At 62.0% G+C, this 113,523-nt stretch carries 105 protein-coding genes and 2 pseudogenes (2 of these 107 only partly in view); 64 read left to right on the top strand and 43 right to left on the bottom strand.

Annotation, left to right across the window (positions count from 1 at the left end; translation table 11 throughout):
• From K5Q02_RS14415 to K5Q02_RS14375, 9 genes and pseudogenes are all read left to right on the top strand, one after another.
• On the top strand, positions 1–467 hold the 3' portion of the coding sequence (locus K5Q02_RS14415; protein WP_225831619.1) for a 5-oxoprolinase subunit B family protein. It extends 253 nt beyond the left edge of the window; the window shows 467 of its 720 coding nt (coding positions 254–720); its start codon lies beyond the left edge, outside the window; it ends in the stop codon at positions 465–467.
• A complete protein-coding gene (locus K5Q02_RS14410) occupies positions 464–1,399 on the top strand; it encodes a biotin-dependent carboxyltransferase family protein (RefSeq protein WP_225831617.1) in 936 nt (311 codons plus the stop codon). Before K5Q02_RS14415 ends, K5Q02_RS14410 begins: the two co-directional genes overlap by 4 nt.
• Positions 1,400–1,537: 138 nt before the next feature.
• Entirely contained in the window at positions 1,538–2,497 is a 960-nt protein-coding gene (locus K5Q02_RS14405; protein WP_225831614.1) for an AAA family ATPase, read from the top strand.
• Positions 2,497–3,450, top strand: coding sequence for a DUF58 domain-containing protein (locus K5Q02_RS14400; protein ID WP_225831612.1), 954 nt, complete (start codon positions 2,497–2,499; stop codon positions 3,448–3,450). Before K5Q02_RS14405 ends, K5Q02_RS14400 begins: the two co-directional genes overlap by 1 nt.
• Positions 3,447–3,942: pseudogene (locus K5Q02_RS14395) on the top strand (DUF4381 domain-containing protein). Before K5Q02_RS14400 ends, K5Q02_RS14395 begins: the two are co-directional and overlap by 4 nt.
• On the top strand, positions 3,935–4,966 hold the full coding sequence (locus tag K5Q02_RS14390; protein WP_225831609.1) for a vWA domain-containing protein: 1,032 nt from the start codon (positions 3,935–3,937) through the stop codon (positions 4,964–4,966). The pseudogene K5Q02_RS14395 and the gene K5Q02_RS14390 overlap by 8 nt, the downstream one beginning before the upstream one ends.
• Entirely contained in the window at positions 4,963–6,717 is a 1,755-nt protein-coding gene (locus K5Q02_RS14385) for a VWA domain-containing protein (RefSeq protein ID WP_225831606.1), read from the top strand. Before K5Q02_RS14390 ends, K5Q02_RS14385 begins: the two co-directional genes overlap by 4 nt.
• A complete protein-coding gene (locus K5Q02_RS14380; RefSeq protein WP_225831604.1) occupies positions 6,714–8,354 on the top strand; it encodes a BatD family protein in 1,641 nt (546 codons plus the stop codon). The genes K5Q02_RS14385 and K5Q02_RS14380 overlap by 4 nt, the downstream gene beginning before the upstream one ends.
• 13 nt (positions 8,355–8,367) lie before the next feature.
• Complete coding sequence (locus tag K5Q02_RS14375) at positions 8,368–9,192, top strand: helix-turn-helix domain-containing protein (RefSeq protein WP_225831602.1); 825 nt, start codon at positions 8,368–8,370, stop codon at positions 9,190–9,192.
• Positions 9,193–9,322: 130 nt separating this feature from the next.
• Here K5Q02_RS14375 and K5Q02_RS14370 read toward each other — a convergent pair whose 3' ends face one another.
• From K5Q02_RS14370 to K5Q02_RS14335, 8 genes are all read right to left on the bottom strand, one after another.
• Entirely contained in the window at positions 9,323–9,910 is a 588-nt protein-coding gene (locus K5Q02_RS14370) for a LysE family translocator (RefSeq protein ID WP_225831600.1), read from the bottom strand.
• A 156-nt stretch (positions 9,911–10,066) separates the two neighbouring features.
• Positions 10,067–12,445 carry an efflux RND transporter permease subunit gene (locus K5Q02_RS14365; protein WP_225831598.1) on the bottom strand — a complete coding sequence of 793 codons (2,379 nt, stop codon included), beginning with the start codon at positions 12,443–12,445 and terminating at the stop codon, positions 10,067–10,069.
• A gap of 19 nt (positions 12,446–12,464) precedes the next feature.
• Positions 12,465–13,511 carry a WD40/YVTN/BNR-like repeat-containing protein gene (locus K5Q02_RS14360; RefSeq protein WP_225831596.1) on the bottom strand — a complete coding sequence of 349 codons (1,047 nt, stop codon included), beginning with the start codon at positions 13,509–13,511 and terminating at the stop codon, positions 12,465–12,467.
• A 153-nt stretch (positions 13,512–13,664) separates the two neighbouring features.
• Positions 13,665–15,026: a DUF1329 domain-containing protein gene (locus K5Q02_RS14355; RefSeq protein WP_225831594.1), complete on the bottom strand. Its 1,362-nt coding sequence runs from the start codon at positions 15,024–15,026 to the stop codon at positions 13,665–13,667.
• A 15-nt stretch (positions 15,027–15,041) separates the two neighbouring features.
• Positions 15,042–17,015 (bottom strand): DUF1302 domain-containing protein, encoded by a 1,974-nt coding sequence (locus K5Q02_RS14350; protein WP_225831592.1) that lies wholly within the window; start codon positions 17,013–17,015, stop codon positions 15,042–15,044.
• Between the two features lie 754 nt (positions 17,016–17,769).
• Positions 17,770–20,433 carry an aminopeptidase N gene (gene pepN, locus K5Q02_RS14345; RefSeq protein ID WP_225831590.1) on the bottom strand — a complete coding sequence of 888 codons (2,664 nt, stop codon included), beginning with the start codon at positions 20,431–20,433 and terminating at the stop codon, positions 17,770–17,772.
• Positions 20,434–20,501: 68 nt separating this feature from the next.
• Positions 20,502–21,335 (bottom strand): DUF2797 domain-containing protein, encoded by an 834-nt coding sequence (locus tag K5Q02_RS14340; protein WP_225831588.1) that lies wholly within the window; start codon positions 21,333–21,335, stop codon positions 20,502–20,504.
• Positions 21,335–21,598 (bottom strand): YeaC family protein, encoded by a 264-nt coding sequence (locus K5Q02_RS14335; RefSeq protein ID WP_225831586.1) that lies wholly within the window; start codon positions 21,596–21,598, stop codon positions 21,335–21,337. The genes K5Q02_RS14340 and K5Q02_RS14335 overlap by 1 nt, the downstream gene beginning before the upstream one ends.
• A gap of 193 nt (positions 21,599–21,791) precedes the next feature.
• On the opposite strand from K5Q02_RS14335, the gene K5Q02_RS14330 reads away from it, so the two are divergent.
• From K5Q02_RS14330 to K5Q02_RS14320, 3 genes are all read left to right on the top strand, one after another.
• A complete protein-coding gene (locus K5Q02_RS14330; RefSeq protein WP_230411025.1) occupies positions 21,792–22,268 on the top strand; it encodes a sigma-70 family RNA polymerase sigma factor in 477 nt (158 codons plus the stop codon).
• Entirely contained in the window at positions 22,265–23,176 is a 912-nt protein-coding gene (locus K5Q02_RS14325) for a DUF4880 domain-containing protein (protein WP_225831581.1), read from the top strand. Before K5Q02_RS14330 ends, K5Q02_RS14325 begins: the two co-directional genes overlap by 4 nt.
• Before the next feature lie 123 nt (positions 23,177–23,299).
• Positions 23,300–25,675, top strand: a complete 2,376-nt coding sequence (locus K5Q02_RS14320) for a TonB-dependent siderophore receptor (protein ID WP_225831579.1) — start codon at positions 23,300–23,302, stop codon at positions 25,673–25,675.
• 7 nt (positions 25,676–25,682) lie between these two features.
• Here the strand turns inward: K5Q02_RS14320 and K5Q02_RS14315 are convergent, their stop codons facing one another.
• From K5Q02_RS14315 to K5Q02_RS14305, 3 genes are read right to left on the bottom strand one after another with little or no spacing between them, the layout of a single operon-like run.
• Positions 25,683–26,546, bottom strand: coding sequence for a rhomboid family intramembrane serine protease (locus K5Q02_RS14315; RefSeq protein WP_225831577.1), 864 nt, complete (start codon positions 26,544–26,546; stop codon positions 25,683–25,685).
• Positions 26,543–27,517 (bottom strand): metallophosphoesterase, encoded by a 975-nt coding sequence (locus K5Q02_RS14310; protein WP_225831574.1) that lies wholly within the window; start codon positions 27,515–27,517, stop codon positions 26,543–26,545. Before K5Q02_RS14310 ends, K5Q02_RS14315 begins: the two co-directional genes overlap by 4 nt.
• Entirely contained in the window at positions 27,517–28,407 is an 891-nt protein-coding gene (locus K5Q02_RS14305) for an NAD(+) kinase (RefSeq protein WP_225831572.1), read from the bottom strand. Before K5Q02_RS14305 ends, K5Q02_RS14310 begins: the two co-directional genes overlap by 1 nt.
• A gap of 248 nt (positions 28,408–28,655) precedes the next feature.
• On the opposite strand from K5Q02_RS14305, the gene K5Q02_RS14300 reads away from it, so the two are divergent.
• Positions 28,656–29,588 (top strand): DUF1853 family protein, encoded by a 933-nt coding sequence (locus K5Q02_RS14300; RefSeq protein ID WP_225831570.1) that lies wholly within the window; start codon positions 28,656–28,658, stop codon positions 29,586–29,588.
• Here K5Q02_RS14300 and K5Q02_RS14295 read toward each other — a convergent pair.
• The 3 genes from K5Q02_RS14295 to K5Q02_RS14285 form a co-directional block, all read right to left on the bottom strand.
• Complete coding sequence (locus K5Q02_RS14295; RefSeq protein ID WP_225831568.1) at positions 29,585–30,529, bottom strand: 1-aminocyclopropane-1-carboxylate deaminase/D-cysteine desulfhydrase; 945 nt, start codon at positions 30,527–30,529, stop codon at positions 29,585–29,587. The two genes, K5Q02_RS14300 and K5Q02_RS14295, sit on opposite strands and share 4 nt — an antisense overlap.
• 43 nt (positions 30,530–30,572) lie before the next feature.
• A complete protein-coding gene (locus K5Q02_RS14290; protein ID WP_225831566.1) occupies positions 30,573–31,862 on the bottom strand; it encodes a chromosome partitioning protein ParA in 1,290 nt (429 codons plus the stop codon).
• Between the two features lie 186 nt (positions 31,863–32,048).
• Positions 32,049–34,085, bottom strand: a complete 2,037-nt coding sequence (locus K5Q02_RS14285; RefSeq protein ID WP_442963926.1) for an oxidoreductase — start codon at positions 34,083–34,085, stop codon at positions 32,049–32,051.
• Between the two features lie 195 nt (positions 34,086–34,280).
• On the opposite strand from K5Q02_RS14285, the gene K5Q02_RS14280 reads away from it, so the two are divergent.
• From K5Q02_RS14280 to K5Q02_RS14240, 9 genes are all read left to right on the top strand, one after another.
• Complete coding sequence (locus K5Q02_RS14280; RefSeq protein WP_225831563.1) at positions 34,281–35,342, top strand: AraC family transcriptional regulator; 1,062 nt, start codon at positions 34,281–34,283, stop codon at positions 35,340–35,342.
• Positions 35,343–35,545: 203 nt separating this feature from the next.
• Entirely contained in the window at positions 35,546–36,733 is a 1,188-nt protein-coding gene (locus tag K5Q02_RS14275) for a PepSY-associated TM helix domain-containing protein (RefSeq protein ID WP_225831561.1), read from the top strand.
• Positions 36,730–37,272 (top strand): thiamine pyrophosphate-binding protein, encoded by a 543-nt coding sequence (locus K5Q02_RS14270; RefSeq protein WP_225831559.1) that lies wholly within the window; start codon positions 36,730–36,732, stop codon positions 37,270–37,272. The genes K5Q02_RS14275 and K5Q02_RS14270 overlap by 4 nt, the downstream gene beginning before the upstream one ends.
• Complete coding sequence (locus tag K5Q02_RS14265; protein WP_225831557.1) at positions 37,272–37,598, top strand: hypothetical protein; 327 nt, start codon at positions 37,272–37,274, stop codon at positions 37,596–37,598. Before K5Q02_RS14270 ends, K5Q02_RS14265 begins: the two co-directional genes overlap by 1 nt.
• Complete coding sequence (locus tag K5Q02_RS14260; protein ID WP_225831554.1) at positions 37,595–38,161, top strand: DUF6162 family protein; 567 nt, start codon at positions 37,595–37,597, stop codon at positions 38,159–38,161. Before K5Q02_RS14265 ends, K5Q02_RS14260 begins: the two co-directional genes overlap by 4 nt.
• 36 nt (positions 38,162–38,197) lie before the next feature.
• Complete coding sequence (locus K5Q02_RS14255) at positions 38,198–39,130, top strand: metal ABC transporter substrate-binding protein (protein WP_225831551.1); 933 nt, start codon at positions 38,198–38,200, stop codon at positions 39,128–39,130.
• A complete protein-coding gene (locus tag K5Q02_RS14250) occupies positions 39,127–39,882 on the top strand; it encodes a metal ABC transporter ATP-binding protein (protein ID WP_225831549.1) in 756 nt (251 codons plus the stop codon). Before K5Q02_RS14255 ends, K5Q02_RS14250 begins: the two co-directional genes overlap by 4 nt.
• On the top strand, positions 39,879–40,781 hold the full coding sequence (locus tag K5Q02_RS14245; protein ID WP_225831547.1) for a metal ABC transporter permease: 903 nt from the start codon (positions 39,879–39,881) through the stop codon (positions 40,779–40,781). Before K5Q02_RS14250 ends, K5Q02_RS14245 begins: the two co-directional genes overlap by 4 nt.
• Positions 40,778–41,665 (top strand): metal ABC transporter solute-binding protein, Zn/Mn family, encoded by an 888-nt coding sequence (locus tag K5Q02_RS14240; RefSeq protein WP_225831545.1) that lies wholly within the window; start codon positions 40,778–40,780, stop codon positions 41,663–41,665. The genes K5Q02_RS14245 and K5Q02_RS14240 overlap by 4 nt, the downstream gene beginning before the upstream one ends.
• 316 nt (positions 41,666–41,981) lie before the next feature.
• Here the strand turns inward: K5Q02_RS14240 and epsC are convergent, their stop codons facing one another.
• The 4 genes from epsC to K5Q02_RS14220 all read right to left on the bottom strand — a co-directional run bounded on the left by epsC (position 41,982) and on the right by K5Q02_RS14220 (position 46,685).
• Positions 41,982–42,944, bottom strand: coding sequence for a serine O-acetyltransferase EpsC (gene epsC, locus K5Q02_RS14235; RefSeq protein WP_225831544.1), 963 nt, complete (start codon positions 42,942–42,944; stop codon positions 41,982–41,984).
• Between the two features lie 126 nt (positions 42,945–43,070).
• Entirely contained in the window at positions 43,071–45,146 is a 2,076-nt protein-coding gene (gene treS / locus K5Q02_RS14230; protein ID WP_442963925.1) for a maltose alpha-D-glucosyltransferase, read from the bottom strand.
• Positions 45,147–45,285: 139 nt separating this feature from the next.
• On the bottom strand, positions 45,286–45,717 hold the full coding sequence (locus tag K5Q02_RS14225; protein ID WP_442964005.1) for a c-type cytochrome: 432 nt from the start codon (positions 45,715–45,717) through the stop codon (positions 45,286–45,288).
• Between the two features lie 80 nt (positions 45,718–45,797).
• The gene (locus tag K5Q02_RS14220; RefSeq protein ID WP_225831541.1) at positions 45,798–46,685 is read right to left on the bottom strand and encodes an NAD(P)/FAD-dependent oxidoreductase; all 888 of its coding nucleotides are present in this window, start codon (positions 46,683–46,685) and stop codon (positions 45,798–45,800) included.
• A 145-nt stretch (positions 46,686–46,830) separates the two neighbouring features.
• Between K5Q02_RS14220 and K5Q02_RS14215 the strand changes: the two genes are divergently transcribed.
• Positions 46,831–47,280: an Rrf2 family transcriptional regulator gene (locus K5Q02_RS14215; RefSeq protein ID WP_225831540.1), complete on the top strand. Its 450-nt coding sequence runs from the start codon at positions 46,831–46,833 to the stop codon at positions 47,278–47,280.
• A gap of 14 nt (positions 47,281–47,294) precedes the next feature.
• Here K5Q02_RS14215 and K5Q02_RS14210 read toward each other — a convergent pair whose 3' ends face one another.
• Complete coding sequence (locus K5Q02_RS14210; RefSeq protein ID WP_225831539.1) at positions 47,295–47,696, bottom strand: hypothetical protein; 402 nt, start codon at positions 47,694–47,696, stop codon at positions 47,295–47,297.
• Positions 47,697–47,766: 70 nt separating this feature from the next.
• Positions 47,767–49,404, bottom strand: a complete 1,638-nt coding sequence (locus K5Q02_RS14205; protein ID WP_225831538.1) for a methyl-accepting chemotaxis protein — start codon at positions 49,402–49,404, stop codon at positions 47,767–47,769.
• 341 nt (positions 49,405–49,745) lie between these two features.
• Here K5Q02_RS14205 and pgm point away from each other — a divergent pair.
• A pseudogene (gene pgm, locus K5Q02_RS14200) lies at positions 49,746–51,409 on the top strand (phosphoglucomutase (alpha-D-glucose-1,6-bisphosphate-dependent)).
• 118 nt (positions 51,410–51,527) lie between these two features.
• Here the strand turns inward: pgm and K5Q02_RS14195 are convergent.
• Positions 51,528–51,878, bottom strand: a complete 351-nt coding sequence (locus K5Q02_RS14195; RefSeq protein WP_225831536.1) for a hypothetical protein — start codon at positions 51,876–51,878, stop codon at positions 51,528–51,530.
• 246 nt (positions 51,879–52,124) lie between these two features.
• Between K5Q02_RS14195 and K5Q02_RS14190 the strand changes: the two genes are divergently transcribed.
• Together K5Q02_RS14190 and K5Q02_RS14185 are read left to right on the top strand one after the other, a co-directional pair.
• Positions 52,125–52,685, top strand: a complete 561-nt coding sequence (locus tag K5Q02_RS14190; protein ID WP_225831534.1) for a cysteine hydrolase family protein — start codon at positions 52,125–52,127, stop codon at positions 52,683–52,685.
• Between the two features lie 65 nt (positions 52,686–52,750).
• The gene (locus K5Q02_RS14185; RefSeq protein ID WP_225831532.1) at positions 52,751–53,101 is read left to right on the top strand and encodes a hypothetical protein; all 351 of its coding nucleotides are present in this window, start codon (positions 52,751–52,753) and stop codon (positions 53,099–53,101) included.
• A gap of 124 nt (positions 53,102–53,225) precedes the next feature.
• Here K5Q02_RS14185 and K5Q02_RS14180 read toward each other — a convergent pair whose 3' ends face one another.
• Positions 53,226–54,500, bottom strand: a complete 1,275-nt coding sequence (locus K5Q02_RS14180) for a glucarate dehydratase family protein (protein WP_225831530.1) — start codon at positions 54,498–54,500, stop codon at positions 53,226–53,228.
• 62 nt (positions 54,501–54,562) lie between these two features.
• Complete coding sequence (locus K5Q02_RS14175) at positions 54,563–55,918, bottom strand: MFS transporter (RefSeq protein ID WP_225831528.1); 1,356 nt, start codon at positions 55,916–55,918, stop codon at positions 54,563–54,565.
• A gap of 107 nt (positions 55,919–56,025) precedes the next feature.
• On the opposite strand from K5Q02_RS14175, the gene K5Q02_RS14170 reads away from it, so the two are divergent.
• On the top strand, positions 56,026–56,925 hold the full coding sequence (locus tag K5Q02_RS14170; RefSeq protein ID WP_225831526.1) for a LysR substrate-binding domain-containing protein: 900 nt from the start codon (positions 56,026–56,028) through the stop codon (positions 56,923–56,925).
• 65 nt (positions 56,926–56,990) lie between these two features.
• On the opposite strand, the gene K5Q02_RS14165 is transcribed toward K5Q02_RS14170, so the two are convergent.
• A complete protein-coding gene (locus K5Q02_RS14165) occupies positions 56,991–57,659 on the bottom strand; it encodes a TIGR04211 family SH3 domain-containing protein (protein ID WP_225831524.1) in 669 nt (222 codons plus the stop codon).
• A 107-nt stretch (positions 57,660–57,766) separates the two neighbouring features.
• Here K5Q02_RS14165 and K5Q02_RS14160 point away from each other — a divergent pair, with 107 nt between their 5' ends.
• The 5 genes from K5Q02_RS14160 to K5Q02_RS14140 are packed head-to-tail and all read left to right on the top strand — an operon-like array spanning position 57,767 to position 61,408.
• On the top strand, positions 57,767–57,907 hold the full coding sequence (locus tag K5Q02_RS14160) for a hypothetical protein (protein WP_225831522.1): 141 nt from the start codon (positions 57,767–57,769) through the stop codon (positions 57,905–57,907).
• Between the two features lie 53 nt (positions 57,908–57,960).
• Positions 57,961–58,989, top strand: coding sequence for a LacI family DNA-binding transcriptional regulator (locus K5Q02_RS14155; protein WP_225831520.1), 1,029 nt, complete (start codon positions 57,961–57,963; stop codon positions 58,987–58,989).
• A gap of 23 nt (positions 58,990–59,012) precedes the next feature.
• Complete coding sequence (locus tag K5Q02_RS14150) at positions 59,013–59,219, top strand: hypothetical protein (RefSeq protein ID WP_225831518.1); 207 nt, start codon at positions 59,013–59,015, stop codon at positions 59,217–59,219.
• The gene (locus K5Q02_RS14145; RefSeq protein WP_225831516.1) at positions 59,216–60,199 is read left to right on the top strand and encodes a 2-hydroxyacid dehydrogenase; all 984 of its coding nucleotides are present in this window, start codon (positions 59,216–59,218) and stop codon (positions 60,197–60,199) included. Before K5Q02_RS14150 ends, K5Q02_RS14145 begins: the two co-directional genes overlap by 4 nt.
• A gap of 9 nt (positions 60,200–60,208) precedes the next feature.
• On the top strand, positions 60,209–61,408 hold the full coding sequence (locus K5Q02_RS14140; RefSeq protein ID WP_225831514.1) for a mandelate racemase/muconate lactonizing enzyme family protein: 1,200 nt from the start codon (positions 60,209–60,211) through the stop codon (positions 61,406–61,408).
• Between the two features lie 9 nt (positions 61,409–61,417).
• Here K5Q02_RS14140 and K5Q02_RS14135 read toward each other — a convergent pair whose 3' ends face one another.
• From K5Q02_RS14135 to K5Q02_RS14120, 4 genes are all read right to left on the bottom strand, one after another.
• On the bottom strand, positions 61,418–62,635 hold the full coding sequence (locus K5Q02_RS14135) for an MFS transporter (RefSeq protein ID WP_225831512.1): 1,218 nt from the start codon (positions 62,633–62,635) through the stop codon (positions 61,418–61,420).
• A 192-nt stretch (positions 62,636–62,827) separates the two neighbouring features.
• Positions 62,828–63,727 (bottom strand): LysR family transcriptional regulator, encoded by a 900-nt coding sequence (locus K5Q02_RS14130; RefSeq protein ID WP_225831509.1) that lies wholly within the window; start codon positions 63,725–63,727, stop codon positions 62,828–62,830.
• Positions 63,728–63,760: 33 nt separating this feature from the next.
• Positions 63,761–64,276 (bottom strand): GNAT family N-acetyltransferase, encoded by a 516-nt coding sequence (locus tag K5Q02_RS14125; protein ID WP_225831507.1) that lies wholly within the window; start codon positions 64,274–64,276, stop codon positions 63,761–63,763.
• Positions 64,273–64,797: an AAA family ATPase gene (locus K5Q02_RS14120; protein WP_225839687.1), complete on the bottom strand. Its 525-nt coding sequence runs from the start codon at positions 64,795–64,797 to the stop codon at positions 64,273–64,275. Before K5Q02_RS14120 ends, K5Q02_RS14125 begins: the two co-directional genes overlap by 4 nt.
• 222 nt (positions 64,798–65,019) lie before the next feature.
• Between K5Q02_RS14120 and minC the strand changes: the two genes are divergently transcribed.
• The 11 genes from minC (at position 65,020) to K5Q02_RS14065 (ending at position 79,483) form a co-directional block, all read left to right on the top strand.
• The gene (minC, locus tag K5Q02_RS14115; RefSeq protein WP_225831504.1) at positions 65,020–65,751 is read left to right on the top strand and encodes a septum site-determining protein MinC; all 732 of its coding nucleotides are present in this window, start codon (positions 65,020–65,022) and stop codon (positions 65,749–65,751) included.
• A 223-nt stretch (positions 65,752–65,974) separates the two neighbouring features.
• The gene (minD, locus tag K5Q02_RS14110; RefSeq protein ID WP_042552783.1) at positions 65,975–66,790 is read left to right on the top strand and encodes a septum site-determining protein MinD; all 816 of its coding nucleotides are present in this window, start codon (positions 65,975–65,977) and stop codon (positions 66,788–66,790) included.
• Complete coding sequence (gene minE, locus K5Q02_RS14105) at positions 66,787–67,041, top strand: cell division topological specificity factor MinE (protein ID WP_070883881.1); 255 nt, start codon at positions 66,787–66,789, stop codon at positions 67,039–67,041. The genes minD and minE overlap by 4 nt, the downstream gene beginning before the upstream one ends.
• Positions 67,042–67,193: 152 nt before the next feature.
• Positions 67,194–67,829 (top strand): RluA family pseudouridine synthase, encoded by a 636-nt coding sequence (locus K5Q02_RS14100; RefSeq protein ID WP_225839685.1) that lies wholly within the window; start codon positions 67,194–67,196, stop codon positions 67,827–67,829.
• A gap of 243 nt (positions 67,830–68,072) precedes the next feature.
• Positions 68,073–70,229, top strand: a complete 2,157-nt coding sequence (locus K5Q02_RS14095; protein ID WP_225831502.1) for a TonB-dependent siderophore receptor — start codon at positions 68,073–68,075, stop codon at positions 70,227–70,229.
• A gap of 278 nt (positions 70,230–70,507) precedes the next feature.
• Positions 70,508–71,338, top strand: coding sequence for a 5'-nucleotidase, lipoprotein e(P4) family (locus tag K5Q02_RS14090; protein ID WP_225831500.1), 831 nt, complete (start codon positions 70,508–70,510; stop codon positions 71,336–71,338).
• A gap of 755 nt (positions 71,339–72,093) precedes the next feature.
• On the top strand, positions 72,094–75,006 hold the full coding sequence (locus K5Q02_RS14085) for a ribonucleoside-diphosphate reductase subunit alpha (RefSeq protein ID WP_225831496.1): 2,913 nt from the start codon (positions 72,094–72,096) through the stop codon (positions 75,004–75,006).
• A gap of 173 nt (positions 75,007–75,179) precedes the next feature.
• Complete coding sequence (locus K5Q02_RS14080) at positions 75,180–76,433, top strand: ribonucleotide-diphosphate reductase subunit beta (RefSeq protein ID WP_225831493.1); 1,254 nt, start codon at positions 75,180–75,182, stop codon at positions 76,431–76,433.
• Between the two features lie 105 nt (positions 76,434–76,538).
• Positions 76,539–77,579 carry a hypothetical protein gene (locus tag K5Q02_RS14075; protein ID WP_225831491.1) on the top strand — a complete coding sequence of 347 codons (1,041 nt, stop codon included), beginning with the start codon at positions 76,539–76,541 and terminating at the stop codon, positions 77,577–77,579.
• Between the two features lie 570 nt (positions 77,580–78,149).
• Positions 78,150–78,902, top strand: coding sequence for a hypothetical protein (locus K5Q02_RS14070; RefSeq protein WP_225831489.1), 753 nt, complete (start codon positions 78,150–78,152; stop codon positions 78,900–78,902).
• Between the two features lie 167 nt (positions 78,903–79,069).
• The gene (locus K5Q02_RS14065; protein ID WP_225831488.1) at positions 79,070–79,483 is read left to right on the top strand and encodes a hypothetical protein; all 414 of its coding nucleotides are present in this window, start codon (positions 79,070–79,072) and stop codon (positions 79,481–79,483) included.
• A 50-nt stretch (positions 79,484–79,533) separates the two neighbouring features.
• On the opposite strand, the gene K5Q02_RS14060 is transcribed toward K5Q02_RS14065, so the two are convergent.
• Together K5Q02_RS14060 and K5Q02_RS14055 are read right to left on the bottom strand one after the other, a co-directional pair.
• Complete coding sequence (locus tag K5Q02_RS14060) at positions 79,534–79,722, bottom strand: DUF1289 domain-containing protein (RefSeq protein ID WP_225831486.1); 189 nt, start codon at positions 79,720–79,722, stop codon at positions 79,534–79,536.
• Positions 79,723–79,731: 9 nt separating this feature from the next.
• On the bottom strand, positions 79,732–80,115 hold the full coding sequence (locus tag K5Q02_RS14055; protein WP_225831484.1) for a hypothetical protein: 384 nt from the start codon (positions 80,113–80,115) through the stop codon (positions 79,732–79,734).
• A 69-nt stretch (positions 80,116–80,184) separates the two neighbouring features.
• Between K5Q02_RS14055 and K5Q02_RS14050 the strand changes: the two genes are divergently transcribed.
• The 3 genes from K5Q02_RS14050 (at position 80,185) to K5Q02_RS14040 (ending at position 82,931) form a co-directional block, all read left to right on the top strand.
• Positions 80,185–80,880, top strand: a complete 696-nt coding sequence (locus K5Q02_RS14050; RefSeq protein WP_225831482.1) for a GNAT family N-acetyltransferase — start codon at positions 80,185–80,187, stop codon at positions 80,878–80,880.
• Between the two features lie 255 nt (positions 80,881–81,135).
• Positions 81,136–82,164 carry a TIGR04086 family membrane protein gene (locus tag K5Q02_RS14045; RefSeq protein ID WP_225831481.1) on the top strand — a complete coding sequence of 343 codons (1,029 nt, stop codon included), beginning with the start codon at positions 81,136–81,138 and terminating at the stop codon, positions 82,162–82,164.
• 278 nt (positions 82,165–82,442) lie between these two features.
• Positions 82,443–82,931: a hypothetical protein gene (locus tag K5Q02_RS14040; RefSeq protein WP_225831478.1), complete on the top strand. Its 489-nt coding sequence runs from the start codon at positions 82,443–82,445 to the stop codon at positions 82,929–82,931.
• Between the two features lie 68 nt (positions 82,932–82,999).
• Here K5Q02_RS14040 and K5Q02_RS14035 read toward each other — a convergent pair whose 3' ends face one another.
• Positions 83,000–83,716 (bottom strand): UTRA domain-containing protein, encoded by a 717-nt coding sequence (locus K5Q02_RS14035; RefSeq protein WP_225831476.1) that lies wholly within the window; start codon positions 83,714–83,716, stop codon positions 83,000–83,002.
• 314 nt (positions 83,717–84,030) lie between these two features.
• Between K5Q02_RS14035 and K5Q02_RS14030 the strand changes: the two genes are divergently transcribed.
• The 6 genes from K5Q02_RS14030 to K5Q02_RS14005 all read left to right on the top strand — a co-directional run bounded on the left by K5Q02_RS14030 (position 84,031) and on the right by K5Q02_RS14005 (position 89,275).
• Positions 84,031–85,089 carry an ABC transporter substrate-binding protein gene (locus K5Q02_RS14030; protein ID WP_225831475.1) on the top strand — a complete coding sequence of 353 codons (1,059 nt, stop codon included), beginning with the start codon at positions 84,031–84,033 and terminating at the stop codon, positions 85,087–85,089.
• 114 nt (positions 85,090–85,203) lie between these two features.
• Positions 85,204–86,010, top strand: a complete 807-nt coding sequence (locus K5Q02_RS14025) for an alkaline phosphatase family protein (RefSeq protein ID WP_225831472.1) — start codon at positions 85,204–85,206, stop codon at positions 86,008–86,010.
• Complete coding sequence (locus K5Q02_RS14020; protein WP_225831470.1) at positions 86,007–86,855, top strand: ABC transporter permease; 849 nt, start codon at positions 86,007–86,009, stop codon at positions 86,853–86,855. The genes K5Q02_RS14025 and K5Q02_RS14020 overlap by 4 nt, the downstream gene beginning before the upstream one ends.
• Entirely contained in the window at positions 86,842–87,639 is a 798-nt protein-coding gene (locus K5Q02_RS14015; RefSeq protein ID WP_225831468.1) for an ABC transporter permease, read from the top strand. Before K5Q02_RS14020 ends, K5Q02_RS14015 begins: the two co-directional genes overlap by 14 nt.
• On the top strand, positions 87,636–88,622 hold the full coding sequence (locus tag K5Q02_RS14010) for an ABC transporter ATP-binding protein (protein ID WP_225831466.1): 987 nt from the start codon (positions 87,636–87,638) through the stop codon (positions 88,620–88,622). The genes K5Q02_RS14015 and K5Q02_RS14010 overlap by 4 nt, the downstream gene beginning before the upstream one ends.
• Positions 88,622–89,275: an HAD family hydrolase gene (locus tag K5Q02_RS14005; RefSeq protein ID WP_225831464.1), complete on the top strand. Its 654-nt coding sequence runs from the start codon at positions 88,622–88,624 to the stop codon at positions 89,273–89,275. Before K5Q02_RS14010 ends, K5Q02_RS14005 begins: the two co-directional genes overlap by 1 nt.
• Positions 89,276–89,654: 379 nt before the next feature.
• Here K5Q02_RS14005 and rbsD read toward each other — a convergent pair whose 3' ends face one another.
• From rbsD to K5Q02_RS13975, 6 genes are read right to left on the bottom strand one after another with little or no spacing between them, the layout of a single operon-like run.
• The gene (rbsD, locus tag K5Q02_RS14000; RefSeq protein WP_225831463.1) at positions 89,655–90,059 is read right to left on the bottom strand and encodes a D-ribose pyranase; all 405 of its coding nucleotides are present in this window, start codon (positions 90,057–90,059) and stop codon (positions 89,655–89,657) included.
• Positions 90,056–90,964: a ribokinase gene (gene rbsK / locus K5Q02_RS13995; RefSeq protein WP_225831460.1), complete on the bottom strand. Its 909-nt coding sequence runs from the start codon at positions 90,962–90,964 to the stop codon at positions 90,056–90,058. The genes rbsD and rbsK overlap by 4 nt, the downstream gene beginning before the upstream one ends.
• Positions 90,965–91,007: 43 nt before the next feature.
• Positions 91,008–92,006, bottom strand: a complete 999-nt coding sequence (locus K5Q02_RS13990; protein WP_225831458.1) for a LacI family DNA-binding transcriptional regulator — start codon at positions 92,004–92,006, stop codon at positions 91,008–91,010.
• Positions 92,007–92,012: 6 nt separating this feature from the next.
• Complete coding sequence (locus K5Q02_RS13985) at positions 92,013–92,993, bottom strand: ABC transporter permease (RefSeq protein ID WP_225831456.1); 981 nt, start codon at positions 92,991–92,993, stop codon at positions 92,013–92,015.
• Entirely contained in the window at positions 92,990–94,543 is a 1,554-nt protein-coding gene (locus tag K5Q02_RS13980) for a sugar ABC transporter ATP-binding protein (RefSeq protein WP_225839683.1), read from the bottom strand. Before K5Q02_RS13980 ends, K5Q02_RS13985 begins: the two co-directional genes overlap by 4 nt.
• An 11-nt stretch (positions 94,544–94,554) precedes the next feature.
• On the bottom strand, positions 94,555–95,511 hold the full coding sequence (locus tag K5Q02_RS13975; protein ID WP_225831454.1) for a sugar ABC transporter substrate-binding protein: 957 nt from the start codon (positions 95,509–95,511) through the stop codon (positions 94,555–94,557).
• A gap of 483 nt (positions 95,512–95,994) precedes the next feature.
• On the opposite strand from K5Q02_RS13975, the gene K5Q02_RS13970 reads away from it, so the two are divergent.
• Complete coding sequence (locus tag K5Q02_RS13970; protein WP_225831452.1) at positions 95,995–96,291, top strand: DUF2845 domain-containing protein; 297 nt, start codon at positions 95,995–95,997, stop codon at positions 96,289–96,291.
• Between the two features lie 186 nt (positions 96,292–96,477).
• Here K5Q02_RS13970 and K5Q02_RS13965 read toward each other — a convergent pair whose 3' ends face one another.
• The 3 genes from K5Q02_RS13965 to K5Q02_RS13955 form a co-directional block, all read right to left on the bottom strand.
• Entirely contained in the window at positions 96,478–96,879 is a 402-nt protein-coding gene (locus K5Q02_RS13965; protein ID WP_225831450.1) for a hypothetical protein, read from the bottom strand.
• Complete coding sequence (gene pdxY, locus K5Q02_RS13960; protein WP_225831448.1) at positions 96,876–97,754, bottom strand: pyridoxal kinase PdxY; 879 nt, start codon at positions 97,752–97,754, stop codon at positions 96,876–96,878. Before pdxY ends, K5Q02_RS13965 begins: the two co-directional genes overlap by 4 nt.
• Positions 97,755–97,943: 189 nt before the next feature.
• Positions 97,944–98,342, bottom strand: a complete 399-nt coding sequence (locus K5Q02_RS13955) for a nuclear transport factor 2 family protein (RefSeq protein ID WP_073266080.1) — start codon at positions 98,340–98,342, stop codon at positions 97,944–97,946.
• Positions 98,343–98,529: 187 nt separating this feature from the next.
• On the opposite strand from K5Q02_RS13955, the gene K5Q02_RS13950 reads away from it, so the two are divergent.
• From K5Q02_RS13950 to K5Q02_RS13920, 7 genes are all read left to right on the top strand, one after another.
• Positions 98,530–99,714, top strand: coding sequence for an ABC transporter substrate-binding protein (locus tag K5Q02_RS13950; protein ID WP_225831446.1), 1,185 nt, complete (start codon positions 98,530–98,532; stop codon positions 99,712–99,714).
• A 47-nt stretch (positions 99,715–99,761) separates the two neighbouring features.
• Positions 99,762–100,631 (top strand): branched-chain amino acid ABC transporter permease, encoded by an 870-nt coding sequence (locus tag K5Q02_RS13945; protein ID WP_225831444.1) that lies wholly within the window; start codon positions 99,762–99,764, stop codon positions 100,629–100,631.
• Positions 100,628–103,123 carry a branched-chain amino acid ABC transporter ATP-binding protein/permease gene (locus K5Q02_RS13940; protein ID WP_225831442.1) on the top strand — a complete coding sequence of 832 codons (2,496 nt, stop codon included), beginning with the start codon at positions 100,628–100,630 and terminating at the stop codon, positions 103,121–103,123. The genes K5Q02_RS13945 and K5Q02_RS13940 overlap by 4 nt, the downstream gene beginning before the upstream one ends.
• On the top strand, positions 103,120–104,337 hold the full coding sequence (locus K5Q02_RS13935) for an amidohydrolase family protein (protein ID WP_225831440.1): 1,218 nt from the start codon (positions 103,120–103,122) through the stop codon (positions 104,335–104,337). Before K5Q02_RS13940 ends, K5Q02_RS13935 begins: the two co-directional genes overlap by 4 nt.
• Positions 104,338–104,518: 181 nt before the next feature.
• The gene (locus K5Q02_RS13930) at positions 104,519–105,541 is read left to right on the top strand and encodes an ABC transporter substrate-binding protein (RefSeq protein WP_225831438.1); all 1,023 of its coding nucleotides are present in this window, start codon (positions 104,519–104,521) and stop codon (positions 105,539–105,541) included.
• 11 nt (positions 105,542–105,552) lie between these two features.
• Positions 105,553–106,317 carry an ABC transporter permease gene (locus K5Q02_RS13925; protein ID WP_225831436.1) on the top strand — a complete coding sequence of 255 codons (765 nt, stop codon included), beginning with the start codon at positions 105,553–105,555 and terminating at the stop codon, positions 106,315–106,317.
• The gene (locus K5Q02_RS13920) at positions 106,314–107,135 is read left to right on the top strand and encodes an ABC transporter ATP-binding protein (RefSeq protein ID WP_225831434.1); all 822 of its coding nucleotides are present in this window, start codon (positions 106,314–106,316) and stop codon (positions 107,133–107,135) included. The genes K5Q02_RS13925 and K5Q02_RS13920 overlap by 4 nt, the downstream gene beginning before the upstream one ends.
• 64 nt (positions 107,136–107,199) lie before the next feature.
• On the opposite strand, the gene K5Q02_RS13915 is transcribed toward K5Q02_RS13920, so the two are convergent.
• Positions 107,200–107,895 (bottom strand): GntR family transcriptional regulator, encoded by a 696-nt coding sequence (locus tag K5Q02_RS13915; RefSeq protein ID WP_225831432.1) that lies wholly within the window; start codon positions 107,893–107,895, stop codon positions 107,200–107,202.
• Between the two features lie 414 nt (positions 107,896–108,309).
• Here K5Q02_RS13915 and K5Q02_RS13910 point away from each other — a divergent pair, with 414 nt between their 5' ends.
• From K5Q02_RS13910 to K5Q02_RS13900, 3 genes are read left to right on the top strand one after another with little or no spacing between them, the layout of a single operon-like run.
• Positions 108,310–108,792 carry a L,D-transpeptidase family protein gene (locus K5Q02_RS13910; protein ID WP_225831430.1) on the top strand — a complete coding sequence of 161 codons (483 nt, stop codon included), beginning with the start codon at positions 108,310–108,312 and terminating at the stop codon, positions 108,790–108,792.
• Positions 108,793–108,816: 24 nt separating this feature from the next.
• On the top strand, positions 108,817–110,133 hold the full coding sequence (locus K5Q02_RS13905; protein ID WP_225831428.1) for a PQQ-like beta-propeller repeat protein: 1,317 nt from the start codon (positions 108,817–108,819) through the stop codon (positions 110,131–110,133).
• Between the two features lie 47 nt (positions 110,134–110,180).
• Positions 110,181–110,699, top strand: a complete 519-nt coding sequence (locus tag K5Q02_RS13900; RefSeq protein ID WP_225831426.1) for an O-acetyl-ADP-ribose deacetylase — start codon at positions 110,181–110,183, stop codon at positions 110,697–110,699.
• Between the two features lie 15 nt (positions 110,700–110,714).
• Here K5Q02_RS13900 and K5Q02_RS13895 read toward each other — a convergent pair whose 3' ends face one another.
• Positions 110,715–111,917 carry an MFS transporter gene (locus tag K5Q02_RS13895; protein WP_225831424.1) on the bottom strand — a complete coding sequence of 401 codons (1,203 nt, stop codon included), beginning with the start codon at positions 111,915–111,917 and terminating at the stop codon, positions 110,715–110,717.
• Between the two features lie 168 nt (positions 111,918–112,085).
• On the opposite strand from K5Q02_RS13895, the gene K5Q02_RS13890 reads away from it, so the two are divergent.
• Positions 112,086–112,976: a LysR family transcriptional regulator gene (locus tag K5Q02_RS13890; protein ID WP_225831422.1), complete on the top strand. Its 891-nt coding sequence runs from the start codon at positions 112,086–112,088 to the stop codon at positions 112,974–112,976.
• Between the two features lie 119 nt (positions 112,977–113,095).
• On the opposite strand, the gene K5Q02_RS13885 is transcribed toward K5Q02_RS13890, so the two are convergent.
• Positions 113,096–113,523, bottom strand: the 3' portion of a protein-coding gene (locus tag K5Q02_RS13885) for a GNAT family N-acetyltransferase (protein ID WP_225831421.1). Its footprint extends 85 nt past the window's final position; 428 of the gene's 513 nt are visible here — the last part of the coding sequence; the start codon falls outside the window, past its right edge — the gene reads right to left on this strand; its stop codon occupies positions 113,096–113,098.

The following is a 113,523-nucleotide window of genomic DNA, read 5'->3' as shown; positions in this document are numbered from 1 at the left end:
AGCCGGCCACTACCGGCGCCGGACGCTGCCACACCCTGGCCACCTGGTACGACGTCAGCGTCGGCCCGGAACTGCCCTTGATGGCCAAGCGCAGCGGGCTCAGCGAGGCCGACGTTATCCGCCGTCACAGCGAACGTGAATATCAGGTCTTCGCCCTTGGTTTCGCGCCTGGCTTCGCGTTCATGGGCCTGGTCGAAGAGGCCCTGGCCACGCCACGCCTGAGCACCCCACGCAAGCGCATCGCACCGGGCAGCGTCGGTATCGCCGACCGCCAGACGGCAGTCTATCCGGTGGTCTCGCCCGGCGGCTGGAACCTGTTGGGGCGCACGCCGGCAAAACTCTTCGACCGCGAGATCGACGGCTACAGCCTGATGCGCCCAGGAGACCGCGTGCGCTTCGTCGCCATCGAACACGCCGAATTCATCCGCCTCGGCGGCGACGACACCCCGTTGGAGCATCTGCCATGAACGGTCAACACCATGGCGGCGGCCTGCGTGTGCTGCGCAACAGCCCTTTCGCCCTGCTGCAGGATGCCGGGCGCTTCGGCGTACGTCATCTCGGCGTGACCCAGGGCGGCGCGCTGGACTGGATTTCCCTGCGCTGGGCCAACTGGCTGCTGGGCAACGATCTCAATGCCGCAGTGGTGGAGATCACCCTGGGCAACCTCAGCCTGCAGTGCGAACGCGATGGCGAACTGGCCCTCGCCGGAGCCGACCTGGGCGCTACCCTGGACGGCCAGCCTCTTGCTCCCTGGCGCAGCTTCAAGGTGAGCAAAGGCCAGCGCCTGGATTTCGCCCAGCCGCGCAATGGCGCGCGCGCCTATCTGGCTGCGCCGGGCGGCTTTGTTGCCGAACCGGTGCTTGGTAGCCGCGCTACGGTGGCCCGCGAAGCGCTCGGCGGCCTGCATGGCGATGGCCAGGCACTGGCTCAGGGTGATTGCCTCGACTGGCCGGGCCAGGCGGGTACGCCACGACAGATCCCCAACGGGCAGATCCCGCGCTTCACGCCCTCGCCGCGCCTGGAACTGATCATGGGCGCGCAGATCGGCGACTTCAGTGGCCAGAGCCTGTTCGATGCCTTCAACACGACCTGGACCGTCGACGCTCGCGCCGATCGCATGGGCGTGCGTCTGAACGGCCCGCAGTTGCAGTGTCAGCGTTCGGCGATGGTCTCCGAAGGTATCCCGCTTGGCGCCGTGCAAGTGCCGGCAGACGGCCAGCCGATCATTCTTCTCAATGACCGCCAGACCATCGGCGGCTACCCGCGTCTCGGCGCCCTCACCCCACAGGCTGTCGCCCGTCTGGCCCAATGCCTACCCGGCGAAACACTGCAATTCGCGCCGAGCCAGCAAAGCAGCGCGCAGCAGCGCCATCGCCAGCTATTGGCGCAATGGCAGTAAGAGCCTGTTCATGCGCTAAAGGCGTGAAGCCCATGGCATAAGCCATGGGCGTCGATGGCTTAACACCCGTCCCTTCGATTATCATGGTTGGCCCTGACGAGCGGGGTCGTCGCTCGCGATTTCCATCCTGGAAAACCTATGGAACACAGAGACGCGCTGCTCGCCCTTCGCCATTTCCTGGCCAGCCAGATCCTCGGTCAGGAAAAGCTCATCGATCGCCTGCTGATCGCCCTGCTCGCTGACGGCCACATGCTGGTCGAGGGTGCTCCGGGCCTGGCCAAGACCAAAGCGATCAAGGAGCTGGCCGAGGGTATCGAAGCCGAGTTCCACCGCATTCAGTTCACCCCGGATTTGCTACCCGCCGACATCACCGGCACCGAGATCTATCGCCCGGAAACCGGCAGTTTCGTGTTCCAGCAGGGGCCGATCTTCCATAACCTGGTGCTCGCCGACGAGATCAACCGCGCGCCCGCCAAGGTGCAATCGGCACTGCTCGAGGCCATGGCCGAGCGGCAGGTATCGGTAGGCCGCAGCACCTACGATCTGTCGCCACTGTTTCTGGTCATGGCCACCCAGAACCCGATCGAGCAGGAAGGCACCTATCCGCTGCCAGAGGCGCAACTTGATCGTTTCCTGATGCACGTGAAGATCGGCTTCCCCGATGCCAGCGTGGAACGCAAGATTCTCGCTCAGGCTCGCGGCGAAGCGCTGCACGGTGAAACCAAACCGGATCACCGCCTGAGCCAGCAGGCGATCTTCGCGGCACGCAAGGAAATTCTCGGTCTGTACATGGCCGATGCGGTGGAGGAATACCTGGTACAGCTGGTGATGGCCTCGCGCACCCCGGGCAAGTTCGACGCCGAGCTGGCCGAGTGGATCGCCCACGGCTCCAGCCCGCGCGGCTCGATCGCCCTGGATCGCTGCGCCCGCGCTCATGCCTGGCTGGCTGGCCGCGACTTCGTCAGCCCGGAAGATATCCAGGCGGTGCTGTTCGATGTGCTGCGCCACCGCATCATCCTGTCGTTCGAAGCAGAAGCCTCGGGTATCGATCAGGATCGCGTGATCCAGCGCATCCTCGACGTGGTTGCAGTAGCCTGATGCAATCGCCGGCGGATAACCCTGAGCTGCAGGCGGGCATCCGTACCGATCTCAAGCAACTGATAGACATGCGTCACAGCGTGCGTGAGGTGCAGCTGTTTTCCTCTCCTGGCAGGCGCAGTCCATTGATTGGTCTGCATCACTCCAAGCTGCGCGGACGCGGTGTGGACTTCGATCAGGTGCGGGTCTATCAACCCGGCGACGACGTGCGCACCATCGACTGGCGCGTGACCGCACGTACCCAGGAGCCGCATACCAAGCTGTTCCACGAAGAGCGCGAGCGACCGATCTACATTCTTGTAGAACAGAGCCGCCAGCTGTTCTTCGGCTCCGGCCTGATGTTCAAATCGGTGCTCGCCGCCCGTGCCGCCGGCCTGATCGGCTGGGCCGCACTGGGCCATAACGACCGCATCGGCGGGTTGGTATTCGGCGGCCAGGAGCATCACGAAATCAAACCGCGACGCAGCAAGCAGAGCCTGCTGCAACTGCTCAGCCGCCTGGCCCGTGCCAACCAGGCGCTGGATGGTGATGCGCCGGTCTATCGGGACAGCTTCGGTCAGGCCCTGCGCCGGGCCCGCGAAGTGCTGCGCCCCGGCAGCCTGGTAGTGATCCTCTGCGATGAACGCACGCTGAGCGACAGCAGCGAGCAACAGCTGATCCTGCTCGCCAGGCACACCGACCTGCTGCTGCTACCAGTCTCCGACCCCCTCGATCATGCCCTGCCAACATCCGGCCTGCTGCGCTTCGCCGATGGGGACGCTCAGTTGGAAGTGAACACCGAGGACGCCAACCTGCAGCACAGCTACGCGGCCCAGGCGCAGGCCCGCCAGGCACGCTGGTTGCGCCTGGCGCAAAAGCTCGGCGTGCCCTTGCTGTCACTGTCCACCGGATATGAGCTGGTCGATCAGTTGCGTGAACACCTGAACAACCTGCGCCCCGGTAAATCGGCATGAACCCGCTGGATCAATTGCAACCGCTGATCGCCCCGGCCCGCCGTTGGCTGGTGGCCGCCCGCACCTGGCTGGTGGCTGCTCGCGTTGCTATTGCCGCTGCTGGCATGGGCCACCTGGCGGCTACTCAAGCGGCTGCCCAAACCGAAGCGCAAACAGGCTGCCGAACAGCCCCTCGACCCACTGCGCGAGGCCGCCCTGCAGGAACTGCAACGCCTCAGCAAACCCTACGACGGCGCCCCTGCCGGGCCCTGGCTGCAACAGATCAACGGCTTGCTCAAGCGCCTGTGCCGCGAACGTTACCCGGACAGCCACAGCCATACCCTGAGCAGCCGCGCCTGGCTGGCGTTTCTCGACAACCGCTGCCCGGCCGCCGGCCTGACCCGCTGGATGATCCTGGTCGAAGGCGCCTACAAGCCACAGTGCACGCTGGACGACAAGGCCATCGAGGGTCTCAGTCAGGCCGTTGGCATCTGGATCCGCAAACATGTTTGAGTTCGCCTGGCCGTGGATCTTTCTGCTCGCGCCGCTGCCCTGGCTGCTGCGCATGTGGCTGCCGCCGGCCGATAGCGGCGAAGCGGCGTTGCAGGTGAGCTTCCTCGGTGAGCTGGAGAACCTCTCCGGGCGACGTGCTCGCCTGCAGTTGCCGCCCTGGAAGAAACAGGTGCATTTTGCTCTGCTCTGGCTGCTACTGCTCTGCGCCGCGGCCCGCCCCGAATGGGTCGGCGAACCCCTGCCACTGCCGGCCAGCGGGCGTGACCTGCTGATCGCAGTGGACGTATCCGGCTCCATGGATTACGCCGACATGCGCTGGGAGGACGAGGAAGTCAGCCGCCTGGTATTGGTCAAACACCTGATGGGCGATTTCATCGAAGGTCGCACCGGCGACCGGCTCGGGCTAATCCTGTTCGGCAGCCAGGCCTACCTGCAGGCGCCGCTGACCTTCGACCGGCAGACCGTGCGCACCTGGCTCGACGAGGCGGTGATCGGCATCGCCGGCAAGAACACCGCCATCGGCGACGCCATCGGTCTGGCGGTCAAACGTCTGCGCCAGCGGCCGGCGCACAGCCGCGTGCTGGTGCTGATCACCGATGGCGCCAACAACGGTGGCGAAATCGAGCCGATGACCGCCGCGCGCCTGGCTGCAGAAGAAGGCGTGACCATCTATCCCATCGGCATCGGCGCCGACCCGCAGCAAGGTGGCAACTTCGCGGCGTTCGGTTTCAATCCGAGCCTGGATCTGGACGAGCCGACCCTGCGCGCGATTGCCGAGCTCACCGGTGGTGAATACTTTCGCGCCCGCGATCAGAGCGAGTTGCAGGCCATCGAAGCGACCCTCGATCGCCTCGAGCCGGTGGCTCAGCAACCAACCCTGGCGCGCCCTGCACTGGCACTCTATTCATGGCCCCTGGCAACGGCCGTACTGCTCAGCCTAGCCCTGGTGGCCCGTAGCCTGTGGCCACAATTGCGTCAGCAGCGCCTCACCCTCATGCAGCGACTGAGGCGCAAGGCACCATGATCGAATTCACCGGGCTGTGGCCCCATATCTTGCGCCCTTGGTGGCTATTGCTGCTGCCTTTGATGGCCTGGCTGCTGTGGCTGCTCACGCACCGGGAAAAACGCAGCGGCCGCTGGCAGACGCTGTTGCCGCCCGCCTTCCATGCCGTGCTGCTACGCGGCGGCCGCGGTCGCAGCAGTCGCCTGCCGTGGATCGCCCTCGGTCTGGCCTGGCTGCTGGCCATCTTGGCGCTGCTCGGCCCCAGTTGGCAGCGGGTGGAACAGAACGACATGAAGCCGGCCGATCCGCTGGTGGTGATGCTCGAGCTGACCCCGCAGATGCTGGCCAGCGACGCCTCGCCTAATCGACTGGCCCAGGCACGCCGCAAACTGCTCGATCTGCTGCAAGCCCGCGGTGACGCACAGACCGCCATCGTCGTGTACGCCGGCAGCGCCCACACCGTGGTGCCGCTGTCGGACGACCTGGGCACCAGCCGCAACCTCCTCGAAGCGCTTAAGCCATCGATCATGCCGGAACCGGGCAAACGCGCCGACCTCGCCGTAGCCAGGGCTCTGCAACTGCTCAAGGACGGCGCTCAAGGCCAGGGCCGCCTGCTGCTGATCACCAGCAGCCTCGATGACAGCGAGCGCAGCGCCATCGGCAAGCTGCTCGGCAACCGGGGTGAGCGTCTGCGCATTCTCGGTGTCGGCAGCAGCGAGGGCGCACCGATCGTCCAGGAAGACGGCACCTTCATGAAGGACGATCAGGGCGCCATCCTCATGCCGCGCCTGGACACGGCCGGTTTGAGCCGGTTCGCTCGCGACCTCGGCGGCCAATACCGCGCTATCAGCCTCGACGAGCGCGACCTGCGTACTCTAGGCCTGCTCGATGGCCCGCAGCAGTTGCGCGACAACGGCCACAAGACGCAACTGCGCAGTTGGGCCGATCAGGGCTACTGGCTGTTGCTGCCGCTGTTGTTGCTGGCGGCCTGCGCCGGGCGCCGCGGCTGGCTGCTGTGCCTGCCGCTGCTCATGCTGGGCACCCCGCAGACGGGCATGGCGTTCAGCTTCGACGATCTCTGGCTGCGTGCCGATCAGCAGGGCCAGCGCCTGCTCGAAGCGCAGCGCCCCAAGGAGGCCGCAGAGCGTTTCGATGATCCGCAGTGGCGCGGCCTGGCGCTTTATGAAGCCGGAGACTACGCCGCCGCTGCAGAGCAGTTCGCCCAGAGCGACAGCGCGGTGTCGCTGTACAACCGCGGCAACGCCCTGGCCCGCAGCAACGAGCTGGAAGCCGCCGTAGACGCCTACGAACGCGCGCTGGAAATCGACCCGCAGTTACTGCAGGCGCAAAAGAACAAAGCACTGGTGGAAGAACTGCTGCGCCAGCGTGAACAGCAGCAAACCGAGCAGAAAGACCAGCCAGACGAACAAGAGCGCGACGAAAGCAACGAACAACAGCAGCCCGGCCAATCTGCGGCGCCCACACCGGACGAGCGCGAGGCCAGTCAGGGCCAGCCCGGCACCCCGCAGGAGCAACAGCCACCGAGCGAGCCGAAAACCTCGCCGGGCCAGCCCTCCGAAACAGGTGAGAACGCGGAAACGCCGTCATCGCCACAACCCGACACGGGCAGCTCGGAAGACGATACCCCTCTCGATGGCGAGCGCCGCCAGGCTCTGGAACAATGGCTGCGGCAGATTCCCGATGACCCGGGCGAATTGCTGCGCCGCAAATTCTGGTACGAACAGCAACAGCGTCAGGAACAGCCACGATGACCCGCCTGCTCTGCACCCTGCTCCTCTGCCTGTTGGCGTTTCAGGCCAGCGCGCAGGACTTTATCGCCAGCGTCGACCGCAGCCGGCTGAACCTCGGCGAAAGCGTCGACCTGACCCTGGAGTCCACGGACTCCACCCAGTTCGGCAAGCCGGATCTGGCGCCGCTCAACGAGCTGTTCGAAGTGCTCGGCACCCGCCAGGTCAATCGTCTCACCACCCTGAACGGCGAAGCCCGCGCCACCACGCGCTGGATCGTCACCCTGCGGCCGCGCCATAGCGGCTACGTGGTGGTGCCTCCGCTGCGTCTGGGCAACTCGCAAAGTCAGCCGATCAGCCTTCACGTGCTGGAATCGGCCACCAAGAGCGCAGATGAGCAGATGGCACCGGTGTTCATCGATGCCAGCCTGGATCACGAGAGCGTCTATGTGCAGGCGCAGAGCGTGCTGACCCTGCGCATCTACCACTCCGTGTCGCTGTATGACGACAGCAGCCTGACGCCGCTGGAAATCGCCGATGCCCGCGTCGAATCCTTGGGCGAACCACGCACCTATGAACAGGATATTGGCGGCGTCCGCCATGGTGTGATCGAGTTGCGCTATGCGATCTTCCCGCAGAAGAGCGGTCAGCTGACGATTCCCGGCCAGGTGTTCAGCGCCACCCTGGTCGACCGCTCCAACAAGAACGACTACCTGCCATTCGGGCCGCGCCCCGGCAAGGTCACGCGGGTCAAATCCCCGGAAATACCGCTGACGGTCAAGGCAAAGCCTGCCGATTACCCAGCTGACGTGCCATGGCTGCCGGCCCGCGCCCTGAGCTTGGCCGAGGCCTGGAGCCCGGAGCCCGGCCAGGTCAAGGTTGGTGACTCGCTGACCCGCAGCCTGATGCTCAAGGCCGATGGGCTATCCAGCGCTCAGTTGCCGCCGCTGCCAGCGACCACCGTGGATGGCCTGCGCCGCTATCCGGACCAGCCGCAGCTGAACAATGAAAGCAGCGAACGCGGCCTGATCGGCAGCCGAGAGGAGCGTGAGGCCCTGGTGGCCAGCAAGGCTGGTACGCTGGAGCTGCCGGCAGTCGAGGTGGTGTGGTGGAACACCCATGAGGATCGCCTGGAGCGCACGACCCTACCCGGGCGTAGCCTGGAAGTGGCAGCCGATCCGGCCATGAGCGTGGAGCAGCCGGTGGAACCACGCCCGCGCAGCACGCCGGTCGAGGACGTACTGCTGTGGCCATGGCAACTCAGTAGCGTGCTGTTCGCCCTGACCACCCTGCTCGGCTTCGGTCTGTGGTGGCACGCACGGCGCCAGCCAGCCATCCAGCGCGCCGCACAGAGCGGCCCGAGCCCACGCACCCTGCTCGACGACCTCAAGCGCGCCTGCCTGGCCAACGACAGCCAGGCGACCCGCCAGGCCCTCGACGCCTGGGCACGTCAGCAACCGGAAACCCTGGCCGATATGGCAGCCCGATTTGCGCCGCTGTCCGAAGCCCTTGATGGCCTCAACGGCGCGCTGTACAGCGAAAGTGGCCAGCACTGGCAAGGCGCCCAGTTGTGGCAGGCCATCGGCGAGCTGCCGGCGGCCGAAAAAGCCCAGGAAAACGGCCAGGAAACCACCCAGTTGCCGCCACTTTATCCGCGCTGAACAGGAGAGACCGATGATCGAGCAGCCGGTGTCCGCGCTTCCAAGCTTCTGGCGTGATGCCGCTCTGCCCTTCGTCGAACTGCGTTCGATCGAGGATGGCCGTCAGGTCTGCTATGGCCGGCACAGCCACGAGATATTCTCCATCGGTGCGATCACCCATGGGCAGAGCACCTACAGCAATCGCGAGGTGGATCGCCACGTCAGCCAAGGCACCGTGGTTTTGATGAATCCGGGCGACGTGCACGCCTGCAACCCCATCGACGGGCAACCCTGGTCGTACCTGATGCTGTATGTCGACCCACAGTGGCTGGGTCGCCTGCAGCAGGCACAGGGGCTGACCGATACGCCGGTCTTCCAGCGCTTCGCCTGCATCGCCAGTGACGATGCCGAGCTGTATCAGGGCCTGCTGCAATTACGTGAAAGCCTGCTCGATCCAGCCCTTGGCCCGAACGGCAAAGCCGCTCAGGCAACGGCCTTCTTCAGCCTCGCGCTGCAACGCCTGGCGCTGGAAGGCGACAGCGACGAGAGCATCAACCCGCGCCTGGAACACGCCGCCCGCCTGATCCACCGCCACTGCGGCGAAACGCTCAGGCTCGACACCCTGTGCGAGGCTGCACAACTATCACCGTCGCAACTGATTCGCGGCTTCAAGCAACGTTACGGCATGACGCCTCACGCCTACCTGCTCAACCGCCGTATTCAGTTCGCCCACTCCCGCCTGAAGAGCGGTGCGCCACTGGCCGAAGTCGCCCTGGAAGCCGGCTTCGCCGACCAGGCGCATTTCCAGCGCACCTTCAAACAATTCCTCGCCGCCACCCCCGGCCAGTACCGCGGCTAGCGATAACGCCCCTGGCCCGACGCCGTAGCCTGGCGTTGAGCGCAGCGATACCCAGGAACCACTCGTAAGGCTGCCCCGGGTATCGCTGCGCTCAACCGCGGGTTATCGTTTCTCCCGCGCTTTAATCGGCTCATGCCAGCAACAGATACCCCGCACTAGCGACCAGCAGCCCAGCCAGAACTCGATTGAACACCCGTACTCTGCGCGGCTCCTGCAGATAGGGCTGCAGGCAGGTTCCGGCATACGCCCAGCAGGCCAGCGACAGGTAACACACCACGCAGTAGATCGCGGCGAACTGCCAGACCAGCAACACCTCACCATCGGCAACGAAGGCACCCATGCCGGCGATCGCCGCCAGCCAGGCCTTGGGGTTGAGCCACTGCATGAGCGCGCCGTGCATGAACGAAGCGAGCGGCGCGCCCTCGCCCGCCTGCAGCGAACCTCCATCGGCTGCCAATCGCCACGCCAGGTACAGCAGAAATGCCACGCCCGCCCACTTAATCGCGGTGGTCAGCCAGGGTAATAGTGACAACAGTTCGTGCAGCCCCATGCCGATCAGTACCAGCAGCAAGGTGAAGCCCAGCGTCGCGCCGGCGACATGTCGCAGCGCAACCCGCAAACCGTGCCGCACACCGGTGCTCAGCGAAACCAGATTGACCGGCCCGGGAGAAATCGAGGCGGCCAGCGCAAAGGCCGCCATGGACAAAAACAGACTCATCACGCACGCCCCACCACTGATTTGAAGTGAGGCAAATTACCCGGCAGCCACCCAGGCGTATTGAAGAAAACGCGCATGCCCCGAAGGATGACCTCCAGGAGTTACGGGCAAAAAAAACCGCGGCCAGGCCGCGGTTTCTTCAAGTCGCCATCGGCTTCAATGTGCCAGCAGCGAACCACCTTTCTTGCCGGCCAGCTTCTCCGGCTTGATCAGGAAGTGCGCCAGGGCCGGCAGCAACCACAGAGCGCCGAACATGTTGACGATGAACATGAAGGTCAGCATCAGGCCCATGTCAGCCTGGAACTTGATCGCCGAGAACATCCAGGTCGCCACGCCGATGGCCAGGCACAGCCCGGTGAACAGCACCGCTTTACCGGTGGAGCGCAGGGTCTGGTAGTAGGCCTCCTGCAACGGCAAGCCCGCGCGCAGGAATGTTTCCAGGCGGCTGTAGATGTAGATGCCGTAGTCCACGCCGATACCCACACCGAGCGCGATCACCGGCAGGGTCGCGACCTTCACGCCAATGCCCAGGAACGCCATCAGGGCGTTGCCGAGGATAGAGGTGAGGATCAGCGGCAGCACGATGCACACGGTAGCTGCGAAGGAACGGAAGGTGATCATGCACATGATGCCCACGCACAGGTACACCAACACCAAAATCAACAGCTCCGAGGTGCTGATCACTTCGTTGGTAGCCGCTTCGATCCCGGCGTTGCCCGCCGCCAGCAGGAACTCCACGTTTTCGGACTGATGTTCCTCGACGAAGCCCTCGACCGCCGCCACCGCACGCTTCAGCGTCTCGGCCTTGTGATCCTGAAGGAACACCAGCACCGGCGCTACCGAGCAGTCGGCGTTGTACAGGCCGTCAGCGCGGGCGATGGAGTTGTTGAGCACGTCTTGGTTACGCGACAGGGTTTCCCATTTCAGGTTGCCCTCGTTCATGCCCTTGATCAGTTGCCGCGACACGCTGACCATGGAGATCGCCGACTGCACGCCAGGCGTGTTGTCCATCGTCCACATCAGTTCGTCCATGGCCGCCAGGGCTTCGTAGGTCGAACAGCCTTCCGGTGCGGTTTTGACCATCACCACCAGCACGTCGGAGCTGGTCGAGTAGTTGCGGATCACGAAATCGTTGTCGAGGTTGTAGCGCGAATCCGGACGCAGCTCGGGCGCGCCCTGATCGAGGTCGCCGACCTGCAGGTTCTGCTGCTGGTACCAGAAGCCGCCGATACCGGCGAACAAGGCCAGCGCCACGGAAACCGGCGCGACCCTGGAACTGGCGAAGTTCGACAGCAGGCGCCAGAACGGGTGTTCACTGACCGCATCGCGCTTGCTGCGCTCAACGGCCTTCTTGCTGATGCCGATATAGGAAATCGCCACTGGCAGCAGAATGAGGTTGGTGAAGACGATCACCGCGACCCCGATGGACGCGCCGATGGCCAGTTCACGGATCACGCCGATATCGATCAGCAGCAGAGTGATGAAGCCTACGGCGTCGGCGAGGATGGCGATCATCCCCGGCAGGAATAACTGGCGGAAGGTCAGTCGCGCAGCGGTCAGCGGACTGTCAGCGCCGCTGGATTGCAGGGCGATGCCATTGATCTTCTGTACACCATGAGAAATACCGATGGCGAAGATCAGGAACGGCACCAGCATCGAGTAGGGGTCGAGCCCGAAGCCGACGGTGTGCATCAGTCCCAGTTGCCAGCCCACCGCCACCAGGGTGGTGATCAGCACGGCGATGGTGCTGCGGATACACCAGGTGAACCAGTACAGCAGCACGAAGGTGATCAACAGGGCCACGCCGAAGAACAGCGCCACCATGACCAGGCCATCGATCAGGTCACCGACCTTCTTGGCGAAGCCGATGATGTGCACCTGCACGTCGGGATTCTGCGCCTGGTACTTGCTGCGTATCTTCTCTTCCAGCTGGTGAGAGAATTTCTGATAGTCGAGCTTAACCAGCCGACCCTGATCCTCGGGATCCGGGTAGGACTCGAGCAGCGGCACATCGATGATGCTGGACTTGAAGTTATTGGCCACCAGGCGACCGATCTGCCCGGACTTGAGCACGTTGCTACGCAGCTCCTCGAGGCTCTGCAGGCTGCCGTCGTAGGTCTGCGGAATCACCTCGCCACCAGCGAAGCCCTCTTCGGTGACTTCGGTCCAGCGCACGCTGGGGCTCCACAGCGACTTCAGCCCGGAGCGGTCGACGCCCGGGATGTAGAACACTTCGTCGTTGATCAGACGCAGCGTCTCCATGTATTCCTTGCTGAAGATGTCGCCGTCCTTGGCTTCCACGGAAATACGCACGGTATTGCCCAGGTTGGCCAGGTCGTTGCGGTGCTCCATCATGTTCTGAATGAACGGATGGCTTAGCGGGATCATCTTCTCGAAGCTGGTCGACGGCCTGACCTGAGTGGCCTGGAAGAACAGAAACACGCTGACCAGCAGGCAGATCAGGATTACCGCCGGCCGGTTGTTGAAGATCAGGCGCTCAAGCAGGCTAGCCTTGTCTTGGTGATGGTTACTCATCGAACACTACCCCAGCTTGTTATTGTTGGCCTGGATTGGCACCGGTCGACGAGGTCAGGCGTACGCCGCCCTGCCCCACCAGAATCAGTTTGCCATCGGCACCCGCGGTCACGCCCGCCAGCGACAAACGATCCGGGCGGTTGAATACGCTGAAGCTGTGGCCATGATCGCTGCTGGTGAGCACGCTGCCGCCGTGCCCGACCACCACGATGCTGCCATCGTCGAGCAAGGCAGCGTTGGCCAGACCGAACTCCAGAGTGCCGCCGCTGGCAGTCGAGAGCGCAATCTGCTGCCAACTGTCGCCGCCGTCGGCAGAGTGGAACAAGTGACCACGCAAGCCATAGACCAGCAGGCCCTGCGGCTCGCCGGTGGCCAGCACGCCGAACAGCGACCCCTGATATGGCCCTTCCAATGTTTCCCAGGTTTCACCGCCATCGACGGAGCGGAACAGGCTGCCCATTTCGCCAACGATGAACAGGCCGGTGTCCTTCACCTCGGTGATAGCGTTGAGGTGATAGGCGTCTTCGTTGTCGAGACGGTCGCTGACATCGTCCCAAGTGGAACCACCGTCGGTGGTTTCCAGTAATGCGCCGTAAGCACCAATAGCGAAGCCGTGCTGCAGATCCTTGAACCAGACGTCGAGCAATGGCGCCTCGCGCTGCAGATCCTCGAACTGCTTGCTCCAGGTGGCCCCGCCATCGGTGGTAGCCAGTACCAGGGCATCGTGACCGACCGCCCAGCCGTGCTTGTCATCGACGAAGAACACCGCGGTGAGCATCTGCCGGGTAGGCACCTTGGCCTGCTCCCAGCTGGTGCCATCGTTATCGGAATAGAGGATGTGGCCGCGCTCACCGACCGCGACCAGGCGTTTGCCGGCGTGGGCGATATCGAGCAACAGACTGGACACGGCCTTCGCCGAGGGCACCGAATAGGTGACGGCATCGTCAGGGGCTTGCGCCTGAACGAGCGGCGCGGCGGCCACCAGCAGCGCGCACAGCGACAGCGCCTGCAGCACGGGCTGCAAGGTTTTCCCGCCCCTGGTGCGCCGCAATATGGGCTCACTCATACAAAACTCCCCCTTCTTCTTGTTATTGCCAGCGCCTGTGAAACGACGCTCATGCTAGCGGCCTTTGTGGATCCAAAATCCACTGTTTTGTAAGAAAAAGCCCGCGTTATCGACCGCGCGAATGACAGCCGCGCAGCCGATCACGCCATCGGCTCAGCGAGTCCCTCGGCGGCGCAACTCAGCCGGCGTGAAGTAGCCATCATTGGCAACCGGCTGGCTGAAGTCGATGGTATTGGCTTCCTCGTTATCCAGATTCTGCACGTGGTAACGACGGGCCTGCAGATCATGGAACACATCCAGTGCAGACCAGGTAGTCGGCAGCTCGTAGTAGTTCTTCAGATACGCCAGAGACACGCGCCACAGCTCACCACGGCCATCGTACTGATCGACCACCGCGGCCTGCCAGCTGTCCTCGTCGAGATACAGGGTGCGCTTGGAGTAGATATGCCGGGCGCCGGGTTTGAGCGTGCCCTCCACGATCCACACCCGGTGCAACTCACTGCGGGTGAAAGCGGGATTGAGGTGACCGACCTGCAGCAGATCCTTGTATTTGACCTGTGGGCTGGTGACCTTGTAGTTGTTGTAGGGGATGTAGATTTCCTTTTTGCCGACCAGCTTCCAGTCGTAACGATCCGGGGCGCCGTTGAACATGTCTGTGTCATCGGCGGTTCGCAGGCCATCGGCTGCGGAGATCGGCGTGTCATAGGCGAGGTTCGGTGCACGCCGCACACGGCGCTGGCCGGCGTTGTAACCCCAGGCCTGACGCGCCTCCTTGACCTGATCCAGGGTCTCGTGAACCAGCACCGCGCCACCGGCCAAGCGCGCGGGGCTACGGGTGAACGACAGGTAGTAGAACAGGATATTGTTGAGGTTGGCGTAACTGCCCTTCGGGTCGTAGAACTTGAACATCGCCTCCTGCTGCGAAGTGACCAGCGAGAAGGAGCCATTACGCTGCACCGCCACTTCCGAGGCACGCCGCACGATGTAAGTGCCGCGATAACGGGCGATGTGGTTCCAGAGCGCCTCGACACCACTCTGCGGGATCGGGAACGGAATGCCGCCGAAGGCATCGGCAAAGCCGTTGCCGCCGTCGAGCAGTTTGGCGCTGACGGCATTCTTCGCCGTGTTGTCGTAGACCCACTGCGGTGCCGAAGCGGAGCGGCGGCTGGTGTACACCGGCATCTGGTAGGTATCCGGGTAGGCTTCGAACAGTGCGATCTGCCCGGGCGTGAGGTTGTCCCGGTACTGCTGCAGGTTGGCCTTGGTGATGGTGAACAGCGGTTTGTCGTCCGCGAACGGATCGACATGGTGCTTGCCCGAGCCCTGATAACCGGCCGGTGCCTGGGTGATTCCGCCCGTCCAGGCCGGAATGGTGCCCGCTGCGTTGCCGGCCTTCTCACCGCCAAGCGGCGTCAGGCTGGTGCCCAGCTTGGCCGCGTCCTGAGGCGATACCGCCGCCAGGCTGTTACCGGCCAGCAGAACCAGCGCGACTGCAACGCCTTTGATGTTCAGCATCCTGTATCTCCGTGATCAGAAGGAGTATTTGACGTTGACGCCGATATTGTCGCGGTCGCGCACGGCGTTGTTGTTACCACCACCGGAAAACTCGGTGTACTGCAGCTCGGCTTCCAGGCTGTTCATGTAGCTGGCTTTCATGCCGACGGTGTAAGCCTTACGGCCTTCGATGAAATTGCCGGTCTGGTAGGAGTTACCTTCGAAATCATCCTTGTAGACGACGAAGGGCGACAGGTTGACCCCGGCCAGGACGTCGTTCCAGGTGCCGGACAGCACCAGGGTGTAACCATAGGCGTTCTTGTTGACCTGGTAACTGCGGCCATAGCCGAAGACATAGGACGAGTCGCCGCGCCCGGCGTAGTAGCGGGTCGAACCATCGTAGGCCGTGTACTTCAGGTCGCTGCCGCGCAGGTGCTCGGAGGCCAGCTCGGCCACGCCGGTCAGGGCATCGAAACCCAGCGACGGGCCAAAATTGTAGATGGTACCCAGCGAAGCGTTGTAGGCCTCGACGCGCTCGTAGTTGTGGATCTGCTCGCCGAGCTGTAGAGCGCTGCCACCGATATTCACCTGCTGGCCCTGCACCACTTGTGGCGCCTGACGCAGCAGATCGCCGAGCAGGTCGTTGGTGGCGGCGATGCCAATCGGCAGGTTCGGCCGATAGGACAACTCACCAAACAGCGAGGCATTGCCCAGGGTGGTATTGAAGCTGAAGCCGTACATGCGAATATCTTCGACGTACTCGCGGCGGGCGTTGATCCGGTTGGCGGTATCGACGGTCGCAGCACCATTGACCAGCCCCAGAAGCGTCTGCGCCGCGACGCTACCGGCACCGGCCGCATTGAGCAGAGAGGCGTAATTGGCAAAACCACCGCCGCTGGCAGCACTGGCGATTGCATCCATATCCAGCCCGGAGAACCCTTCCAGATCGGCGTAAACGGTCGGCTCTTTGGCGTGGTAGTTGACGAAGTAGAAGCCGAATTCAGTGGAATTCAGTTGCTCGGCGATGTAGCGCAACGCTACGCCGAACTGGCCATCGTCCTTGGCGTTGAGGTCGGAGCCAATGGTCGCGACCTTGAAATAGCCGTTGTTATCGAGATAGCTGCTGCCCTGTAGGCCACCGACACCCAATGCACTCAACGCGGCATAGTTGCCCTGAAAAGCGGGGCTGCCCAAAGCTGGATTTCGAGAATAGGCCGTGTTGCCGCCTTCGGCGAACAGATCGGTCTCGGAGAAGTAACTGCCCACCGGGTCGATGGCGGTTTCCTTCCAGTTGAACTGGTAGAAGGTCTCCATCGACAGGTTGTCGGTCAGGCCGATATTGAAGCTGACCGCCTCGACAGGGATCAGTACTTCCTTGATTTCCGAACCTGGCAGCCGGAAGCGCGCGCCGTCCACCGGGTTGCTGGTATTCACCCCGCCACGATAGAACACGCCCTCGCCCCAGTTGAACACCTGCCGGCCCAGACGCGCGCTGACCGGACGCTCAGCGACATCCCAGTTGCCATAGACGTAGGCATCGAGGATCTGCGCATCGCGTCCGGCCTTGTGCCGAGTGTCGCGGGTGAAGCTGTCGTCATCCGGGAAGTTCTGGCTTGGCTGAGCGGGCCTGTTGCCGCTGTTGAAGTCGTTGCGCTTATCCATGATCTGGGTGTCATAGAACGCTGTGCCGCGCACGAAGACGCCGTAGTTCTGGTAATTCATTTCCAGATCGGAGGTGATCTTGAACACCTCGGAAACCAGTCCGGTATCGAAATTGCGATTGCCGTCGTTGACGTTGACGTCGTCGTTGCTTCTGCTCTGCCCCTGCACACGCCACAGCTGCCCATAAGACAGGGTGGTGTCGAGCGAGCCACTGATTTCGTTGTCGGCGAAGCTGAACTCCACCGCTTGTACGGGTACCGCGACCAGCAGCGGTAACACGCTGGCCAGGGCATAACCCGCCTTCGCCGGAACCAGGCGCAAGGCCGGCTCAAAGGACTTGATACGCATTGAATCTCTACTCCGCTGACAGACAGTCGTTGTTCTATCCGGCCCGATTTTCGGTGGGCCTGGCGGACACCTTGTTGGGTGTCCTGTCATTGCGCTGAACTGGCTGGCATCACTGCCTTATGCAGTGCAACCTTGGTGCCAATTCAAACGATCGTATTAGCCGAAACCGCTTTTCCAGAGCAGCCCCGCACCGTCTTTTTATGACTGATCGTCCACTGACCAATAGTTCTCGATTACTGCCTTTTCAACCGCCTCCTCCCCAGAAAGCGGTGCGAAGCGCACACAGCCACGCGTGCTAGTCAATCGCTAGCGCCGAATATTAAGTGTGTCGACTTATAAGGAGGTAACTTTTGATTCCAGTAGGTAACGAAAAACGTTACTGCGGGAACGAACGGTAACATTCGGCCCGATGATGCGCGTTAAATCAAGTCAAACCGCTCTAGAACGAACTTTTCAGACCTTCAGAGAGTTTCTAATGGTTGCAGAGGATCTGCATCCAGATTGGATAGCCGGCAATCGAATGAATGCCAGCACCGCGGCGATTGCTGCAGTCGCAGTCAGGCCATCATTGCATCGCCCGCAAGCGGGCTCCTACACAACTGAGCCAGGCACCCAATTCTGCTGCGGCAACCCGCCTTTGTAGGAGCCTGCTTGCGGGAGAATCGCACGGACAACGCAGATGTCGCGTGAAAGCCACTAACGCTTCGCCTCTAGGGCGACATTCCTACCGGAAGAGGTCGCCCATCCCGACTGCTCAGGCCAGGCTCTTGCTCACCACCTCATAGACATCCGCCGACAGCTCACCGGAGGCGAGAATCCGCTCCAGCTCCGCCTTCATCAGCGCCTGGCGCTCGCTGCCGTACTTGCGCCAGCGGGTCAGCGGTGCCAGCAGGCGCGAGGCGATCTGCGGATTGAGGGCGTTGAGCACGATCACCTGGTCGGCGAGGAAGCGATAACCGCTGCCATCGGCGGCATGGAAGTTCACCAGGTTCTGGCCGGCAAACGCACCGATCAATGCACGTACCTTGTTCGGGTTCTTCAGGGTGAATGCCGGGTGCTCCATCAGAGCCTGCACACGTGCAAGGCCGCCCGGCAAGGTGCTGGCCGCCTGGACGCTGAACCACTGATCCATGACCAGGGCGTTGTCCTTGAAGTGCTCGGCGAAGGCTTCCAAGGTCTTGGCACGGTCGGCTTCGAACGGCGAGTTGACCAACACCGCCAGAGCAGTCAGGCGCTCGGTCATGTTGTCGCACGCCTCGTACTGCTCCAGCGTCGCCGCCAGCACCTCGGGCTTGCCGGTCAGCATCAGGTACGACAGCGCGATGTTCTGCAGGGCACGACGAGCGAAGTGCTCGGCTTCGGCCACGTAAGGCGTAGTACGCGACACCTCGCGGTTGGCCTGATAACGCTGCCACAGCGGCTCGAACAAGGCCTCGGCCAACTGCTGGCGAGCGAATTCGCTGGCGCCGTGGATGGCATCGACATCGCCCACGTTGCTGATCTCGGTGAGATAGGCCTCACCCGGCAGTGAAAGCATCTCGGCGACCATTGCCTGATCCAGCGAGTCATCCTGCAACAGGGTGCGCAATGCGCTGACCAGTCGCTGATCGAGCACCAGTTTCTCGCCACGCTGGTGCTGACCGATCAGCTCCTGCAGCACCTGTACGCTGAGCTGCTGACCCGCCTCCCAGCGATTGAAACCATCGCTGTCGTGCTGCATCAGGAACATCAGTTGATCGCGGTCGTAGGGGAAACTCAGTTTGACCGGTGCACTGAAGCCACGCAGCAGCGAGGGCAACGGCTTCTCGGCGATATCGACGAAGGTGAACGACTGCTGCGCCTCGGTCACCGACAGCACGCGGCTGCTGCCACCGGCAGCGGACTCGCCCTGCAGGCGCAGAGGCAGGTCGTTGCCCTGGGCGTCGAGCAAACCAAGTTGCACCGGCATAACGAAGGGCAGCTTGTCGCTCTCACGCTGCCCTGGCGTGGCCGGGCAGCTCTGGGTGAATGTCAGCGTGTAGGTCTTGGCAGCGGCGTCGTAACCTTCGCTGACAGCCAGGCGCGGCGTGCCCGACTGGGTGTACCAGCGCTTGAACTGGGTCAGGTCGATGCCGCTAGCGTCTTCCATGGCCTTGACGAAGTCGTCGCAGGTCACGGCCTGACCATCGTGGCGCTCGAAGTACAGATCCGATCCCTTGCGGAAGGCTTCTTCGCCCAGCAGGGTGTGGATCATGCGCAGGACTTCGGAACCCTTTTCGTAGATGGTCAGGGTGTAGAAGTTGGAGATTTCCATGTACGCATCCGGGCGCACCGGGTGGGCCATGGGGCCTGCATCCTCGGCGAACTGGTGGGTACGCAGGTAGGCCACGTCCTGGATGCGCTTGACCGTCGCCGAGTTCATGTCGGCGGAGAACGCTGCGTCACGGAATACCGTGAAGCCTTCCTTGAGCGACAGCTGAAACCAGTCACGGCAGGTCACGCGGTTGCCCGACCAGTTATGGAAATACTCGTGGGCGACGATCGCCTCGACGCGCTGGTGCGCGGCATCGGTAGCGGTTTCCGCGCGGGCCAGCACGGCGCTGGAGTTGAAGATGTTGAGGCCCTTGTTCTCCATGGCGCCCATGTTGAAGTCGTTGACCGCGACGATCATGAAGATGTCCAGGTCGTATTCGCGACCGTAGACCTCTTCGTCCCACTTCATGGACTTCTTCAGGCTGTCCATGGCGTGCTGCACCTTGTCGATGTTTTCCGGCTCGACGTAGATGCGCAGCGTCACCTCACGGCTGCTCATGGTAGTGAACTTGTCTTCCACGCACCACAGATCACCGGCGACCAGGGCGAACAGGTAGGCCGGCTTCTTGAACGGATCTTCCCAGGTCGCCCAGTGCCGACCGTCGTCTTCCTGGCCGCTGGCGACCGGGTTGCCGTTGGACAGCAGGATCGGGTACTTCTGCTTGTCGCCGCTCACCGTGGTGGTGAAGCTGCTCATCACATCCGGGCGGTCGAGGTAGTAGGTAATCTTGCGGAAGCCTTCGGCCTCGCACTGGGTGCAGAACATGCCGCTGGACTTGTACAGCCCTTCCAGCGCGGTGTTGCTTTCCGGGTGGATGCGCACGCTGCTGTCGACAACGAAGCTGGCCTGGGTCGGCTGCAGGCTCAGGTGGCTGTCGGTGAGCGTGTAGTCGGCGGCACTCAGCGCGCGATCATCGAGCTTGAGTTCAAGCAACTCCAGCTGCTGACCATCGAGGGTCAGCACGGGCAGATCAGCCGAAAGCGCCGGGTTGCGGCGCATCACCAACTGGGCGTGCACCAAGGTGTGATCCTCGAACAGCTCGAAGGTCAGGTGAGTTTCGTCGATCAGGTAATCCGGCGCCTGATAGTCCTTCAGGTAGATGGTCTTCGATTGCTCGGTGCGCATGGGAACCTCTTCGATGCCACGCCCATTGGCGTGACAGACAGGTGAATGGCGTCAGCAGCGCCTGCCGGTCAGGCGGCGCAGCTGGCTGCGATCTGGTAAGCGGTGTATTTGCGGATATTGATCACGCCGGTATCGAACATCAGGTACTGACCCTTGATGCCGAGCAGCGTACCTTCCGCGACAGGGTTCTTGTCGAGGTTGAAGCTGGTGATCTTGGCCGGGTAGCCCTCGATCGGGTAGCGGATATCGACGACCGACTGCTCGTTCAACGGTTGCACGGCCTGCAGGCCGAAACGCTGCTGCAGCGTGTCGATGCCTTCGGCGCAGGCATGGAAAATCTGTTCGCGCACAGCAAGCAGGTCGACCGGTGTCGCATCGCCCTTCAGCAACGCGCGCCAGTTGGTCTTGTCGGCCACCTGGCTGCGCAGCAGGTCTTCGACGAAGCCGGATTGCTGACGCGTGGCCACACGCATGATCGGCAGTGCCTGGGTCGCGCCCTGGTCGATCCAGCGCGTGGGGATCTGCGTGGCGCGGGTGATGCCCACCTTGATGCCTGACGAGTTGGCCAGATACACCACGTGATCGGTCATGCAGAACTGTTCGCCCCAACCGGGATCACGGCAGGTGCCGGCATCGTAGTGGCAGCGTTCCGGGCTCATGATGCACAGGTCGCACTGGGCGAGTTTCTGCATGCAGGGGTAGCAGTAACCCTGGCTGAAACTGGTCTTGGTTCTACGGCCGCAATGGCTGCAATGAATCGCCCCCAGAAACTCCAGGCGCACGGTCTTGCCGATCATCGGGTTGACGGCGATCTGCTCGTCACCCAGGCGAAACGCATACTGCACTGGCGCGTCGAGCTGGGTTGTCATCTTGCTCATGGCGCCACGGGCTACTTCTAACATCAGTGCAGGGTTTCCGACGATTTGTAGAGCAGATTGGGGATCGGCGCGGACTTCGAGGCGCACTCGGAGGGGCCCATGTAGCCGGTACGCTGATCCTCGGGCAGATTCTCGATCTCCCAGGCGATCATCGCCTGCAGGCTCAGTTCCTTCTGCTCTTGAGTGAGCTTGCGGCCGTCCGGCCACTTGCCGATCTCGACGGCCAGCTTGAGGCTTTCATACACGTCCGGGGTGATGTTGCGGATCAATTCGACGAAGGAGGACATGGCTGGCTCCAGGATGAAAAAGCCACATATTACCGGGCCACATGCTTCGGCGCACGGGCATTGATCGAAACAGCACGTATCGTCCGGCGGATGCGATTGCCAGTGGTGAGGGCAAATGACAGAATGATAATAATTTTCAATAGCAAGTGACCCCTCCAGCATGCTTCCAGCCAACTCCAGCAACCGGACGGCAATGCTTCACAACCTGTTCGGCGAGCACCATGGCTGGTTGTTCGAGCGCCTGCGCGCCCGTCTTGGCTGCCGCCACGACGCTGCAGACATGGCCGCTGAAACCTTCGCTCAGGTTGTCGCGATGCGCGATGAGCGAAAGATCCGCGAACCCCGTGCACTGCTGACCACTATCGCCAAACGTCTGGTATTCGCCAGTTGGCGACGACGCGACCTCGAACGCGCCTACCTGGCGGCACTGGCTGCCGAGCCGGAGCGCCTTGCCCCCTCCGTTGAAGATCACTACCTGTTGCTGGAAACGCTTGTCGAGATCGATCGCCTTCTCGACGGGCTTTCCAGCAAGGCTCGCGCCGCCTTTCTATACAGCCAGCTGGACGGCCTGACCTACGTGCAGATTGCAGGGGAACTGGGCGTGTCCGTCACCCGGGTGCACCAGTACATCGTTCAGGGCCTCAAGGCCTGCTACGGCGCCGAGACGTGAGCCCACTGATAGAGCAAGCCATCGAGTGGCACGCGCGGCAAAGTTCGGGCAACTTCGACGATGACGAGCGCATGCGTTTCCAGCACTGGCTGAGCGCCAACCCTGCTCACGCCGACGCCTGGAATGCTCTGCAACAGCGACTGGGTAAAACGCTAATACCCCTGAAAACTGCGCCAGCCAGACAAGCGCTGAATGCGCCGAACTTGAGCCGCCGCAACCTGCTACGCGGCACGCTGGCAATCAGCACGATGGCTGTCGGCGCTCACCTGCTCAGTAAACCTGGCATGCCGCTGAACAACTGGAACGCCGACCTTCGTACGCAAACTGCCGAGCGCCGGCGGATCGAATTGCCAAGTGCCTGGCTGACGCTCAATGCACAGAGCGCTGTCGATATCGACCTGTCCGGTGAGCGGCACCTTATCCGCTTGCATCAAGGCAGCCTGGTCATCGACACACAGGGTGCAGAGCCACGCCCAATGACTCTGGCGAGTCGTTTCGGCGACATCCAGCTGGCAGACGGACGCTGCATGCTGGAGCTGCACGATGAGTTCGCTCGCGCCTGTCTGCTGCGCGGCAACGCAAGCATTGCCGGGCGCCACCTGCTGCCAGGGCAGCAGGTGCACATGATCGCTAATGGCGTGACAGGGATGCGGCCTTTTGCGGGTGCTCCAGATGCCTGGGTCAACGGCCTCTTGCAAGCGCACGATTTGTCGCTGGATCAATTGATCGACCAACTGCGCCCCTATCACCGAGGCATGCTGCAGCTTTCCCACAATGCAGCCCATCTACGCATCTCCGGCGTATTCAACCTGGATAACAGCGCTCAGGCGCTGGCTGCGCTGGCGGATATCCTGCCGGTACGCGTCCATAGCTACCTGGGCGTGTGGACGCGTATCGAGCATGCCTAAGAGCGGCGAATTAATTTTTACCAAAGCCTGAAAAAAACTCCGACTCATCGCACATACCCGTAAAGAACCCTGGCGAAAGCGATCGCCAGGGGTGTTTCCTGCGACTCGGAGCTCTGGATCACCATGTCTCATCAGTCTTGCTTGCCGTTCTTCATCACCGCTTTCGTGATCGCTGTGCATGGCAATGCCAGCGCAGCGCAGCAGCGCCATGATTTCGCCCTGTCGGCGGCACCGCTGGCCACTACGCTGATCGAAATCGGCCAACGCAGTGGCCAGCAGATACTGTTCATCCCGGCGGACGTCGATGGCCATCAGGCCGCTCCCGTGTACGGCTCATTCAGTGCCAGCGAAGCAGTACAGCAAGCCCTGCGCGGCAGCGGCCTTGAAGTGCGAACCACCAGTAGCGGAACGCTCAGCGTGCAGCCGGCCCCACAAAACGGATTGATGACCCTCGATGCCACACGCGTCGACTCCACGATTACCAGCGAACGCATGGGTGCGCCTTTTTCCGGCTATGTCGCCCAGCGAGGCAGCTCGGCCACCAAGACCGATGCGTCGCTGCTCGAGACGCCGCAGTCGATTTCGGTCGTAACCCGCGACGAAATGAACGACCGCAAGGGCGATAATCTTTCCGACGCGCTGAAATACACCGCTGGTTTCGGCAGCCAGCCAAGTGGCTTCAGCCGTACCGCGGATGACTTCACATTGCGCGGCTTCAACGTCGGCGCGGGCACTGGCGGCATCCTGCGTGACGGCATGAAGCTGCAGGCCAACCCCTACGACGGCAGCATCGAAGCCTACGGCGTGGAACGGGTAGAAGTGCTCAAAGGCGCCTCGTCCGTGCTCTACGGGCAACTGTCGCCAGGTGGAGTGATCAACACCATCAGCAAGCGCCCGACCAGCGAACCGCTGCATGAAGTGGGTATCGAAATCGGCAACTACGACCGTCGCCAGTACACCTTCGACCTAGGCGGCCCGCTGGATGATCAGGGTCAGTTCAGCTACCGCCTGACCGGCCTGTGGCGCGACAGCAATACGCAGGTCGATCATATCGATGACGACCGCCGCTATATCGCGCCCGCCTTGACTTGGCGTCCCAACGAGGACACCTCGCTCACCGTTCTCGCCAGTCATCAGGAAACCTTCACCGGCTTCGCCCCGCCGACGGCCTACACCATGACCACCTACAGCGATACGCCGGGCTACAAGATCGGCCGCGACGACTTCGTTGGCGAACCCGGTTACGATCACTTCAACAACCGTATGGATACGCTCGGATACCTGTTTGAGCATCATTTCAACGACCATCTGCAAGTGAACCACAGCCTGCGCTACTTCCAGGCCAATACCGACTGGAACTACCTGATTCCGCAAGCCATCGTCGGCAGTCAACTACTGCGCCGCTACAGCGAACGTGACGAACGCTCCACCGGCTGGACAACCGACAACAACGTGCAATACACGCTGGACAGTGGCCGCTGGCAACACAGCTTATTGGTGGGCGTGGACTACTACCACAAGACCTACGACTCCCACCGCCATATCAGCGCTTCCCTGGCGCAACTGGCACCGCCGCTGGATCTCGCCAACCCGATCCATACCGGCTACGGCGAAAACACCGCCGCGGAAACCGGCTCCGATCTGCACAGCGCGCAGAAAGGCCTCTACCTGCAGGATCAGATCAGGTTCGACGATAAGTGGCTGCTCTTGCTCGGTGCCCGTCAGGACTGGGCGGAAAGCCGTACCACCACCTTCGCGACCGGGGCACGTGCCACCCGCAACGACAAGAAAGCCACCGGCCGTATTGGCCTGGTCTACATGGCAGATAACGGCGTGGCGCCTTACGCCAGTTACAGCCAGTCGTTTCAGCCGGCCAATGTCAGCAATCCAGCCGTTGGCAACGCCTTCGCGCCGCTGGAAGGCGAGCAGTATGAGGTCGGTGTACGCTATCAGCCCCCTGGCAGCCAGACGCTGATCAGCGCCGCCGTGTACCAGCTGACTCAGGAAAATTCGCTGAGCTTCGACGCCGCCAACGCCACATTCGTGCAATACGGGAAAACCCGCTCCAAAGGCCTGGAGCTGGAGGCAAAGACAGAGGCCAGCGATAACCTCAGCCTCACCGCGTCCTACGCCTATACCGACTCGCATGTGATCCAGGACAGCAGCGCCAGCAATGTCGGCAAACGCATCGAAGGCGTGCCTTACCACAGCGCCAGTCTGTGGGCGAGCTATCGCCTGAGCGCCCTCGGTCTGCGGCAACTGCGATTCGCGGCTGGCGCCCGCTATACCGGCACCACGCGCACCACACCAACGGTCTATGAAGGCAAGATCCCCGCCTACACGCTGTTCGATGCGCTGATCAGCTATGAAATCGACGACCACTGGGAAGTGGCCGCCAAGGCCCAGAACCTGGGCAACGAGAAGTACCTGTTCTGCAACACGACCTGTCGTTATGGCGATGAACGCAGCCTGATCGGCTCGCTAAGCTACCGCTGGTAAAAGCACATCAGCGGCGTCGCCGGGCCAGCAGACCGCCAATCAGCCCGGTGACGCACCCGGCCACCAACCCACCGACATGGGCAGCGTTGGCGATGGCGCCGAACTGCAGCAGCTCGAATACGCCGGTCATGCAGATCAACAGCCAGATCAGCATGCTCACCAGCACGCCGCGCGGCAGCTTGTAAGCAGCATTCGGGGCCAGCCACTGGAACAGCCAGCAATGCCCAAGCAGGCCGTAGAGCACGCCAGACAGGCCGCCAAACAAAGCCGGGCCGCCGTAGACATACTGCGCCACGTTGGCTGCCAGACCGAACCACAGCGTTAGCAGCAGTAGCATCACGGCGCCCTGACGCGCCTCGATGCGCCGACCCAACTCCCAGTACCACAAGCTGTTCATGGTCAGGTGCAACAGGCCGAAATGCAGCAGCATTGGCGTGAGCACGCGCCACCATTGGCCGCTGTCCATCGCTTGAGTAAAGGTGCCGAAGTAGATGTACTGACCATCGATATGGAAGTCGACAAAGCTCAGCCAACGCACCACATCGTAGTCTTCACCGCCCCAGGTCAGCAGTGCGACCAGCAGCGTCAGCGCCAGCACGATCAGCGTCAGCGGGCTGCCTTTCGCCTGGGAGAGCAGCCCGGGGCGTTCGCGCACGGCCTGGGTACGTACCGGCTGCAGATTGGGATCGCCCTGCGGCACCCGGGCATACAGCTCACGTACCTGACCCGCCGTGTGTTCGTCGGGCACCCAGAGCACTTGCTCATTGGCCTGTTCCGCCACTCGGTGGGCAACGCCCAGATTGCGCAGCAGCGCAATGAAAGGCGCCATATCCGCATCGAGCGGCACACGCAAGGCGATCACGGCGCTCATCGTGGGGCCTCTGGTTTCTCTACGTCGACCCAGACGAACTTGTGCGGATCCAGGCGGGTTTCCTGATCCAGGCGGTAAGCCACCAACTTGCCGTACATCACTGCGCTGTAGTCGATGCAGGCCAGGTTGGGGCGAATCGGCGCAGGAATGCCGCTGCGCCAGTAGTGGCCCACGAACAGCAACGGCTCTTCCGGCCCGTACTTCAACAGTTCGGTCTTCTGCATTTCATTGAGCGGCATCTGCGCCACCAACTCAGGTAAGGCATCGGGCTGGAACTCTACGTCGCCGTAGGTCTGCGGGTTGTCTTCCCAGAACTTGGTGCGAAAGAACGAGCGGGTGAAACCATCGCCACTGGTCATGCTCAGGCCATTAGGCAGGCGCATATCGGTACCACGCAGCAATCGATCGAGCACGGTGCAGGCGTAACTGCCGGGCACTGCCGAAGCCTGCAGGAAGTGTTCGTCGATGCAACCGTCCGGGAACTGCTGGCGCAGCGGCGCGATTATCCCTTCGTCCCAGCAGGCGTGCACCACACGGAAATGCCCCGCATCGAGAAACAGCGGCAGTTCGTAGAACCAGGCCAGAAAATCGCGCCACTCATCGGGGTAAGGCTCGAACTGCTTGAGGGTTTCGCCGATCAGCCGCGCATGCCTCGGGCTGTGTTCACGCACATGCTGTCGGCCACTGCCGGGCGGCGCCGGGGTCATCCAGCCGAGCGCGTTGAACTCGTGGTTACCCATGATGCACAGCGCTTCGCCAGCCCGCACCATGTCGTGTACCAGGTGCACCGCTTCGCGAATGCGCGGGCCGCGATCGATCAGGTCGCCGAGAAAGATCGCCATGCGCCGCGGGTGGCGCCAGGTGCCGTTCTGACGGCGATAACCCAGGCGTTCAAGCAGGTGCACCAAGGTATTGGCGCAACCATGGATATCTCCGATCAGGTCATAACCGCGAGACGAGTCGAGCTGCATCAGTCGCCTCCGCCGCCGAGCCGGCTACCCCATCCCAGCTTGTTTCGGCAGATCTCGTAGTAGTTGTGATCCAGCGGGTGGATCAGGCACAGCTTCTGGGATTTCTTGCGCACCGTGATGGTGTCGCCAGGGGCGCAGGTGAAGTGGTTCTGACCGTCACAGGACACCTGCGGATAAAGCTGCAGATCCTTGGAGACGACGATCTTCAACTCGCTGTTGCCATCCACCACGATGGGCCGGCTGGACAACGTGTGCGGGTACATCGGCACGATGACGATGGCGTCCAGCTTGGGATGCATGATCGGCCCGCCAGCCGACAGCGCGTAGGCGGTGGAGCCGGTCGGCGTGGCGACGATCAGGCCATCGGCCTTCTGGCTGCAGACGAACTGGCCGTCGATGTACAGCTCGAACTCGATCATTCGGTTGGACTTGCCCGGGTGCAGCACTACGTCATTGAGCGCATCGCCCTGGCCAATCGCCTCGGAATGACGGCGTACCTCGGTTTCGAGCAGAAAGCGGTTCTCAGTGAGGTAGTTGCCTTCCAGCACCTCGGCGACCTTGGACTCCAGCTCATCCGGGCGGATATCGGTAAGAAACCCCAGATTGCCGCGGTTGATGCCAAGTACCGGCACCTTGTGCCGGGCCAGGGCACGACCTGCACCAAGCATGCTGCCGTCGCCACCGACCACGATCACCAGGTCGCAGAACTCGCCCAGGTGCTTGCGGGCGGATGTCTGCAGACCATGACCGGGCAGAACCTCGGCGATGGTGTCCTCGAGAATCACGTGCAGCTGGCGTTCGAGCAAGAATTTCTTCAAGCGACGAATGGTGTCGAGCACCTGGGTGCTGCCCAGGCGGCCGATGATGCCGATATTACGAAACTGCTCCATGGGGCTCCCGCGACGCTGTGGCTCTAATGTCCCGATTATGGGTGAAAGCCCGCTTTAGGGCACCTCTAAAAACTACCTGCGTTGTCATCGCAGCGTTAAAAACAGGCTCAAAATGCTCATTTACAGCTCGTAAACTGCGCTTTTTCGCCTGTTTTTGCCTCGCGCTGACTGCCTCACCTACGTTTTTAGAGATGCCCTACGGCGGCAAACCCTCGCGCCAATCGAGCAAAAGCCCCTATGCTTTCGGCATGAATCCATTCGCCCCCCTCGTCAACCTGCCCCGTCAACTGATCCAGCCGGCGGTGCGGGATCTGGCCTGGACGCTGTTATCACCGCCCTTGCTCGCTCACACGCATAGGCAACAGCGCCATCCGTTAATCGAAAGCGCCTGGGCTGCTGAGCCAAGCCTGCTGGCGGACTGGCTGCTGCGCCAGGATCAGGATTGCGCGCCCTTGCAAACCTGGCTGTCGCGAAGCTCGGTACGCCGCTTGGGCCTCTACTATGAACGCCTCTGGCAGTTCGCTCTGCATGCTGCACCCGGCGTTGAGATATTGGCTGCCAACCTGCCAATCCGCCAGGGCGGCCACACGCTTGGCGAACTGGATCTGCTGCTGCGCGATGGCAGCGGCGTGCATCATCTGGAGTTGGCCATCAAGCTTTACCTCGGCGCACCGTCGCCTGCGCCGGCACGATGGATAGGCCCGGGCAGCCACGACCGCCTGGATCTCAAGCTCGAGCACCTCACCAGCCATCAATTGCCATTGTCGGCGCATCCCGAAGCCCGCCCTGCTCTGGATGCACTGACGGGCGAACGTACTCAGGCTGCCATGTGGATCGGCGGTTACCTGTTCTATCCCCATACGCGCACTTGCCTGCCACCAGAAGGCGCCCATCCAGCGCATCTGCGCGGTGTGTGGTTGCATCGCAGCGAGTGGCCAGGGTTTCAGGCGAAAGATGGGGACGCCCGCTGGCAACCATTGCCGCGCCACGCGTGGCTTGCGCCTGCACGCATGGCACAGGAAGAAGGCTGGTCGAGCACTCGTCTGCAAGCCTGGCTGGACGAGTTACCCGAGCACGCCGATGCCAAGTTGCTGGTCGACATGCGCCCCGACGCCAGCGGCTATTTGCATGAGCGCCAGCGCCTGTTTCTGGTAGACGACGACTGGCCCGTTCAGGGCTAGACGGTAGCGGAACCAGGCGCGAGGGCCGCTCGCCGCCCTTGCAACCCACCGGTATGCACGAAGATCAGCCGCGTGCCGGCCTTGATCGCACCATTGCCAATGGCCTCACGCAAGCTCATCAGTGCCTTGGCGGTGTAAAGCGGCTCCAGCGGTAAGCGACTCTGGATTTCGCATTGAGCCATAAAGCTCAGTAGTTCGGCATCCTGCCGTGCGAAGCCACCCCGGCATGCATCGAACAACTGGTAGCCTGCATCGGCCAGACCCGCTTGCGCCAGCAACGCCTGCACCTGCTCCGGCACACCATGATCGAACGGCACCGCCAGTGCGGCATGAACAGGCCGTCGCCCGCCTTCGCCCATCACCAACCCCGCCAGGGTGGTGCCGGTACCGGCAGCCAGCCACCAACCGTGATAATCGCTCCAGCCCAACGACGGCAATTGCGCTGCCACCAATTCGACCAGATCGGCACAGCCCTGAGCACCCGGCAACCCACCGCCACCTTCGGGCACCGTGTAGAAGTCGGGATAACGCGCCTGCCATTGCGTCCAGAAGCCCGCAAGGTGACGCTCGCGATAGCCTCCATAGCCCAGCCAATGAATCTGCATGCCGAAACGCTGCAGGTCACTGACGGTTGGCGTGTTCTGAGGGTGGCCGCGCAACAGGCCGACGGTCGCGAACGAAAAACGCTGGCCAGCGGCGGCCAACGCATGCAGGTGGTTGGAATGGGCGCCCCCCAAGCTGATGATGCCGCGAGCGCCCTGCTGCGCAGCGCTGTTCAGGTGCGGGGCGAGCTTGAACCACTTGTTACCACTGATCAGCGGATCAATCAGATCCAGCCGTAATACCGCCAACTCAACGCCCGCTAGCCAATCGAATGAGAGACGCTGCAGCGGCGCATGGGCGCGCCAGTGACTGACGGCGGCAAGGGAAAATGGGCTCATGAAAGCACACGGCGGAGCTGGCCAAAGGGCCCGGGAGTTTAACTCAGCTAACGGTACGCAGGCGGGCGGCTGCCTTGTGCAGCATGCAGCAGTTGGAATCCCCCATCACGAAGCGCCCCGGCGTTTCGACGCGCTCCACCGCTACGTCACAGCGCTGGCCGCTGGCCTGCAGGCCCTCGCAACGCGGGCGCTGATAGTGCTCCAGCCATTGGCGGTACTGGCTTTCTGACACAAAGCATTTACTCGCCGCATACCCTAGGGGGCTGGCCAAATAGCGGTCGACATCCTGCAGCGGCACGGTGAGGTGGCCGGCCCCCGGATGGAACACCACGAATACCACACCCTGCCCAGCCAAACGTTCGAGCACCTGATGGGCACCGCGCTGCGTGGCTTCTGCTTCATGGCGGCGGGCCTGCTCTTCTGCCGCAGCCTGGGTAGCGATAAGGCGCGCACGCAGTTCTTCATCGAACTGCTCACGGAGGATTTCACGTTCGGTGCGTGCATGGCGCTCTGCCGCACGCAAGCGAGCAGCCATCTCGTCGCGCTCACTCTGTTGAACGGCGAGCTGCTCGTCGAGCTGCCCCTTGAGGGTTTTGTTCAACATCTCCTGCTGGCGCACAGCCTGGTGGAGTGCCTGAATCTGCCCCTGCAGGTCGACAATTTGCGTTTTGGCCTGTGTCGATAGAGCCGCGAGCTCGGCCTGATGCTCCTGCCCCAAACTGGCAAGGCGCTCACGCTGCTGCTTGACCAGCTGCGCGGCCTTCTGCCGATAGTCGCGAGACAGCCTCTCGGCAAGCTTCTCGGCCAGTTCCCGGGACGAGTCGGCGGCGTACCATTGATCCTCAGAGGCCACCTGCAAACGTGCCGGAGAAACACTACTGGTCTCCTCCTCGCGAAGCAGGATGCCAAGGCTGTTGATCTTGACGGTGTCGCGCAGCAAGGCCAGGTCGTTGTTGCCTGCAGTCAGGCTGGGATCCCAGAGGTGCATCTGATGCCAGGACACCGGGCACTGGCTGCGGCAAGCAAGACGAATCGGCCCGCCACCCAGATCAGGGCCACGGCCGGCACGCTCGGCCAATTGCTGCAGCGGAATGTTCCAGCCGCTGTCGGGCGCGCCGCTTTCGTCGAAGTCCAGATAGAAAAATACAGCCGAGCGAATCTGCAGACGTGCATTGATCGTCACGTAGACGACACGAATCTGCTGGTCAGCGAAAACCGGCATCTTCACCAAACCATCGAGCAGCGTTTCGAACTCGGTGTAGAACATCTGCTTACTGATGCTGCCGTCATCAGCGAAAAACATCACGGCCTCAATCAGTTGCGGCTTGCTCATCGATGTTCTCCAGACAAATGACCGTTCTCGGTTGCACATGAGCTGCAGCGGTAAAATCTGCAGCTCAGCAAGTCTAGGCGAGAACGCGCCATCCACTGTGTGACACGGTTGGCAGTCACTCAGCCGCAGGACGAACGGCTAAGCCAAACTGTGACCTGCTCGGTAGAGCCTCCCGAAAGCAGCGCCTCAGAGAGCAGCGGCCAGACGCGAACCCTGATCGATGGCGCGCTTGGCATCCAGCTCGGCGGCCACATCTGCACCGCCGATCAGGTGCACCGCCTGCCCGGCAGCCACGAGTTCATCCTGCAGTTCGCGCAGCGGATCCTGCCCGGCGCAGAGAATCACCGTATCCACCGGCAACAGCTGCGGTTCGCCATCGGCGATGCGAATGTGCAGGCCCTCGTCGTCGACTTTCAGGTACTCGACGGCATTGAGCATCTGCACCCGCTTGTTCTTCAGCCCGGCACGATGGATCCAGCCGGTGGTCTTGCCGAGGCCGTCACCGACCTTGCTCTTCTTGCGCTGCAGCAGAAATACCTGGCGCGCGGCGGGCTCGATCTCGGCCTGAACACCGGCGACGCCACCACGGGCCTGCAGGGCCGGGTCGATGCCCCACTCCTTCCAGAATGCATCACGATCCAGGCTGGTGGCCGCGCCCGCGTGGGTGATGAACTCGCTGACATCGAAGCCGATGCCGCCGGCCCCGATCACCGCGACCGTCTGGCCGACCGGCTGACGTTGCAGGATGGCGTCCAGATAGCTGATCACCTTGGCGTGGCCGATGCCGTCAATCGCCGGAGTACGCGGCACGATACCGGTGGCCAGGATGACCTCGTCGAAGCCGGCAGCCAGCAGATCACCCGCAGTTACCCGGGTATTCAGGCGCAGGTCGACGCCGGTGGTTTCCAGCTTGCGCTTGAAGTAGCGCAGGGTTTCGAAGAACTCCTCCTTGCCCGGCACTCGCTTGGCGACGTTGAACTGGCCACCGATTTCCCCCGCCGCATCGAACAGGGTAACGCGATGACCACGCTCAGCCGCCACCGTGGCAGCAGCCAGACCGGCAGGGCCGGCACCAACCACGGCAATCGACTTCACCGCTGCGGTCGGCAGGTAATTCAGCTCGGTTTCGTGACAGGCGCGCGGATTGACCAGGCAGCTGGTCAGCTTGCCGCCGAAGGTATGGTCGAGGCACGCCTGGTTGCAGCCGATGCAGGTATTGATTTCGTCGCCACGCCCCGCCGCCGCCTTGTTGACGAACTCGGGGTCGGCGAGAAACGGCCGAGCCATGGACACCATATCGGCATCGCCCTCGGCCAGCACCCGCTCGGCCACTTCCGGGGTGTTGATGCGGTTGGTGGTGATCAGCGGAATCTTCACCTCGCCGCGCAGCTTGGCGGTGACCTTGGTGAACGCTGCCCGCGGCACCTTGGTGGCGATAGTTGGAATGCGCGCTTCGTGCCAGCCGATGCCGGTGTTTATCAGGGTCGCCCCCGCTGCCTCGATGGCCTTGGCGAGCACGACCACTTCCTGCCAGTCGCTGCCGCCTTCCACCAGGTCGAGCATCGACAACCGGTAGATGATGATGAAGTCGCTGCCGACCGCCTCGCGCACCCGTCGCACGATCTCCACCGCCAGGCGCATGCGGTTTTCGAAGCTGCCGCCCCAGCGGTCGGTGCGCTGGTTGGTGTGGGAAGCGAGGAACTGATTGATGAAGTACCCCTCGGAACCCATGATCTCGACACCGTCGTAACCGGCCTGGCGCGCCAGTACCGCGCAGTTGACGAAATCGGCGATCTGCTTCTCGATGCCTTCTTCGTCCAGCTCCCGTGGCTTGAACGGGTTGATCGGCGCCTGAATGGCGCTCGGCGCAACCTGCTTGGGGCTGTAGGCGTAACGGCCAGCGTGGAGAATCTGCATGCAGATCAGACCGTCGGCGGCATGCACCGCCGCGGTGACGATGCGATGCTTCTCGGCTTCTTCGACGGTGCTCAGCTTGGCCGCGCCAGCGTATACCCCGCCCTCCTCGTTCGGCGCGATGCCGCCGGTGACCATCAGGCCGACACCACCGCGAGCCCGCTCGGCGAAATAGGCCGCCATGCGCTCGAAACCGCCGGGTTTCTCCTCCAGCCCAGTGTGCATGGAGCCCATCAGGGTACGGTTCTTCAGGGTGACGAAACCCAGATCCAGCGGAGCGAGCAAATGTGGGTAAGCGGTCATGGTCATGCATCCATCGGCGGTGATCACGGGATGCCGCGGCCTCTGTGGGCAACGGTCGATATGGGGCAGACGATAGTGAAGCCACGCCGCTGCCTCAATGATCATGAATGACAACTTACTGATCCTGAGTGACAGTGAAGCTGGCGAGCTATCGCGGGTCGAGCTAATCTGCCTGCCCGTCCACGAGCATTGACCAAGCCCATGAACCCTGCACGCATCCGCCTGGGCGATCTCTCCGTCGGCTTTCTCTACAGCCTGGCCGATGCCGTGCGCCACCTCGGGCATGAACCGCGACCCTTGCTGGAACACTACGGATTCGATGCCCCGCGCCTGGCCGAACCCCAGGCCAGGCTGTCGATTCCGCGCTACATGCACCTGGGCCACAGCGCCATCGAACTTACTGGCGAACCGGCGCTGGGTCTGCTGATGGGCCGTTTCGCCCGCCTGCAGCAGTTGGGCCTTGCCGGAATTACCGCCGCCCAGGCGCCAACGGTGCGTGAGGCGGCGCGCACGTTGACCCGCTTCGAGCCGCTGTATGCCTCCAACTACCGTGGCCGCTCGAGCCTTCAGGAGGACAGCCGTGGTGCCTGGCTGCGCTTTCACTCGATTGGCCCCTACAACGCCTACAACCGCTTCGTGGTCGACTCGGTACTGGCGGGCTGGCTGTATCAACTGAGCACGCTCGCCGACACCGAGCTGAGAACCGAGGCGCTGCATCTGGAGTTTTCTCCGCCCGACTACGCACAGCGCTATCAAGCTGAACTCGCCTGCCCGCCCACCTTCGATGCTGCCTTCAACGGCCTGCGCCTCGACCAGCAGACATTGAACCTGCGCAACCCGCAGCACTGCCCCGGCACCTGGCAGGAATTGCTGCAACTCTGTGAGCAGGAACTCCAGCGCCTGACCCGCACCCACAGCCTGCGTGAACGGGTCAGCCAACTGCTCGGGCCACGTCTGCACGGCTGCGAACCAGACATGGAGGAGATCGCCCGACAGCTGCAGCTACCGACTTGGACGCTGCGCCGACGTCTGGCCGATGAAGGCACGCGCTTCAGTACCATCGTCAATGAAACTCGCCGCGATTTGGCCATTGCCTATGTACGCGACACCGAACTGTCGTTCGGCGAGATCGCCTATCTGCTTGGTTTCTCCTCGGCGGAGCCCTTCCAGCGCGCATTCAAGCGGTGGCTGCAGCAGACACCGGGTGAGTTGCGTCGGGCGTGTCGAAAAGGCAGCATCAGTACATCTGAATCTATGAAATAATTATTTTCATTTGCGGCTGCGGGTTTTACGCTTCTCATCCGTCTTAATAAGTAACCTACACACAAGAGCGCGATAGCAACGCTCACCATCGGGTTTCCACCCTCGCAGGCCGTAAGGCAGGCGGGGTTTCGTCCGTTAATAAAAGTGCCTTTTTTCGCTGCTCCGCCCAGCGACTCCCGGCCTTTTCACAAGACTGATATTCCATGTCCAAGAAGTCGCGTTCAAAAATCTGGTTTCTCGTCCACAGCTGGCTCGCGCTGCCCATCTGGTTCTTTGTGCTGATCGTCTGCGTTACCGGCACCCTGGCCGTGGTCAGCCAGGAAATCGTCTGGCTGGCCAACCCCGACGTGCGCGCCACCAAACCTTCGGACGACGCAGAATTGCTGACCTTCGGCCAGGTGCTGGCGGCGATCAACAAGGCCGAGCCGCAGACCATCGTGCAGTCCATCAGCCGGCCGGACGAGTCCCACTTCGCGCTTACCGCCAGGGTCGCCTACCCGGATGGCAGCACGCCGACGCTGTACGTCAACCCGTATACCGGGGACATCCAGGGCGTCAGCCCGCAGTTCGACTTCCGCCAGTTCACCCGCGCCCTGCACGGCTGGTGGCTGGTGCCCTTCACCAATGGTTTCAGCTGGGGCTGGTACCTGGTGTCGATGATGGGCATCCCCATGCTGCTGTCGCTGATCACCGGCCTGGTGGTCTACAAGAAATTCTGGAAAGGCTTCTTCAAACCGCGCCTGCGCTTCAACCAGGGTGCACGGATTTTCTGGGGCGACTTCCACCGCCTGAGCGGCATCTGGTCGATCTGGTTCATCGCTGTGGTGTCGATCACCGGTATCTGGTTTCTGATTCAGGCAATCCTGTTCGACAATCAGATTTCCATCTCGACCGAGGGCGTACCTGCCATCGTGGCACGTGAAGACGTGCCCATCGTCAGGCCCGGCGAGCCGATCCCAATGATCGGTCTGGACGAAGCCGCGCAGATTGCCATCAGTAAGGTACCGAGCCTGGACGTGAGCTTCACCCGCCTGCCCAGCAATGCCTACGACCACATTTCCGTGAGCGGTCGCGGCTGGTACCCGCTGATGTTCCAGAGCGCCTCCATCAACCCTTATACAGGCGAAGTGGCGCAACAGCGCCTGCTGGAAGATCGCTCCAAACTGGAGTTCGTCACCGAATCCATGCGCCCGCTGCACACCGGCGACTTCGGCGGCATCTGGATCAAGATGATCTGGTTCTTCTTCGGCCTGATGCTCAGCATGATGGTACTTAGCGGCCTGCTGATCTGGACCAAGCGCACCGCCCAGGCCACCGCCAAGGTGATCAAGCGTCCGGCCCGTAGCCGCACAGCCGATAGCAGCAGCGACAATACGGAGGTCAAGGCATGAGCAAGGCCGTTGCCGCACAACCCGCCTCTCCCCTGAGCCGTATCTGGTACAAGTGGCGCTTCCACATCAACATCCTGCTGGTGCTCATCCCGCTGGGATTCATGCCCAAGTACTTCGCCGATGTGGCGCTGTTCACCGGCACCAGCGGCCTGGGCGAACGCATGATCGGTGAAGTGGCGGTGGGCCCCTGGTCGATCCGTCTGGCCGAGTTCCGCGCCGGGCCACCGGAGCTCGATGGCCCAGCCGGCTACATGAAAGCCTTCAATGGTGCGCTGTGCGCCGAATGCGCCAGCCAGGTCAAGGCCACCTACCTGCGCATCGGCAAACCACGCAGCCTGCGCGCTGCCGGTGGCATATTCTTCGGTAGCGCTCACCGCATGGGGGCCACTGTGCCATTGCCAGCCCGCACCAAGCCCGACGCCGAACTGTGGATCACCATGGAAGGCTGGGATGGCTCCATGCACCAAGCCGCCGTGCCGCTCGAGCAGGCGTCCCCGTCCACCGTCGCCTGGCTGAAGAAACAACAAGGAGGCAAATAATGATCAACTCTAAATCCCTACGTCTGGCCGCAGGCGTCGCTCTGCTGTCGCTCAGCGGTGTAGCCCTGGCGCACAACCCGATGTGCCAGTGCGAAGACATCGACGCCGAACACATCCGCTGTACCGGTGGTTTTTCCGATGGCAGCGGTGCTGCCGGCGTGACCCTGGACGTGATCAGTTACGACGAGAGCATCCTGGTGCCCGGCAAGCTGGCCGAAGACTCGACCATCACCTTCAAACGCCCCGAAGGCGAGTTCTACGTGTTGTTCGATGCGGGCCCCGGCCATATCGTGGAAATCGACCACACAGAAATCGAGGCCCCATGACGGTTCAGGTCGTACGCCCCGCAGGTGCCGGTCATGAAACCCTCTACGTACTGCTGCTGTGCCTGGCCATCCTGCTGGCCGCCGGTTCGGTAGTGGCCTGGCATGGCGAGACGGAAAGCGAAACCAGCATCGAGAGCCATCAGATCGATGCCCGCCGTGATCTCACCGCCGCCGAACAGGGCATCTACGCCGACCTGCGCGTAGCCGCTGACGAGATCCGCATCCGCCGTGACGAAGAGCAGACGCTGCTGAGCCCCGCAGAGCTGGCCGACGAAGGCTTTCCGCCGTTCGCCGCCGATGCCAGCGCGACCAGCCGTGGCAGCCACCAGTGGCAATTGCTGCCCGGTGACGAGGCAGCCTATTTCGGTGCCAGCCAAGCCTTGGACGTAGCCGGTTCGATGCTCATGTTGGTCGACGCCGAGCATGAGCAGGCCGACGTCTGGCTCAACCGCACAAACGCCAGTGCGCCCTCCAGCCTCGACGCGCAAAGCCTGATCGCTGCCGGCTGGCAGCAGATCGCCTCCCAGTACGACGCAGGTGTGACCCGGCAACATCGCCACTGATCACCTCCGATTCACCCGACAGAAGACCGCCCGCCAATGCCCATTTTTCGCCTCTCCCGCGCACGTCCCCTGCTGTCACGCCTGACCATCGGCCTGTCCGCCCTGCTGTTGCTCGGTGCTGCCAGCGCCGCTGATGCCAAGCTGCGTATCGGCATCACCCTGCACCCCTATTACAGCTACGTGAGCAACATCGTCGGCGACAAGGCCGAAGTGGTGCCGCTGATTCCGGCCGGTTTCAACCCCCATGCCTACGAGCCACGCTCGGAAGACATCAAGCGTATCGGCTCGCTGGACGTAGTGGTGCTCAACGGCGTCGGCCATGACGACTTTGCCGACCGCATGATCGCCGCCAGCGAGAAACCGGATATCGAGGTCATCGAAGCCAACGCCAACGTACCGCTGCTGGCTGCCACCGGCATCGCCGCACGGGGCGCCGGCAAGGTGGTCAACCCGCACACCTTCCTGTCGATCAGCGCCTCCATCGCGCAGATCAACAATATTGCCCGTGAGCTGGGCAAGCTCGATCCGGACAATGCCAAGACCTACACGCAGAACGCCCGCGCCTACGGCAAACGCCTGCGCCAGCTGCGCGCCGATGCCCTCGCCCAGTTGACCGAGGCACCGAACGCCGACCTGCGTGTGGCCACCGTGCACGCGGCCTACGACTACCTGCTGCGCGAGTTCGGCCTGGAAGTCACCGCGGTGGTGGAACCGGCCCACGGCATCGAGCCGAGCCCGAGCCAGTTGAAGAAGACCATCGACCAGCTGCGTGAGCTGGACGTGAAAGTGATCTTCTCCGAGCTGGACTTCCCGTCCACCTATGTCGACACCATCCAGCGCGAGTCGGGCGTCAAGCTTTACCCGCTGTCGCACATTTCCTACGGCGAATACAGCGCCGAGAAGTACGAGAAGGAAATGACCAACAACATGAACACTGTGGTGCGCGCTATTCAGGACGCCGGTAAATGACCGTGGCTGAAAACCTGAGCGTGACCGCTATCGGCCCGACCATCGACTTCGAGCAGGTCAGCCTGGTGCTGGGCCGCACGAAAATCCTCGAGAATGTCAGTTTTCAGGTCAAGCCAGGCAGTGTGCATGCGTTGGTCGGCCCCAACGGCGGCGGCAAGAGCTCACTGATCAAGACCCTGCTCGGCCAGATGCCCCACCAGGGCAAACTCAGCCTGGAGTGGCCAGGCGCCGTCGGCACCATCGGCTACGTGCCTCAAGCCCTGGAATTCGACCGTGGCCTGCCAATGACCGTGGACGACTTCATGGCTGCCATGTGCCAGCGCCGCCCGGCCTTTCTCGGCCTGTCGAAACACTACGCCAAGGACATCAATGAGGCCCTGGAGCGGGTTGGCATGCTGGAAAAGCGCAAGCGACGCATGGGCGCCTTGTCTGGTGGTGAGCGCCAGCGCGTGCTGCTGGCCCAGGGGCTGATCCCAGCGCCGCAACTGCTGGTACTCGACGAGCCGATGTCGGCACTGGACGAAGCCGGCATTCAGGTCTTCGAACGCCTGCTCGGTGATTGGCGCCGCGCCGGCATCAGCGTCCTGTGGATCGAGCACGACCTGGAAGCGGTCAAGCGCCTGGCCGATCGCGTCACGGGGCTTAGCCGCCGTGTGCTGTTCGACGCACCGCCCGCTGAAGCCTTGACCCCAGAGCGCCTGCTCAGCCTGTTCTCCACCCATGTACGCGCTGCGGAGACCTCGCCGTTATGATCGACTACGAACAGTTCCGCATGATGATTCAAGGCTGGGCGTCCGCCGGCTATCTACCTGAAGCACTGGTCTATGGTTTCGTCATCAACGCGCTGCTCGCCGGCTTGCTGATCGGCCCGGTACTGGGCGGCCTCGGCACCCTGGTGGTGGTCAAGCGTTTCGCCTTCTTCTCCGAAGCGGTCGGCCACGCAGCACTCACCGGTGTGGCCATCGGCATCCTGCTCGGCGAGCCCTACACCGGCCCTTACGGCGCCCTGTTCGGCTACGCCCTGCTGTTCGGTATCCTGCTCAACTACCTGCGCAATCGCACCGGCCTGGCCCCGGACACCCTGATCGGCGTGTTCCTTTCCGTGTCCCTGGCCATGGGCGCCAGCCTGCTGCTGATTCTCGCCGGGCGCATCAACGTGCACATTCTCGAGAACGTGCTGTTCGGTTCAGTACTGACGGTCAATGGCACCGACCTGCTGGTTCTGCTGGTGGTCGGCTCGCTGGTCATGGCCCTGGCGTTGCCGCTGTACAACCGCATCATGCTGGCCAGCTTCAACCCGCAACTGGCGGCCGTGCGCGGCGTGGCCGTGAAGACCCTGGATTACCTGTTCGTGATCCTGGTGACGCTGATTACCGTGGCTGCGGTCAAGGTGATCGGCGCCATTCTGGTCGGTGCCCTGCTGGTCATTCCGGCTGCAGCGGCGCGACTCCTCAGCCAGTCACTGAAAGGTTTTTTCTGGCTCTCGGTGCTGATCGCTACTGTCAGTACACTGCTCGGCATCCTCATGCCCATCTTGCTGGATCTGCCGATCCCCTCCGGCGCTGCGATCATCATGATCGCCGGCATCGCCTTCGCCCTCGCCGCCATCGCGCGCGGCGTCGTACCAAGCTTGAAAGGGAACCTGGGATGACCCATCGACTCCATCAATTCGGCCTCGCCCTGATCCTCAGCCTGCCCGGCCTCGCCCTGGCCAAGGACGTCAGCGTTCTGGTCTCGCAACCCATCACCTTCGGTCTTGCCAGCGATCTGCTGGAAGGCACCGCCGTGCGCATCGAACGCGCCGCCCCCGCTAACCTTCCGGCCAGCCGCCAGGTGTCGTATTTCGCTGGCCGTGGCGCTGCTGCGCTGCACAAGGTCGCAGCGGATGCCGACGCAGCCATTGGCCTGCGCTCGCAGTGGTCGGAAGACCCGCTCTACCCTATGGCCCGGCGCAGCAATATCCGCATCGTCGAAATCGACGCGGCGCGTCCGGTGGACGGTGCTCTGCCCGGCATCGCTACCCAGGCCGAAAGCGCGGACGACAACGACCTGGCCGGCCATCCGTGGCTGGCAATCAATAATATGGGGCGCATGGCCGACGTGATGGCTGCCGACCTGGTACGCCTGGCACCCGATGCCAAAGCCAAGGTCGAGCAGAACCTGGCCACCATCAAGCAGCGGCTGCTCAAGCTCAACGCCCACAGCGAGGCCGAACTGGCCAAGGCCGACAACCTGTCGGTCTACAGCCTGACCAATCGCCTGGATTATCTGGTCAGTGGCCTCAATCTGGATCTGGTCAGCAGCGACAGCCGTGACGACCGCGAATGGGATGCCGAGTCCTTGAAAGCGCTGACCACCGCATTGAAGGACGATGACGTGGCATTGGTGCTGCATCACCGCAAACCGGCCCAACCGGTAGCAGACGCCGTCAAAGCCGCCGGCGTTCCATTGCTGGTGCTGGAAACCGAAAGCGACGATCCGCTGGCTGAGCTGGAAGGTAACGTCGAGAGCCTGGTGAAAGCCCTGACGCAGTGACAACTTGTCGAAAGCGGCAGCGCTAAAACAGTGCAGCAACGAAAAGGCCCGATGCATACGCATCGGGCCTTTTCTTTTGATTCTGGCAAATGGGCTGTACGGATTGCCGTTCAAGTACCCATCTTGCCGCAAGCGAATATTTACAGCTCGGTTGCATCTTCAGCGAACTCGGGCACGTCCTGTTCCAGGGCGCGGGACTCGAGCAACTCTTCCTGATAATCATCCATCTCTCTTCTCCTTTCTTTTCTCTTTGGTCTCGCAGCGAGTCTATGAAATTTGCGTGACTATCCTGTGACACAGATCAAGCCATGTCAGTTCAGCATTCACGTTGCTGAGCGCTGGCCTGAGACACATTACTCCCAGGCTCGACACTGCGGGTGAGCCAGACGTTACCGCCGATTACCGAGCCCTTGCCGATGGTGATGCGGCCCAGAATGGTGGCGCCGGCATAGATCACCACATCGTCTTCGACGATCGGGTGGCGCGCTTGGCCTTTGTGCAACTGCCCGCTCTCGTCACTGGTGAAGCGCTTGGCTCCCAAGGTAACGGCCTGATAAATACGCACATGATTGCCGATGATCGCGGTCTCGCCGATCACCACGCCGGTGCCATGATCGATAAAGAAGCTGTGGCCGATCTGCGCCCCCGGATGAATGTCGATGCCAGTGGCGCCGTGGGCACTTTCTGCGGCAATACGCGCCAGCAGCGGCAGGCCGGCGCGGTACAGGTGATGGGCCAGACGGTGATAGATCACCGCCAGCACGCCGGGATAGCAGAGCAGTACTTCATCCACACTACGCGCTGCAGGGTCACCGTTGTAAGCCGCGACCACGTCCTGATCGAGCAGTCGACGCAATGCTGGTAACGCAGCCGCAAAGTCACGCACGACAGTAACCGCCTGCAGATCGACCTGGTCAGCGTCTTCGCCACGCTGCCGGGCCGCATAACGGAGCTCCAGACGCACCTGTGTGACCAGACCATTCAACGCCCGATCCAGGGTGTGACCGACGAAGTAGTCCTCGCTTTCCTCACGCAGTTCGGCTGGCCCCAAACGCATTGGGAACAGCGCACCGCACAACCCGCTGAGAATCGCCGCCACGGCCTGGCGCGACGGCAGCTCACGGCCGCCGAGTTCAGGATCGCGGCCAGAGCGGTTGCGCCACTCGGCGCGGGCCGCACGTAAACCGGCAACGGTCTGCTCCAGTTGCCAATTGATCGAATGGGACGAACCTTCTGCTTCCGTGCCACCGGCATTGCTGGTGGCAAACTCGCTGTTCATTGAAACCTCAACTCAAACTGCGACCGGCACCCATGGCCAGCCCCTATGGGGATGGACGATACGGTGTGCCAGCGCACGCCCTCAAATATCCAATGATTATGTGCTTAGCCTGAAAAGGAATATGCATCAGTGATCCAACGGCGCGATCCCCGGTGCCATGCTGGCGATACGCAGCGCCAACCCCTCATAAGGTTCGAGCTGGATATGCAGTTGACCGTCAGCGGACAGATCGCCGATCAGCCGCTCATGGATGATATCCACCACCGGCCCCGGCTCGACATGCTCCAGAGTGATCACCTCGCTCAGCGCCTCGGCACCAAAATTCAGCGCCGTGACCTGAATGCCACGCCCGGCTGGCAGCTCATGCACCATGATCAACAGCGCCGGATGGTTAGTCACCGGCACAGCGATTTGTCGGCTGGACGCCACGCCATGGGAACGCCGCGCTGCGAACATGCGCCGCGCCTGGGACGCGAACGACTGCGGATCGAGCAGCTGCTCACTGAGGCTGCCATACAACTGACGGGCACGCGGCAGGCCCTCGGCGGAAAGCTCAGAATCAGCGTCCAGATCGACCAGGTCATAGCCACCACGGTTGATCCAGCGCGTGTCGCCATCGGCAACCAGCTCGGCCACCTGCTCTGGATCGAGCGGCAATGCGCCGACCAGATCCCAACCGGACAAGGCGACCACCCCCGGCTGCATGGCGTTGAACATCAGCAGGAGCAGATGCACGCGGCGAATCTGCTCGATGTCGGCATCGGTAATGGCATTCAGATCACGGATGCCCAGCGCCGCGGTGATGATACTCACCGTGGTGCAGGCCACGCCGTTGGTGACGAATTTCAAGTTATAGGGCGCATGCTCGCCGGTCAGGCGCTCGTACATCTCGCCGCGAATATGCTCGCGCAGGATGCTGCCAGGTAGGCTCTGCCCACGGAACACGTAGGTGTCATTGGCGTGCAGCGTCCAGAAATGCACCAGCTCCAGGGTCAGTTCGTCGTGGTTCTGCAGCGCGTGGATCAGCGACGCAGGGTCGATGCCGAAATCATGCATCTGCTGCATCATCAGGCGCAGGAACTCCACCTCGCCGGTCAGCAGCGCATGCTGGTAGGCAGGCCGGGTGATGAAGTCATAAGACAGATCCGCGCCGCCCTGAGACATCGCAGCGATATCATCCAGGGTCAGATTCAGTTCCTGGAAGCTGAACGCCCCGGCTTTGCGGATCATGCCGGCAAGCAGCTGGTTACCGGTCAGCGACAGTGGATGGCTTTCCGACCAGGCGTTGCCGTGGCTGCGCCGCTCGACACCGAGAAAGCCGTTGGCGTCCAGGCGTAGCACCCGTGAACCAATCACATCGATGGCATGCAGCGACTCGCCAGTGACCAACTGCTGGGCGGCAAAAGTTGGATCCAGCCAGTTGAGCGAGGGCTGGCCCTCTTTGAAATAGTGCAGGTACACCCAGCGCCGCACCTTGCCGTCCACGCCGGTAATCTCGCCGGTGGCGCTCCAGTCGGTTTCCTTGACGCCCGGTTCGAAGAAGATCACCCGCTGCAATTGGCCGACGATGTAATGCTTGTCACGCAGCGCATCGACCACCACCGGCGAGAGGTTCACCGAGTCACGGCCTTCGGGAAGCGGCGGCAGCAACGCCCAATCGGCTTCGGCAATCTCCACCATGTGATAGAGGCCGGGGTAATCGCCATAGGCCATTTCTGCCAAGCGAAAATCCGCGCCCTTGCCGGTGTGCGAAGGAATCGAGTCATCGATGGTGACTGCATTGTGCGCAGCCGCCACACGACTCAGGTGAACCAGTTGTTCTTCGCTGCCGTACTGCGGGTCGATCTCCAGGCTGATGCGGTCGAAGTTGCCATCCACGGTTGGCGTGTATTCACGCCCCTGCAACCCGCCCGCACGCCGCAGCGGCCCGGTGTGGATGCCCTGCACGCCTAGCTCGGAGAGTGCTGCCCACAGGCGTTCATCGCCGAGCGCCTGAAGCACAGAGCCGTCTGGTGCGGTAATGATCGACGCCGGATAAACCGCCAGCCACACCGAAGCGACTGCCGTGACGCTACGTGGGCGGGCCAGCGCATAGGGTTGCTGCCAAAGCCGCGCTTGCCCCGAATAGAGACGCGTACGCTGGCGGGCCGCATGCAGCATGGACTGCTCGACCAACCAGTTGATCTGTTCTTCGTCTGCCATAGCGATCCCGAGAGTTGAGAGGGCGGATCGCGAACGGCCAGGCCGTCCGCCGGTTGAAAAGTCTGTGTATTTTCAGAACCGGCATGAGGGGCTTCGTTCAGACTGAATGGCTGACGCGCGGCATAAGAGCGCCTAGGCGCTAATGTTTCTGGTGAGACTCGAGGTAGAGCAACAGGTTGTCGATTTTCTGCTGATCGCCAATGCCCCAGAAGCGCATCTTGTTGCCGGGCACGACCTCGTCGGAATCCTTGATGAAAGCGCTGAGGGTTTCTCGACTCCAGACCACACTGGAGTCCTTCATGGCCGGCGAATAGCGGTAGTCGCTCGTCGACCCGGCCTCACGGCCAACGATGCCGTTGAGCTGCGGGCCAAAGGCTGCGCGGGCGCCTGGCCCAACATTGTGGCAATTGCCACAGTTGCGCTTGAACAACGCCTCACCTGCGGCGATATCCGCTTCGGCATGAGCCAGGCCTGCGGCGCACAGCAAGGCAGCCACTGCGAGCAAGCAGTGGCTGACAAAGCGCTGGGGAGTTCGGTAGCGAGTGACTTTATTGAGACGGAAACCAGGCATCTGCACGGGACAATTCGGTCATGGCAAAGAAGCCGACAGTATGCCTCAGCGCTGGAGCCGATTCATTGATCTGCGCCTCTCTAGCGGAAGATCAGCGACTGATGGACGCCCGCCCCTGCCCTTGCGCCGGTTCCTACCGCCAATGCCACGGAGCCCGCGGCCAGGGCTGCGTCGCCGCATGCGAATACACCCGGCACGCTGGTTTCTTGCGTCTCGGACGTTTGCAGATACGGGCCCATCGGGCCATCGGCAAGCGTGCAACCCAACTGCTCGGCCAGCGGACTGTTCTGGTGGGTACGTGGCATCACGAACAGGCCGTCAACGGCAACGCTGCGGCCATCGGCCAGGTTGATATCGACCCGCTCGCCGCTGATCGACCTCACCCGCTCCGGTTCAACCACCACGCCGCGGTTTGCCAGCTGTTCGAGTTGCTCGGTGTCGGGGACGAAGACGCCATTGGTGAGAAATGTCGTGCTACCCCAGTCAGGCAACATCATCGCGTGGTGTATCGACATCGGCGAGACGGCCAGTACGCCGATGCGGCCCTGATCGAGCTCGTAACCATGGCAATAAGGACAATGAAATACGCTGCGCCCCCAGCGCTCGGCGAGGCCATCGATGGCTGGCAGCTCATCACGCACACCACCGGCAAGCACCAGGCGCCGTGCTGATTGGGTTTGTCCGTTGGCCAGCGTCACCACAAAGGCGTCGCTGCCACCACGCACCTTGGCCGCTTCACCGACCAGCCAGGTCACGTTCGGGTAGTCCATCAGCTCGGCGCGCCCATCCGCGGCAATGTCTGCAGGCGGCCGCCCATCCTGGCCGAGAAAACCATGGGAATGGCTGGCGAAGCGATTGCGCCGCACGCCGCCGTCGATCACCAGCACCCGACGGCGCGCTCGGGCCAGTTGCAGTCCGGCGGACAAGCCGGCATAGCTGCCGCCAATAATGATTGCGTCATAACTCATGGCATCACTCCTCCATGCAGGGCCCGGTTAAGCCCAGGCCATCACGAAACACCATAAGTTACGTAATGAAGCCACGTCAACTCTCGTAACCTTACTCATTACGAACCATACTTCCGTATCAACGCCGCTCTACCTCGAGATACCCATGAGAAATGACACCCGCTTGTCACGCATGCTGCATGTGCTGATCCATATGGATCGCCACGAGCAGCGCACCACATCGGAAACCATTGCCAGGATGCTGGAAACCAATCCCGTGGTCGTGCGCCGAACCATGGGCCTGCTGCGCGACAAGGGTTACGTGACCTCGGACAAAGGCCACAACGGCGGCTGGGCATTAGCTAGGCCACTGGAGCAGATCACCCTGCTGGATATTCATCAGGCGCTGGGCACTCAGTCGATTTTCAGCATCGGCCTGGCCACCGATCATCCTCAGTGCCTGGTCGAACAAGCGGTCAATAGCGCCCTGACCCAGGCCTTCGACGAAGCACAGACGCTACTGTTGCAGCGGTTATCGGCGATTAGCGTGGCAACTCTGGCCGCTGATTTCGATACGCGTTATCAGGCGTTGGGGGCGGACTGCCGAAACCTATAGACGCCTGCCGCCACTCAAAGATCGCGAAACAGGTCGTTGGCGTTAAGCAGTGCGTAGGCGATTTCCGGGCGCCGTTCCAGGCCCCGGCGGATGGCGGCGGGAATCGCCTGGCGGGTCTTGCGGCACAGGCCGGGAAAGGTCGTCACCTCGATGGCAATCCCGCGCATGCTGCGCACTTCATTGAAGCCGGGAGCGACTTTTACACGAATGCCCAGTTGCTCGAACATACGCTGCTGCATACGCTCGAGGTCTTCCAGGCTGGCAAGATTTTCCAGACGCTCGAGCAGACGCTTTTCCTCCGCCTTGGTCAGCATCAGGATGCGCTGATCGCCGCTGGCAGTTTCCAGCAGTTGTTCACGCTCGCAGTCGCAAGCGCCAGGCGGACAGGGATGGCGGATCGGCGTCGATAGGCTCATGGCCTGCATCATAGCCAGCCTGGTGGCTCATTGACCATGGTTGCTGAGACGCCATCCCTCTGCACTGATGTCACGCACTCAACTTGAAGCGCCCTACTAGTGTGTTCAACCCCTGAGCCAGGCGAGCCAGCTCATTGCACGCTGCTGATGTCTGATCGGCACCGGAAGCGCTCTGGATCGATAGATCGCGAATGCTCACCAGGTTGCGGTCGACCTCACGGGCCACATGGGCCTGCTGTTCCGAAGCGGTGGCGATCTGCAGGTTGCGCTCGTTGATCATGCCGATGGAGTCGACGATCTGCCCCAAGGCGTTGCGCGCTTCATCGGCGACCTGCAGGGTATTGGTCGCCTCCTGACTGCTGGTACGCATGGCTTGCACGGCTTTCTCGGTGCCGGCTTGGATCGCTGCGATCATCTGCTCGATTTCCTGGGTAGAAGCAGAAGTACGGTGGGCCAGGCCACGCACTTCGTCCGCCACTACAGCAAAACCACGGCCATGGTCACCGGCCCGCGCGGCCTCGATGGCCGCGTTGAGCGCCAGCAGGTTGGTCTGCTCGGCGACGTTGCGAATCACGTCGAGCACCTTGCTGATATCACGCGCCTGATTGGCAAGCCCCTGAACCTGATCGGATGCCTCAACCACATTGCCCGACAACTGACGAATCGCCGCCACGGTGCGCGCCACATGCTGGTTACCGGCATTCGCCGATAGGGTCGAATCGCGCGCTGCATCAGAGGCGCCACTGGCATTGCGCGATACCTCTTCGACCGCCGCACTCATCTCTGTAACTGCCGTAGCGGCCTGGTCGATCTCGGCATTCTGGTTCTGCAAACCGCGAGTGCTCTCCTCCGTCACCGAGGCCATTTCCTCTGCAGCCGCGGCCAGTTGCGTGGACGACTCACTGATCTGGCGGATGGCGTCGTTGAGGTTCCTCTGCATGGTCGCCTGAGCGGCCAGCAGGCGCCCCGCTTCGTCCTTGCCGCTGACTTGAACGGTGCGGGTCAGGTCACCGGAGGCGATGGTCTCTGCGCTGACCAGTGCTTCGTTGATCGGCGCGGCGATAGAGCGCGTCAGCAAGGTTGCCAGCAACACCGTCAGCAGCACAGCGACGGAGATCGTCACCACCACGCCGGTACGCCCATGTTCATAGGTTTTACTGGCGGTAAGCCCTGCCTGTTTGGCGCCCTGCATGTTGTAGGCAGTCAGTTCGTCAAGCTGCTGCTGAAGAGCAGTGCCGTCATTGCGCACCTGGCCGTTAGCCAGATCAAGAGCTTGCTGGATCTGCGTCTGGTGCAGCAGGTCAACGATCTGCTGCTGACCGCTCAGATAGGTTTGCGTACTGGCGCGTACATGCTCGAAAAGGGTTCGCTCGGCAGGGCTAGAAACCAGGTGATCGCCATACTGCTGTAGCGCCTGCTGGAGGGCTGTACGGTAGTTTTGCGCAGCACTTTCATCGATCGATTTCTGCCCGGTGCTTTCACCAACGGCCAGCAGCCTCAGGGTTTCCAGGCGAATGTTGAGCAGATCCTTCTGCATCTCGCTGGTGGCCTGGATGCTGACCATCCAGTTGGCTTCGATATCCTGCTCGGCCTCGTACAGGTCACCCAACTTGAACAGCGAGAACGTCCCCAATACCACGACCAGTAAGGTAATGAGGGCGAAACAAAAAGCGGCACGGGGGGCGATATTGAAATTACGAAGGTTCATGGCGGCACCGGATGACTAGAGCGTATTAACCAACCACTCCTTGTCGGCCCAGCAAGACACGCCCCTATCTTTTTTGGAGAGGCGCAATAGGAAGATAGCAAAGTGACAGCATTGCGCTCATGAACAAAATCTATCGCCGACAGACGGAATATTCGGGTACCTGCAACTGCCCTGAATCGCGCCGCCAGCGAAGGCGCTGGCGCTTTATTCTGCAGTCTTTATCATCCGCGACCATGAGTATGGGGAACTCCAGGCCACTGCTGTGGTGTCGAACCCCGAGTCCGATGCCTCGCGTGCTGCGATAGCCGCCTGGCCCCTTCATCCCATCAAAGGAACGATTGATGAGCATCCACAGCACTGCGGGACGCCTTCCCGACGAGCATAGCCTGGCCAATCTGCCGCGCCTGGTATCCCGCTATTACAGCGAACGTCCGGACCCGAGCGATCCCGCACAGCAGGTGGCGTTCGGCACCTCGGGCCACCGCGGCTCGTCCCTGAAGAACAGCTTCAATGAATGGCACATCCTTGCCGTGACCCAGGCGATCTGCGATTACCGCAATGGCCAAGGTATCGACGGCCCGCTGTTCATCGGCATGGACACCCACGCGCTTTCCGAGCCCGCGTTCGTCTCGGCGCTGGAAGTACTGGCTGCCAACCGTATCGAAACCCTTATCGATGCAGGCTGCAGTGAAACCGCTGGCGAGCCCGGCTACACGCCGACCCCGGCGATCTCCAAGGCGATCCTTGATTACAACAGGGGACGCAGCAGCGGCCTGGCCGATGGCATCGTTATCACCCCATCGCACAACCCGCCTGCCGACGGCGGCTTCAAGTACAACGCAACGAACGGCGGCCCGGCTGACACCGGCGTCACCAAGTGGATTCAGGAGCGCGCCAACGAACTGCTGGTGGCAGGCCTCAAGGGTGTGCAGCGCATCGACTACGCCAGCGCCCTGAAGGCGCCGACCACCCAGCGTTACGACTTCATCGAGAATTACGTCGGCGACCTCGAGCAGGTGCTCGATCTGCAGGCAATTCGCGGCTCGGGCCTGAAGTTCGCGGTCGACCCGCTGGGCGGCGCCGGCGTGCATTACTGGACGCGCATCGCCGAGCGCTTCGGCCTGCCGCTGGAGGTGCTGTCGACCCGCGTCGACCCGACCTTCCGCTTCATGCGCGTGGACTGGGACGGCAAGATCCGCATGGACTGCAGCTCGCCCTACGCCATGGCCGGGCTGATCGAAAACAAGGATCGCTTCGACGTCTCCTTCGCCTGTGATACCGACCACGACCGCCACGGCATCGTCGCCCGCTCGGTGGGCCTGCTCAATCCCAATCATTATTTGGCAGTGGCCATCGAGTACCTGTTCACTCACCGTCCGCAGTGGTCGGCTCAGGCCGCCATCGGCAAGACGTTGGTGTCTTCCTCGATGATCGACCGCGTTGCCCAGGGCATCGGCCGTAACGTGGTGGAAGTGCCAGTGGGCTTCAAATGGTTCGTCGAGGGGTTGGTCGAGGGCAACTTCGGCTTTGGTGGTGAGGAGTCCGCCGGGGCTTCGTTCCTGCGCAAGGACGGCAGCGCGTAGTCACCGACAAGGACGGCATCATCCTCGGCCTGCTGGCTGCGGAAATCACCGCGGTGACCGGCAAAGATCCAGGCGAGCGCTATCAGGCGCTGACCGAACGCTTCGGTGCTCCCGTCTACCAACGTATCGACGCACCGGCCGACCGTGAGCAGAAAGCCCGCCTAGGCAAGCTGTCGGCCTCCCAAGTGACCGCCAGTGAGCTGGCTGGCCAGCCGATTACCGCGATTCTCACCGAAGCACCGGGCAACGGTGCAGCCATTGGCGGGCTGAAAGTGGTCACCGACAACGGCTGGTTCGCCGCTCGCCCCTCCGGCACCGAGGACGTTTATAAGATCTATGCCGAAAGCTTCGAGGGCGATGCTCACCTGAAACGCATTCAGGAAGAAGCCAAGGCGCTGGTCGACAGCGTGCTAGCCGGCTGAACCCATGCAGCCGGCTGCCTGATCAGGGACGTCGGCTGTATGCTCTCTCATGCGGCATGGTGCATTACAGACGCAAAAAAGCCCCGCATAAGCGGGGCTTTTGGTGTTCCGACCGCCTTTAGGCAGTAGCGCGGTAGCCACCGTCACGAGTACGGCGCGACCACATCATTTTGGCGGCAGTCGGGTTGATCGGTGCACCGGTGAAGGTTGGCAGCGTGCGGTCGATCCACTGAGCGCCCTGACCTTTCCAATTGATCTCGCCGCTGACCAGCTTGTTGTCACGCATGATTTCGTGCAGCAGAGCCTTGACGCGGGTTTCACAAAATACGGTCTGGCGATCGATCGCCTTCACGAACACCACTTCATCGTCCTTACGCAACGTCATCAGCAACATCCCGTCAGGGCGCTTCTTGAAATCGACTACGTGATCCGGGAGATTTTCGATCAGCTGCTGGATGGCGTATTGCATGGCTCGTACCCTCTATGTGGTGTTTCTTTATAAGAGGGATATTGCAGAGTGCATGCCAGCTTCTGATAAAAAATAAGCTATTGATTTATAAGGATTATTTTTATTTAAAAAGTAATTGAACTATGCATCCTGCACGGTGACCATTTTTCAGTCGTGCAAGATGCAATATCTGATCGGATGCCCTACCAGCTATAGATAGAAAAGCTGGCCAGAAGTGCCCCGCCACCCCAAAAGGAGGTTTCACCCATGCCGTTACCGGCTCTGATCATCATCGATATGCAACGCGGCATGCTCGAGGCGGCTGCCGGGCAGCGTAACAATCCTGATGCGCCAGCCCGTGTCGCTGAACTGTTGCAGGCCTGGCGCGAGGCGCAAGCGCCGATCGTGCACGTTCGCCATATTTCAAGGGCGACTGGCTCACTGTTTGCGCCTGGGCAGTTTGGCGTTGAGTTCCAGCCAGCGCTGCACCCACAACAAGACGAACACGTCGTCGAGAAGAACGTACCTGATGCCTTCATCAACTCCGGGCTGGAGCGCTGGTTGCGGGTAAGGGGGATCGAATCACTGGTGATAGTCGGCGTCAGTACCAACAACTCCGTCGAAGGCACGGCGCGCTCGGCGGGCAACCTGGGGTTCGTCACCCATGTGCTGGCGGATGGCTGCTTCGCTTTCGCCAAGAGCGATTACAACGGCGTACCGCGCAGTGCCGAAGAGGTACACGCAATGGCGCTGGCAAACCTGCAGGGTGAATACGCGGCCATCATCAACTGCCAAGAAGCCGTGACGTTGCTACCTGCCGTTAGATAGCCACCTTGACTGTGCCGTGCCACACTCCGGGCCGCCGCAACATCATGGCCAAATCAGGATAAGGAGTGTCGAAATTGTTCAGAAAAACCTACCTAACCACCGCACTGGTTGCGCTGTTCTGCGTAACCACCAGCCATGCAGACGACCTGCCACGCCCCACAAATGAAGAGGCGACCGAGGCGGTGCTGGAGATGATGCAAATGCCCGAACTAGCAGGAAGCGCGACGGCAAAACTCGGCACCTGCATCCCGGCACTGGAGGCCGAGCACCCGCAGCAGATCGCCTGCACCGTATCGGTCATGATGGGTGCGGGAAGCAGCGAGACACAGGCAGATTTCTACCGCCAGGGACAGAAATGGAAAGCGCAGCCCAGTGTCTCGCAGGATGAATTGCCCTTCCCAGACCCGGCGCTGTAAGTTCAACCAGGCCGCTCTGCCAGGCCTCACGTGAACGCCACCTCGCAGGTCATCACGGCCAGGAAGCGGAATCGATAGCGACACCGGCGTGCTCTCCCAGAAGAGCACGCCGGAACGCAGAGGTTTAGAAACGCGGCTTGAGGGCCTTCCAGCTCGGATCGTACTTCTGCATCTGGGTCACGTCATTACGCTGACGAATACCACAGGTCAGGTACTGGTCATTGAGCTTGGCCAACTGGTCGTAATCCAGCTCAACGCCCAGGCCAGGTGTGCGGGTGAGTTGCACGCAACCATCGACGATCGGCAGCTTGCCGCCCTTGATCACCTCTTCATCCGGCTCCTGCCACGGGTAGTGGGTGTCGCAGGCGTAGGCCAGGTTCGGCACGGCGGCCGCCACGTGGGTCATGGCCATCAGGCTGATGCCCAGGTGCGAGTTGGAGTGCATCGACACGCCCAGGCCAAAGGTGTCGCACATGCGCGCGAGGATCTGCGTATCGCGCAGGCCGCCCCAGTAGTGGTGATCGGCGAGCACGATCTGCACGCTATTCAGGGCCACGCTGCGTCGGAATTCGTCGAAATCGGTGACCACCATGTTGGTCGCCAGCGGGATGCCAGTGCGCTTGTGCACCTCGGCCATGCCTTCAAGACCGGGGCATGGGTCTTCGTAGTACTGCAGGTCATCGCCCATCAGCTCGGCCATGCGCAGTGAGGTCTCCACCGACCAGTTGCCGTTGGGATCGATACGCAGCGGCGCGTCAGGAAAGGCCTGACGCAGTGCCTTGATGCAGGCGACTTCGTGCTCCGGGCCGAGCAAGGTGCCAGCCTTGAGCTTGATGCTCTTGAAGCCGTTCTCCTCGATCATGGTGCGTGCCTGGGCGACGATTTGCTCGGGACTGATGCCCTCCCCCCAACGATCTGGCTTGTAGGGCGAGCCCACATGCTCGGCGTACTTGAGGAACAGATAGGCGCTGAACGGCACCTCATCACGCACCGCGCCACCCAGCAGATCGACCAGAGGCATACCCAACGAACGCGCCTGGAGATCGAGAAACGCCACTTCGAAGGCCGAATAGGCGTTCGCCACCTGCTTGCTCGGGTGCGAGCCAGGGGCCAGCTCGGCGCCGGCAGTGCCTGGCTTCAGCGCGGCGACGGTTTTCACCACACGGGCACGCAGGCCGTTGAGGTCGAAGGGATCGAGACCGACCAGCGACTCCTGCATGGCCTGCAACACGCTGAGCACAGGGGCATCACCGTAACTTTCACCCAGGCCGATGTAGCCGTTGTCACTTTCCACTTCGATGATCGAACGCAGAGCGTAGGGTTCGTGGATGCCGCTGGCGTTGAGCAGCGGTGCGTCACGGAACGCAATCGGCGTTACGCGTACGTGTTTGATCCTCATGATTGGAACTCCTTGAATCTTGCAGGATTACTGCGCCGGTTGTGCCGGCGCCTGGACTTTTCTCAAGCTGGCGATACCGCCGGTTTCGGGCTGACACCGTTGCCGCTGCCTTTGGCGCTTTTGCTGGTCTTGGTCATGAACACCAGGATGCCGGCGATCAGCGAAACCACGGCCAGACCGATCAGGCCGCCTTCGATGGAGCCGGTGTGCTCTTCGAGGTAACCGAAAGTGGCCGGGGCCACGAAGCCGCCCAGGCTGCCCACCGAGTTGATCAGGGCAATAACTGCTGCTGCGATGCGCGCATCCAGGTACGCCTGGGGAATCGGCCAGAACAGCGAGGACGCCGCCTTGAAGCCGATGGCCGCGAAGCAGATGGCAATAAAGGAGAAGATCGGCCCGCCAGTGGTGGACATGAACAGCCCGAACGCGGCGATCACGAACGCGGCCGAGGCCCATGCCTGTTGCCACTTGTAGCGCGCTGCCAGGCTGGCGAAGGCGTACATTGCGACCACCGAGATGATCCACGGTACCGAGTTGAACAGGCCGACCTGCATATCATCCAGCCCACCCATGGAGCGGATGATGCTCGGCAGCCAGAAGGTGCAGCCGTAGATGGTCAGCGAGATCGAGAAATACAGGAAACAGAACAGCATGATCTGCGGGTCGCGCAGCAGCTTGAACACCGAGTGCTTGACCGCGCCGGTCTCCCCCGCCGCCAGTTGGCGCTGACGCTGTTCTTCGTCGATGCAATCGGTCAGCGCCTGGCTCTCTTCACGGGTCAGCCATTTGGCGTCCTTGGGCAGCGAATCCAACCAGAACCAGACGAAACCGCAGAGCACTACCGAGAACATGCCCTCGATGAAGAACATCCACTGCCAGCCTTTCATGCCCAGGCCTTCGATTTGCAGGAGCAGACCGGACAGCGGGCCGGAGAGGATCGACGCGATGGCCGAGCCACTGAGGAAGATGGCCATGGCCTTGCCACGCTCACCGGCGGGCAGCCACTTGGTGAAGTAATACACCACGCCCGGGAAGAAACCGGCCTCGGCGACGCCGAGCAGGAAGCGCAGGATATAGAACCAGGTTTCGTTGGGCACAAAAGCCATCGCGGTGGCGACGATGCCCCAGGTGAACATGATGCGGGTCAGCCACACCTTGGCGCCGTAGCGCTGCAGGAGCATGTTCGACGGTACTTCGAACATCGCGTAGCCGATGAAGAACAGGCCGGCGCCCAAACCATAAGCGGCGGCACCGATACCCAGATCGGTTTCCAGGTGGCTGCGGACGAAGCCGATGTTCACCCGGTCGATGTAGTTGACGATGAACATGACCACGAACAGCGGCAGCACGTGGCGTTTCACTTTCGAGACCGCGCGGGCGACAACCTGCGGGTCGGCGGAACTCTGGACGTTATTCAATTGGGGCGACTCCCGATCATTGTTTTTGTGGGATGCGCCGATCATGTACGCGGGCATTGATCCCGTCTAATCTAGATTGGTATTCGATTGATACCTGGATTAGATCAATGTTCGAGCTTGCCCAGCTGCGCTGCTTCACCACCGTCGCCACCGAACTCAACTTTCGCCGCGCCGCCGAACGACTGAACATGACCCAGCCGCCACTCAGTCGGCAAATCCAGTTGCTGGAGCACAGCCTTGGCGTCGAGCTGTTCACCCGCAGCACGCGCAGCGTCGCGCTCACCGCCGCTGGCCGGGCGTTTTTCATCGAAGCTCAGCACTTGCTGGAACGCGCCCATCAGGCAGCCGCCTCGGCACGACGCTTCGCGGCAGGCGATATCGGCTCGGTGAGCATCAGCTTCGTTGGCAGTGCGGTGTATGAGTTCCTGCCACGGGTGATCGCCGAGGCGCGGCTCAATCAGCCCCAGGTGAAGATTTCCCTGAGCGAGATGAACACCCACCAGCAGCACGAAGCGCTGCGCACCCGGCGTATCGACCTGGGCATCGTGCGCCAGCCGCTGCTGCAGGCGGGTTACGAGAATGAATGCCTGGTGCGTGAGCCTTTCGTGCTGGCCATCCCGAGCCAGCATCCACTGGCCACGGCTGATCAGCTAAGGGTCAAGGATCTCGATGGCGCGCCCTTTCTGATGTACTCCCACGCGGCCTATCCGCCGTTCAACGAACTGCTGACCGGCATGTTCCGCTCGGCCGGCGTGGCTCCGGAATACGTACAGTGGCTGGGTTCGTCGCTGACCATCCTGGCACTGGTCAACGCCGGCATGGGCCTGGCCCTGGTGCCGCGCTGCGCCACCAACGTGGTGTTCAAGGACGTGACGTTCCGCGAGATCGACCTGGGCGACGGCATTCAGAGCGAGCTGCACCTGACCTGGCGCAGCAACAATGACAATCCGGCCTGCATGATGCTGCTGGAGGCGATTCGAGCAGCGGTGGCCGCAGACATGCACTGATGCGCGAACCTGTCCCGTAGCCTGGGTTGCGCAGAGCGATACCCAGGGCGGCTTGACCTATCGATTCAGACCCACTGATCGTTACGCTTGCGACGCACCCGGAACATCGTCGGCAGGATCAACCCCATCAACAAACCAGCGCCCGCGATACTGCCGCCGTAAATCATGTAGCGCATCAACACCTGCTTCTGCTCGCTACCCAACTGCGCCTGGGCCTCGCGCAGCTCTGCACGGGACTGGTTCAACTCGATATCCAGAGCGCTACGGCTGGCCTCTAGCTCGTCGATCAGGGTCTTGCGCGAATCCAGGGTCTCCTGCATGCCTTGCACGCGGGTTTTCCAGGTGTCGTTGATGCCTTCGAGTTCGGTGCTCAGTTCGGTCACCTTCTGCTCAAGCGCTGGCAGCCGCTCAGCCTGGCCGGGAACCTCCTGCAGGTCGCGGTTGGCGATCCAGACGGCATCGCCATTCTCGCCGCGAACCTGGCTGTAATCGCCCTGAGTACGCAGCAACTGCACGCGTACACCTGAACTAAGCGTGCCGACAATACGGTAGCCATCGGTCGGGCCGCTGCGCACGTAGGTATTCAAACTGTCGCTGACCCAGCGCACGTCGGCGCTGGCCTGTTGAGCATGAGCCGGCGCCGCAACAAGCAGCAAACCGGAGAGTAGTGAAGCCCCGAGCACGCGAAGCTGCGGCAGGGAAAAGGATGCGGAAAACGGGCGGGCTAGGGACATAAAAACGATCTTCACTCGGCGGTGGAACACAATGCGACGCAGCGCGCTAACGTCAGCCAGATGAATTGTTGTGGGGCTCGGCAAGGTCGCGTAACTGGCGCAACGCCATGCCTTTCGCCCGGTTTGGCCGACTGCTGAAAGACCGCGGTGAATCGGGCTGGTTCCTCAACAGCCGGCACATCGGCCAACGGAAGATGGTCGGCGAACGCTGCGGGCCGCCAAGCTGGCAAAAAGCGATCACGGCATGACCCAGGCACCTCAGCGCTGTTAGGATGACCCCGACAATCAAAGTGGGAGCGTTATGGCGGTCAAGGGAGCAGGACACAGCGGCAGGTCGACCAACGGGACAACCCTGATCGACGTGGCCAAGGCAGCGGGTGTGGCACCGATGACCGTGTCACGGGCACTCAACAACCCGGATCACGTCAAAAAGGCGACCCTGCTCAAGGTGCGCAAGGCCATCGAAGACACCGGCTACGTGCGCAATCTGGTCGCCGGCGCCCTGGCCAGCAACCGCAGCCATCTGGTCGCGGTGATCGTGCCGATCCTCACCAACCCGATCTTTTCCGACACCTTCCAGGCCATCGCCGACCGCCTGAGTAAATCCGGTTACCAGGTGCTGCTGGGCATGTCCGGCTACCAGCCTGACCAGGAGCAGGAACTGCTCGAAGTGATCCTTAGCCGCCGGCCCGACGGCATCATCCTCACCGGCACCCTGCACACCGAAGCCAGCCGCCGCCGACTGCGCGCGGTGGGCGTTCCTGTGGTAGAAACCTGGGATCTGAGCAGCGACCCCATCGACATGCTGGTGGGCTTCTCCCACGAAGACATCGGCCGCGATGTGGCCCGCCATCTGCTCGGCAAGGGCTACGGCGACTTCGCCACCCTGGCGGTCAACGATCCACGCGGCCAGCGCCGCATCAAAGCCTTCGTCGATGAGCTGCGGGCCAACGGCATACACGAGGTGCCGAGCGAGCGCATCGAAGGCGTGCCGACGCTGGAGCATGGCCGCGCCGGGCTGCGCAAACTGCTCGCCAGCCCGGCACGGCCGCTGGTGGTGGTCTGCAGCTCGGACACCCTCGCCCACGGCGTACTTACCGAAGCGCTGGCGCAGGGCATTCGCGTCCCCGATGAAGTGGCGGTGATGGGCTTTGGCGACATGAACTTCGCGGCCCATACCCATCCAGCGCTGTCGACCGTGAAGATCGACGGCAAGGCCATGGGCGATGCCGCCGCCAGCGCCCTGCTCGACCGCTTGCTGGGTAACGCCGATGAGGTTGTGCAACGGGATATCGGCTACACGCTGATCGACCGGGACAGCACCCGCTAGGCGCAACAGCGCTCGAGAGCCCCATGGCAGAGGGCTTCCCCTACTCTTTGGCCCTGCTCCGCAGAAAAATTTTCTTGTCAGCTTTGACCGTCATGCACTACGGTGGGCTGCAAAATGGTTGCGCTACCATAAAATTGATTTGCAGCCCTTTCGAACAAGAACCGTCACTTGCCGGCCTGCAAAACAAGGCTGGCACAGGCATGACCGCAATACAGGAGAAGTACGCATGAAGATCGTCATGATCGGCGAAGCCGCCACCCACCGGGACGAAATCGCTGCCGAGCTGGACTTCGAGGCCAACTACGTGGCCCTGCCGCGGGAAGCCCATGAATCCCCGGAGTGGGATGAGCAGATCGACGGTGCCGATGTGCTCGTGGCCATGCGCTTCAAACGCCCGAACAAGGCCGAAGTGCCGCGCTTTCGCCTGCTCCATGTACCGGGTGCCGGCCTCGATGGCATCGACTTTTCAGTGATGCCCGAAGGCAGCATGGCCTGCAACGTGTTCGAACACGAAATTCCCATGGCCGAATATGCGCTGGCGAGCATGCTCGAACATGAAGTGGGCCTGGCCGCAGCCCGCGCCAGCTTCGACAGCGAGCGTTTCTCATCCGCCTATCTGGGCCGCAAGCCACGCGGCGAGCTGTATGGCAAAACCGTGCTGATCGCCGGTTTCGGCCGCATCGGCCAGGCCGTAGCGGTGCGTGCCCAGGCCTTCGGGCTGAAGGTCATCGCCCTTTCCTCCCGCGCCCTTAACGGCCAGTTGAAGGGCCCGTGCAACGAGGCTTATACGCCATCGCAGATCAACGAAATCCTGCCCCGCGCCGACTACGTGGTTCTGTCGTGTCCGCTCAACGATGCAACCCGTGGCTCGTTCGCTGCAGCGCAGTTCCAGGCCATGCGCGAGGACGCCGTGCTGATCAATATCGCCCGTGCCGCGGTGGTAGACGAAGACGCACTCTATCAAGCCCTGGTCGACAAGCAGATCGCCAAGGCGTTTCTCGACGTCTGGTACGCCTACCCGGCAGGCAGCAGCGACAGCGTGGCGCCGGCCCGGCACCGCTTCGAGGAGCTGCCCAACGCCTTCTGCACGCCGCACATCTCCGGCTGGACTCATGGTCTGTTCGAACGCCGCTACGCCTTCATCGCCGCCAATATCGAGCGCCTGAAAAACGGCGAGAAGCTGCATAACGTCGTCTACGGCGAGGGTTGAGGACAGGTCATGAAAATTACCAGAATCGAAACTACCCGCCTGAAGAGCCTGCCCAACCTGATCTGGGTCGAGGTGCATACCGATGACGGCCAGGTCGGCCTTGGCGAGACCTTTCGCGGTTCGGAGGCCGTGGAAGCCTACATCCACTCGATCTCCGCTAGCATGCTGCTGGGCAAGGATCCGTTGCAGATCGAACGGCACAGCAAGACCCTGCTGCGCGGCTACCTCGGCTTCAACGGTTCCGGCGTGGAAACCCGCGCGGCCTCGGCGCTGGATATCGCCCTCTGGGACATCTTCGGCCAGGCGGTGAACCAGCCCATCTATCAGCTGCTCGGCGGTCTCGCCCACGACAGCATGCGCGCCTATAACACCTGCGCCGGTGGCAACTTCAACACCGGCGGCGAACAGCGTCGCACCATCGCCAAGGGCGAGGCCAGGGTCAGCGAGCGCTACGACGACCAGGTCGCCTTTATCGAATGCCCCGACGAGCTGGCCCTGAGCCTGATCGAAGACGGTTTTAGCGCCATGAAGATCTGGCCCTTCGATGCCTTCGCCATGGCCAGCGGCGGCCAGTACATCAGCTCGGCGGATATAAAAAAGGGCCTTGAGCCCTTCGAGAAAATCCGCAACGCGGTCGGTGACCGCATCGAACTGATGTGCGAATTCCATTCTTTGTGGAACACCACCACGGCGCTGGCCATCGCCCGTGAACTGAAGGACTACAACATCTTCTGGTCCGAAGACCCGATCAAGATGGACTCCGTGCAGGGCCTGGCCGATTACCGCCGCCTCAGCGGCCTGCCGGTGTGCGGCAGCGAAACCCTGGCGACGCGCAGTTCGTTCCGCGACCTGCTGGCCGCCGATGCGCTGGACTACGTGATGCTGGATCTGTCCTGGTGCGGCGGTATCAGCGAGGCCAAGAAAGTCGCCGCCCTGGCCGAGGCCTACCAGAAACCCATCGCCCCCCACGACTGCACCGGGCCGGTGGTGCTGATGGCCTCGCTGCACCTGGGCCTGTCGAGCCCCAACGCGATCTTCCAGGAAGTGGTGCGCGCCTACCTGGCCGGCTTCTATCAGGATCTGGTGACCACCCTGCCCGATGTGCAGAACGGTTTCATTCTGCCGCCAACGGGCGCCGGCCTGGGCACTGCGCTGAACCCGCGCTTGCGTGAGCGTGCGGACTGCGTGGTGCGTACCTCGCAGCTCTGAATCACACTGTTACTTGCCGGACAGCACACTCTGCTCCAACGCAGCGGCCTGGCGCCCATTCCACAGGGCCAACAGCAGCGCCAGGGCCGGGAACGCGCCGCCGATCAGCGCGGCGCCCTGCCAGCCAAAGCTTTCGTAGATAGGGCTGGCGATGGCCGACCCCGTGGCGCCGCCCACGAAGATGCTGGTCATGTACAGGGCATTGAGCCGCGCCCGGCTGTTCTGCTCCAGGGCATAGACCTCGCGCTGGCCCAACACCATGTTCAGTTGCACGGCGAAGTCCAGCAGCACGGCACACAGCACCAGGCCGATCACCCCTGCCAATGGGCTGGCCAGGGTCAGCGCGAAAGACAGCGGGGCGAGAATCAACGCCACCAGGGTTGCACGCCGAGTATGACCGGCATCGGCCAGGCGGCCCGCGAGTGGTGCGGCGATCGCGCCGATGGCACCTACCAGGGCGAACAGCGCGACCTGGCTCTGGCTGAACCCGTAATGGCGCACCAGTTCGAGGGGAGCCAGCGTCCAGAACAGGCTGAACGAGGCGAACATCAGCCCTTGGTAGAGCGCCCGCTGACGCAGCGTCGGGTAGCGGCGCAGCAGGCCGAAGAGTGACAACAGCAATTGCCCGTAATGGCCACGATTGTCCGGCGCATGACGGGGAATGGTGGTGGCGATCACTACCACGATGCCAAGCATCATCGCTGCCGCGCAAAAGTACACCGCACGCCAGCCAAAGTACTCGGCGATCAGGCTCGCGACCGGGCGCGCCAGCAGAATGCCCAACAGCAGCCCGGCCATGATGTTGCCCACCACGCGCCCCCGAGTTGCCTCCGGCGCCAGATGGGCCGCCAGGGGAATCAGCATCTGCACCGATACCGAACTCAGACCGACCAGCAGCGACAGGCCGAGAAACAGGCCCGGCGATGACGAGAAGCCCGCGGCCAACAGGCAAACCATCGCGGCCAGGGTGGTCAGCAGCATCAGCCGACGGTTTTCCAGCAGGTCGGCAAGCGGCACCAGAAACAACAGCCCCACCGCATAACCGACCTGGGTCAGGGAAACGATCAGGCTGGCCTTGTGCATCGACAGGCCCACGGCCGGAGCGATCAGCTCGATGATCGGCTGGGCGTAATAGAGATTGGCGACGATGGCGCCGCAGCAGAAGGCGAACAGCAGCACCAGCGCAGGCGGCAGGCTGTGGTGTTCGCGGGAAGTGGATGTGTTCATGGTTACCTCGCGATGAATCGGCGTACACAGGCGCGGATCGTCGGAATGGGGAACGGGTGGGATGCCCGGCAATGCCATGGCGTCACCAGCATCTGGCTGGCGGCATCTGGTGACGCAACGTTACGGCGCCTCGCCGCTGCAGAGAATCCGTATCCAGCGCAACGCAGCGTTGCGCAGATTCGAACGCCCGGCTCAGCCTTCGAGCAGCTCACGCAAAAACGCAACGAACGCAGCAACCCGTCGCGACCCGCGCTGATTGGGCAGATACAGCACGCTGATGGCGCCGCTCATCGAACCGGGCGCTACCTCATGCTGATCCAAGAGGCGAATCAGCCGGCCAGCGGCGACGTCGTCCTGAACCAGCCAGTCGGCCAGCAGCGCGATGCCCTGCCCCGCCAGCGCCGCTTCACGCAGTACATCGCCATTGTTGCTTTGCAAAGGCCCACGCACCGCCACCTGCTCGACCTCACCTGCCGCGCTGAACTGCCAGCGCTGCCCGGGGGCACCGAAATCGAACCGCAGGCAATCATGAGCGAGCAAAGACTGGGGCTCACTGACCGGCAGGCTGCGCGCCAGATAATCCGGGCTGGCCACCAGCCAGCGGCGAAACTCGCCGACTCTCAGGCTGACCACATCTTCGCTCAACACCGCGCTGCCGAGGCGAACCGCAACGTCCACCCGCTCGCCGAGTAGATCGATCACCTCATCGCTGAGCCGCAGGTTCAAGTCCAGCTCGGGATGGCGTTCGAACAGCCGGCCAAGATGCGGCGCGATGATTCGCCGACCGAACTCTACCGGCACGCTGACATTCAGCCGCCCGCGCGCCTGACTACCACCGTCGCAGACGGCCGCATCGGCCTCCTCAAGCGCTTCGAGAATGGCCACCGCCCGTTCGAAGTAAGCGCGCCCGGCCTCGGTGACGCTGACCTGGCGAGTACTGCGGTTGAGCAGCACGCTTTGCAGCTCCGCCTCCAGGCCGCTGACCAGGCGCGTCACCGAAGACGTCGCCATGCCCAGTGACCGCCCAGCAGCAGAAAAGCCACCACTGCGCACGGTTTCGACCAGGGCCTTCAAAGCCAGCAGCTTGTCCATCGAACAGATTCCCGAGACTGACTGGCGGTGACTCTAGCTCAAGTCGGGCAGTAGAAATTGCATATGCGTCGTCTGCCACAGCGGATCGGCTTCGACATCCACCACAACGAAGCCCTGCCGCTCCCAGAAGCGGATAGCGCCCCGCAGGAACGGATGGGTATGCAGGTAGAGCACCTGCACGCCGGCAGCAGCGGCATGCTCGCGCAGCCGCTCGTACAGTGCCTTGGCCAGACCGAAACGGCGAAATTGCGGCGCCACGAACAGCCTCACGATCTCCACGGTTCGGCGCCCGGCGTAGTCGAGCTGCGCGAAACGATGGTCATAGGGCAGATAGCCAATGGCAGCGACTATTTCACCTTCGCTGCGCGCCAGCCAGAAACGGCCATCCTCACCGCTCAGGTAGACCCGCTCGAAATGCTGCAGATCCGCCGGCAGCACCGTTGCATCGAGCATGGGGAAGATTTGCGCGCGGGAGGCCATTACGAAATCGATAACCTCGGTTATATCCGCCTGCTCGACCTGACTGATGCTCACGTCAAATCGACTCATGCGTCTAACTGCCCGTTTTCGCCGTTCAGCGCGGCTATCAGGAAATCGGCACGTGCCGGCACCTCATCCATGGGCAACACGCGAACCTGATAACCCATTGCCGGATAATCACGCAGCAGGCGCTGATACTCCTCGGTAGCGGCCGCGAAATCATGGCGGCGCTCGGCATCATTGCTATAGATAGCTGGCCACGGAGGTACCATGAAAACCTGATCATGGTATCGATATGTAGAGCAAAGCGGGCCGAGACAAGGCTTGCCAGTAAGAGCTTGCAGCGCACTGGCGGCGTCGATCAGGCTGCGATCACAGAAGGTCCAGCCAGCCCTGTCAGCGTGGGCCAGGTAATCGTCCTCTGCGAGCGCGATCGCCTGCAGCAGAAATGCCGGAAGATCGTCCCAAGGCGTGGCACCGCCGGCCTGGATCACGCGCCGCCCAGGCTCCTCGATCACCCTATGACCTCGCTTTTTCAGCTCCTGCAGCAGCGTGGATTTGCCCCCGCCAGAGCATCCGGAAATAACCACCAACCGACTCACCGACCAACCGCCCTACCCGCAAGCGGGTTTTACTGAACACTTCAACACCGATCGTCAACCCAATCGGTGCACTACTCGGGCACCTTAACGGCGCCCTCTGTTTCCAGGCAAGCGTTAGCAGGAAGCCCGGCTCGCAGCATTTACCCTTGAGCCTCGCCGCCGTTCTCGTTATAAGTCCCGCTACTTTTCCAAGGCCGCATCAGGCAGACCATGAGCCAAGCTGATCTCCTCGACCAAGACCCCGTGTTCCAGCTCAAAGGCAGCATGCTGGCCATCACCGTGATGGAACTGGCGCACAACGACCTCGCCCGCCTCGATCTGCAACTGGCGGAGAAAGTCGCCCAGGCGCCGAACTTTTTCAGCAACACCCCGCTGGTGTTGGCGCTCGACAAATTGCCGAAGGATGAAGGCAACCTCGATCTCGGTGAGCTGATGACCCTGTGCCGCAAGCACGGCCTGCGTACCCTGGCCGTGCGCGCCAGCCGCGAAGAGGACATCGCCGCCGCCAATGCGCTGGATCTGCCGGTGCTGCCGCCTTCCGGCGCCCGCGAGCGGGTCATCGACCCGGCACCGAAACCGGTGGAGGCGCCCAAGCCTGTCGAGCCCGAGGTCAAGCCGACCCGCGTGGTCACCACGCCAGTGCGCGGCGGCCAGCAGATCTACGCCCAGGGCTGTGATCTGGTGGTGCTGGCCCCGGTCAGTGCCGGCGCGGAACTTCTCGCCGATGGCAACATCCATGTTTACGCCCCGATGCGCGGCCGCGCTCTGGCCGGGGTCAAGGGCAATCGTCAGGCGCGGATTTTCTGTCAGCAGATGGGTGCCGAACTGCTCTCCATCGCCGGCCAGTACAAGGTCGCCGAAGACCTGCGCCGTGACCCGAACTGGGGGCGCGCGGTACAGGTCGGCCTGTCGGGGGATGTGTTGAACATAACCCGTCTTTAACGGATACTGCCGCCACTTTTAACGGACACAAAGGGCACCTGGAAGCCTTCAGGCGGACTGTCAAAACGATCATCAGCACATGGCCATCTGGCATCTCCCGGCGCCTGAAGCGAAGCGCTTTTCCCGCCAATCGAGCCGTACCAGAGCCCGCTACCGATCTTTTCGACAGACCGCCAGTCGCTGGCAGGTTCCTGCTTCTTATTCATTTTTAGGGTGAATCACCTTGGCCAAGATCCTCGTAGTCACATCCGGCAAAGGTGGCGTCGGTAAAACCACCACCAGCGCTGCCATCGGTACCGGCCTCGCCCTGCGCGGCCACAAGACCGTCATCGTCGACTTCGACGTCGGCCTGCGTAACCTCGACCTGATCATGGGCTGCGAACGCCGCGTGGTTTACGACTTCGTCAACGTCGTCAACGGCGAAGCCACCCTCACCCAGGCCCTGATCAAAGACAAACGCCTCGAGAACCTCTACGTGCTGGCCGCCAGCCAGACCCGTGACAAGGACGCCCTGACTCAGGAAGGCGTCGAGAAGGTCATCAACGAACTGCGCGAAAATTTCGAATACGTGGTCTGCGACTCGCCGGCCGGTATCGAGAAAGGCGCTCACCTGGCCATGTACTTCGCTGACGAAGCCATCGTGGTGACCAACCCGGAAGTATCATCGGTACGTGACTCCGACCGCATGCTGGGCCTCTTGGCCAGCAAATCCCGTCGCGCCGAACAGGGCGGTGACCCGATCAAGGAACACCTGCTGCTGACCCGCTACAACCCGGAGCGGGTGACCCGCGGTGAAATGCTCGGCGTGGAAGACGTCGAGGAAATCCTCGCCATCCGCCTGCTCGGCGTGATCCCGGAGTCCCAGGCCGTGCTCAAGGCGTCCAACCAGGGCGTGCCGGTCATTCTCGACGACCAGAGCGACGCCGGCCAGGCTTACAGCGATGCCGTGGATCGTCTGCTCGGCAAGGAAGTGGCACACCGTTTCCTTGATGTGAAGAAGCAGGGCTTCCTGCAACGTCTATTTGGAGGTCGCGAATGAATATTTTTGACTTCTTGCGTTCGCGTAAGAAGGAAGCCACTGCCTCCATCGCCAAAGAGCGCCTGCAGATCATCGTTGCCCACGAACGTGGCCAGCGCACTCAACCCGATTACCTGCCTGCTCTGCAGCAGGAACTGGTCGAAGTGATCCGCAAGTACGTCAACATCGACTCCGATCAGGTTCAGGTCGCACTGGAAAACCAGGGCAGCTGTTCGATTCTGGAGTTGAACATCACTCTGCCGGATCGTTAAACGAACCGGCAACGAAGCCTGAACGAGATGGCGGCCCTGGTGGCCGCCATTTTGCTGTCACGAGCCTGCCTGTGGGAGCGGATTTATCCGCGAGTTCCTACGGGCCAAGCGCATCGCGGATGAATCCGCTCCTACAGAATCTGTACACGCCCATGCCGCTCAGCCAAATCGAAATCGTCCATCAGGATGCCGCCCTGCTGGTGATCAACAAGCCCACCCTGCTGCTCTCGGTGCCTGGTCGTGCCGAAGACAACAAGGACTGCCTGGTCACCCGCCTGCAGGAAAACGGCTACCCCGAAGCGCGCATCGTGCACCGCCTGGATTGGGAAACCTCCGGCCTGATCGTCCTCGCCCGTGATGCCGACAGCCACCGCGAGCTGTCCCGACAGTTCCACGACCGCGAAACGGAAAAAGCCTACACCGCGCTTTGCTGGGGCTCGCCCGAAGGCGAAAGCGGCAGCATCGACCTGCCACTGCGCTACGACCCGCCGACCAAGCCTCGCCATGTCGTCGACCACGAACAGGGCAAGCACGCCCTGACCTTCTGGCGCGTACTCGAGCGCCATGCCGAGCACAGCCGCGTCGAACTGACCCCGATCACCGGCCGCTCGCACCAGTTACGCGTACACATGCTGTCCATCGGTCACCCGCTGCTCGGTGACGGCCTCTATGCCCACGAACAGGCCCTGGCCGCCTACCCGCGCCTGTGCCTGCACGCCAGCATGCTCAGCCTGACCCACCCGCAGAGCGGCAAACGCCTGCGCTTCGAGTGCCCGGCGCCGTTCTGACTGATACCCGTTATTCCCGCTCTGGTACCCCGGAGTAGAGCGTAGCGAAACCCAGGGCACTCCTGAGTACCGCTGCGCTCAACGCCAGGCTACGGCGCTCTGCCAACCTGCTTCCAACATGGCAACCGTTACCTTTATAGGCGACAATGCCGCCCCGCCAAGCGATGGCCGCCCTGTGCCGACAACAAATCGCCCGCGTACCGGATATAGCCAACCGCCGACCTCCGCACCCAAGGAACTTGCATGGCCCTGCCTCGCCCGCGTTTCGCACCGACTCTGCTCGCCCTGGCCCTGAGCCCGACGTTTTCCTGGGCCGCCGACTCGGTGGTCGCCCTCGACGCCACCACCATAAGAGACCAAGCCGGCGACAGCTACCAGGCCCGTGGCGCCACGGTTGGTGGTTTTACGGAGACACCGCTGCTCGATACCCCGGCGTCGGTTTCGGTGGTCACCCGGCAGTTGCTCGACGACCAGCAGGCCCGCCTGCTCAGCGATGTGCTGAAGAACGATGCGTCGGTGGGCGAAGCCTATGCCCCCATCGGTTACTACGAGAACTTCGTGGTGCGTGGCTTCTCGCTGAATGCCGCCAACAGCTATCGGGTCAATGGTCGCAGCGTGGTGGGCGAACAGAACGTGGCACTGGAAAACAAACAGCAGGTCGAGCTGCTCAAGGGTTTGTCCGGCCTGCAGAGCGGCGTGGTCGAGCCCGGCGGGCTGATCAACTACGTGACCAAGCGTACCGAGAACGTGCGCTCACTGAGCGTGGCCAGCAATCAGGATGGCGAACGCTATATCGCCGCCGACCTCGGCCACTGGTTTGGCAGCGAGCAGGAGCTGGGCCTGCGCCTCAACCTGGCCCACGAGGACATTCGCTCCTTCGTCGAGCACGCCGATGGCAAGCGCGACTTCATCTCCCTGGCGCTGGACTGGAACCTGTCGCCCAACGCCACACTGCAGCTCGACGCCGAATACCAGATCCGCGAGCAGCGTTCGGTCGCCGGCTATCAATTGCTTGGCGGCACTCAGGTGCCAAGCGGCGTCGACCCGGATAAACGCCTGGGCCATCAGAGCTGGGGGAAACCCGTGGGCATTGATTCGCTGAACCTGGGCGGGCGTTTCGAGTACCGCTTCGATGACAACTGGAAGGCCGCAATCGATGCCTCGCGCAGCCAGGTGGTGATCGACGACTACAGTACTTTTCCCTACGGCTGCTGGGGCTCTGCCGGTTGCGCAGGCATTGCCAACGCCAATTTCTTCAGCCCGGAAGGTGATTACGATATCTCCGACTACCGCAGCCCGGATGACACCCGCCGCCATGATGAACTGCAGGCAACGCTATCCGGCGCCTTCACTACTGGCACAATCGGCCATGAGCTGACCGTAGGCAGCAGTGCACTGCGTCGCACGGTGGATCGTCGCAGTTCGGTCAACGTGCCAATCGGTACCGGCAACATCCATGAAGACGTTGCCGACTTCGCCCCAACCGACCTACCGCTCAACCCCAAGAATCGCCGCCTCGACAGCCGCCAGTACGGGCTGTTCTTCAGCGACCGCATCAGCTTCGACGAGCACTGGCAGGTGCTGCTCGGCGGGCGTCAGGTGCGTCTGGACGAAGAATCATTTGATGAGGATGGCATTAGCCAACGTCATACGCGCCGCTCCGATTTTTTACCCAACGCCGCTCTCCTTTATAAGCCTCAAGCGGATACCACCCTGTACCTGAGTTACAGCAAAGGACTGTCCCTAGGGGGCGAAGCTCCCTGGTTCACTAGCAACAAGGATGAAATCCTTGCCCCGACCATTTCCCGCCAGTTGGAAGCAGGCTTCAAACGTGACTGGCAGGGCCTGAGTCTAGGCGCAGCGCTGTTCCGTATCGACCAGGCGCTGCAATACAGCCGCCCGGACGACAACGGCGACCTGACCTACGTGCAACAGGGCAAGCAGCGCAATATCGGCCTGGAGCTCTCTGCCAGCGGGCAGGCAACTCGCGATCTGCAGCTATCGGCCAGCGCTGCAGTGATCCGCGCCCGGGCGATCGACAGCGGCACCGAAGCCTATGAAGGCCATCAGGCGGTTAACGTGCCGCGCGTGCGCGCCAGCCTGTCGGCCGATTACCGGATACCCGGCATTCAGGGCCTGTCGCTGCTCGGCGGCCTACAATACAGCGGCAGCAAGTACGCCAACCCGAACGGCACGGTGAAAGTCGCCGACTACACGGTGTTCAACCTTGGCAGCCGTTACACCACGCGTATAGAAGGCTACGAAACGGTACTGCGCCTGACCGTCGACAACCTGTTCGATAAACGCTACTGGCGCGACACCGGCGCCTACCAGGGCGATGGCTACCTGTTCCCGGGCGACCCGCGCACGGCGCGCCTGTCCGCAACCGTCAGTTTCTAGTCGAAGCCCTGCCCTCGGGGCGATACGATAGCGGCCATTGCGCAAACCGAATGATGACCTCCAATCGCCGCAAGACGCTGCTCCTAAATAAGAAGCGCGTGACCCGACGAAAACTGTAGGAGCCCGCTTGCGGGCGATGCGCTTGCAGCCATCATGCGAGTTATCGTTATGGCCACCAATCGCCGGCAAGCCGGCTCCTACGGAACGCTCAACAATCTCGGGTAAGCACGCCCCTCTGGTGAGCATCTGAATACCACCAAGGAAGCCACGGCAAAGCCATGCTCAATTTTCATCTGTTCACTCTCGTAATGCTGGCCACCCTTCTGTCCGGCTGCCAGCAAGCTCCCAAAGAGCATGATCAGCTCGACGCGGTGCTGTGGACGCAAACCTCTATCGAGCACGAACTGCTCTATCGCCAGGTTTATGCCGCCGCGACCCGTCAGTTGCAACCCGCGCTGGCCGATCCGCACTGGGATGCCCTGGCGCAACCGCCGCGCAACCTGACGGGCCTGCCGCCCGCACTGATCGTCGATATCGATGAAACGCTGCTCGACAACACCCCCGTGAATGCCAAGTCAGTGGTCGATGGCGGCGCTTATGATTACGCCGAATGGTATCGCTGGGTGGAAAAAGCCGAGGCCCGTGCCCTGCCAGGCTCGGTAGCCTTCATGCAAGCGGCGACCAAGCTCGGCATCACGCCCTATTACCTGACCAATCGCGAGCCCGGCCAGGAAGCCGACACCCTGCGCAACCTGCGCCAGGCGGGCTTTCCCGTCGAGGACGAAGGGCAGATCCTTACCGCAGGAACGGCCATCGGTGGCTGCCAGAACGCCGGTTCAGACAAGACCTGCCGCCGCCAGTGGGTCGGTGAACGCGCTCGGGTTCTGCTGCTGGTCGGCGACAGCTACGGCGACTTCATTGCCGCGCCCAATCGCCTGAGCGAGCAACGCCAGGCTGCGGCGCCCTATCAGGCCTGGTTCGGCCAACGCTGGTTCCTGCTGCCCAACCCGACCTACGGCGGCTGGTACACCGCGCCCTATGGTGATCGTGACGAGCTGCCCGATACGCAGAAACGCGCCCTGAAGCACAAGGCGCTAGTTCTGCCATAAGGCGACAAAATTCTTGCATCATCGACGAGCAGCGGCTTTCCCCAGAGAGCCGCCGCGCATCTGCATATTGCAGGCCAAAGTTCCCGAATAAACCCTACATATTGTGTTTATGTGACGAAGTGAATTTCCCTCGGCAAACCCTGAAAAAAACTCCCTGCGGCAACATAGCCCTCAATTCCAACATCACTCCCAGCATCGCCAGTATCCATGGGCATTTGCGCCACTTACCCCGCATTAACCCACAGATTTATCCACAGGTTGCAGGGCTTGCCTTAGCTCCCTCACCGCACTATCTTGTATCCCCAGCTCGCCAAACACCTACATGTTGGGTTTTTGACCAAAACGGACACAAGCACAAATGCCCTGAAGAAGTCCATGCCCAGCGTCGTTTCGGTGCACAGAACAGCCACCGAGTAGCACGCTCCGGTAACCAGACATACAGCGGTATCGAGCGACCCGGGTCGTTCGGCGCAAATAGAACACCGCTCGCCACGCTTGCAACGGCAACACTACATCTAGTGACCGCATGCAGCAGGAAGCACCAGTTAAGCCAGGGATAGCGTTCCGGCATCGAAGCAGTACCGACTGCAGCTGCGCAAAAATGCCAGCCAGTCCATCACCGCCTTTTTGCAACACCCTGCTGCCAGCCTTGTGCAGGCTTCAGGTTTTGTCGATTGGAATGAAAGCCAGGTACAGATAACGATTCGCTGCAGAACGCTCATCCCGGAAAAATTTCATTGATCATGGAGACCTTCATGCACACCGACACCACTCGCGAGAACCCTCAGGCCCAAGCGCCTCAAGGCGACGCCACCCAGGCACTGGCTGCAACCGCACCGGGCCAACTGCGTGTGATCAAGCGTAACGGCACCGTCGTGCCGTACACCGGTGACAAAATCACCGTCGCTATCACCAAGGCGTTTCTCGCTGTGGAAGGTGGCAATGCTGCTGCCTCTTCGCGTATCCATGACACCGTCGCCCGCCTGACCGAACAGGTCACCGCGACCTTCAAGCGTCGCATGCCCTCCGGCGGCACCATTCATATCGAAGAGATCCAGGATCAGGTCGAACTGGCCCTGATGCGCTCCGGCGAGCAGAAAGTCGCCCGCGACTACGTGATCTACCGAGAAGCCCGCAGCCAGGAACGCAAAACCTCTAGCGCCGCCGACGGCATCGCCCAGCCGCACCCGAGCATCCGCGTGACCCTGGCTGACGGCAGCATGGCGCCGCTGGACATGGGCCGCCTCAACACCATCGTTACCGAGGCCTGTGAAGGTCTGCTGGAAGTCGACGGCGCGCTGATCCAGAAAGAAACCCTGAAGAACCTGTACGACGGCGTTGCCCAGAAAGACGTCAACACCGCCCTGGTGATGACCTCCCGTACCCTGGTCGAGCGTGAGCCGAACTACAGCTACGTCACCGCCCGCCTGCTGATGGACAACATCCGCGCCGAAGGCCTGAGCTTCCTCAACGTCGCCGCCAGCGCCACTCACCACGAGATGGCCGAGCTGTACGCCAAGGCCCTGCCCGCCTACGTCGAAGCCGGCGTCGAGTTCGAACTGCTCGACCCGAAACTGAAAACCTATGACCTGGAAAAACTGGGCAAGGCGATCAACCACGAGCGCGACCAGCAGTTCACCTACCTGGGCCTGCAGACCCTGTACGACCGTTACTTCATCCACAAGGACGGCATCCGTTTCGAACTGCCGCAGGTATTCTTCATGCGCGTGGCCATGGGCCTGGCCATCGAAGAGCCGAAGAACCGCGAAGACCGCGCCATCGAGTTCTACAACCTGCTCTCGAGCTTCGACTACATGTCGTCGACGCCGACCCTGTTCAACGCCGGCACCCTGCGTCCGCAGCTGTCCAGCTGCTACCTGACCACCGTGCCAGACGACCTGGGCGGCATCTACGACGCCATTCGCGACAACGCCCTGCTGAGCAAATTCGCTGGCGGCCTGGGTAACGACTGGACACCGGTTCGCTCGCTGGGCGCCTACATCAAGGGCACCAACGGCAAATCCCAGGGCGTCGTGCCGTTCCTCAAAGTGGTCAACGACACCGCTGTCGCGGTCAACCAGGGCGGCAAGCGCAAAGGCGCCGTGTGTGCCTACCTGGAAACCTGGCACATGGACATCGAAGAGTTCATCGAACTGCGCAAGAACACCGGTGATGACCGTCGCCGCACGCACGACATGAACACCGCCAACTGGATCCCGGATCTGTTCATGAAGCGCGTCTTCGACGACGGCCAGTGGACACTGTTCTCGCCAAGCGAAGTGCCGGATCTGCACGACCTGACCGGCAAGGCCTTCGAAGAGCGCTACGAGTACTACGAAGCCCTGACCGAGTACCCAGGCAAGATCAAACTGTTCAAGACCATCCAGGCCAAAGACCTGTGGCGCAAAATGCTCTCGATGCTGTTCGAGACCGGCCACCCATGGCTGACCTTCAAAGACCCGTGCAACCTGCGCAGCCCGCAGCAGCACGTGGGCGTGGTACACAGCTCCAACCTGTGCACCGAGATCACCCTGAACACCAACGCCGATGAAATCGCCGTGTGTAACCTGGGCTCGATCAACCTGCCGAACCACATCGTCGACGGCAAGCTGGACACCGCCAAGCTGCAGCGCACCGTAAACACCGCCGTACGCATGCTCGATAACGTCATCGACATCAACTACTACTCGGTGCCGCAAGCGCGCAACTCCAACTTCAAGCACCGTCCGGTTGGTCTGGGCATCATGGGCTTCCAGGACGCGCTGTACCTGCAGCACATCCCGTACGGCTCCGACGCCGCTGTCGACTTCGCCGACAAATCCATGGAAGCGGTCAGCTACTACGCCATTCAGGCTTCCTGTGACCTGGCCGACGAGCGTGGCGCCTACGAAACCTTCCAGGGTTCGCTGTGGAGCAAGGGCGTTCTGCCTCTGGATTCCCAGCAGATCCTCATCGAGGCCCGTGGCCAGAAGTACATCGACGTCGACCTGAACGAAACCCTGGACTGGGCGCCGGTGCGTGCTCGCGTACAGAAAGGTATTCGTAACTCGAACATCATGGCCATCGCGCCGACCGCGACCATCGCCAACATCACCGGCGTATCGCAGTCCATCGAGCCGACCTACCAGAACCTGTACGTGAAATCGAACCTGTCGGGCGAATTCACCGTGATCAACCCCTACCTGGTTCGCGACCTCAAGGCGCGCGGCCTGTGGGATTCGGTCATGATCAACGACCTCAAGTACTACGACGGCTCCGTGCAGCAGATCGAGCGCATCCCGCAAGAACTGAAAGACCTGTACGCCACCGCCTTCGAAGTCGACACCAAGTGGATCGTCGATGCCGCCAGCCGTCGCCAGAAGTGGATAGACCAGGCGCAATCGCTCAACCTGTACATCGCCGGTGCATCGGGCAAGAAGCTCGACGTGACCTACCGCATGGCCTGGTACCGTGGCCTGAAAACCACCTACTACCTCCGTGCCCTGGCCGCGACCAGCACCGAGAAGTCCACCATCAGCACCAGCAAACTCAACGCGGTGTCCAGCGGTGGCGACCAAGGCTTCAGCGCAGCCTCTGCTGCCGCGCCAGCCAACGAGGCCTCCCCTGGCCCGGCTCCGGTTCCGAAGGCATGCGCCATCGACGAGCCGGATTGCGAAGCCTGCCAATAAGAGGTATCCGCCGGGTTGCAGCCTTCACTGCAATCCGGCACCGATAACGCGAAGCCAGGCGCAGCCCTGGCAATAATCAGCCGTAGCGCTCTGCGTGCACCTCGAGCCACCGACGATTAGCCACTATCCATACAGGCCGGCTCTCATGCCGACCCTCAAGCAGGAGCCAACCCATGCTGAGCTGGGACGAATTCGACAAGGAAGACGGCGCTGAAGCTGCCGCTCCCAAACAGACTGCCGCACAAGCCAGTGCCGACATGAGCCTGGAAAAGCTCAATCAGGTCGGTGGCAACGCCGCCCTCGAAGCACGCGCCATCGACGCCAACGACTCCGATGCAGTCGCCCGCGCCAAGAAAGCCCTGAACGACCTCGACATCCAGGAAGGTCTGGACGATCTGGAAGGCGCCTCTGGTCGCGTGGAAGTCGGCGACAAGCAGATGATCAACGCCCGTGCCGACCTCAACCAACTCGTACCTTTCAAGTACGACTGGGCCTGGCAGAAGTATCTGGATGGTTGCGCCAACCACTGGATGCCGCAGGAAGTGAACATGAACGCCGACATCGCGCTGTGGAAATCCACAGACGGTCTCAGCGAAGACGAGCGCCGCATCGTCATGCGCAACCTCGGCTTCTTCTCCACCGCCGACAGCCTGGTAGCCAACAACCTGGTACTAGCCGTGTACCGCCTGATCACCAACCCCGAGTGCCGCCAGTACATCCTGCGCCAGGCCTTCGAGGAAGCGATCCACACCCACGCCTACCAGTACTGCATCGAATCGCTGGGCATGGATGAAGGCGAAATCTTCAACATGTACCACGAGATCCCGAGCGTCGCGAAGAAAGCCTCCTGGGGCCTCAAGTACACCCGCTCGATCTCCGATCCCAAGTTCGAAACCGGCACCCCGGAAACCGATCGCCAGTTCCTCAAGAACCTGATCGCCTACTACTGCGTACTCGAAGGCATTTTCTTCTACTGCGGCTTCACCCAGATCCTCTCCATGGGCCGCCGCAACAAGATGACCGGCACCGCCGAGCAGTTCCAGTACATCCTGCGCGACGAATCCATGCACCTGAACTTCGGTATCGACGTGATCAACCAGATCAAGATCGAAAACCCGAGCCTATGGGACGCGCAGATGAAAGACGAAGCGACCCAGATGATTCTGCAGGGCGCCCAGCTGGAAATCGAATACGCCCGCGACACCATGCCCCGCGGCGTACTCGGCATGAACGCCGCGATGATGGAGGACTACCTCAAATTCATCGCCAACCGTCGCCTGACGCAGATCGGCCTGAAAGAAGAATACCCAGGCGCCAGCAACCCCTTCCCATGGATGAGCGAAATCATGGACTTGAAGAAAGAGAAAAACTTCTTCGAGACCCGTGTGATCGAGTATCAGACTGGCGGGGCGTTGAGCTGGGATTGATGGCAATTTGAAATTACGCTAGATTCACCCAACACCTGCCATGGATGTTGGGGTTGAAGCTTAGAAAAGCCCCGCCTAGTGCGGGGCTTTTCTATGGAAAAAAAGATGCCAGAGCCTACTATTAAGATAACTATGAGAGACCTTCAAAATAGCTTAAAGGAGCTATATGGAGAAAAAAACAAATCTAGTAGTTTTGAATACATCTATGCCCATGCTGCGCAAAACTGTGCATATCTAGCAAGAGCCGTCGAAAAGGGACAAGATCCTAGTACATACTTTATTAGTTCCTTCTCTTGGCTGTGTGCGCTTGGAACACATTTAAAAATCGACATCCAAGACTCTTTCCTCAGCAAGTTCCCAAACTGCTGTGCCTATTGCCTAGAAAGCAATTGCATCTGCGCAAAAACCAACAAAACATCATTAAAATTCACAAATCAAAAAGCAGCCAGAGAGGAGCGGTCAGAGAAATATAACTCCATTAAAAACAATCCCAGCTTAACCCCTAGCGCAGGGGATATTGCAAAAAATCTGAATAGTATTTACCCATCAAACTTAGCGATTTGGAAAACCCACGGATGCCACCATCACTTCTCTAGATTATTTGAAGAGCTGGGAGAGGTTTATGAAGCATACTGTTCTCACGTCGGGCAAGGCAGGCCAGTCCAAGCGATAGAAGAAGAGCTCGCCGACTGTATTGCATGGCTGCTATCGGCCTGGGACATACAGTATCCGAAGCTAGATTTTTCAGATGGCTTTAACAATATTTACGCTCAAAACTGCCCTATTTGCCATAACACTCAGTGCGCATGCTCGGATCACTACGCCAGGAACAAAGCTCTTCACTCTGAAGAAGATTTGCAGCGATTGCTGGCTAGCCTAACAGAGCTTTCCACTCAATTATCCAAGTCCACACCCACTATACCTTCAATTGAAGAAGCACTGACACTAGTCAACCAAGCGACAGAAGAGCTGAAAGAATCTGCGCAAACAAAAATCACCAGTGACTTGAGGCAAACAGTTAGCCGCAACGAAACACTTCTTGCAAGAGCGAAAAATATTTTGATTCGCACTCCAGAAGTAGCAGATAAGTTCAATTCACTTTTCGAAGCATATGAAAGAATTACAAACAGCCTACGCTGGACTTAGTCTTTAAAAGATTTCGCGTGGAAAAGGGAACTGGAAAGAGGGGAAAGATTTATTTTCTGCGTCGCACTCCTCTACTGATTTCGCCCTTACGGCGAGTCACTTTCTCTTTGCTCGCGCGAAAGAGAAAGTAACCAAAGAGAAAGCGCGCCCGGCATCCGGGTTTCGCTACACTCAACTCCCCTCGCTCCGGCATTGTTCCGAGGGTCGTCACGGTGGGCCATCCCTGGCCCATCGTTCCTCGTTTGGCATCCATGCCAAACGCCCCTCTCCACAGCACCTCCACTCGGCCTCCTGACGGGATTCAGGTATCGTATTGTTTTGAACGTCTTGCGGAAGGCAGAGCAACAAGCGAGTAGCCCGAACAACCACTGTAGAGGTGGATGAAGAGCGCGTCATCCAACCCACGTCGAATGTCTCCGCGTAGGGTGGACAGCGCGAAGCTTGATCACCATGATTCATGGCAACCCCATGTTCAAAGGTTGATCGAGGATGACTAAAGGTAGTTTCTGTGAACGCTTTGAGCTCGCGTATATCGCAAGCACCAATTTGAAAAACGTAAGAGAGTAAAGCTTGAAAAGCATTTGGAAAAGCAAGATTATCAGGGGTTTGTCAGTACCACTTGCTGTGATTATTGCAAGCGTCGGCCTTCTCAGTGATGTTGGTGGGGTTTGGGACTTATTAAAGAATTTTATTCCCAATAAAGAACCACTTGTAGCAATACAGGGTCGTTTCAGTCCGATTTTCAGAAATCCTGGGTTTTCTAGCAATCACGACGATGTATCTCTTAGCTTCCAAGTGCGCAACTATAGTGAAGCACCAGTTACGCTAATTGCTGCATCCTTATCTGTGGAGAATGCTCGAACCGTGGCCGTCGCGAAGAGCGGTGGCAAAGGTGGATGTACGCTCGGCCCTGCTCGAAACGAAAACAGTCCAATCACCATTGCGCCAGGAGCGACTCAATGGCTCACCGTCGGTGAAAATATCGAGTTGCGGGGTGTTTCGTCCTATCTTACTGACAAAAGATTATCTAACGTCTTTGTACATGAAACGGCAGGTTCGCCTTTTGGCATTGCGCAACTGACCTATGTAGATGATCTGAATGCGTATTTTGATAAAGCTTATGGATCGCAGGCGAGAATTAAAGTCACCGTGCAATCCATCTCAAATAAAGAGCATATTTTTACCTTTCCAATTGCACAGGGAAAAAATCTTTTCGCAACGGACGGAAGCTTACACCATGACTGGTTGATCGCTAACTGGAAAAACTGGAAGAATATTCGGTCGCTGGGTGGATATAAATGTGAACTCAAGTATGACTCTTAAGAAATGCTATACATATTTTGATCGTTCCAGCGTTTCGCGTGGAAGCGCCGCCCCGGACGCGCCAGCGTCCAGCAAGTAGCCGGACAACTGCCACAACGGTGTATGAAAAAGCGTCATACACCCTACACACTTTTTGGCAGACTTGTATTCGCTCGAATTCCATAAATATGAGTAAACGTTTTCATATGCTGCAAAGAATGCCGCTGATTGCACCGTTGATCGCCCTGCTCGCCGGATGCGAGACAACGATACTCGGAAGTACCGCCGCCGGATGCGCCACCAGGGCAGAGCCCATGCTCCTGCCCGAGTACTTACCGGACGGCCAGGTGGGAGTACCGTACAGACAGAGCATCGAAATCACCAACGCCTCAACGCCTGTCCATGGCTTCTATGTCAGCGATAAAACACCGATGCCGGCAGGCTTGCGTATTGAGCATCAGGACCGTGAAGCACAGGCACTGATCAAGGGAATCCCGACCCAAGCCGGCCATCATAAGGTTCATATTTCTGTGGGAACCTATGGAACGCAGTGCGTGGGACTGCACGCCGAGCGCACTTACAACCTGCGTATCGTTGATTAGCAAGTCGTACAGATCGTCTTTCAGACTACGCTGTAGTCGCTGGCTACTAGCTAGCCTTTGCTCTTCTTCTTGGCAATCGCCTTCATCCGCGCCGTAGCCTTCTGCACGGTGGCCATCTTCTCGGGGCGTTTCATGCCGCGCCATTTGCGCATTTCTTCTCGGGTGCGGCCGCAGCTGACGCACATTTCGCTGTTGAGCTGGCACAGCGAAACGCAGGGATTTTCGATGTCTTTAGCCACGTTTGTCGCTCACTTGCGCTGCTCTGAGCGAAACGCGACGTGGGCGGCGATGTTAGACACGGTGATGCCCACCTCCTCAAAGGCGGCCAGCGTCAGGTCATGCATTCTCGCCCTGTCCGGGCTGGCGATTGCCTTATCCTTGCTCGCTTCGGTATCGAACACCCAGGTGACGATGAGGCTCTGCGGAAAGCGCTCGTAGTCCACATCGTGGGTAAGCCACTGGAAGCCGACGATCTCGCTTTTGGCCGTCTCGCAGGCGGTGGTCAGCGTACGAGCCAGCTCGCGCTCCATGCCCGAGTATTTGCGTTTCAACGATGCCATAAGCCTCTGCCAGATTTGAATCCGATGTTGCGCAATTTTACCTGAAGCCCCGGCAGATAACGCCCCGATCATCTCGTCCCGCCGCCACAGCCACAGGCGTTACAATGGCGCCCGCCGATTCACACAAGAGCCCGCCCTTCGATGTTCACCCTCGTACACCTGAATGCCACACCGCCCGAGTCCCTGAAAAGCCAGGTGCTGCAGATGGTGGTGGACTACTTCAGCGATATCAGCCCCGTGTCGCTGACGCCCAGCAACCCGCTCTATCAGCTGTACCAGTACGTGATCGGCTACGAGGTGCACCTGTATCTGCAGGCCATGAACGGTAACGCCGACAGCCCCACACAGCTGATCCTGGCGTTGGATGACGAAGACCCGTCCCTGGTGCTGGGGTTTGCCCTCTACCTGCCCAGCCAGGACGACGCCGAGGCCTGCACCCTGGCCTATATGGCCGTGCAGGCCAGCCATCGCCGGCACGGTGTGGCGCGGGCCATGCTGCAGCAGATCATCGAGCGTCACCCGCATGTGGAGCTGGCATGCGCGGCGGGCAAGGTGCCAACCTTCGAGGCCATGGGCTTTCGTGTGCTGGCGGCGCAGGGCCCGCAGGTGTCGATGAATACCCGCAGCTATCGCTCGGATGGCATGGTGGCGGTGCAGGATCTCATGCCGATTTACCAGTCCACTGAAGTGCGACAGATCCATGCGTATCTGTTGAAGCAACACGGCAAGAAGGCCATGAGCGAGGCGGAGAAGAAGCGCGACCGGCTGCTCGACCAGATGGCCCATCAGGCTGAGTTGTTGGTGCGTGAGCGGCTTGCCTATGGCTCCATTCATTGATCGCTTTCGTGAAACACGGGGGCCTTTCCGGCACCCTGAACGAGTGGCAGATACGCCCTTGGCTCTAACGCTCGTGCCCTGACCACAGCCTGCTTTTGTTACAGGTCGGCGGCAAACTCAAAAAGCCCGATGTCAGGCACAGGGCCTAGAAAATCTCTCCCGAAAATCCAGTCCAAACTTTCCCGTTCGCGCCACAGTCATTTGTAGTAACGAGATATTTCGCTCGTTCTGCCATTGCCTTGAGGGGCTGCCATTATGATCCGCGACGACCGTACTGCTCCAGTCGGCTACACCCAACCCGTTTACCATGACTCCACTGCTGTGGCGCCACTGCTCAAGCGCATTTCCTGGAGTGCGATTGTGGCGGGGGTCGTACTCGCCATGGTGGTATCACTGCTACTCAACCTGCTGGGCACGGCCATCGGCAGCGCCAGCATCGACCCGCTGCAGGAGGCCGACCCGCTGTCTGGTATCGGTACCGGCGCCGCTATCTGGGTGGTGATCAGTGCGGTGATTTCGCTGTTCATTGGTGGCTGGGCAGCGGGTCGCCTGGCGCAGCGTGAGGGTGCCTTCCATGGCCTGCTGGTCTGGGCCAGCGTTTCGCTGATCACTGTATACCTGGTCTCCAGTGCGGTAACCGGTGTGGTGCGTGGCGGCCTGAATCTGGCTGGCAGTGGTATGTCGGCACTGGGCAGCGGCATCGCCCAGGTCGCACCGGCACTGAGTGGCAAGATTCAGGATCAGCTGCGCGAACAGGGTATCGAGTTCAATCTGGACGATATTCAGGGCGAGCTCGAACAAGCCATGCGTCAGACTGGCAAGCCTGAACTGAACCCGGAGAACCTCAACCAGCAAGCGCAAGCCACTCAGCAGGATGCGCAGAACACCGCCCAGCGCAGCGCTGAAAACCCTCAACAGGCCGGCGAGCAACTGGGCAGCCTGCTGGATCGCATCAAAGCCAAGGGCGACCAGGCCTGGGACGCTGCCGACCGTGAAGCGTTGGTCAATCTGATCAAGGCACGCGGTAACAAAACCGACGCCGAGGCCAACCAGATCGTCGATCAAGCTCAAGCCAGCTATCGCCAGGCTTACGCCAAGTATCAGGAACTGAAAGCCCAGGCCGAGCAGAAAGCCCGTGAAGCGGCTGAGGTAGCGGCCAAGCGCGTTTCCCAGGGTGCCTGGATTCTGCTGATCACCCTGGTGATTTCAGGGCTGGTCGCGGCGGGTGCCGGTGTACTGGGTCGCCGCACTCAGCCACCTGCAAAAATAGTGGCTGCCGTCTGATCCACGCGCACTGCATCGGCTGAAGCAGGCCGTAAAACATGCCCGCAATGACAGTTCATCGGTCGTTGCGGGCATTTTTTTGCCAACTAACTGAGAGGGCGCCCCCCACGGAAGCAAGCCGACCTCCGCTCTTGAGAGCCGCCAACGTGCTCGGATTGGCACACCAGTGAAACAGGGAGCGCCGCACAGTTTTCCAGGTGCTCCATCACCGATAATGCCTGTGCGAGTGAGTGCTGCTAACGAACGCGTTGGCAGATTCCGACTTCAGGAACCCGTATATGGACATCCGCTTTCTGACCTTCCCCGATTTCCACAACGTCTATTTCTACCGGTTCATCACCCTGGCCATTCTCGTGGCAAGCAGTGGTTTGGTTCTGATCAAAGCGCCCAGCACTCCCCTCCCCGAGCTGCTGCTGATCGGCGTCTGCCTGCTGAGCATGTCGTGGCGCTTCGCCCTGGAATGGCGAATGCTCGCAAAAGCCGGCCCGGCCTCTATCCATAATGATGAGCTGATCGTCTCCAGCGACGCGACCGACCAGAAGATTGCGCTGACGAAAATTCGCTCGGTAACCTCCAGGCACAGCATTTTCATGGTGCGGCGCTACCGGTCATGGAGCGATCACCTGGCGTTTTTAGAGTTCACGTTGAACAACGGCGAGCGCATTTACACCCTGGTGGAAAGCGCTGTGCTGGAGTTTCCAGCGGGTAAGCAAACCCTGAGCACGGTCAATGCGGCCGTTCTTGCCGCCAAGATAAAGAACCTGTGAGTTGACGGTGAAACGCGACGCCTGAACTCAGGAGCCGCGCACCGCTCTGCAATGCCTTTTACCGGATCCTAATCCGGCACTTCCACGCTGATATGAATTGCGTCATGGCGCCAGTACTCGAGGTCGCAGTCGATCAGGCGGCCGCGCTGGTCGCGGTTGACCCGGATGATGCGCAACGCCGGGCTGCCGGGCGCCACCTTGAGCGCTGCAGCGGCGTCGGCATGCAGCGCGGTGGGCACCATGTCGAAACGTACTCGGCCGTAGTGCACGTCGTACTCGCTGGCATACAGTTCGGTCAACGAACGGGTCAGATCGTAATCGAGGATGCCGGGGAAATAGTCGGGGTTCAGGTAATGCTCGACATACAGCACCAGACGCCCGTCGATGCGGCGCGCCCGGCGGATCTGGTAGACGCTGGACAGCCCGGACAAGCCCAGCAGTTGGCAGACCTGTGAGTGTGCCGGCATCAGTCGGGCACTCAGTACGTCGGTGGCGGGCACTCTGCCCTGCTCCGCGACCATGGCGTGAAAGTGCGTGCGTACCAGGGGGTTGTAGGCGACCCGCGCGGGCGAGACGAACCAGCCGCGACGTTCCTCGCGGTACACCAGGCCCTGGGCTTCCAGTTGCCCCAGCGCCTCACGCAGGGTGATCCGTGTCGTGTCGAACAATTCGCTCAGGCGCCGCTCGGCCGGCAACTTGGCACCGGCAGGCAGCAGGCCGTGCTCGATCTGTTCCTGCAACGCCCGGCAAATGGTGGTGACGGCCCGTGGCGTGTCGTCGCGCATCACGCTGATTCCTTTTGGACTAGACCAGCCCCATTACAGGGCACGTAACAGCCATCAGCTGGCTGCAATGCTTGCTCACAAGCCTAGGCAAGCCGGATGACCGGCAGATGACAGGCTGCTTTCAAGCACGCCCCATGCCAGTGACAAGCCCGCCAATTCAAAGGCTTAACCTGGTCTACGCTTGCTGAGCGGGGCCTCGCCGAAGGCTCCGGATGTGCGCGACGGCCATAACGACACAAAACTGTCATTGGCGCCGCCTACATTGGCTTGGGTCTTGCTGATCTAGACCAACCCTCAACGCAAAGGAGTTTCCAATGAAACAACTGCTACTGGCATCGCTGATGGGCAGCGCCATCGCTCTGGCTTCCCAGGCCATGGCCGCCGAGACGGATATAACTGCACTGGAACAGGCCGCACGCAAAGAAGGCGCCGTGAACAGCGTCGGCATGCCGGACAGTTGGGCCAACTGGAAGGACACCTGGCAGGGCCTGAGCGACAAGTACGGCCTCAAGCACATGGACACCGACATGAGCTCGGCCCAGGAAATCGCCAAGTTTGCCGCCGAAAAGGACAACGCCAGCGCCGATATCGGTGACGTGGGCGCCGCCTTCGGCCCGATCGCCGTGCAGCAGGGCGTGACCCAGCCCTACAAACCGACCACCTGGAGCCAGATCCCGGAGTGGGCCAAGGATGCCGACGGCCACTGGATGCTCGCCTACACCGGCTCCATCGCCTTCATCATCAACAAGCAGTTGGTGAAAGACGCCCCGAAAAGCTGGGCCGACTTGAAAACCGGCAAGTACCGCGTGGCCATCGGTGACGTCAGCGCTGCTGCTCAGGCCGTCAACGGCGTGCTGGCTGCGGCCATCGCCAACGGTGGCGACGAGAAGAACATCCAACCGGGCCTGGACTACTTCGCCGAAATCGCCGAACAGGGGCGTCTGTCACTGGCCAACCCGACCATCCAGACCCTGGAAAAAGGCGAAGTGGAAGTCGGCATCGTCTGGGACTTCAACGGCCTGAGCTACCGCGACCAGATCGATCCGAATCGCTTCGAAGTGCTGATCCCTTCCGACGGCTCGGTGATCTCCGGCTACACCACCATCATCAACAAATACGCCAAGAACCCCAACGCCGCCAAGCTGGCCCGCGAGTACATCCTCAGCGACGCCGGGCAGATCAACCTGGCCAAAGGCAACGCCCGCCCGATCCGCGCCGAGCACCTGACCCTGCCGGCTGAAGTGCAGGCCAAGCTGCTGCCCAACGAGCAGTACGCCAAGGTCAAGCCGATCAAGGACGCCGCCGCCTGGGAAACGACCTCGAAAACCCTGCCGCAGCTGTGGCAGGAAAACGTGATCATCAACATGGAGTAATCCAGGCACCGTGTAGCCCGGGTCGAGCGCAGCGAAACCCGGGAAACCTGCCCTGGGTATCGCTTCGCTCAACCCAGGCTACGTCTCTACGCCACTCTCAACCCAGGATCACCCATGCCGTCCAAGGTCATCCTCGTCATTCTCGACGGCCTCAATTTCGAGGTCGCTCGGCATGCGCTCGGCCACTTGCAGGCGTATCGCGCAGCCGGGCGTGCCGCCCTGTACAAACTCGAATGCGAGCTGCCTTCGCTGTCCAGGCCGCTCTACGAGTGCATTCTCACCGGCGTGACGCCGATCGAAAGCGGCATCGTGCACAACAACGTGGTGCGCCTGAGCCATCAGCGCAGCGTGTTCCACTACGCCCGTGCCGCCGGGCTGAGCACTGCGGCTGCCGCCTACCACTGGATGAGCGAGCTGTACAACCGTGCGCCGTTCGTGGCGGCCCGTGACCGCCATACCAGTGACGTCGAGCTGCCGATCCAGCACGGGCACTTCTACTACGCCGACCACTACCCGGACTCGCACCTGTTCGACGATGCCGAGAGCCTGCGCCTCGCGCATGCGCCAGACTTTCTGCTGGTGCACCCGATGAACATCGACGACGCCGGCCACAAGCACAGCCTCGACAGCAGCCAGTACCGCAACGCGGCGCGGGTCGCCGACATCCTGCTGGCCGGCTACCTGCAGACCTGGCTGGACGCTGGCTATCAGGTGCTGGTGACCGCCGATCACGGCATGAACGACGACCGCTCGCACAACGGCCTGCTGCCCGAAGAGCGCGAAGTGCCGCTGTTCGTACTCGGCGATGCCTTCAGCCTCGATGAAACGGCGACACCAAAGCAGCTGGAGCTGTGCGGCACCCTCTGCGACCTGCTCGGCGTGCCCCATGACAAACCTTCGTGCCGGGAGTTGTTGAAATGAGCACCACCAGCAAACCACGGGGCAAATGGCTGGCACTGCTGTGCCTGTTACCCTTCGCGGTGTTTTTCATCGCCTTCCAGATCGCCCCGCTGGTATGGGTGGCGCTCAACAGCCTGAATACGCCGGATGGCTGGGGCCTGGGCAATTTCGAGAAGGCGTTTTCCTCGAAGTTCTACATGCAGGCGGTCAAGCACAGCCTGCAGATCGCTTTCTGGTCGAGCGTGTTCGGCATGCTCATCGCCATCATCGGCAGCTACTCGCTGCGCCAGGTGGATTCGAAACTGCGTGATTTCGTCATCGCCTTTTCCAACATGACCAGCAACTTCGCCGGCGTGCCGCTGGCCTTCGCCTTCATCATCCTGCTCGGGTTCAACGGCGCGTTGACCCTGCTGCTGATCCAGGCCGGGCTGATCGAGAGTTTCAACCTGTACTCGAAGAATGGCCTGATCGTGCTCTACACCTACTTCCAGATTCCCCTCGGCGTACTGCTGCTCTACCCCGCCTTCGACGCCCTGCGTCAGGACTGGCGCGAGTCGGCAGCCCTGCTTGGCGCCGGCACCTGGGACTTCTGGCGGCATATCGGCCTGCCGGTACTGACCCCGGCGCTGCTCGGCACCTTCGTCATCCTGCTGGCCAATGCCCTGGGCGCCTACGCCACGGTGTATTACCTGACCACCGGCAACTTCAACGTGCTGCCGATCCGCATCGCCGCGATGATTTCCGGGGACATCTCCCTCGACCCGAACATGGCCAGCGCCCTGGCGATGATCCTGGTCGGCCTGATGGCGGCGATCACCCTCGTCCACCAGTTGCTGCTGCGCAGGAGCTACCATGTCCCACGCTAATGCGCCCACCGCCAGCCTCTACCACCGCGTGGTGGTTTGGGTGCTGTTCCTGATCCTGCTGCTGCCGCTGGCCGGTACTCTGCTCTATTCGCTTTCCACCAGCTGGTCGGCGACCATCCTGCCGGACGGCTTGACGTTCAAGTGGTACTTGGAGCTCTGGGGAGAGCCGCGCTTCCTCAAGGCGTTCGGCCAGTCGCTGCTGGTCTGCTTCGGCGCCCTGGCGCTGTCGGTGATGCTGATCCTGCCGCTGCTGTTCGTCGTGCATTACCACTTCCCCAAGCTCGACGCGGTAATGAACGTGCTGATCCTGCTGCCGTTCGCCGTGCCGCCAGTGGTGTCCGCCGTGGGCCTGCTGCAGTTGTATGGCTCCGGCCCGCTGGCCATGGTCGGCACACCGTGGATTCTGATCGGCTGCTACTTCACCATCGCCCTGCCGTTCATGTACCGGGCCATCACCAACAACCTGCAGGCGATCAACCTGCGTGACCTGATGGACGCCGCCCATCTGCTCGGCGCCAGCACCTGGAAAGCCGCCTTTCTGGTGGTGCTGCCCAACCTGCGCAAGGGCCTGATGGTGTCGCTGTTCCTGTCCTTCAGTTTTCTGTTCGGCGAATTCGTGTTCGCCAACCTGCTGGTCGGCACACGCTACGAAACCCTGCAGGTGTACCTCAACAACATGAAGAACAGCAGCGGCCACTTCAACAGCGCCCTGGTGATCTCCTACTTCTTTTTCGTCCTGGTGTTCACCTGGGCGGCCAATCGACTGAACAGGGACAAGGCATGAGCTTCCTGAGCATCCAGAACCTGCACAAAAGCTACGGCGGCACCTCGATCTTCAGCGACATCAACGCCGAGATCGAACAGGGTGAATTCGTCACCTTGCTGGGCCCATCGGGCTGCGGTAAATCCACCCTGCTGCGCTGCATCGCCGGCCTCACCGAGGTCAATGGCGGCAAAATCCTGCTCGCCGGCGAAGACCTGGTGCCCCTGGCACCACAGAAGCGCGGCATCGGCATGGTGTTCCAGAGCTACGCGCTGTTCCCCAACATGACCGCCGCGCAGAACGTCGCCTTCGGCCTGCGCATGCAGAAGACCGGCAAGGACGAATCCGCCGGGCGCGTGCAGGAAGCCCTGGCCATGGTCGAGCTCGGCGACTTCGCCAGCCGCTACCCACATCAGCTCTCCGGCGGCCAGTGCCAGCGCGTCGCCCTGGCCCGCTCGCTAGTCACCCGCCCGCGCCTGTTGCTGCTCGACGAACCGCTGTCGGCGCTCGATGCACGCATCCGCAAACACCTGCGCGAGCAGATCCGCAGCATCCAGCAGGAACTGGGCCTGACGACGATTTTCGTCACCCACGATCAGGAAGAAGCGCTGGTGATGAGCGACCGCATCTTCCTCATGAACGCCGGGCGCATCGTCCAGAGCGGCGACGCGGAAACCCTCTACACCGCCCCTGCTGATGCCTTCGCGGCCGGCTTCATCGGCAACTACAACCTGCTCGACGCAGCTACCGCCAGCCGCCTGCTCGGCTATCCGGTCAGCAGCCAGGTGGCCATCCGCCCGGAAGCCATCGTGCTCGGCCAGGGCACGATCGCAGCGCGGATTCGCAGTCACAGCCTGCTCGGTAATATCATCCGCTACCGGGTGGAAGCCGAAGGTGTGGAACTGCTGGTCGACGTGCTCAATCGCAGCGCGGACGACCTGCACGCCGACGGCCACTCAATCTCACTGGATATCGCGGCGAATGCCGTGCGAGAGGTAGCTTGATGGCACTGGCAATTTTCGATCTCGACGAAACCCTGATCAATGGCGACTGCGCCAGCTTGTGGAGCGAGCACATGGCCACGCTCGGCTGGGTCGACGGGGAAAGTTTCATCGCCAAGGATCATCAGCTGATGGCGCTGTACGCCGAAGGCAAACTGGCCATGGAGGACTACATGACCTTCAGCCTGTCGCCGCTGGTGGGGCGAACGCCGGAAGAAGTCGCCTTCGTCGTCGAGCCCTTCGTGGAAGACGTGATCGAACCGATCTTCTTCAGCGACGCCACCCGCTGCCTGGCCAACCACCGCGCAGCCGGCGACCGCATCCTGATCATCTCCGCCTCGGCGCACTTTCTGGTCAGCGCCATCGCCGAACGGCTGAAGGTTCAGGAGGTGCTGGCCATCGACCTGCACGAAGAATACGGCCACTACAGCGGCAAGACCGAAGGCGTGCTCACTTACCGTGAAGGCAAGGTCACCCGCCTGCACGCCTGGCTGGAGGAGCAAGGCGAAAGCCTGGAAGGCGCTTACTTCTACTCCGACTCACGCAACGACCTGCCGCTGTTGCAACGGGTCGCCAAGCCCCACGCGGTGAACCCCGATCCGGCACTGCTCGAGCATGCCGAGCGCGAAGGCTGGCCGATCCTGAGCTGGTCTTGAGCACTACAGCGGCAATGTGGCGAAAGCGGTCATCTGCTGCGGGGTTCGATCTGATCGTTCCTCACGCGCCGCGTGGGAATGCCTGCAGGGACGCTCTGCGTCGGATGTCGAGGCCTGGCGGGCGCAGAGCGCCCTGGATTGGGCTCCCACGCTGGAGCGTGGGTGCCATCATTTTTGGACGTTCGCGATCTCGTGGGAGGGGCTTTAGCCGCGAGCTCTTTACGCCTAGCTAGGCAAAATCGAGGCTAAAGCCTCTCCCACAAAAGCTCTGCTCACCGTCCGCTTCTGCCTTGAAGCCGCTTTGTACAGCCCACCAAATGAACAACCGCTATCGCCTTGAAGCAGCCCTGATAGCGCGTCAGAAGAGATCGTGAGCAGCTTAGAACGTCACGCCGGCGATCAGCGCAATGTTGCTGTAAGGCCGGCACTCGCCGGTGCGGATCTGTACCCGGGCGCTGGCACAGGCCGCCTTGAGTTCATCATGGCTGACCACCTGCCGCTCGCCCAGCTCGCCTTGGGCGGTCAGAGACTCGATGGCCTCAAGCGCCAGAGGCGCTACCTCCAGGGTTTCCCGGGCCAGCAGATGGCCCTGCACCTGCATTTCGCTCAGCACCACCTTCAGGGTGGTAACGAAGTCCGGCACGCCGGCGGTCAGCGCAAGGTCGATGCACGGGGTACCCGGCGGTACCGGCATGCCGGCATCACCGATGACGATGATGTCGCCATGCCCGAGCCGGGCGATGGCGGCGGAAAGCGCAGCGTTGAGCAGGGGCGTCTTCTTCATGCGGGCAACTCGTGGCGATAAGGAATTGAAGGCTGTGCGCCGGGCCGGGTAACGGCCAGTGCAGCAGCTTGCTGGCCCAGGTCGATGGCTGATTCCAGCGTCTGCCCGGCAGCCAGCGCGGCGGCGAAACCGCCGACGAAGGTATCGCCAGCGGCGGTGCTGTCCACGGCCACCACCGGGGCCACGGCGAAATGCGCATGACGCTCGGCATCGGCGTAGAGCACGCCCTGAGAACCCAGGGTGATCAGCACACGGCGAGCGCCGACCTGCAGCAACCGCTGCGCAGCGTGCAGGGCAGACTCGGGTGAGTCCACCGGCAAGCCAGTGAGCGCCGCGGCCTCGCTTTCATTGGGGATCAGGTAATCGGCCAGCCCATACCAGTGCGCCGGCAGTGGCCCACTGGCGGGCGCCGGGTTGAGGATAACCGTGCAGCCGGCCTCGCGGCCACGGGTCATGGCCGCCTCGACGGTGGTTTGCGGTACTTCCAATTGCACCACCAGTACCTGGGCGGCAGCCAGCAGCGCCGCCTGCGCATCGAGGTGAGCGGGCGTCAGGGCGCCATTGCCACCGGCGACGATGACAATCGCGTTCTGTCCGGCGTCATCCACCAGAATCGAGGCGATTCCCGTCGGCACGCCCTCGATCTCGCTGACCGCTGTGCAATCGATACCTTCCACGAGCAGCGCGGTACGCAAGCGTGCGCCGTAGGCATCGGCACCGACGCAGCCGATCATCGCCACCTGCGCGCCGAGGCGTGCCGCAGCGACCGCCTGGTTGGCGCCCTTGCCGCCCGCAGCCGTGGCGAAGTCATGCCCGGCCAGGGTTTCGCCACCATGGGGCAGGCGCGGCGCACGCACGATCAAATCCATGTTCAAGCTACCCACTACCACCAGATTGCCTTGCATCTGTTTCTGCTCCTCAGGACGCTGATGCGCCCAATGGGTAATTTCAGCCGCCCGCAGCGGCGGTGGACTCGCGCACCATCAGGGTCGGTTCGAGCAGCCATTGTTCGGGTTCGAGTTCCGGCGTGCGCACCCGCTGCAGCAAGCGCTCGGCAGCGCGCTCGCCAAGCTGGCCGATGTGCTGGCCAACGGTGGTCAGGGCCGGGTGCAAATAGCGACTCACTTCGATGTCGTCGAAACCCACCAGTGACAGCTCCAGAGGCACCCGCACACCACGCTCCGCAGCAGCGCGCAGCACGCCGAGGGCGATCATGTCGTTACCGGCGAAAATCGCCGTCGGCCGCGCCTCAACGCTCAGCAGGCCAAGCGCAGCGGCGTGCCCCGCCGGGCTGGTGAAGGCGCAGTGGATCGGCTCGGCAACCGGCAAGCCTGCTTCGACCAACGCCCGTTGATAGCCCGCCACCCGCAACTGCGCCACCTGGGTATCCACAGGCCCGGCAATGCAGGCGATGCGCCGATGGCCAAGCTCAAGCAGATGCCGGGTCGCCAGGTAACCGCCCTTTTCATGGTCGATCTGCAGGCGATCCGCACTGACCCCGTCGAGGGATCGGTCGACCAGCATCAGCGGCAGCCGCACCGCTGCCAGGGCCTGGGCGAAGGCGGCGTCGCGGGTCACGGTGGCGACGATAAGGCCATCGATACGGCGCTCCAGCAACACCCGCAGGTAACGCAACTGCTTGGCACCGTCGTCGTCGGAATTGCACAGGATCACGCTGTAGCCGTTGCGCTCGGCGTGATCCTCGATGCCCCGCGCCAACTCGGCGAAATAGGGGTTACTGGCGTTCGGCACCAGCAGGCCGAGGGTGCCGGTGGCGCGGGCTCTCAGCGACCGCGCCACGCCGCTGGGCACGTAACCCAGCTCGGCGATGGCCGCCTGCACCTTGTCGCGTACGCTGTCGCTGACCGGGCGCGTGCCGTTCACCACGTGTGAGACCGTGGTGTAGGAAATACCGGCACGTGCGGCGACGTCCTTGATGGTGGCCATGGATGATCAGGCCCGACGCTTGGCGCGATAGCTGCGGTAGGTATCGAGAATTACCGCTACCACGATCACCGCGCCGGTGATGATCCGTTTGGTCGGCTCGCTGGCGCCGATCTGCGCCAGTCCGGCGGCCAGCACGGAAATGATCAGCACACCGAAAAAGGTGCTGATCACCGAGCCACGGCCGCCCATCAGGCTGGTGCCACCGATCACCACGGCAGCGATCACCTGCAGTTCCAGGCCGGAACCGGCATTCGGGTCGGCCGCCTCCAGGCGCGAAATCTGGAACAGTGCCGCCAGCCCGGCGAGCAGGCCCATCAGCGCGAACACCGAGACCTTGTAGGGTTTCGGGTTGATGCCGGCCAGGCGCACCGCCTCTTCGTTGGTGCCGATGGCCACCAGATAGCGGCCGAACACGCTGCGCGTCAGCAGCAGGTGCGCCGCGACGATCACCAGCAGGGCAATGACGAACGACGGCGAGATACCTGCCGCGAACGGCGTCGACAGCCAGGCGTAGGCGTCGCCGATGTAAGCGGTGCGCGAGTCGGTGAGCTGGTAGGCCAGGCCGCGGGCCATCTCCAGCACGCCGAGGGAGACGATGAACGAGGGAATGCCCCAGGCCACCGTGATGATCCCGGTCACGCTACCGGCCAGCGCCGCGCAGGCCATGCCCAGTAACGCGGCGGGCACGATGCCCCAGCCGAAGCCGAGCGTCGCCACGCTGACCACGGCAGCCGCCAGGGCCAGTACCGAACCCACCGACAGGTCAATGCCACCGATGATCAGGATCAGTGTCATGCCCACCGCCAGCACCATCAGATCGGGGATCTGGTTGGCCAGGGTGGTGAAGGTGGCATAGGAAAGAAAATGGCTGCTCAACGAAGAAAACAGCACGATCATCGCCAGCAGCGCACCAGCCAGACCCAGGTAGGTGCCCAGGCCTTGATGGGTACCACTGCGCTTGGCAGGCGTGGCGGATGGAGTGGTCATTGGGAAAGCTCCTGTAACGGGGGGGCGACCTCGCCGAGCATGGCTTCGCGGCTGCGGTAGCCGGCGAACGCGGCAGCCAGCAGGCGATCCTGACTCCAGTCATCGCGGTCGAATGTTTCGATAAGGCGGCCGGCAGAGAGCACGCCGATACGGTCGCAGATCAGCATCAGCTCGCGCAGGTCGCTGGACACCACCACGAGCGCCTTGCCCTGCCGTGCCAGCTCACCGAGCAGGCCGTAAATCTCGAATTTGGCACCGACATCGATGCCACGAGTCGGCTCGTCGAACAGCAGCACGCGACAGTCGCGTTCCAGCCAGCGGCCGATGACCACCTTCTGCTGGTTGCCACCGGACAGCTCGACCACCGCCTGATGGGGCCCATTGCAACGAATGCGCATGGCATCGATCTGCCGCTGCGCCAGCGCCTGCTCGGCAGCCGGGCGCATCACGCCATGCCTGGAAACGGCCGGCATGTTGCCCAGCGCCAGGTTGGCGGCGATCGGCTGGCCGAGCAGCAGGCCTTCGCTCTTGCGGTCTTCGGTGATCAGCGCGATGCCGTGACGCACCGCCTCGGCAGGCGAGCGGACACGCACCGGAATCGGCGGATTGCCGATTGCCACCTGGCCGCTGTCCGCGCGGTCGGCGCCATAGATCAGCCGCAGCAACTCGGTGCGGCCGGCACCGATCAAGCCGGAAATACCGTAGATCTCCCCTGCCCGTACGCTGAAGGAAACGTCGTCGACCTTGCCGCGGCGGCTGAGATTGGTCACCTGCAACAGCGGCGCGCCGATGTTTCGTTCACCCAGGTCGATGGCTTCACCGACCTCACGGCCGACCATCAGGGTGACCAGCTCGTCGCTGCTGTAACGATCAATCGGCTCCACGGCGACCAACTGCCCATCACGCAGCACGGCGACGCGCTGCGCCACCTTCGCCAATTCTTCGAGGCGGTGGGAGATGTACACGATGGCCACGCCCGCGTCGCGCAGGCGCTGGATCTGCTCGAACAGCAGATCCACTTCGCGGGCGGTGAGCATCGCCGTCGGCTCATCGAGAATCAGCACCCGGCAATCGCCGATCAGGTTGCGGGCGATTTCGACCATCTGCTGATGGCCGACGCCCAGCGCGGCTACCGGAGTATCCGGGTCTACCGCTTCCAGGCCGACCTGGGCCATGGCCTGGCACGCCATCTCGCGCAGGCGACCACGGGAAATCCAACCGCCACGGCTAGGCAGGTTGTCGAGAAACAGGTTCTCGGCAACGGTCAGGGTCGGCAGCAGACTTAGCTCCTGCAACACCATGCGCACGCCGAGGCGCTCGGCCTCGCGGCGACTGGCTGGTGCATATGGCTGGCCAAGGAAAGTCAGCGAGCCGGTAGTCGGCTGCTCCAACCCACAGAAAATCTTCGACAGGGTGCTCTTGCCGGCGCCGTTCTCGCCGGTCAGCGCCAGCACTTCACCGGCGCGCAACTCCAGCTCGACCCCGCCCAGCACGGGCTGGACGTAGGTCTTGCCGATATTGCTGGCGGCGAGAACGGTCTCGCCGGCCACTACCGCAGCGGTCACGGTTTGGTCACGAGTTCGACCGGAGTTTCGATTACACCGTCTTTGGCGTCGGTGGCTTCACCCTTGACCAGTTTGAGCGCCGCCTCGATGCCGAACACCGCCTGGCGAGCGGCGAACTGGTCAGCAGTGGCGAGCACGCGACCATCCTTGAGCATCGGCTTGATGGCGTTGATGTTGTCGTAACCGACCACCTGCACCTGATCTTTCTTGCCGGCAGCGCGCACGGCGGATACCGCGCCGAGCGCCATGCTGTCATTGCCGGCCAGCAGCGCTTTCAGATCCGGGTATTCGTTGAGCATGGCGGAGGCCACGGCGTTGCCACGGTCGATCTCCCAATTGCCTGACTGCACGCCGACGATCTTCATGCCGGCTGCTTCCATCGCATCCTTGAAGCCCGCGGTACGTTGCTGAGCATTAGTGGTGGTGGAAACGCCTTCGATGATGCCGACTTCATCACCCGCCTTGAGTTTGTTCTGGGCCAGGTACTCACCGACCAGGCGCGCGCCCTTGCGGTTGTCCGGGCCCACGAACGGCACGTCCAGGCCCTTGCTCTTCACCACTTCGGGGTCGAGACGGTTATCGATATTGACGATCTTGATGCCGGCATCACTGGCCTTCTTGATCACTGGCACCAAGGCCTTGGAGTCGGCCGGCGCGATCACCAGCGCATCGACCTTGGCAACGATCATCTGCTCGACGATACGAATCTGCGCGGAGGTGTCGGTTTCGTCCTTGATGCCGTTGGCGATCAATTCGAACTGATTCGGGTGTTCTTTCTGGTAGTCCTTGGCGCCGTCTTCCATGGTGCGGAAGAACTCGTTGGCGAGGGACTTCATGACCAATGCGACGCGAGGCGTTTCACCTTCGGCGGCATGGGCACTGGAGAAGCTGACGAGAGCGGCGGCACCGAGAGCGATGGCGGCGCAGAGACGGGCAGGACGGAAACCGGACATGAGCGAACTCCGTGATTATTGTCATTTTTATAGGTACGCAAACGTTTGCGTACTGACAAAGCTATGAAAAGGTCTGCGCTTTGTCAATTCTTACTCCGTCACCATCCGTCGCCACGCCTAGGCAAACGAATACGCTGGCCGCTGCCCAGAAGTGGCCGTCGGATAGCGGCAAATAGTTGCCAGAACGTCAACTGCGGCGCACCCGGCTTGCACCTCGCAGATTGCCTGCTTCATCATTCCGCGCAGAATTCTGGAGTACGCGAGGGCTCGAATGGACATTGCAGCCTACTGAGCCTCACCCTTGGCGCCATAACCAGCCCCAGATTCTTTCTGACGCCACTGAAGACGCAATTTCGATTGCGCAGTGCGCCCTCGAAGCCGCTCATAGTGAGCCTGTTGGCGTTTTTCATCTTCCAGTTGCTGGCAACCTTCGCGAGGCTAGTCGGTAGCTGAACCCCGCAGAAGGCGCCACGAGGCAAGACCATGAATCGATCACTCCTACTGCTGGCCCTGCTTTTCGCCGCGGTGCCGAGCCTGGCATCAATGCGTTGCGGTACCTCGCTGATCAATCTGGGCGATACGGTGGATCGGGTACAGGCCATCTGCGGAACACCCGCTCAACGGCGTATCGAGACGCCGGATCGGCGACACGCCAATCCTCACCGAGCAAATTCGGTAGAAGTCCAATACTGGTCTTATGGCCCCAACAATGGCGCGGTGCGCAACCTGCGTTTCATCGAAGGCAAGCTGGTAGAGATAAGCACCGAACGCCAACGCTAACCTGCACACTCGAAACGCTCATTCAAGGGCGAAACCCTTGAAGCACGCTCTCTATCTGCGACCTGTTGCTCCCCTCTCTGGCTGCATGACAATTACCGGTGTCTACGAGCCTTCGCTGCAGGGCAGGATGTCGAGAGCGGCGCAGCGCTGAAAAACAAAAGCGCCTACAGGCGTTGATGCGACCGGTCATTCGATACTGATGCGGTACTCGACTGCTCGTCGCTCTTGCTGATTGGGGAACGACGAGAACCTCACCGAATCTTCACCTGCCTTGTCGCCCGCCAGATAGACGAAACGATCGACTTTCGCCACATCACCCTCGACCTGGTACTCGCGTTTGAAGCGCCCCAGTTTCGGCGTGCTGCTGCCCAGTTTTTCTACCGGCATCCAGACTTCACTGCGCGTCTTGCGGCCCTCTGCCGTCAGGTGATCGAGGATCACGCAGCGCTCGCCGGTCTTGACCCGCACCGGAATCACGTAGTTGCCATGGGCGTCATCGCGAACGGCTGCTGCCGTGTCGACCTCGCAGGCGACCGCCAAGCCGCTCGCCAGCAACAGCCCCACCATGCACAGGCAACGCCCGATCATTTGACCACCACTTCAGTCGCCTCGTAACGCTGCTGCGGTTCGACGATCTGTTCTTGGGCAACCACCAGCGGCAGATCACGGGATCCCTCGGCGGTTTTCTGCACCAGGGCGTACAGCGTGGCAGTGGCCAGCTCCAGCGCCTGGGGCAGCGCATGCCCGGACAAGAGACGGGCCAGCAGCGTCGCCGAGAACACATCGCCCATGCCGTTGGGCAGCGGATGCAACGCCAGGCGCGGAGTGCTCACCAGCCAGGCACCCTCACCATTGACCGCCAAGGTACAGAGCTGGTCGGCAGGGATGTCCGGCGTGGCCAGGCTGGTGATCACCACCACATCGGGCCCGCGACCACGGAGCTGACGCGCGGTGCGCACGGCCTCGTCGACGCTATCGAGTTTGCTGCCGGTCAGCAGCTCGAACTCGAACTGGTTCGGGGTGATGATGTTGGCGCAGGGAATCGCCAGGTTGCGCAGAAAATCCGGGATCGCCGCGTTGACGAATACCCCCCGCCCCACATCGCCCATCACTGGATCGCAAAGGTAGCGCACGCCCGGGTTATCCCGGCGAATCTCGTCCACCGCCTCGAGGATCACCGCACCGATCGCAGCATCGCCCAGATAGCCAGAGAGCACCGCCGAGACCCGCGACAGCACGCCGCGATCGCGCAGGCCAGCGAGCACTTCCCGGATATGTTCGGCATCGAAGACCTGGCCGCGGAACTGCCCGTAGCCGGTGTGGTTGGAGAACTGCACCGTGTGTACCGGCAACACTTCGAAACCCAGGCGCTGCAACGGGAACACGGCAGCGTCGTTGCCGACATGGCCGAGGGCGACATGGGACTGGATCGAGAGAACCAAAGGGGGTGTGGAGGCGCTCATGGGAATTGGATTCCTGTGTTGGGGCGGCGCCAGGGTCTGTTGACGTTTCAGCGCGAGCCGAAGAGCCGTGCGTGAAACGTCAACAGGCGCTAGCCAATGGCGGCATTATTCGCCAATTCCCCTTCAGGATTCCACGACCGACACGAAAGCGGCCATGACAGGCCGGCATGTCGACCTGTCACGGCGCGGTCAGGCCTTGGCGATCTCGGGAGTGAGCAACCACTCGGCGCTGTCGTTCCAGACGTCCATGCGGGTGATCTTGCCGTTGCGGACTTCGAAACGATCCAGATAGCGGTTACCGGAAAAGCTGCTGCCGTCCGGCCACTCGCCATAAAGCGTGCCGTTGGAATAGACGACGGTATGGTCGTCGCGCTCGGTCCAGTCGAACTGACCGAGGGCCTTTTTTACCCAGGCGTAGCGCGAGCCGTTGAATGCGGTGATGTCCTGGGGCGTGGGCATGTGGCGCCCACCGGTAAAGGTGATGCGCACGTCGTCACTCATGTAGGTGGCTGCCTTGACCGGATCCGGGGCCATGGATGCCGCTAGAAAATCGCTAACAATCTGCACGGCCTCGTTCATTTCACTCATACCTGCTCTCCCAATTCGTTGATCGTGCCGAGGCACCTTTCGTGCCTGCATGTGGTGCGGCATGCACGCTATTCGTGCACGTTGGCCATGGATATTCCGGGAAAACCGCGGAATGGCCAGTTTGCGCGTTATGGCACCAGGCTTGCTAGCAAATTATATACGAATGCTAGCAATCAGGAGAAAGCTCATGCGCAAACTGTTATCCCCACTCCGTCGCCTGTTGCCCTGCGCAGCGGCTGTTGCCAGCCTCGGTATGGCGCTCAGCACTGCGGCGCATGCAGAGGAGCCCATCAAGGTCGGCCTGGTTGCCGCCCTGTCCGGGCAGTCGGCGAAGTCCGGCGAGGCACTTACCCGCGGGCTCACCGTGGCCATCGACGAGATCAATGCCAAGGGCGGCATCCTCGGTCGCCCGGTGCAGCTGATTCGTCGTGACGATGAAAGCAACCCGGCCAAAGGCATGCTGGCCGCTCGCGAACTGGCGCAGCGGGAAAAAGTCAGCGTGCTATTCGGTGGCCTCGATACACCGGTTTCCCTGGCCATCGTGCCACTGGCCAATCAGCTGAAAGTGCCGTTCATGGGCATCTGGGCCGCTGGCACCAAGATCACCGAGAACGGTGCCAAGGACAATTACGTATTCCGCGTATCGGCGGTGGACGAGCTGGTCGACGAGGCGCTGGTCGAGCACGGCATCAAGAAGGGCATGAAGAAGCCCGGGATGATCCTGATCAACAATCCCTGGGGCGAATCCAATGAAATCGGCTTCAAGGATGCCCTGGCCAAACGTGGCATGGAATACGCCGGCATCGAGCGCATCGAAGACAGCGACCTCGACGTGGTGCCGCAGCTCACCCGCCTGAAGAATGCCGGCACCGACACCCTGCTGATGGTCGGCAACGTCGGCCCCTCGGCCCAGGTGGTCAAGTCCCTCGATCGCATGGGTTGGGATGTGCCGGTGGTTTCCCACTGGGGCCCGGCAGGCGGCCGCTTCAGCGAGCTGGCCGGCCCCAACGCCAGCCGCGTGCACTTCATCCAGACCTATGTGTTCACCGAGAACAACAGCGCCAAGGGCGACAGCGTGCTGGCTGCCCTCAAGCAGCGCTTCCCGGAGATCAAGAGCCTGGCCGACGTGACTCCAGCAGTCGGAATCGCCAACGCCTACGACGCCATGCACCTGGCCGCCGCTGCCATCGAAAAGGCCGGCGACACCCAGGGCAGCAAGGTTCGCGATGGCTTCTATGCGATCGACAGCTATCAGGGCCTGATCAAGGACTACACCCAGCCTTTCACCCCGACCAAGCACGACGCCCTGGGCCCGGACGACTACGTCTTCACCCACTTCGTCGACGGCCGCATCGTTCCGCTCGCCCCTTGAAGCCGTGAACGGGCGGGCCCTGGCGGCCCGCCCGGAGGATTATCGTCATGATCACCGCCGCCATCATCACCGGGCTCGGACTGGGCAGCATGTATGCACTGCTGGCCCTGGGTTTCCATATCACCTACGTGGTTTCGCGTACGGTCAATTTCGCCCAGGGCAGCGCCATGATGGTTGGCGCCGTACTCGGCTACAGCTTCTACATCACTTGGGGCTGGCCACTGTGGCTGGCGGTTCCGGCGACCCTGACGCTGTGCGCCGTCTACGGGCTGATCATCGAACGTTTTCTGGTGCGCCCCTTCCATTCGCGCGGCTCCGAAGCCTGGCTGATGGCGACGGTGGCAGCGGGCATCCTGGTCGACAACCTGGCGCTGTTCACCTTCGGCAAGGAGCCACGGCAGTTCACTTCGGCGCTGGCCAATCAGCATCTAGAGCTGTTCGGCAACAACGTCGGCGTACTGCAGCTGCTGATTCCGGTGGTAGGTGGCGGCATCGCCCTGGCGCTGTTTCTAGTGCGTCGCTACACCCGCCTGGGCAAGGTGCTGGAAGCCTGCGTGCAGAATCCCAAGGCGGCGATGCTGATGGGTATCCGCGTCAATCGCGTGGTGGCCGTGGCCTTTGCCGTGTCGACGGTGTTCGCCGCCATAGCCGGTCTGTTGATCGCCCCGCTGTTCAGCGTGAATGCCGAGATGGGCATGTTGTTCGGCCTCAAAGCCTTCGCTGTAGCGATTCTCGGCGGTATCGCCAGCGCTGGCGGGGTATTCGCCGCCGGCCTGCTGTTCGGTCTGGTAGAGGCGCTGGTGACCATCTATTTCGGTTCGGCCTTTACCCAGTTGTTCACCTTCGCCCTGGTCATTCTGGCCCTGGCGTTGCGCCCCAATGGCCTGTTCGGCAGCAAGACTCTGGTGAAAGTATGACCCTGAAGAATTCGCTGTTCGCCCCCGTTTCCCTCGCCCTGCTGACGCTGGCCTGCATCGCGGCCACGCTGCTGCTCGACAGCTACTCGCTGCTGGTCTTCACCTTCTGCGCGCTGGCCGTGGTAGTTGGCGTGGGCCTGAACATCCTGATCGGCCTGAGCGGGCAGATCTCTTTCGGCCATATCGCCTTCTACGCCATTGGCGCCTATGTCTCGGCACTGCTGACCATGGCCGGCCTGCCCCTGGGCCTGGCGATGATCGCCGCCGGCCTGGCCTGTGGCGCCATTGGCTCGCTGCTGGCGATCCCGGCTCTGCGCGTCAGCGGCCCGTACCTGGCGATGATCACCATTGCCTTCGCCCTGGTGGTGCACCACGGTCTGATCGAATGGCGCTCGCTGACCGGCGGGGCCAACGGCCTGATGGGCATCCCCATGCCGGAAATCGGCAACCTCGACCCAAGCGTGAGCATGGCGCTGATCGCCACCGGCCTGATGATCGCCGCCCTGGCCCTGTTCCAGCGCCTGCGCCACAGCGGCTGGGGCATGGCGATGCGCGCGGTGAAATCCACCGAAATCGCTGCCCGCTCGCTCGGTTTCAACCCGGTACAGACCAAGACCCTGGCTTTCGCCCTGTCCGCTCTGCTCACCGGCCTGGCCGGTTCGCTGGTGGCGCCACTGATGATGTTCATCAACCCGGCCTCCTTCCCCTTCTCGCAGTCGATCCTGTTCGTGCTGGCAGTGATCGTCGGCGGCAGCGGCACCCTGTTCGGCCCGCTGCTCGGCGCTTTGTTGATCGTGCTGCTGCCGGAAATGCTCTCGGATTTCGCTGAATACCGTCTGCTGATTTTCTCGGTGCTGCTGCTCAGCGTGCTCTGGGCTGCACCACGGGGGCTGCTCGGCACCCTGGCCAGCCTGTGGCTGCGGCCAGCTCACCAGAGCGCCCCGGCGGCCTTCGATCAGGTGCAGCTGAGCGCGTTCTTCCAGCAAAACGTCGCCGCCCGCGACGGCCTGCTGGTCAAGGACATCGGCATTCGCTTCGGCGGCGTCCAGGCGGCGCAGAACGTCAGCCTGCAGGCACCACCGGGCAGCATCACCAGCATCATCGGCCCCAATGGCGCGGGCAAGACCACGGTGCTGAACATGATCAGCGGCTTCTACGCACCGGACAGCGGCAGCATCGACCTGGGTCGCCCACTGGCTGGCCTGCCCGCCTGGAAAATCGCCCGAGCCGGCATCGCCCGTACCTACCAGACCACCCAACTGTTCGGTGAGCTGTCGGTGCTGGAAAACCTGCTGGTGGCCATGCAACAGGGGCGCCTGGGCCTGCCCTTCAGTTGCGCCAGCGACAGTCGGCGCCAGCTCGCCCTGCAGTTGCTGACGCTGGTCGGCTACCAGGGTTCGGTGAACACCCCGGCCGATGACCTGGCCCACGTCGATCGGCGCCTGGTGGAAATCGCCCGCGCCCTGGCCACCCGCCCCAGCGTACTGCTGCTCGACGAACCGGCAGCTGGCCTCAGCCGCAGCGACACGGATCGCCTGGCTGGCCTGTTCAGAACCCTCGCCGGGTTCGGCATCGCGGTCATCCTGGTCGAGCACGACATGGGCCTGGTGATGGCCGTGTCCGAGCGCCTGCTGGTGCTCGACGCCGGCAAACCCATCGCCTGGGGCCTACCGGACGAAGTGCGCAAGGACGAGCGCGTCATCGCCGCCTATCTGGGCGGCACCAGCTACCAGGCCACGCCACGGGCCGAAGCCTGGGATGGCTCGCGCGATGCTCGTCTGTACATCAAGGATCTGGTCATCGATTACGGCGCCGCGCCGGTGGTCGAGAAGGTCAATATCGTGGTCAACCCCGGCGAGCTGATCGCCATTCTGGGGGCTAACGGCGCCGGCAAGTCGAGCATCCTGCAGTGCCTGGCCGGGCTGCATAAAGCCAGTGGCGGCAGCATCCTGCTCGACAACGAAAGCATCGAACACGCCGATGCTAGCACCATCGCCGCCCGCGGCCTGGCCCTGGTACCGGAGGGCCGTCAGATGTTCGGCCAGCTCAGCGTGCGTGACAACCTGCTGCTCGGCGGTTACTCACGCAAGGAGGCCTTCGATGCCGATGCGGAAATAGAAGCCATCCTGCGCCGCTTCCCACGCCTGCGCGACCGTATCGACAGCCCTGCAGGCCTGCTCTCGGGCGGCGAACAGCAGATGGTGGCGGTCGGCCGCGGGCTGATGGCCAAGCCGAAAATCCTGCTGCTCGACGAGCCTTCCCTGGGCCTATCGCCAGCCATGATCGGCGAGCTGTACGACGCCCTGGCCGCGCTGCGCGACGAAGGCGTGACCTTGCTGCTGGTCGACCAGATGGCCAACCTCGCCCTGCAGGTGGCCGACCGTGCCTACGTGCTGGAGACCGGGCGCATCGTCAAATCCGGCAGTGCCGAAGCATTGCGTGGCGACCCGGAACTGGAAGCGGCTTACCTCGGCGAAGGAGCGGCAGCATGAGTGCGCTGACCATCATCAACGCCCGTCTCGGCGCTGACACCCAGACGCTGCAGACCCTGTACGTGGAGGACGGCCACTTCGTCAGCGCGCCGAATGCCGCCGCCAAGACCCTCGACCTGAATGGCAAGCTGCTGCTGCCCGGCCTGGTGGAGACCCATATCCATCTGGACAAGGCCTGCATCATGCAGCGCTGCCAGCTCAGCGAAGGCACCCTGGCCGAGGCCATCGCCCAGACCCGCTCGGCCAAGGCCGACTTCACCGAAGCGGACGTCTACCAGCGCGGCGCCCAAGTGCTGGACAAGGCCATCGCCCAGGGCACCACGCACATGCGCACCCACGTCGAGATCGACCCGCAGATCGGCCTGATCGGCTTCAACGCGGTGCGTCGCCTGCAGGCGGATTACGCCTGGGCCATCAGCCTGGAAATCTGCGTATTCCCCCAGGAAGGCATGCTCAACAACCCCGGCACCGAAGGCCTGCTGTGCGAGGCGCTGGCCATGGGCGCCGAGGTGCTTGGCGGTTGCCCCTACACCGATAGCGATCCTGGTGCGCAGATTCGCCGGCTGTTCGAGCTGGCGGTGGAGTTCGACCGTGATCTGGACTTCCACCTGGATTTCGACCTGAACCCCGAAGGCATGACCATCGGCGAGGTGATCCGCTGCACCCATCAGCACGGCTGGGCTGGCCGGGTAACCATCGGCCATGTGACCAAGCTGTCGGCACTGCCCAGGGACACCCTGCTGGCAGTTGCCGAATCGCTGGCCGAGGCCGGCGTGCAGGTCACCTGCCTGCCGAGTACCGACCTGTTCCTCACCGGCCGCGAGCACTTCCACAACCGGCCACGCGGCCTGGCGCCCTTGCAGCATCTGCATGCCTGTGGCGTGACCTGCTCGCTATCGACCAACAACATCGGCAACCCCTTCACGCCCTACGGAGATGCCTCGCTGGTGCGCCAGGCCAACTTGTTCGCCAACGTCAGCCAACTGGCTACCGAGGCCGAGTTGCTGCGTTGCCTGAGCTGGGTGTCGAGTGAGTCGGCACGCCTGTTGCGCCTGCCCGACTACGGCCTGACACCCGGCTGCCGCGCCGACTTCATCGTCTTCGATGCGCCCTCACCGGCCGCCGTGGTAGCGGAGATCAGCCCGCCGCTGATGGGCTACAAGGCCGGCCGCCAGACCTTCGAACGCTCGCAGGCACGCCTGCTGAGGCCGTGATAGCCCACATCACCGCACGCGCCAACCTGGGGCCTGTTGATCGACGCTGCGCAGATATCGCCCCAGTCACGTGTCAAAAAATAATCTAACCAGCTGAATTTTATAAATTTATCAACCTGGAACGGCACGTGCTTGCAGCGATGTACACGCCACATTGCCAATCTGAAAACAGGGAAAACCGATGAAAGACGTCAAACCTGAAAACCATCCGCTTAATCTGGATCGTCGCCAATTGATGAAGTGGCTGGCCGTGACGGGGAGCGCCATGACCCTTGGCGGCCTGCTTCCCGCTGGCGCATTTGCCGCCGATGACGAGGAAATCCGCATCGGCTATTGGCCCATCGTTGGCGGCCTGCCGTTGTATGTCGCCCTGGAGCAAGGTTTTTTCAAGGAAGCGGGGCTGAACGTCAAAGGCGTCAAGTTCTCCAGCCCGCAGCAAATCGTCGAGGGCATGATCACTGGCCGAATCCACGGCTGTGCGAACGGCACCGCGACCGGCGCCCTCGGTCTGGGGGCGATCACCATGCCGGGGCTGTTCAAGATCATCTGCTCCAACCCATCGAACCATCGACTGGTTCTGGATGAATTTCTGGTTCCGCTCAATAGCACTGCGCAGAGCATCAGCGATCTGCAAGGCAAGAAAATCGCCTGTGGCCCGGGCATCCAGAACGTCACGATGGCGAAGATCATTCTGGAAAAAAACGGCTTCAGCGATCCTTCCGTCATCGAACTGCCAGTCGGCCAGCACGCGCCAGCGCTGGCGGCCGGCCAGATCGACGGGGTCTATACCCTGGAGCCGACCGGCACCGTGGGGCGCATGAAGAACCTGTCGCGCACGCTGGAAACCGGCGTCATCTCCAAATACGTACTCGGCAATGCCGACGCGCCCTGGTTCGGTGGTGCCGCCGCACTGAACAGCAGCTTCATCGAGAGCAAGCCGCAACAGACCAAAGCCTTCATCGCTGCCTACCAGAAGGCCGTGGCGTTCATCGCTTCGCAGCCGGAGCAGGCACGCAAGAACATCGTCGGCTACACCAGCATCGAATCCGATCTGGTGAACGAGGTGCCGCTGCCGGGCTTCGTCATGTATTCCGACCTGAAAGGCGACAACCTGCAGTGGTTCCAGAAGTTCTATGACGTGTTCACCGAGCGGAAAATCTTCAGCAAACCGATCGACGTGGCTGCGCTGATCTATCAGGGCTGAGGAGAATCGTCATGACGTCACACTGGTCTTCGCGCCTGCTGCCGCTGATCGGCCCGCTGCTGCTGTTTCTGTTATGGCAACTGGCAGTCAGTGCGCAGTGGCTGAATCCGGTTCTGCTGCCCTCGCCGCTCGAAACGCTGGGCTTCATGTTCCAGTCGTTCGCCGAATCGTCCATGCGCACCGACATCGCCTCGACGCTGTACCGAACGCTGGCCGCGTTCGCTTTCGCAGCCGCGGTTGGGGTGCCGCTGGGCGTCATTCTGGGCAGTAGCGAAAAGGTCTACCGCAGCCTGGAATTTTTGATCGACTTCTTCCGCTCGACGCCCTCCTCGGCGCTGATCCCGCTGTTCATGCTGATATTCGGCATCAGCGATGCGAACAAGATCGCCATCGCCGCATTCGCCGCCGTGCTGGTGATTCTCTTCAACAGCGCCTATGGCGTGATGAACGCCAAGAAAACCCGGCTGATGGCCGCCAAGGTAATGGGCATTTCCCGCTGGCACATTTTCAAGGACATCCTGCTGATGGAAAGCCTCGCGCAAACCTTCGTCGGCTTGCGTACCGGGGTGTCCATCGCCCTGGTGATCGTGATCGTCGCGGAAATGTTCATCGGCTCGGAAAACGGCCTGGGGCACCGGATCATCGATGCGCAACAGGTATTCAACATCAAAGACATGTACGCCTCGATCCTGATCACCGGCGCCCTGGGCTATCTGCTGAACCTGGCGTTCCTGCTGATCGAGAAAAAAACCGTTCACTGGAGTAGCCAGGCATGACGCAAGCTCTTTCCCTCGCCCCAGCCCTCGACAAGCCACAGGTACCCGATGCTGCACCGCGTGCCGATACCCATGTCACCATTCGCGGCTTGAGCAAAGCCTTTGCCGGCCAGCCGTTGTATACCGACCTGGATCTCGATCTGCCGCGCGGCAAGATCGTCTCGACCTTCGGGCCCAATGGCTGCGGCAAGTCGACACTGATGAACATGATCGCTGGGCTGATGCCGATGGATAAAGGCGAGATTCTGTTCGATGGCAAGACGCTCGCCCAAACCAAGATCGGCTACGTGTTCCAGAACTACCGCGATGCGCTGTTTCCGTGGATGAGTGCCCGCGCCAACATCGCCTACCCCTTGGTTCGTCAGGGCATGAGCAAGGCCGATGTGAACGCACGCGTGGATGAGCTGACGCAGATGTTCGATATCCGCTTCGATCTGAATCGTTATCCGTACGAGCTTTCAGGCGGCCAGCAACAGACCGTGTGCATCATGCGGGCGCTGGCGCCGCGCCCGGAAGTGATGTTCCTCGACGAGCCGTTTTCCGCGCTGGACTTCGAGATGACCTTGTTCATCCGCGACAAATTGCAGGAGGTGCAGTTGGCCACCGGCGTCACCATGCTGATCGTTTCTCACGACTTGGAAGACGCGGTATTTCTGGCCGATGAGATCCTGCTGCTGACCCGGCGCCCCACCCAAATTGCCGAAATCGTCCCATTCGATCTGCCCCGACCACGGGGTGCGGAGATCATGAGCCATCCGGAGTTCGTACGGGTCAAGGCCCATACGCTGGAGGTGTTCAGGCGGGAGATGGCGCTATGAGTCGCAACCCGTAGCACAAAGGCGATGATCTGCCGCATTCATGGCAGATCCATGAGGTGCCGCGTTACAGGCCTGCCAGGGCCTGACGCAGGTTGATCTCGGGCTCGGCCTGATCGTCCAGATCCAGCTGGTCTTCGAGCTCGCCCAGGTGCTCGAGCATCACCGCAGCCGCCCGCTCATGGTCGCCGTTCTCCAGGGCGGTGATGATTTGCTGATGCTCGTCCGATGCGCAGGACGGTACGTCATTGCGCTGGTAGAGGGCGACGATCAGCGAACTGCGCACCATCAGGTTGGCGAGGATCTCGCTGAGCACCGAATTGCCGCTGATCTCGCCGAGCATCAGGTGAAACTCGCTCAGCTCGCGAACGATGGCGCGGCGGTCGGTAGCGCTGGTGGCCTTGCGCTCGTTGCTCATGTGCGTGGCCACTCGCTGACGCTGCTTGTGCATGATCGCCGGCGTGATGTTTTCGACGATGGCGCGCTCGATGGCGCGCCGTGCAGCGAAGACTTCGCGCGCCTCCTTGGCGCTGGGCTGAGCGACCATCGCCCCGCGGTTCGGCTCGATGGTGACGACACGTTGCAACGCCAGGCGCTGCAACGCCGCCTGCACATGGTTGCGATTGGCCTGCAGGGTTTCGACGATCTGCGCTTCGATCAGGCGCGTCCCTGGCGGCAAGCGATGCTGAGCGATGGCCTTGAACAACACATCGACGATGCGCTGCACTTCGGCTTGCTTGCTGGTGACGGTCTTCGCAGCCATCTTGTCCTCTGATCCCACGTTGACGAGCCCTGATGGCCCGTCGCGAACGCTACGACTGACGCATTATCCGCCAGCCCATGGGTTGGGTAAATACGCCATGGCGACCTGATTCGCTAGCGCTGTCTAAATCGCCGCCGGCTTATGACAAGGATGGGTAACGCCTAGGCCGAATGGGCCGCTGCAGTGCTCAAGACGGAATGTTGCTAGCGATAAGCACACTCCATGCTAACAACAAGACCTGCAGTGTTACGGCGTCCGCCTGGAACGAATACCTGCCACTACGCTCTACCTTGGCGCGAATGCGATGCAGTTGGCGCCCTGCAGATTCCTGGCCAGCTAGACTGCTGACTGGATTAGCGCGCAAAACCCTCCGGCAACGCGAGAATGACCCTCCCCAATTCACCGCAGGCCCCCATGAAACCTGTTCTGCTTCTCTGTCTGCTGCTGTGCTGTGGCACAGTTCTCGCCACACCCAAGGCCGATGCCGTGCGCGTCGACAAGAGCGCGCGCACCCTGCAACTGATTGCCGAGGGCAAACCTTTCGCGACGTTCGATGTGGTGTTCGGTGCCAATCCCGATGGCCACAAACAGCAGGAAGGCGATGAGCGCACCCCGGAAGGACGCTATACCCTGGATTACAAGAAAGCCGACTCGGGTTACTACAAGGCCATCCATGTGTCCTATCCGAACGCTGCAGACGTGGCGAATGCGCGCTCGCGCGGTGTGGATCCCGGTGGCCTGATCATGATCCACGGCCAACGCAACGGCTGGGGCTGGTGGTCATGGCTGACCCAGCGTTTCGACTGGACCAATGGCTGTATCGCCGTTGACGATGCCTCGATGGAAACCATCTGGCAGGCCGTCGACGCTGGCACACCGATTGAAATTCTGCCCTGAGCAATGGCGTCGAAGGAGCGCTCTATGAAGACTCTAACCCCCCAACAGCAATGGCAAGCCGCCGTGCTCGACTACGCCCGGCAGGTCAATCGCTATGTCGAACAGGGTCTCAGCCAAGGCTGGGACGGCCTGAAGGAACCGCAACTGGTAGCGACCGAGCACCTGCTGCCGGCCCTGCTGGAGGCGTTGCAGGCCGCCAATGAGACGAATGCGGATGACGCCAGCCACGCCAACTTCCGTACCGACTGGCCACCAGCCCATCTGCCACTGGTGCCCCTGCTGGATGAGCAGGCCCAGGCGATCAGCGCCCTCGCCCTTCTCGAAGACGGCAGCCTGCTGGCACGTGTCGGCAGCGCCTACGAGCGTGGACGCCTGGTGCACATTCACGGCAACCAGTGGCACGACGTGATCGGCATCGACTTTTTCGGGCGCTGCCCGGCACGCCGTTATTTCGCCTTTTCCAAGGCATCGGGCATCAGCGTGCACGATGGCTGGGCCGGCCCGCAGGTCGCCCAGTTCGCCTGGCCCACGGGGCTGGAAGGCTTGCCTGAGGATGCCGGACTCGAGGCGCTGGAACACCCTCCAACACCAACCGCGCTGATCCCCTTCCCGGATGGTCAGCGTGTGCTGCTGGTCAGCTCGGATGGCATCTTCGTGCTGGCCAAGGACGGAACCACGCGCCTGCTGCCGCGCCCGGCGGATATCTGCGACGACCTGCACAAAGGCACCCCCGCCGACGACATCGTTCTGGGGCTGTCCATGGAGCACGGCGCCGTATCCGCTGATGGCCGCTGGATCGCGGTGGGCGAGCAATGTGGCAGTCATCTGGTGTTCGACAGCGCCCTGCAGCTGGTCGCCGAAGTAGGCCCGGCAGGCGAGTATCCGCATTTCGCCCTGTTCAATGGCCGCAGTGACCGCCTGATACTCAATGCCTGCCATTTCTACAACGGCGCGACCCTGAGCGTCGCCGTGGCCGACCTGCCCGGCATGCAGACCGACTTCTATAGCGACGATGAACGCACTCCGGTCGTGCAGGACGGTGCGCGGGTGTACGCCGGTGTCTCCCGTGGCGATACCTTCATCGTCGGAGATGCCTACGGCTATCTGCGGGCCTTCGACGAACAGGGCAGCGAGCGTTGGCAGCATTACATCGGCTCGACCATCTGTGCCATGGACCTGTCGGCCGACGGCAATACCCTGGCCGTGTCCAGCTATGCCGGTTTCGTCTGCCTGATCGATCTGGACGCCGGGCGCCCGGCCTGGCAGATCGGTACCGGCGAGCATCAGGAACGGCAGCGCTGGCTGTTCTGGAAAGGCCAGAGCAAACCGCTGCTCTGGTGAGCCATGCCCCGTCACCAGCGTTCCAACCTCGACCAGGAAACCCGACCATGCCCGCCACCCTCACCGCTCTGCAGGGCGACATCACCAGACTGGACGTGGATGCCATCGTCAACGCGGCCAACTCCTCGCTGCTCGGTGGTGGCGGCGTCGACGGGGCGATCCATCGCGCCGCCGGCAGCGAGCTGGTGCACGAGTGTCGGCTACTCGGTGGCTGCAAGACCGGTGAAGCCAAACTGACCAGGGGTTACCGCCTGCCCGCCCGCTTCATCATCCACACGGTCGGCCCGGTATGGCGTTCCGGCGACCAGGGAGAGGCGCAGCTGCTCGCCTCCTGCTACCGCAACGCGCTGCGCCTGGCGGCCGAAAAAGGGCTGAGCAGCATCGCGTTCCCCAGTATCAGTACCGGCATCTACGGCTACCCGATCGACCAGGCGGCGCGAATCGCCGTCACCACGGTGCGGGCCGAATGGGCCGACCATCCAGGTATCGATCAGGCGGTGTTTTGCTGCTTTTCGGCCGGCGATCTGGCGGTGTATCAGCAGGCTCTTACGGAGCCGAACGCCTGACCATCCTCGTTGGGCCTAACCGGCGCGAGCGAAGCCGCGTTCGCGGGCCATGAAGATGACCAGCCATGCCAGCAGCGCCAAACCAGCGGTTCCCCATGGCAGCGCTGCGGCCCCCAGGCTCTGCAGGAACACGCCACCGCATAACCCGCCCCCGGCGATGCCGAGATTCCAGGCGGTCACGCACATCGATTGCGCAACATCGGCATCGTCGCCCGCTGCGCGAATCGAGGCGGTCTGAAACAGCGTGGGAACACCGCCGAACGCCAGGCCCCAGGCGGCCACTCCGGCATAAATCAGCATCGAAGAAGAGCCGCTTACAGCCAGCATCACACAAGCCAGCGCCAGCACAACCGCACTCATCAGGCTCAGCAACCGCAACCAGCGGTCGATCAGCATGCCGGTCAGCCAGATGCCCAACAGCGCTGCCAGGCCAAACGCCAGCAGCACCCGATCCACTTCCGCGAGCATGCCGAGTGGAGCCAGAAACGCGGCGATATAGGTGTAGAACAGGTTGTGAGCCAGCACATAGATGAGGATGACGAACAGCACCGGGCGCACGCCGGGCAGGCGCAACACCCGCCCAATCGGCAGCGGACTGGCACTGCGCTGCCCAGGAAAGTCCGGCAGGCTGATGCGCCCCCAGGCCAGCAGAATCAGGGTCAGCAAACTCATCAGCACGAAGGTGTAACGCCAACCGAACGTATTGCCGAGAAAGGTGCCTGCCGGCACGCCGAGCGATAGTGCCAACGGCGTACCGACCATGGCCACCGCAATGGCCCGCCCCTGAAGATGGGGCGCCACCATACGCGCTGCATACCCGGCGACCAGCGCCCACAGCAGACCGGCAAACACCCCGGCGAAAAACCGCGCGACCAGCGTCAGCGGATAATGGCTGGACAGCGCGGTGACAAGATTGACGACCGCGAACCCGCCGATGGCGATCAGCAGCAGCGGTCGCCGCCGCCAGTGGCGGGTCAACATCACCAGCGGTATGGCCGCCAGCAGGGAACCCAGCGCGTAGAGCGTGACCATCTGCCCAACCATGGCCTGGCTGACGCCCAGATCCGCGCTCAGTTGCGGTAACAGTCCTGCTGGCAGTGCCTCGGTAAGGATGGTGATAAATCCAGCCCCCGCCAGCACCAGCAAACCGTTCAGGGGCAAGCGCTCGCGCTCGGTAGCTACCTGGCTTGCAGGCAGAGAATGTTCGTCTGTGTACATGGAGAATCGCCCGTAACGGTCTCGGCGCAGCGGAAAGCGGCCAATCGAACCGAGCAGCAGGTTAGGCAGCGGCGCGTTCGAGAAAAACAGGCTAAGGTTCGCAACTTAGCGGACACTTCTGTCCTCAATCCAACGCCCTTGCAGTCTGGGCCCATGACGGAATCCAGGATGGACAACCTCAGCGGTATCGGCGTGTTCGTGCAGGTGGCCAACACCCGCAGCTTCACCGAAAGCGGTCGCCTGCTCGGCATTTCCTCTTCGGCAGTCGGCAAGAGCATCGCCCGACTGGAACAGCGGCTGGGCATCCGCCTCTTTCACCGCAGCACCCGCAGCATGACGCTGACGGCCGAGGGGCAGCGTTTTCTCGAGCGCTGCCGGCGCGTGCTGTGCGAGCTGGAGGCGGCGCAACTGGAACTCAGCAGCGCTGCCCTGGGGCCCAGTGGACGCTTGCGCATCAGCATGCCGCGTGTCGGTGAGCTGGTCATGCCGGTGCTGATCGACTTCATGCAGCGCTATCCGCAGATCGAACTGGATATCGACCTCTCCAACCGCATGGTGGACGTTTTCGAAGAAGGCTTCGATGCAGTGATCCGCACCGGCCCCATGCAGGACTCGCGGCTGACCGCCCGGCAGCTCGGCAGCTTTGCCCAGCGACTGGTGGCCAGCCCGGATTATCTGCACAGCCACGGCACGCCCCAGCAACCGGCGGATCTGCTCGAACATGCCTGTCTGATGTACCGCTTCCACGCCAGCGGCAAACTTGATCGCTGGCCGCTGCGCGGCGCCAATGCGGATCTGGAGAGCGCGCTCAAACAACGGGTGATCTGCAATACCCTCGACAGCCTGCTGCGGGTCACCCGTTCCGGCCTGGGAATCGCCTGCCTGCCGGACTTCCTGATCGCCGAAGACATCGCCGCTGGCCGCCTGCAGCCGGTACTGGCCGATCACATGGAACATGGCGGCGCGTTCTGGATGCTCTGGCCCAACAGCAAATATGCGCTGCCCAAACTGCGGGTGTTCATCGATCACATGACCACAACACTATTCAGCAAGCCCTGAACGTGGCGGGTGGGTGGCTGAAACGAGGCGCGTTATGGCTAGCGAATTATGACCGCTGGTGGGCTGAAGCGGATCGCCGCCCGGCCCACCCTACGGCGATGTCTCCGGTAGGGTGGGCCTTAGCCCACCAAAGGCTCCTTCAGTACAAGGCGCATACGCTGCGGCTGATCGCGGTGCCCGGCCGGCAGCTGGCAGGTCGGCAAGTCTTCGACCCAGAAGAAGCCGTATAGCCGATAAAGGGCCAGGGCTGCGTGATTGGACTTGAACACGTTCAATTCGATACAGCGCATGCCCTGCTCCCGGCAATGATCGATCACCCTTTCCAGCAAACGCCGACCCAGTCCCTGGCGTCGCCAATTGGCGTGTACCTGCATGCCGAGGATGCCCACGGTCGCATCGCCCTCGGGCCGGCAGTAGCTGTCGGGGTAGGCTTCGGCGGTAGCGACGATGCGTCCTTCATGCTCGATCACATAGACCGCCCAGCCGTTGTCGTCCGCCCGCTCCAGGGCGCGGGCGATGACGGCCTTGGGCGGTGCATTCGGGCGCG

The sequence above is a fragment of the Pseudomonas sp. MM211 genome, from assembly GCF_020386635.1.
In the GTDB taxonomy this organism is placed as follows: domain Bacteria; phylum Pseudomonadota; class Gammaproteobacteria; order Pseudomonadales; family Pseudomonadaceae; genus Aquipseudomonas.
This window is presented reverse-complemented; position numbering and strand designations above follow the sequence as displayed.

What these genes read in the sequence shown, in the direction of transcription:
- K5Q02_RS14410 (WP_225831617.1), top strand. Translation starts at nt 464, where the DNA reads ATGAACGGTCAACACCATGGCGGCGGCCTGCGTGTGCTGCGCAACAGC.
- K5Q02_RS14405 (WP_225831614.1), top strand. Translation starts at nt 1,538, where the DNA reads ATGGAACACAGAGACGCGCTGCTCGCCCTTCGCCATTTCCTGGCCAGC.
- K5Q02_RS14400 (WP_225831612.1), top strand. Translation starts at nt 2,497, where the DNA reads ATGCAATCGCCGGCGGATAACCCTGAGCTGCAGGCGGGCATCCGTACC.
- K5Q02_RS14390 (WP_225831609.1), top strand. Translation starts at nt 3,935, where the DNA reads ATGTTTGAGTTCGCCTGGCCGTGGATCTTTCTGCTCGCGCCGCTGCCC.
- K5Q02_RS14385 (WP_225831606.1), top strand. Translation starts at nt 4,963, where the DNA reads ATGATCGAATTCACCGGGCTGTGGCCCCATATCTTGCGCCCTTGGTGG.
- K5Q02_RS14380 (WP_225831604.1), top strand. Translation starts at nt 6,714, where the DNA reads ATGACCCGCCTGCTCTGCACCCTGCTCCTCTGCCTGTTGGCGTTTCAG.
- K5Q02_RS14375 (WP_225831602.1), top strand. Translation starts at nt 8,368, where the DNA reads ATGATCGAGCAGCCGGTGTCCGCGCTTCCAAGCTTCTGGCGTGATGCC.
- K5Q02_RS14370 (WP_225831600.1), bottom strand. Translation starts at nt 9,910, where the DNA reads ATGAGTCTGTTTTTGTCCATGGCGGCCTTTGCGCTGGCCGCCTCGATT.
- K5Q02_RS14365 (WP_225831598.1), bottom strand. Translation starts at nt 12,445, where the DNA reads ATGAGTAACCATCACCAAGACAAGGCTAGCCTGCTTGAGCGCCTGATC.
- K5Q02_RS14360 (WP_225831596.1), bottom strand. Translation starts at nt 13,511, where the DNA reads ATGAGTGAGCCCATATTGCGGCGCACCAGGGGCGGGAAAACCTTGCAG.
- K5Q02_RS14355 (WP_225831594.1), bottom strand. Translation starts at nt 15,026, where the DNA reads ATGCTGAACATCAAAGGCGTTGCAGTCGCGCTGGTTCTGCTGGCCGGT.
- K5Q02_RS14350 (WP_225831592.1), bottom strand. Translation starts at nt 17,015, where the DNA reads ATGCGTATCAAGTCCTTTGAGCCGGCCTTGCGCCTGGTTCCGGCGAAG.
- pepN (WP_225831590.1), bottom strand. Translation starts at nt 20,433, where the DNA reads ATGCGCACCGAGCAATCGAAGACCATCTACCTGAAGGACTATCAGGCG.
- K5Q02_RS14340 (WP_225831588.1), bottom strand. Translation starts at nt 21,335, where the DNA reads ATGTTAGAAGTAGCCCGTGGCGCCATGAGCAAGATGACAACCCAGCTC.
- K5Q02_RS14335 (WP_225831586.1), bottom strand. Translation starts at nt 21,598, where the DNA reads ATGTCCTCCTTCGTCGAATTGATCCGCAACATCACCCCGGACGTGTAT.
- K5Q02_RS14330 (WP_230411025.1), top strand. Translation starts at nt 21,792, where the DNA reads ATGCTTCACAACCTGTTCGGCGAGCACCATGGCTGGTTGTTCGAGCGC.
- K5Q02_RS14320 (WP_225831579.1), top strand. Translation starts at nt 23,300, where the DNA reads ATGTCTCATCAGTCTTGCTTGCCGTTCTTCATCACCGCTTTCGTGATC.
- K5Q02_RS14315 (WP_225831577.1), bottom strand. Translation starts at nt 26,546, where the DNA reads ATGAGCGCCGTGATCGCCTTGCGTGTGCCGCTCGATGCGGATATGGCG.
- K5Q02_RS14310 (WP_225831574.1), bottom strand. Translation starts at nt 27,517, where the DNA reads ATGCAGCTCGACTCGTCTCGCGGTTATGACCTGATCGGAGATATCCAT.
- K5Q02_RS14305 (WP_225831572.1), bottom strand. Translation starts at nt 28,407, where the DNA reads ATGGAGCAGTTTCGTAATATCGGCATCATCGGCCGCCTGGGCAGCACC.
- K5Q02_RS14300 (WP_225831570.1), top strand. Translation starts at nt 28,656, where the DNA reads ATGAATCCATTCGCCCCCCTCGTCAACCTGCCCCGTCAACTGATCCAG.
- K5Q02_RS14295 (WP_225831568.1), bottom strand. Translation starts at nt 30,529, where the DNA reads ATGAGCCCATTTTCCCTTGCCGCCGTCAGTCACTGGCGCGCCCATGCG.
- K5Q02_RS14290 (WP_225831566.1), bottom strand. Translation starts at nt 31,862, where the DNA reads ATGAGCAAGCCGCAACTGATTGAGGCCGTGATGTTTTTCGCTGATGAC.
- K5Q02_RS14285 (WP_442963926.1), bottom strand. Translation starts at nt 34,085, where the DNA reads ATGACCATGACCGCTTACCCACATTTGCTCGCTCCGCTGGATCTGGGT.
- K5Q02_RS14280 (WP_225831563.1), top strand. Translation starts at nt 34,281, where the DNA reads ATGAACCCTGCACGCATCCGCCTGGGCGATCTCTCCGTCGGCTTTCTC.
- K5Q02_RS14275 (WP_225831561.1), top strand. Translation starts at nt 35,546, where the DNA reads ATGTCCAAGAAGTCGCGTTCAAAAATCTGGTTTCTCGTCCACAGCTGG.
- K5Q02_RS14270 (WP_225831559.1), top strand. Translation starts at nt 36,730, where the DNA reads ATGAGCAAGGCCGTTGCCGCACAACCCGCCTCTCCCCTGAGCCGTATC.
- K5Q02_RS14265 (WP_225831557.1), top strand. Translation starts at nt 37,272, where the DNA reads ATGATCAACTCTAAATCCCTACGTCTGGCCGCAGGCGTCGCTCTGCTG.
- K5Q02_RS14260 (WP_225831554.1), top strand. Translation starts at nt 37,595, where the DNA reads ATGACGGTTCAGGTCGTACGCCCCGCAGGTGCCGGTCATGAAACCCTC.
- K5Q02_RS14255 (WP_225831551.1), top strand. Translation starts at nt 38,198, where the DNA reads ATGCCCATTTTTCGCCTCTCCCGCGCACGTCCCCTGCTGTCACGCCTG.
- K5Q02_RS14250 (WP_225831549.1), top strand. Translation starts at nt 39,127, where the DNA reads ATGACCGTGGCTGAAAACCTGAGCGTGACCGCTATCGGCCCGACCATC.
- K5Q02_RS14245 (WP_225831547.1), top strand. Translation starts at nt 39,879, where the DNA reads ATGATCGACTACGAACAGTTCCGCATGATGATTCAAGGCTGGGCGTCC.
- K5Q02_RS14240 (WP_225831545.1), top strand. Translation starts at nt 40,778, where the DNA reads ATGACCCATCGACTCCATCAATTCGGCCTCGCCCTGATCCTCAGCCTG.
- epsC (WP_225831544.1), bottom strand. Translation starts at nt 42,944, where the DNA reads ATGAACAGCGAGTTTGCCACCAGCAATGCCGGTGGCACGGAAGCAGAA.
- treS (WP_442963925.1), bottom strand. Translation starts at nt 45,146, where the DNA reads ATGGCAGACGAAGAACAGATCAACTGGTTGGTCGAGCAGTCCATGCTG.
- K5Q02_RS14225 (WP_442964005.1), bottom strand. Translation starts at nt 45,717, where the DNA reads ATGCCTGGTTTCCGTCTCAATAAAGTCACTCGCTACCGAACTCCCCAG.
- K5Q02_RS14220 (WP_225831541.1), bottom strand. Translation starts at nt 46,685, where the DNA reads ATGAGTTATGACGCAATCATTATTGGCGGCAGCTATGCCGGCTTGTCC.
- K5Q02_RS14215 (WP_225831540.1), top strand. Translation starts at nt 46,831, where the DNA reads ATGAGAAATGACACCCGCTTGTCACGCATGCTGCATGTGCTGATCCAT.
- K5Q02_RS14210 (WP_225831539.1), bottom strand. Translation starts at nt 47,696, where the DNA reads ATGAGCCTATCGACGCCGATCCGCCATCCCTGTCCGCCTGGCGCTTGC.
- K5Q02_RS14205 (WP_225831538.1), bottom strand. Translation starts at nt 49,404, where the DNA reads ATGAACCTTCGTAATTTCAATATCGCCCCCCGTGCCGCTTTTTGTTTC.
- K5Q02_RS14195 (WP_225831536.1), bottom strand. Translation starts at nt 51,878, where the DNA reads ATGCAATACGCCATCCAGCAGCTGATCGAAAATCTCCCGGATCACGTA.
- K5Q02_RS14190 (WP_225831534.1), top strand. Translation starts at nt 52,125, where the DNA reads ATGCCGTTACCGGCTCTGATCATCATCGATATGCAACGCGGCATGCTC.
- K5Q02_RS14180 (WP_225831530.1), bottom strand. Translation starts at nt 54,500, where the DNA reads ATGAGGATCAAACACGTACGCGTAACGCCGATTGCGTTCCGTGACGCA.
- K5Q02_RS14170 (WP_225831526.1), top strand. Translation starts at nt 56,026, where the DNA reads ATGTTCGAGCTTGCCCAGCTGCGCTGCTTCACCACCGTCGCCACCGAA.
- K5Q02_RS14165 (WP_225831524.1), bottom strand. Translation starts at nt 57,659, where the DNA reads ATGTCCCTAGCCCGCCCGTTTTCCGCATCCTTTTCCCTGCCGCAGCTT.
- K5Q02_RS14160 (WP_225831522.1), top strand. Translation starts at nt 57,767, where the DNA reads ATGCCTTTCGCCCGGTTTGGCCGACTGCTGAAAGACCGCGGTGAATCG.
- K5Q02_RS14155 (WP_225831520.1), top strand. Translation starts at nt 57,961, where the DNA reads ATGGCGGTCAAGGGAGCAGGACACAGCGGCAGGTCGACCAACGGGACA.
- K5Q02_RS14150 (WP_225831518.1), top strand. Translation starts at nt 59,013, where the DNA reads ATGGCAGAGGGCTTCCCCTACTCTTTGGCCCTGCTCCGCAGAAAAATT.
- K5Q02_RS14145 (WP_225831516.1), top strand. Translation starts at nt 59,216, where the DNA reads ATGAAGATCGTCATGATCGGCGAAGCCGCCACCCACCGGGACGAAATC.
- K5Q02_RS14140 (WP_225831514.1), top strand. Translation starts at nt 60,209, where the DNA reads ATGAAAATTACCAGAATCGAAACTACCCGCCTGAAGAGCCTGCCCAAC.
- K5Q02_RS14135 (WP_225831512.1), bottom strand. Translation starts at nt 62,635, where the DNA reads ATGAACACATCCACTTCCCGCGAACACCACAGCCTGCCGCCTGCGCTG.
- K5Q02_RS14130 (WP_225831509.1), bottom strand. Translation starts at nt 63,727, where the DNA reads ATGGACAAGCTGCTGGCTTTGAAGGCCCTGGTCGAAACCGTGCGCAGT.
- K5Q02_RS14125 (WP_225831507.1), bottom strand. Translation starts at nt 64,276, where the DNA reads ATGAGTCGATTTGACGTGAGCATCAGTCAGGTCGAGCAGGCGGATATA.
- minC (WP_225831504.1), top strand. Translation starts at nt 65,020, where the DNA reads ATGAGCCAAGCTGATCTCCTCGACCAAGACCCCGTGTTCCAGCTCAAA.
- minE (WP_070883881.1), top strand. Translation starts at nt 66,787, where the DNA reads ATGAATATTTTTGACTTCTTGCGTTCGCGTAAGAAGGAAGCCACTGCC.
- K5Q02_RS14100 (WP_225839685.1), top strand. Translation starts at nt 67,194, where the DNA reads ATGCCGCTCAGCCAAATCGAAATCGTCCATCAGGATGCCGCCCTGCTG.
- K5Q02_RS14095 (WP_225831502.1), top strand. Translation starts at nt 68,073, where the DNA reads ATGGCCCTGCCTCGCCCGCGTTTCGCACCGACTCTGCTCGCCCTGGCC.
- K5Q02_RS14090 (WP_225831500.1), top strand. Translation starts at nt 70,508, where the DNA reads ATGCTCAATTTTCATCTGTTCACTCTCGTAATGCTGGCCACCCTTCTG.
- K5Q02_RS14085 (WP_225831496.1), top strand. Translation starts at nt 72,094, where the DNA reads ATGCACACCGACACCACTCGCGAGAACCCTCAGGCCCAAGCGCCTCAA.
- K5Q02_RS14080 (WP_225831493.1), top strand. Translation starts at nt 75,180, where the DNA reads ATGCTGAGCTGGGACGAATTCGACAAGGAAGACGGCGCTGAAGCTGCC.
- K5Q02_RS14075 (WP_225831491.1), top strand. Translation starts at nt 76,539, where the DNA reads ATGCCAGAGCCTACTATTAAGATAACTATGAGAGACCTTCAAAATAGC.
- K5Q02_RS14065 (WP_225831488.1), top strand. Translation starts at nt 79,070, where the DNA reads ATGAGTAAACGTTTTCATATGCTGCAAAGAATGCCGCTGATTGCACCG.
- K5Q02_RS14055 (WP_225831484.1), bottom strand. Translation starts at nt 80,115, where the DNA reads ATGATCGGGGCGTTATCTGCCGGGGCTTCAGGTAAAATTGCGCAACAT.
- K5Q02_RS14050 (WP_225831482.1), top strand. Translation starts at nt 80,185, where the DNA reads ATGTTCACCCTCGTACACCTGAATGCCACACCGCCCGAGTCCCTGAAA.
- K5Q02_RS14045 (WP_225831481.1), top strand. Translation starts at nt 81,136, where the DNA reads ATGATCCGCGACGACCGTACTGCTCCAGTCGGCTACACCCAACCCGTT.
- K5Q02_RS14040 (WP_225831478.1), top strand. Translation starts at nt 82,443, where the DNA reads ATGGACATCCGCTTTCTGACCTTCCCCGATTTCCACAACGTCTATTTC.
- K5Q02_RS14035 (WP_225831476.1), bottom strand. Translation starts at nt 83,716, where the DNA reads ATGCGCGACGACACGCCACGGGCCGTCACCACCATTTGCCGGGCGTTG.
- K5Q02_RS14030 (WP_225831475.1), top strand. Translation starts at nt 84,031, where the DNA reads ATGAAACAACTGCTACTGGCATCGCTGATGGGCAGCGCCATCGCTCTG.
- K5Q02_RS14025 (WP_225831472.1), top strand. Translation starts at nt 85,204, where the DNA reads ATGCCGTCCAAGGTCATCCTCGTCATTCTCGACGGCCTCAATTTCGAG.
- K5Q02_RS14020 (WP_225831470.1), top strand. Translation starts at nt 86,007, where the DNA reads ATGAGCACCACCAGCAAACCACGGGGCAAATGGCTGGCACTGCTGTGC.
- K5Q02_RS14015 (WP_225831468.1), top strand. Translation starts at nt 86,842, where the DNA reads ATGTCCCACGCTAATGCGCCCACCGCCAGCCTCTACCACCGCGTGGTG.
- K5Q02_RS14010 (WP_225831466.1), top strand. Translation starts at nt 87,636, where the DNA reads ATGAGCTTCCTGAGCATCCAGAACCTGCACAAAAGCTACGGCGGCACC.
- K5Q02_RS14005 (WP_225831464.1), top strand. Translation starts at nt 88,622, where the DNA reads ATGGCACTGGCAATTTTCGATCTCGACGAAACCCTGATCAATGGCGAC.
- rbsD (WP_225831463.1), bottom strand. Translation starts at nt 90,059, where the DNA reads ATGAAGAAGACGCCCCTGCTCAACGCTGCGCTTTCCGCCGCCATCGCC.
- rbsK (WP_225831460.1), bottom strand. Translation starts at nt 90,964, where the DNA reads ATGCAAGGCAATCTGGTGGTAGTGGGTAGCTTGAACATGGATTTGATC.
- K5Q02_RS13990 (WP_225831458.1), bottom strand. Translation starts at nt 92,006, where the DNA reads ATGGCCACCATCAAGGACGTCGCCGCACGTGCCGGTATTTCCTACACC.
- K5Q02_RS13985 (WP_225831456.1), bottom strand. Translation starts at nt 92,993, where the DNA reads ATGACCACTCCATCCGCCACGCCTGCCAAGCGCAGTGGTACCCATCAA.
- K5Q02_RS13975 (WP_225831454.1), bottom strand. Translation starts at nt 95,511, where the DNA reads ATGTCCGGTTTCCGTCCTGCCCGTCTCTGCGCCGCCATCGCTCTCGGT.
- K5Q02_RS13970 (WP_225831452.1), top strand. Translation starts at nt 95,995, where the DNA reads ATGAATCGATCACTCCTACTGCTGGCCCTGCTTTTCGCCGCGGTGCCG.
- K5Q02_RS13965 (WP_225831450.1), bottom strand. Translation starts at nt 96,879, where the DNA reads ATGATCGGGCGTTGCCTGTGCATGGTGGGGCTGTTGCTGGCGAGCGGC.
- pdxY (WP_225831448.1), bottom strand. Translation starts at nt 97,754, where the DNA reads ATGAGCGCCTCCACACCCCCTTTGGTTCTCTCGATCCAGTCCCATGTC.
- K5Q02_RS13955 (WP_073266080.1), bottom strand. Translation starts at nt 98,342, where the DNA reads ATGAGTGAAATGAACGAGGCCGTGCAGATTGTTAGCGATTTTCTAGCG.
- K5Q02_RS13950 (WP_225831446.1), top strand. Translation starts at nt 98,530, where the DNA reads ATGCGCAAACTGTTATCCCCACTCCGTCGCCTGTTGCCCTGCGCAGCG.
- K5Q02_RS13945 (WP_225831444.1), top strand. Translation starts at nt 99,762, where the DNA reads ATGATCACCGCCGCCATCATCACCGGGCTCGGACTGGGCAGCATGTAT.
- K5Q02_RS13940 (WP_225831442.1), top strand. Translation starts at nt 100,628, where the DNA reads ATGACCCTGAAGAATTCGCTGTTCGCCCCCGTTTCCCTCGCCCTGCTG.
- K5Q02_RS13935 (WP_225831440.1), top strand. Translation starts at nt 103,120, where the DNA reads ATGAGTGCGCTGACCATCATCAACGCCCGTCTCGGCGCTGACACCCAG.
- K5Q02_RS13930 (WP_225831438.1), top strand. Translation starts at nt 104,519, where the DNA reads ATGAAAGACGTCAAACCTGAAAACCATCCGCTTAATCTGGATCGTCGC.
- K5Q02_RS13925 (WP_225831436.1), top strand. Translation starts at nt 105,553, where the DNA reads ATGACGTCACACTGGTCTTCGCGCCTGCTGCCGCTGATCGGCCCGCTG.
- K5Q02_RS13920 (WP_225831434.1), top strand. Translation starts at nt 106,314, where the DNA reads ATGACGCAAGCTCTTTCCCTCGCCCCAGCCCTCGACAAGCCACAGGTA.
- K5Q02_RS13915 (WP_225831432.1), bottom strand. Translation starts at nt 107,895, where the DNA reads ATGGCTGCGAAGACCGTCACCAGCAAGCAAGCCGAAGTGCAGCGCATC.
- K5Q02_RS13910 (WP_225831430.1), top strand. Translation starts at nt 108,310, where the DNA reads ATGAAACCTGTTCTGCTTCTCTGTCTGCTGCTGTGCTGTGGCACAGTT.
- K5Q02_RS13905 (WP_225831428.1), top strand. Translation starts at nt 108,817, where the DNA reads ATGAAGACTCTAACCCCCCAACAGCAATGGCAAGCCGCCGTGCTCGAC.
- K5Q02_RS13900 (WP_225831426.1), top strand. Translation starts at nt 110,181, where the DNA reads ATGCCCGCCACCCTCACCGCTCTGCAGGGCGACATCACCAGACTGGAC.
- K5Q02_RS13895 (WP_225831424.1), bottom strand. Translation starts at nt 111,917, where the DNA reads ATGTACACAGACGAACATTCTCTGCCTGCAAGCCAGGTAGCTACCGAG.
- K5Q02_RS13890 (WP_225831422.1), top strand. Translation starts at nt 112,086, where the DNA reads ATGGACAACCTCAGCGGTATCGGCGTGTTCGTGCAGGTGGCCAACACC.